This is a genomic window from Lysinibacillus sp. FSL K6-0102 (assembly GCF_038003545.1).
Taxonomy (GTDB): domain Bacteria; phylum Bacillota; class Bacilli; order Bacillales_A; family Planococcaceae; genus Lysinibacillus; species Lysinibacillus capsici.
Map to the genome: position 1 here is coordinate 4,494,994 of NZ_JBBOPH010000001.1, position 102,507 is coordinate 4,597,500.

Consider the following 102,507-nt stretch of genomic DNA (forward strand, 5'->3'; position numbering starts at 1 on the left):
ATATCAACAAATGTCGCCTGTAATTTTTCGTACCAATCTGGAAAATCTATAGTACTTAAAAGGCGCTCCGAAAGACGTTCATCAATTTCAATCGTTATACTTTCTCTGCTACTTAATGGTTCAATGGATTGGATTGCTCGTAAGAAAGGGCTAGATACAATTCGATCAATTTTTAGATTCTTGAAAAATTCAGCTAAACTATTTGCTTGCTCTATTCCCTTCTGTGTTAAGGGTGCATCTAGTGATTGTCCTTGTGCTAGACAATGTCTAATGACATAAATTTTCCCCATAAAAATCTCCTAATTTAGAAAGTCATTTATAAACGATTATTATACCCCGTTTACTAAATAGCTCCGATTTAAATGTTCCTATTCATTATCTCACTTGTTCTACATTTCCCCCCAAAATAATTCGTCCCTATCACACCAATAATAATCATGATGCCACCAATAAGATGATATAGATGGAAATCTTCCTGTAAAAATAAGACCCCTGCCAAAATAGTAATAAGTGTTGCAAAATTGCTAAAGACACTCATTTTAGATGCTTCCAATTTAGATAAAGCATAATTAGATAAATAGGATGTACCAAGTGAAGATAGTATACCTAAATATAAAATAGCGAAGACAAAATGAGCATGTGTTAATGGCTTAAAAAATTCATTGAGTGTTCCATTCATCATATGACTTCCAAGAGCCATTCCATTAAAAATAACAAATCCACACAATGTCATGACATATGTTAATGCTAGTAAAGAATATTTCTTGGTAAGCCCTCTAGCAAAAATATTATAAAGTGATGTCGCAATCGCTGATAGTAAAATAAATCCACTTCCTATGACATTTCCTGTAGTAGTATTTGCTCCATTCATCATTAACAGATAGATGACACCAAGTACGGACAAACTTACAGATACAAGTTGACCCCGAGTAGCTTTTTCCTTTAACAATAAACCTGCCAATGCTAATGTAAAAATAGGGATTGTCGCTTGAATAATTCCCGCCTCTGATGAGGAAATTTTAGCAAGTCCAAGCACTTGAAACGTAAAAAAAGCAATTGGATACAAGATGGCTAACGGTAATATTTTTAGTATGTCCTGCATGTTCATTATTAGCTTATTTTTTGTCATTACCATGATTATAACAATACCGATGAATGCAAAAGTAAAACGATGTGCAAGTATATCAATAGGACTTGCTACAGTCAACGTAACTTTCACAAACATAAATGAGAGCCCAATGACAAATGCATAAATTATTGCTGCTATATAGGCATTTCTATTTTCTGACATAGGATCGTACTCCTTCTTTAAACATTCCGGCCGGTATAGTTATCGTATTAAATAGAGAACTTATTGACGATATAAAAAAAACACATCTGTACCGATACAGATGTGCTGGAGGTTATGTATGCTTAAATACGAATGGATTTATTCTCAGCTCCTGACTCAGATCCAAACAGGCTCACTTCAAGCAGGGGCAAAACTCCCCTCGATTCGCCAGTTATCACAGCAATTTTCCTGTAGTAAGAGTACGATTTTAGCATCTTTAAAAAAACTGGAGGATCAGCATCTTATCTATTCAATGCTTAAAAGTGGCTACTATGTTGTTGATCATCAACTGCCCATCCAACCAAAAATGAAAAATTACATAGATTTTGCTACATCTTCGCCCAATTGGCATGCATTCCCTTATCAAGATTTTCAGCATTGTATTAATAAGGCCATCGACACATACCAAGCAGATTTATTTAGATATGGGACACCAAAAGGCCTACCGTCATTAATAGCGGAAGCAAAAAAACTATTAACAAGCTATCAACTGTTTACAAAGGAAGAAAATATTTTCATTACTTCAGGTGTCCAACAATCTCTATCCTTGCTAAGTATAATGCCCTTTCCAAATGGTCGCTCAACGATCTTAGTGGAACAACCTAGCTATCATTTGTATATGGATTATTTAAAAACCTATGAACTTCCGGCAATGGGCATCAAAAGAACAACGGATGGCATTGATTTAGATGAACTAGAAAACATTTTTAGTAAACACGACATAAAGTTTTTTTATACGATGCCACGTCTGCACAACCCTCTAGGAACTTCCTATAGTAAAAAAGAAAAGGATTCAATACGAAAACTTGCCTATAAATATAATGTGTATATAGTTGAAGATGATTATTTAGCGGATTTTGAGCAAAATACAAAAATAGATCCCCTATTTACGGAGGATACACAGGATCGGGTTATTTATTTAAAAAGCTTTTCTAAAATTATGTTTCCTGGCTTACGTATCGGACTTGCCGTATTACCAAATGTTTTGATTAATACCTTTCAACAGTATAAAAATACCACTGATATTGATAGCTCCATGATCTCCCAAGCTGCATTAGAGCTCTACTTGAAAAGTGGTATGTTTGAACGTTATCAGAAGAAAGTCAGTGAAGCTTATGCAAGCCGAGCAAATCAACTTCAACAATCTATAGCAACTCATCTGGCAGACTATCAATCCTCTAAGGAAATCTGTATGCATAGCCATATCATTCTACCGAGACAGGTGAATACTTCTAAGATTATTGATCATTTGGCACAACAAAATATTTTGTTAGATCCTATTAAACGCAATTATTTAGATGCATTTTATCGGGAACGTATTATCAAACTAAATGTATCGAATATAGACGAATCCAAGATTGATGTTGGCATAAGGGAAATTGCGCTAGCCCTTCATAACACGAGCAATTATTTCTAAAGCACATTATTCATGAAACCTTATTGTAGCTCATATAATTAGACATCATAAATTGGTTCAATAAGGAGGATTCAATGCAATCTGAGAAATTGCGACTAAGGAAGATTCAACGTCTTGCATATGAAATTATGGATGAGATGCACAAAGAAAAGCATCGCACAGAGATGCACAAATTAATTCCGATTATTGATAACTTGTCGCGGGCAATTGGGGATTTAACAGATTCTGTTGGTAAATACTCACTGGATTATGTAGAAGAAAAAGTAAAAAATGCCCATGCTCTTTTATTTAACAAAGAAAAGGTAGATATTTATTAATAAAGACAGGGAAAAAGGGTAACCATATACATGGCTACCCTTTTGGCATTAATGCGTTTCAGGTTCGAATGTTTTACAGTCTGTTTCCTCGCTGTTGGAAGCATGTTGTCCCTTTTGGCTGACAACATAAATTTTTTCAGCTGTGCATTTGTTACCAGAATCCCAAAATGTGCAGTTATTGACTTCACAAAGAATTTCTTGTGCCATCGTCTCACACCTCCTCCTTGTTATCTTTAACAAATTAGAGGTAATCAATACGTTATTCAAAAAAGTCATCTTGCACTTTTGTCAGTGCTGTCTGATTCACTCCATACTGAAGTCTAGATTAGTAGGATGATTTGATAAATGTTCCTGAGTAAGCATATTTGTTGAGGGTACCTTGTTGTCAACTTCTTCAAAACGGAAGCCATCTGCCCAGACTTTACCCGAACCAATTAGTAACACACCAAAATAAATGGAATTACCTTCTTCAGGTACGTCTAAGACAATAGAATAATGATTCCATTCAGTAGAACCTGTCACAGGGCGTTGATCCATATTATCAAATTGAATCGTATCACCTGTACCATTGTCAATACGCATCCATGCACCACACTTTGTAGCATCTGCCGTCTTTAAGTAGCATGACATTTTCAAGCGTTTCCCTTTATAGTCAGCTGCCTGAAAACCCTGCATCATTGTAGCAAATTGACCATGATTTGCTGAGGCAGTTGTGGAATACAATACTCCTGAACGCTTCCCTGAATGAAATACCTTGTCATCTGTATGAAATTTATACAATTCTGGATTAGCACCACTCAACACCCAACCTTTAACCTGTTCAACTGTTTCCATGTAATGTTCCTCCTCCATCATATTTAATGATTGCATTACTTTTCGATACTTCCCTGGTGGTAAAGCATAAACTTCTTTAAAGGCTCTTGTAAAAGCCTCTTGTGATTGAAACTGAAGTGTAACAGCAATCGTTAATATCGATACATTAGAGTACATCAAATAACTCGCTGCCATAGCTAGCCGACGTATACGAATATATTCACCAATCGTAATTCCCGTTTCTTGCTTAAAAATTCGGCTTAGATGGTACTTCGAATAGCCAGCAGTATTAGGAAGACATTCAAAAGAAATTTCTTCCATCAATTGCTCCTCGATATAGGCAATAGTTCTTTGTGTCGCTTGACTATACTCCATGTTACTCACCTCATCTTTATCATAATGGAGAAGGAAACAGATTTTTTGATGGAGGTTGCTAAATTTAGCTTAATCAATTATTTTTGTTGGTGTTGCTTCTTGCACAACGATGAGACCATCATAAGCTTCCTCAGGTGTCATTTTAATGGTGTACAGCATTTGTGTCAGCTTATACCACGGACGAAAATCATCGCCGATATTGCCCATTCTTTGCTTTTTGGAAAGAATATTCGCCAGCTCCTTCGATTGTTTGGCAGCTTCAAAATCCACATAAAAGATGTTATTATCAATGTCACTAAAGGCATCCACTAAAGCATTGTGATGCTCAATCGTATATTCCTTTCGTGCTCCAGACCCATTTTGTGCCTGGAATGTATTTTTCACAAAGTCTGTGCCAATCGCAAAATATTGATCTTTATATATCTCACTTAAATAATGCCCCATCGATTGATAGCCTGCCATCGTAGCAGAAGTTTTCTCAATATGACCATTATGAGCAGACATTAATACTTTATCATGACCTTGTGTTGCTTCATATTCAACAATCCATTGTAAATTTTCAGCTAAATATTCGTCCCGTAAATTCATATAATTACCATCATTTAAAAATAATTGCGTACGCTGCTTCATAATTTGCGCATATTGAACAGCAAATGCGAATTCATCCTTTGAAGATTTTTTCTCATACATCGCTTTGTTTGATTGTAAATCGTTGATTATTGTATCAATGGTTTTATCAAGCTCAAGTAGCTGACTATCCGATAAATCTCTCATCGTTTTGTTGGAAACATGCTCTAGCTTAGTCGTGAATTTTCGTGCATTGTCAGCATGTACCTTGGCGTAAAAATCAAGTAACCCCTTTTTGCTGTAATCATAGCGTTGCATATCATTTCCATAAAAGTAAATTTTATCTTGAACATCAACTGTCTGATTATAGTCATGCATCCACTGCACAAACTCTACCATTTGTTCTGTTTTGTAGATGCCATAGTCTAACGCTTTTATAGCTTCCTCCGCCGTTCCGACACCGTTTTCGATAAATTGATTTATCTGCTGGGCCCCACCAAAATCTCCTTCTAAAACGAAAACATGGACATTTTCATTTTTTATCATCGCTTCAAATACATCTTTTTTTAATGTTTGAAATTCGATATTACCATGTGTTGCTTCCCCAAAACCAATAATTTTTACATCATCAGGAATGTTGATGTCTTTAATTTCATTCGTATATTGTGCGGCATCTTTTACGGCCTCTCTCTGTCCACATCCTACTAAAGCTACTAATAGCATCGATGCAGTTAAAAAACGTAAGCTACGTTTCAGCATTCTCATTCTCCTTTTAGCTTAAATAGATTTTCGCTGGAAATAGTAATATCCTCCGAGGAAAAATACGATGAATCCGCCACCTACTACGGTTAACAATTGCTCCCACGGTACAAAGAATACATCGTCTGTATTGCCCCCTATATACATCATCGAAAAGGGTTGTGCCCAAGGATAATACGGACCAATTCTTTCAGAATTCACTGCTAAAATTGATGGTAAAGTAAATATGACATTAACAGCAAATGGAGCAGCAAAGCTTTTAAACATAATGGACATCCACAATTGCAAGGCTACTAATGGCAATGTCGCTACCCAGCCTCCTACTATGCTTTTCCAAACAATCTCCATAGGAAAAGAATCTGTATAGCCTTTTACCATCCCAACAGCAAAGACCGAGCCTAAATACAATATCTGCATTGCTAAAACAAGCAGCATAATCAATATGTATTTAGCAACAAATACTTTCCCTCTTGTTACTGGTAATGCTAAAAGTTGCTTCCATCCACCAGACTGATGTTCATACCTACAAATAAGACTGGTAAAAACACCAGAAATAAGAGGTAAAAATAATAGAGCATATGTTAAATTCATCGAAAATAACGATATATACCACTCATTGATTTCAATCCCCTGCATGTTGTCCTCTAAATTAGCGGATAGTCCTATAAAAAGTCCAATCATGGGTCCTGCTAAAATAATTGGTACCATTTTTGATTTACGTAACTTAAACCACTCAGCTTGAAGTAAAGCAATCATTATTTCACGTCCCTTCTTGCAAAATCAACCATGCCGATAATATAGAGTAAGATACCAATTCCTACGCCTAATAAGACATTGATCATCGGCTCATTCCATTGGTTCATCAATGATGGCCATTTCCATATCATCCAATCTGGAAGAACATAGGAAGAATAGGCAAAAATCACCCCAAAAATGCCTACAGTTATAGGAATCCCTTGATTATGACTTACACTCGCTATCCACAATTGAAGTGCCAAGATAGGTAATGCTGCAAAAGCAGGGAAATAACTATATTTGGCTAGCTCCATGTAAGGTACCGTGTCACCTAATTCTAAAAACAACCCGTAGCTCAGCGTAAAAAACATTAATAACGTTGAGGCGAAGAATAGTAAGATAGCTAACAACGTAAATTTAGACAAATACACGGTTAATTTCGAAACAGGTAATGCAATGAGCTGCTTCCAAGCATTGGTCTCATTTTCAATGCTTGCTATGAATGACGTAAGAATGGCAATACCCAAGACTATGGCAAGCGGTGTAAATGAATGCACATTTAATAAGAAATAGCCCCAATCATCCTCACTTTGCTGTAAGAGATAATCCTTTCTTACTCCATAATTGACCATTTGCAGAGCAACCACCCCTAAAGGGCCAATAAGCGTTAGAAGCCATAATCCTTTACGTTTGATTTTTAAGAAGTCAGCAGTTAATAGCTTTCCCATCATATCCCCTGTTCTCCCATCGTCATTTGGAGGAATATATCCTCCAATGAACGTTTCTCTTCCTCGACTCGGAATACCGATATACCCTCCTGAACAAGAACTTGGACAATATGAGCAACCTTTTCATCCGAGCACTCTTCTAAGAAAATCACACCACCCTGATAATCTGCCTTAATACCATTTGCTAATAAGAAGCGCCATCCTTTTTCACCATTGTTTACTTTAAAGGTAACCTTTGGTTGGGCAAATCGACGCATAGCCTCAATAGAATCTTGGAAAATTAATTTCCCTTTCGAAACAATCCCAACTTGTGTTGCCATTTGATCAATCTCTGATAATAAATGGCTGGAGATTATAATGGTCATGCCATATTCCTCTGGTAATCTTTTAATTAAATTACGAATCTCTATAATGCCTGAAGGATCTAGGCCATTCGTTGGTTCATCTAAAATAAGTAATTCAGGACTATGTAGTAAAGCAGCAGCAATACCAAGACGTTGCTTCATTCCTAAAGAGAAACCTTTGACCTTTTTATGGGCAGCTTCCTTCAAACGGACAATTTCCAAAACTTCATCGATTCGAGTTTTCGGTACACCTAGTATTTTTCTTAGTGCCTCTAGATTCTCATATGCTGTTAAATGTGGATAATAAGAAGGGTTTTCCACCAACGAACCAATCTTAGCTAAAATTTGGATACGTTCCTTCGTAATATTCTTTTCAAAGACTTTAATTGTTCCAGAAGATGGCTTCATTAAACCTAGAAGCATTCGAATTGTAGTCGTTTTACCTGCCCCATTCGGACCTAAAAATCCATATATTTCACCTTTGCGTATTTGCAAGTTCAAATTTGATACAGCTTGCTCTTTTCCAAAGCTTTTTGATAAGTTTTGTGTTTGTACGATATATTCCAATGTCCTCACCTCTTTAACTATCTTAAAAAGGGAAGTTTAAAAAAAGGTATGGGCTAAGTTTAAATTTTGTTTAAAAAATCATTTCTATCATAAAAAAAATCTGCGAAGCATTTATTTCTCAAGCTTCGCAGATTTTTTTATGATAATTTTAGTACCAGAGTGATCGGAATGGATATCCCATTCAAGATGCATGCCCTTTATCATGACATCAACAATTGACAAGCCGATTCCGGCTCCCTTTGCATTCGACTCATTTTTCATCCCTTGACCATGATCCTCAACAATAAATGCTGTATAACACGCCGTCGATTCGGTTTTCACACTTATATATTTACCACTATTCGCGTGGCGCAGTACGTTTTGGAAAATATTATCAAATATTCTCCCTAACCATAATGGATCAACACGCCATTCAACAGGTTCAAATGACTGTAGCTCAATATCGATTGTAAAACCTTCTCGCTCGAAAACTGGATACCATGTCGTTAGATGTTCCCTTACAAATCGGATAACATTGATGTCTTTCGGTTCAAATTTATATTTACTTGCCATAAGCAGTGTGTAGGACATCAAATTTTCAATTAAAGCATCAATATTCACTATGGATGTGTCCATAGCCTTTAATGCCTGCTTCCCTTCCTCAGATAACGCTTCTTTGCTAATTGTATAGGATTGAGCTCTTACCTTTGTTAAAGGTGTCCGTAAATCATGTGATAAATTAGCAATCAGTTCACGTCTTAGCTGTTCTTCCTTCTGTTGACGTTGTTTACTGTCTCGCAGTTCACAAACCATTCTGTTAAAACTATGCTCCAATTGCCCAATCTCATCTCGTTTTTTCACCTGAATTTCAATGGGTAGACCATCTACATCACGTATTTCCATAGCCTCTTGCAGATGTAATAGTCTTTTTCGAATTCCCTTGAAAAATAAAAGCGAAACTACAATAAAAAATAAAATAACTGCAATAACACCAAAAAATAAAAAGTTACCATAGTTATCATAGACCTTTATAAGTGGAGGATTAAATGCTACCCTTGGAATCTCTAATACAATAAAGCCATTTGATATATCATCACCTAAGAAGGCAATAACAGTAAATGGATCATCTCCATAACGTTCTTTTATAAATTGAGTTGTATAGGCTGGTGTCCACTTTGCTGGTAACTGATCCTTCACATTCCATGTAGTCAGTAAGTTCCCCTCTTCACTTACCCAAAACATAGAAGCCGTAGGAAATTGCTCTTGCCACTTTTGAAATAACTGCGTAATCGCATCATCTGTTGCATTGGTCATATTTTTAGCCTGTGCATGCCATTGCTCTTCAATATCACTTTCTACAAGTACTCCACTTGAAAAATCTCCTGTCCCTGTCTTTGTAATGCCTAATACGAAAATAGCAACACCCAGATAGGAGATTTGCACAATAGATATGGCTAATATAATAATGAGCATATATTTCGCTAATAATGATCGAAAAAATTTCATTGTTTCACCCTATAGCCAATGCCTCGGATTGTTTCAATAATCATAGGCTTTGCAGGATTGATTTCTATTTTTTCTCTTAAGTAACGAATATGCACCATGAGTGTTTTATCACCTTCTATATAGCTCTCACCCCAAACACCCTCATAGAGTTGTTCCTTCGTTAAAATTTGATTTAAATGACGAATAAAATACTGTAATAAATAAAATTGTTTTCCTGTCAAAAGAATTTCTTCTTCATCAATCGTATTGATTATTTGCATATCTTTCGTATCAATTTTAAGGTGCTGCAATGTCAGTACATCATCACTTTTTTGATATCTTCTTAATAATACTTCCAGTCTTGCTACGAGCTCATCAGGGTGAAATGGCTTTGTTAGGTAATCATCAGCAAAATGCAGCCCTTCAATTTTATCTTCAACAGCTGTTCGTGCTGATAACATTAGAATTGGCAGGTCTTTATTTTCCCGTTTAATTCTTTTACCTAAGGAAAAACCGTCCAATCCAGGTAGCATCACATCCAATATAGCAATATCTTTTGAGTTAATATGTTGCTCAAGCCCCTCCCCTGATTCCAGCCATGTCACGTCATAACCTCGTTCAGTTAATTCCTTGCTTACCCATTGTCCGATTTCTTTTTCATCTTCTATGTACAATATACGAATCAATGTTCAACCTCCTTGATACATTTAACTAAAATTAGAAATTTATAATTTCCATACATGGTTATTATAGGGGAACTGTTATTTATTTTCTTAGGAAATTCAAAAACGTTGATTTATTGAAAAAAGCAACTAATAAAAGTTGCTCTTTTATAGTATACGTTGCTACTTTATCAACTGCTTCAAATTCATTTAGAAAGGTGTAGGGAATCGGTATTACAAGGCAAGCCCCAAAGCATGCAAGAATCATATACTCCTAAGTTGAATTATTTTTTCATCGACGTTGCTCGCTTCACATTTAGGTGCTTGAAAAAAGAAACTTTACTTCTTTTTTCTTTGATAAATATGCTAACATGGCCCTAACTATATTAAAAATATTAGAGAAATATAATTTACTTAGGTTTTACCTATAATAGAGGGGTGTTTATGTTTGGATATAAGACAACTACGCTATTTTATAGCAATTGTGGAGGAAAAAAAGATTTCTGCTGCGGCTGAAAGGTTACATATTTCTCAACCACCGTTAAGTCAGCATTTAAAAACGATGGAGGAAGAACTCGGTTCAAAGTTGGTAGAAAGGAGCGGCAAGTATTTTGAAGTAACTGAAGCGGGAAAGACATTATACAAATATGCGTTGCAGGTTGCACAATTAATGGAAGAGGCAGAAGCAGAGGTTAAGGATATTGGATTAGGCCTTCATGGTCGATTGACATTGGGCATTAATACATTTTCAGTAATTGAGCTACCTCAATTACTACAACAATTTCAACAATATTATCCAAAGGTGACTTATAAAATTCAACAAAACGAATCTTCTTATCTATGTAAATTAGTAAGAGACCGTATTGTAGAACTTGCCATCATTCGCTTACCTTTAGAATTAGATGATTTCTCTGTTCTTCATATGTACACTGAACCATTTTACTTTATACAATCCAAAAAATTCGACTTCTTAGAACACGATGTATCTTTAGTTGACATACAAAATCCAATCCTTTTACCAAGCACTGAAGGCTTAGGCGTACATTATTCGATATTAGAAGCATTTTCTCGCTTCCAGTTGCAGTCCCACATTGTTGGAGAATGCTCAGATACGGCACTGTTAATGAACTTGATTGCTGCTGGCTTTAGCTCCTCTATCGTACCTGAAACTATTTTAAAGCAATATGGAGATTTACCACTTCATACATACAAAATTCCATCAGCAGAATTATCCACCTCAGTAGGACTCGTATGGCTGAAGAATCATTATTTATCTAAAGCCGCTCAAAACTTTGTGGATTTAATGAGGAAGTATTATTGTTAACGATTAATAAAAAAGAGAACAAATTAGAAACGTTAGTTTGCTCTCTTTTTGAACAGTTATTGAATAATCAGCATATCATTCTCATCAAACTGCCACATGTCGCCATAGGCAACTTCCCAATAGTAGCCATTTGGATCTTGAAAATATCCACTATAGCCACCCCAAAATACAGTTACGGGCTCCTTAATAATTTCTGCACCCGCCTTTTTTGCTAATGCAAAGACTCGATCTACTTCTTCTTTTGATTTACCATTATAGGCAAGCGTGATTCCACCAAAGCCTTGGCTAATTTCTGGTGGATTGGATTCATTAATATCTTTGACTAAACGTTCAATTGGAAATAACGATATTTTTGTTCCTCCATTATTAAAGAACATGACATCGGGATTCGTCTCCTCTCCGTATACCACCACTTCAAAACCCAGTCCCTCTCGATAAAAATTTAGAGATTCCACCATATCTTTAACACCTAATGTAATTAAATTTAAACGATTCATCTTCAAAATCCCCTTTTTAAAGTATTACTACTTTAATTCTCTACCGAACGTATATTTCCTTTTATTACCGCAAGAAAAATATTTGTTTAATTGTCTCCAAAGCCTTTTGTAGACTACTCGATATTTTTTACTAGTAGTTAAGACCAATCAGGTGTGACATTTTTATTTAATCGTTCATCATCAATAAATATTTTTATTCCTCTAATCATTGCCAGCTCACAAAAGTTACCTCTACGTTTCTATGACACAAAAAAGTACGTACTTTTTTTGAGAGTTTATTAGCAGCATAATGAGTAAGCAATCCAATAATCACAAAACATGGAGGACTAAAAATGATTACTCATTTACAAGATACAATCACTTTAAATAATGGCCTACAAATGCCTGGTATGGGTTTAGGGGTTTTTCAAGTAGAAAATGACGCTACTGCAGAAATGGTTAAAAATGCTATCGAGGTTGGCTATCGAAGCATCGATACTGCTGCTATTTATGGCAATGAAGCAGGTGTAGGAGAAGGTATTAAACAAGCTCTAGCATCTACTGGCTTACGTCGTGAAGATTTATTTATCACATCTAAAGTATGGAACGATGGTTTAAGCTATGATGAAACAATTGCAGCATATGAAGAGAGCCTAAAAAAATTAGGATTAGATTATTTAGACCTTTATCTAATTCATTGGCCTGGTAAAGATAAATATGCTGAATCGTGGAAAGCACTTGAAGACTTATATGAACAAGGCAAGATCAAAGCAATCGGTGTATGTAACTTTACTGTGGCACACTTGGATAACTTATTATCATTTGCTCATATTAAACCTGTTGTGAACCAAGTGGAATTCCACCCACGCTTACAACAAGTGGAGCTTCGTTCATTCTGTGACAAGCACCAAATTCAACTTGAAGCATGGGCACCTTTAATGCAAGGTGGACTTCTTGAAGATGAAACAATTTCAAAAATCGCAACAAAATACGGAAAATCAAATGCTCAGGTTATTTTACGCTGGGATGTACAAAATGGAGTGATTACAATTCCAAAATCAGTACGTAGAGAGCGTATGATGCAAAACGCTGATATCTTTGACTTTACTTTAACAGACGAAGAAATGGCATTAATCAATGAGATGAATCGTGAACAACGTGTTGGACCAAATCCAGATGAATTTGACTTTGCTCTATAAGCATTAAAAAGAGGAAAGAGACTGTCTTGTATATGACAGTCTCTTTCTCCCCTCATTATGATGTTTGCTGCATGGCAATATCATCATCACGTTGTTTTAACAGTACATCTTCACCTTTATCCTGTAATAATTCAACATGTTTTTCACCCCACGTACAAAGCATGTTCAGAATTGGTTCCATTCCTTGTCCATAGGCTGTTAATGAATATTCAACTTTTGGTGGTACTTGATTGAAGACCTTTCGATTGATTAACCCAGCCTGCTCCAGTTCCCTTAATTGGTTTGTGAGCATTTTTTGTGAAATACCTGGGATCAATCGTCGAAATTCATTTGTTCGAATTTTACCATGGTGGTTTAAATGACAAAGAATAACTGGTTTCCATTTACCACCAATAACTTCTAGTGTAGCTTCAACACCAATATTATAAACTTTTTGCATCGTAAACCTCCTGTAATATCCAAAAGTAACTAAAAGTACTCTACATATCTTTTTGGTATGTATGAATATTACTACACATAATAAAAAAAATCAAAGGAGATAGTAGTAAAATGTCAAAATCAAAAAAGCCAAATGCTAAACTTACCTTACTAGCACTTGCTATCAGTGCATTTGGTATAGGGTCCACTGAATTTATCAGTGTCGGACTTTTACCATTAATTACAGATGACTTTGGTATTTCTCTTAGCACAGCTGGCTTAACCGTTTCTATATACGCACTAGGGGTAACTGTTGGGGCTCCATTATTAACAGCCCTAACATCCCGCCTTAGTCGAAAAACCGTATTATTGCTTGTCATGTCCATTTTTATAGTGGGTAACCTAGCAGTCGCTTTAGCTCCTAATTTCGCTTTACTATTAATCGGACGTATTATTTCAGCATTAGCACATGGTGTGTTTATGTCCATCGCTTCTGTTATAGCAGCAGATGTAGTGGAACCAAATAAACGAGCAAGTGCTATTGCCTTTATGTTTACTGGCTTAACATTAGCTACTGTAACAGGTGTCCCACTCGGTACATTTATTGGACAAGTAACGGATTGGCGTATGTCATTCATTTTTATTGTTGTCATTGGAATTGTCGGTTTAATTAGTAATGCAATGTTAGTACCTAGCCAATTATCGAAAGGCAATCCCATCTCTATTCGTGATATTGGCAAAGTATTAGGCAATATTCGAATGATCTTAATACTTTTCATTACCGCAATTGGATACGGCGGTGCTTTTGTTGTCTACACATATGTTTCACCTATTTTAGAGCAATATATGGGGTATTCCCCACATACAGTCGTCATTATTCTAGTTGTCTATGGTATTTGTGTAGCTATCGGTAATACTCTTGGAGGTCATTTTGCTAATCATAATCCACTACGTTCCATCTTTATTATTTTTGTTGGACTTGCATTGGCATTGCTTGGCATTGGCTTTACTCTTGAATCACCTATTATGGGATTAATAATGGTGCTGACAATGGGATTGTTCATGTTTATGAATGTCCCAGGATTGCAGCTATATGCTGTTCTACTATCTGAAAAATATATACCATCAGCAATTTCAATGGCCTCAGCATTGAATATTTCTGCTTTCAATATTGGCATATTTTTAGGCTCATATATCGGAGGCTTTATTATTCGCCACCAATCGTTGGCGCATACGCCTATATACGGATTCCTGATGGTTATGCTAGCTGCAATTGTTACACTTTTATGGTTACTCTTCGATAACAAAAAACAATAACTCTCTGAATTTCATTTTGTATAAAAAAGTAGTAGAGAATGTGTATTGTTTGTTGATATGTAGTATCCTATAATTTACTTGAACCAAACGAGAATGATTATCATTCTAATTTAAGGGAATACCCTTACTGTTTTAGTAAATCTGTAGGAGTGAATAAAATGCGTAGAGGTCGATATTTTTCATTTGTAGTTTTCTTTGCACTTATATTCGTCTTAGGTGCCTGTGGCTCAAATGAAGTAAAAGAGGATACAGCTACAGAAGAACAATCATCTAAAGATACAAGAATTGTAGAAGACGAGTTTGGAAAAGTAGAAATTCCTACAAATCCACAGTGTGTAGCTGCTATCTATTTGGAAGACTATTTAACTGCTTTGGATGTAAAACCCGTTGTGCAATGGTATCACCCATCTTGGGGAAAACAGGACTATTTAGGATTAGATGTTCCTGAGTTCGACATTACTGGTAGCATGGAAACATTATTACAAGCCAAGCCTGATTTAATCATTGTAGATGGTGCCGCGGACAAGGCAAAGTATGATGAATACTCAAAGGTAGCGCCTACTTACCGCTTGAAAGAAGATATTCTACAAGATCCACGTGAAATTGCGAAAACAATAGCTGATGTTTTAAATATTTCCGATAAAGCAAAAGAAATGGTTGATCGATATGAGCAACGTGTTTCCGATTTAAAAGCAAAACTAGATGAATCAATCGGAGACGAAACAGTTGCTGTTGTACGACTAAATGTAGCAGATAATACATTAGCGTTATTTGGCATTAAAAATCGCTACTCTGGCTATATTTACACAGAGGCAGGCTTAACACCACATCCATTAGCCCGTGATATGACAGAGTTTCACGAGGTTTTATCAGAAGAGGCTATCACGGAATTAGATGCGGATCATATCATCCTTTTCCCTTCAAACGGAACATGGGAGTCTAAAGAAAACCAAGAAGCCATTAAATGGTTAGATAGTACACTATGGAAAACACTCCCTGCTGTAAAAAATGGGCATGTTTATATTGCTGATCGCACATATTGGCAATCTGGCGCAATCACAGCCAACTTGCTAAAGTATGATGATTTAGAGAAATGGTTCGTCAAATAATTTTCCAAAGAAAGCTCTTAATGAGGGCTTTCTTTGTGTTGTTCTGCCAATTCAAAAAAAGGGGTGAATTATCAATGGGTAACTTAACACATGTTTATACGTTACAAAATATCTCTTATTCAATTCAACCGTCAAAAAAGTTATTGATTAGTAGTGATTTCTATACACTTTTCATCGTAATGAATGGTAGCGGAAAGCTAGAAATAGATCATGACATCATTCATTTTAGTGAAGAAAAGTGCATATTGATTCCGCCAAATAACACGGTTAGTATCCACATTCAAAGTGAACACCTTTGTTTTTATCAGTTACAATTCAACATTGTCAATCTCAGCAATAGTCAAAATTCATATAGTCATTTTACAAGTATCAGCGAACGACATCTTCTCCCCTTTTCACAATGTCATAGACTGCTAGAAGTCATCTATCAAAACCGGTTAGCGGAGGATGAACACACGATTTTTGAACAGCATGTACACTTTCAAGAGCTGATGTTATTACTCTTACATCAAACCATACCCAAGCAGATGCAAAAAAATGATCGACAATCTGTTGAGCAGTCCATTAACCATTTACATAAACATTTTGAAAAAGAGTGGACGGTTGAGCAGCTAGCACAGCTAGCTGACGTACCAAGATGGAATTATACGCGCATTTTTAAAGATATTACGGGACAAATTCCTCTTCACTATTTAACTAAACTTCGTATTGAAAAAGCTAAGCATTTATTAATGACAACAAATGATCGAGTATTTGAAATTAGCCAGTCTGTCGGATTTAATAATGAGTATTATTTCAATCGTCGCTTTAAGGAACATGTCGGCATCTCTCCAGGACAATATCGAAGAAATCAAAGCAGCCATATACGTGTATTTGCACCATTCTTAGAAGATTTCTTTGTTGCGCTTGGGATTACGCCAATTGCTCAATTCAGTCATTCAAAATGGGGAAAACAAGACTATTTAGGTCTACAGAAAGTGCCAGATATCGATGTACAAAATAGAGAAATGGATCGACTCTTTTACTATAAGCCAACTTTAATTATGTTAGATTCTGGTGTAGAGCGTTGGGAATCCTTTCAGCACTTAGATGAAGTAGCCCCCGTCTGCCATCTTTCACACCCTGGAGAAAATTGGCAATCTACTTTATTTAAAATTGCAGATCTAACAGGAAAAACCTCCTTGATGCAAGACGTAATCCTACAATATGAAGATAAAGTACAACAAGCAAAAGGAATTCTTAGCAAATCTGTTTATGGGCAAAGTGTAGCATTTCTCCGTATTTCAGCCATTGGTATTACTCTATATGCGGGTCCTGAATGTGGCTATACGGGCCCCATTTTATATCGTGACTTAGGTTTAATGCCACATTCACTAGTATGGAGTATTCCGCACAATCAACGTAAAGCACAACTGACATTTGCTCAATTGTTGCAATTAGATGCTGATCATTTATTTATTACCTTTGATAAACAACATTCCATTTATGAAAATGAGGAACGTGCTATTTTAAAAACTCCTACTTGGAAAAACCTAGCTGCCGTTAAAAGCAACTGTGTCTATGAAGTAGACTTTTTAACATGGATGAATTATGGCATTTTATCACATAGTAAAAAAATTGATGATGTCTTAAATGTACTTGGCTAAAAGGAAGCTTACTTTAGCTTCCTTTTTAAATGATTAGGACAAACATTGCACTGCTAATAACACCGAAAGCCGTTTTGCTACATAAGATAGGATATCAGTTATAGGATAGGAGGAATGACCTTGTATTACAATCCTTATCCGTATTTTGTGCATCCCTATCATTATCCAACATCGCCTATCGCTAATCATTTTGCCATTAGACCCTTTTCGCAACATCTAGCAATGCCGACCAATAATCCTTTTCCACCTGTCGATACACACAAATTAAAAGCTTCAGCATCACGGATAAAGGCGATGATGCAGCAAGCCCAATTACTTACGGATAAAATAGATAGCTCCCAACAATTCGCACATGATTTAATGAATGCTGCTCAACTTTCAAATAAAACAGAGGTTGAAAAATTAATCACATCAACAGGCATTACGATGAAATTTGAAACAAACTATACACCAGACAGTTTTAGAATACGTCTTATTGATAATGATTGTTGTGGAGTCACCTTAAATTTGAATTGGTGAAAATTCCTAGTGAACTTGTAAACTATAAAAAACTATGCTAAAGTATTTGTATTGTTATTTCTGAAAATTCTTATATTACTTTTCTTATCAAGAGAGACGGAGGGATTGGCCCGATGAAGTCTCAGCAACCAGCTAACAGTATGGTGCTAATTCCAATTGGCAAAATGATCAGCCTTGAAGATGAGAAGAAGAACTACCGTTGTTGCAGCAGGAGTCCTCTTCTATTAGGGGACTCCTTTTTATTTACAACTATTTTTACAGAAAGCAGGGAAATCGATGTCTAATGAACTTTTACAAGCATTGCAATTATTAAAATCGAAACAGTGGGTTGACTTAACACATACATTCGGCCCTAATTCACCACATTTTTTTATGTTTGAGGACGCTAAATTTGAAACGTTATTTTCTCATAAGGACGGTTTCTTCGCTCAACAATTCACGTTCCCTGGTCAATATGGCACACATATCGACCCACCCATTCATTTTGTGCGAGATACTCGCTACTTAGAAGAATTAGAACTAAAAGAGCTTGTTCTTCCCCTTGTTGTTATTGATAAATCACAAGAGGCTGCGAGCAACCATGATTTTTCATTAAGTGTTGAAGATATTCTTGATTTTGAGGACAAGCATGGAGAAATTGAAGCAGGAACATTTGTAGCATTACGCACAGATTGGAGTAAGCGCTGGCCAGATAAAGAGGCTTTCAGTAATAAGGATGCAGATGGACATAACCATATCCCTGGCTGGGGTTTAGAAGCTTTACAGTTTTTACTAAAAGAACGCAAGGTAAGCGCAATTGGTCATGAAACTTTCGATACGGACTCTGCTGCTGATTTTCGTAAAAATGGCAAGCTAGATGGCGAATATTTTGTACTTGACCAAGACACCTATCAAATTGAGCTAATGACGAATTTAGACAAGCTACCTGCGAAAGGCGCTATCATCTTCAATATCGTACCTAAGCCAGAAAAAGCATCTGGTTTCCCTGTGCGCTCATTTGCTATTTTGCCATAACATAAAAGTCGGTATAGCGTATACCGACTTTTATGTTTGTCCATTTCTTTTTTTGAATAGAAAGTAAGCAATGAGCATCCCTACAATAAATAAAAGGATAAGATAGATACTATAATGAGTCAGATAGTATCCAACAAATCGCCATTTCTCTCCAAGCATCTTTCCTAATGATATAAATGTGAACGTCCAGATAAATGCCCCTGTATAGGCAAAAAGCGCAAACTTTCTATAAGGATAATTATTAATAGCCGCAATATACGCTGTCAAATGGCGTACCCCGGGGATAAAATAGCCAATTAATAATAGGGTAGGTCCTATTTTTGTAAACATCTTTTTCGTAAAGTCAATTTTTTGCTCTGTAATATGAATTTTAGGCCCATATTTCTGCAATAACGGTAAGCCAAAACGATAACCAATATAGTAGCTTAAGGTAATGCCTCCAACCGCACCAATCATTGCACTGACTAAAGCAGGAATATGTTCAAGACTTTCTCGGTAAACACTATAGCCTACATAAGTTAGAAACACCTCATCAGGAAGTGGCACCCCTACAATACCTCCAATTAGAATCACGATAATTCCAAAGTATCCGTAATGTTCAATTAGAGACTGCACGTGATGTGCCATAAATCATCCCACCTAAAATTTATTAAAATCTACCTGCTATATATAGTGTAGCCTCAGCGCTCTAAATGACTTGAAGCTGACGTAAAGCAAAATTGATACCGCCATCCGTAGATGTCTTTGTAACAAAATTCGCAACACTTTTTAGAGCTTTACTACCATTTCCCATGGCAATTCCTACTCCTACATATTCCAACATGTCAATATCATTATCCCCATCCCCAAAGGCAATCGCATTCTTAGGGTCAATATTGAAATGATCAAGCACCGCTTTAATAGCTATAGACTTCGAAACATCCTGCTGTAATACATTCACAATATAAGGATGCCAACGCTGTAAAAATATATTCGAAACTTGGCTAGTATATCTTTTTTCAGCCAGCTCATCCGCATATAGACACATGAGAAAAACCTCTTCATCTACAATTTTTTCATTTATATGTGGAAAATCCCGTAAAGATAAAGTTTCTTGCATCGCTCTTAAAGCTACTGGACTTTGTATGCTATTCATGGATAGCTGCTCTGTAAAAAATGTTAGGCTATGCTGCTGTTCCTGTGCAAACGCCTGTACATTGTGGACAATTTCTTTGGCAATCGGAGTTTTATGTATGACAAGATCCTTATGTTTCACATAGGCCCCATTTGCAGTAATAAAGGTTTCAATCCCCAGCGCTTTTAACTCATAGCACATAGATAAGGGTCTTCCAGTAGCCGCTACAAGATGGATTCCTTTTTCTTGCAATAGCTGAATAGCTTGTTTTGTACTTTCTTCCACACAGCCATCCTCGTAATTAATCAATGTGCCGTCTACATCAAAAAACACGATATTATACTTCATTTTGAGCACTTCCTTCATAGTCATTTAGAACCAATTTATAATTTTTCTCCCATGAAATATGTGAAAGTATTTTGACAAACTTTAAGCAAACTATATAACTTCCTTTTGCACCACCGATAAAAACTATTACAAGCGTATTTATAATAATATTTAACTAAAATTTCCTTGAATATTTTTATTTAATAATTCTAAAGGAGTATACCAAAGAACACAAAATTGTTAAAATAAAAGATAATATCTTAAATACATTGAACGATAAAATCTTACGTATAAATAGAACAAAAGAAATAAAATTTTAGTGCACGCAAAGGAGTTGATTCTTATGGCATTTAACATTTACTACTATGAAAGTAGTGTGGATTGTAAATTTTGCAAAAAGCAGTTTACAACTTATAAAGTTCGCCCTAATCGATATAAAATTATCGAAGAACAGACGGATTTCATGCCTGTTTACGATGGCCTAAACCCTTTGCTATATGAAGTTGCCGTATGTCCACATTGTGGTTATGCCTACCATAAATCTATGACACGGACATATGGACCTTTCATGCTACTCATTGATGAACTATACATTAAAGAGCTCCAGAAACCTATGGATATCTGTCAGGAACGTACAATTGATGATGCCATTATCAGTTTTAAGCTCGCCTATTTAGTATCCCGTGCATCAATGGAAGAATCTCTTTTAATGGCGAATTTCGCTTTAAAAATTGCTTGGCTCTATCGATTAAAAAAGGACGAAGAATCCGAAAAGCGTTATCTTTTTGCAGCTAGAGACTTTTATAGTAAATCCTTTGCCTCTAATCAAGAAGGTGGAGAGAGAATTCAGTTTTTACATGCTGAATTAAGCCTTCGACTTGGTGATATTCCTGAAGCAAAAAAAGGATTTTCACGCTTAATCGCTGATCGAAATGTTTCGCCAAAATATCGCAAGCTTGCACGCAATCGTTGGGAAAATTATAAATATGACGAACAACCCATAACAATTAATGAAATCATTAATTAATGGGACGAGGAGATGATTAATTATGTTGCTATTTCAAAAGAAAATTGATGTGAGAGAAGAGGATATATTTTCAGAGCTACATCATTTTTTATTAAGAAAAAATAATCGCTACCTAACAAACGAAGAAGTTGTCGCTCTAACAGGCGTATCATCTGAGCTGCTTTACAAATGGGTAAAAGCAGGAAAATTAAAGAACTCCATTTTTCCTAATTTAGGGGCTCCATGCGAACGATGTGGACAGATTACGCAAGCTAAAATTTGCGTGAGCTGCTCTTCCTCCATTGTTGGGACATTAAAACAAGAAGAAAAGGATCGTGCATGGTTTAACCAAATTCAACGTAACCATGTAAGAGCAAGTACGTATCACTATAAATAGCATTCCAACATCTCCATCAATTGGAGGTGTTTTTCTTTTTTACATACTAAATTTAAACTAATTTTAAACAAATTCTTCCTAAACTTTAAACTTGCCTTTCTATAATTAGTATCAATATAAAGTGAAGGGCTGATAATTAATGAGGAAAGCTAGGAAACATAAGGTTTTATTAAGTTTTGCACTGGCAAGTTTAATGACAGTAAGTGGAGTAGTAAATGTCTCTGCTGCTGTCCCTGTAAATGAGCAGATTATTAAAAACGATTCTGCTGTCAAACAAGCTAGGACTTCTAATGAAACATTACTTGATTGGAAAAAATGGGCGAATGACCATGCATACAGCCTGTCATCCATCCAGCCTGAAACGTTTGACGGACAAAAAATTCCCGCCAACAAATTTGACGATTTAGAGATGCTAAAACCTTTATTACATGATAAACGTATTGTCTTTTTAGGGGAAAGCTCTCATGGAGTGGCGCAATTCAATCTAGCGAAAACACGTTTAATACAATTTTTACATCAAGATATGGGCTATAATGTCCTTGCCTTTGAAAGTGGTATGGGTAATGTGATGAATGCTCAAGGACAAATTGATAAACAAGCAGCTCTACAAACAATGAAGGATGCCATTTTCGGCGTTTGGTGGACAAAAGAAACTTTGCCTCTGTTTGACTATGCAAAATCGACTCAAGCAACAGAGCAACCTCTTGTACTTACTGGCTTCGATATTCAACAGCAAGGAGCATTTACGAACGGAGATTGGCTGCAAAACCCTAAGTTGGCTCAGCAATTCAATGAAGCTGAGAAGCAACTTGCTGAATGGAGCTCGGGAAAAGATTTGAAGGGCTATCAAAAAGTAAAGGCTACTATAATTGATGTATATAAACAGGTACAATCACAAATACAATTCAAAGAAAAAGAGCTACAGGCAGCTTATCCAAAAGAGCCTCATATTGTAAAACTAATGGATCGCACTCTAGCAGATCGTATTCGACTAGCAGACGAATATATAGAGTTAACAATTCAGTCCAATATCGACATTGAACAAAATAATATAGAATCATTTTTGCAAACTATGGAATGGCGAGATCAAGCGATGATGGAGAACTTACTTTGGTTAGCTGAAGAGGTGTACCCAACAGAAAAGTTTATTGTATGGGCTCATAACGATCATATTCGTAAAGCACAATCGGATGTAATGGGATCTCCTTACCCAGTTAAATTAATGGGGGAACGTTTACCTGATATCTATAAGAAATATAGCTATGTATTAGGTCTATACATGACTAGTGGAGAGACAGCTAATAATATGGGAGAACCTATGCCTGTTTTACCTCCTGTCAAAGGATCTATTGAAGATATTCTGTCTTCAACAAATAAACCTTACACATTCATCGATTTACGCAATCGACAAAATGAACGAGGCAACTCATGGATGTTTGAACCACGCTTATCCTATAGTTGGGGAATGATACAGGAAAGTCTTGTTCCGCGCGAACAATACGATGGTATACTTTTAATAGATCAGGTGAATAAACCAACTTATATCAAATAATCTCTCTTATTAAACAATAGCAAACTAGATTTCCTAGTTTGCTATTATTTTAAGTATCCATCGATATAGTATCCCATTCTTCGCCTTGATATCCAATCATCCAAAATAAGCCTCTCCGTCTTTCCATCACAACACTTTCATTTAATGCTAAAGGAGCTTCTTGTCCATTGATGCGGCTATCTACACAAGCCCAATGTAATCTGTAAATTTTATCCGCCTCATCCACTATATCTTCCTTACTGCGCAGTACCGTTTGACCATAAAATTGCTCAAATGTCTCGCAACGAGAAACTACTTGAATTGCATATTCACAATCACATACATCGTCAGGGAAATTTAGCTCTTCCACAAGTCCCAATGCCCAAATAAGTGTCCAATAGGCTTCATATTGCCATGATATATTGACCGCTTCTTGAGCACCAGGATGCTGAGCCTCAAGAAAGAATTTTTCATGCTCCGTTAAAAATTCATGCACCTCATATGTGTGTAGCATATTGGTAAAGAACTCTCTAGACTCCTCAATATCACCCTTCTGTGCTACATCACAAGCGAATTGAATAACAATCAACAGGGCAACTGCTCTTCTTGCAATATCCTCTTGGCTTTTAAATTGAAGATTTTCTACTGGTGGTAGCTGAGGAAGCGATGCCGCATAAGGTATGTTCTTCTCTTTTAAAAAGGCTATCGTTCTAATTTTTCGTGCCTCTCCCTGTGCTGATGTGACCTCTTGTGCATGTATCTTTCTTGTACAAGCATGTGGTTGAAAATCAGATGGACCTGATTCTCCATTAGGATAAACAATAACCATACCGTTCTGATCCAGCAAAGTACCATCTGATAGGAAACCAATCCCCCCTATGCTTGCTAGTAATTTTATAAATTGCTGCATATGGTCTTCTGTCATCTCTTTGTTCATTTCGATTGCAACGACAGTATTGAGCACTGATATTTGAATCATTATGCGTTCTTTTAGCTGTTCATCTTTAAATGGAATTTTATCGTAAAAGCCCATCATCCCAGGTATATTTTTTACAAAATAATCAGGGTGCGTATCTTCAGTTAAAATATTTATGGAGCATCTATATTTATTAAATAAACCTCTTGATTTTAATAAATATTCGTTATCATCTTTTTCAATAATGAAGCTTTTTGCCAACACATCGGATAGTTTATCCTGAATATCATCTGTATCATTTTTGGAAGCAAATATCGTAAAATGGTTCAATCTATTCTCTCCTTAGTCGCATATAGCATTTTAATAACCAATTTTCCAAACAACTAAGCGCTTGGCTAAACAGCTGTTTATTTTTCCGTAGCACCTCATGTTCAACCCAATACGCCAGCAAAGGACGCCATTTTTCTTCGTCTATCATAGTTGTTGGTGTAATTCCCCGCTGTATCATCTGACAAACAGCTCGGATGGATGTTAGCCTCTCTACTTCGTTGCCATTTAACCACTCGTATAATGTCTCTGCACTTGGTTGTGACTCAGCTAAAAGTGTATCCCACCCATCAATAGGAAACGTGACATAGGATCTCATCCAGTCTATAATATTTGGATGGTGAAATTGGCGTAGACGATATAGGGCAGTATAGGCATCAATTCTATCTTTTTCGATATCCATTAAGATAAAAGATTGTCCTTCATTAACTGGCAAACAATGTACTGTTACATAATCACGCAGCCAGTCAGGTACGTCATTCTGTCCTTGCCAAAGTTCTCTCGCCCAATTTCCCGACTCACTCGGACATATCTTGACTAAAATTTCACTCCACGCCTTTTGTTCTGATTGAGATTGAGCTCGCTCTAACTTATGTCGAAGTGCCTGATACACCTGTACTCCATCAAAATGCAAAAATGCCTCCTGCACGCTTGTTTTTTTGACACCATGCATGGAAACATAATGAAGTAAAGATGCTAAGCTGGATTGAGCCTGCTGTAAATTAGAGCTTAAATATTGTTCTAGCCAAGTTAGCCATAATTGTGAGCGATACAATTCAATATCCAATCCATTTTCACTACAAAATTGACGATGCTGGCCGCAATCTACGCCAATACAGCCTAAAGCCGTCATATTATCAACGTACGAATGAAAGCTGGCAGCCAGCAAATCAAGCTCATCTTCTTCATGGCTCCAATACCAAACCGTTTCGTCGTCAAGCTTAAGGAGAAGGGCATCTCCATTACCGGCCGTAAAAAATTGTAAATATTGCTGTTCATACGATTCATCATTCTCTCCAAAGTAAGGAAAGTCTAGAGCTTTTAGGCTCCAGCCAAATTCACCAGAAGGCGTATCTAGCAATTCAGTGGGAAGTATCGCCTCATCTGGTAATGACCAGTAAATACTTACTTGCTTTGAGCAATTTTGCAACAGTTGACGAAACCCATTAGGGATTTGTACACCAAGTCTTTCCTCAACCTGCTGTAACTCTTGCTCGGTAGCGACTGGCCGCATTTCAATCGGATGTACACAAGCTCCCTGCTGCTTCAATCGCTCTACTAAATGATTCCAACGCTCAATCCACATTGTCTCTAACCTCCATATAAGGCTCATGTGATGTCATACTTCTTATTTATCGTCAGGAAATCATTTACTGATTAGGCTAACTTTAAACAGAATGACAAAATGCTATTATTTTACTGCCATCTAAACCTTCGTATATGATAAATGTCTCAGCTATATTCATTCTTTTCTATTACGTCTTAATGAATTATTTTACTTTCTTTACTTCCATCATAATTTTGGTTACATACTCTTCTTCTCGATTTTTCATTACGGCATCATAAATGTATTCCTCGTATACATACTGACCTAGCTCATAACCCTTTTCATGCATGACATTAAATAACCGTGTGTATGTCTCACCAAGTTTTGAGGAGGGGCCTACATGATAACCAATCACAAATTCACCTTCTATCGCCTTAAAATAAGGATGCCCTTCTCTTGGATGAGGCTGCTCAATATACAAATAACTATAGTTATCGTAATTCCCAGCTAACACTTGCTCTCTTCTTGTTATCCCTCCAATGGGATACCCCGTATCTAATTGAGAGCGATCCAATTCCTCAATAAAGTCAGATACAGCCTTCACAAACTGCTCTTCTGTAGAATTCTCAATATTTTTACTCAAATATAATGTATCTTCAGGAAAATACTCAATCGTGATGTCCTTAAAATTTAGATGCAGTGCTTCCTCTGTCATTTTGATTTTGACATCAATAATATTCTCAATCATTTCTAGTTCTCTACGCTTCTTCGCAACATGCTCTTTTTGTTGGTGCATCAATTCTAAAAAATTTTCAGGTGATTTCTCTGCCATATAATGCTGAATATCCTTTAAGGACATCCCCACTGCCTTTAATAATTCAATAACACCGAAAAAATCATATTGAGCAAGTGAATAATACCTATAATCCTTACTATCTTTCATGATGGGAGATAATAAACCAATTTGATCATAATAAATAAGTGTCTGTTTATTCACCTTACATAATTTAGCAAATTCACCAGTTGTAAAATACTTTACATTTTTATTAAGCATTTTTTGAGTTTCCTCCCTTGACTATATAGTTACTATATACTTTAGATTGTACCTATTCAAAATAAAAATAGAAAGGTTTTGACATTATGTTCACGGAGATTCGTGACATTACAGCTTTTAACAAGAAAGAAATTTTAGCATTACGCATCGCTGACAATCAGCAACATTTTATTGAATCTACAGAACAATGCTTAGCAGAGGCGGAAATGGATCGACGCTTTACGCCTTTAGGTCTGTATAAAGATAACACCGCTATAGGCTTCGCTATGTACGGCTTATTCCCTCATGATGATTACAGTCAACGAGTATGGCTTGATCGCTATCTAATTGCAGAACAATACCAAGGACAAGGTTTGGGAAAACATTTTTTACAGCAACTTATTCAATATTTAACAGTAAAGTTCAACTGTCTTCAGATATATTTAAGTGTTTATGACAATAACGCTGTAGCTATCCAGCTGTATAAACAATTTGGTTTTATATTTAATGGTGAGCTAGATGATAAAGGGGAAAAAGTGATGGTTTTGGAGGTGCATGGTTATGACAACCATTAATCCAATTGAAACAAAGCCACTGAAACCATTATTTTTATCATACTTATTCCCTGCAATGATCGGGATGCTTTTAATGTCCGTCAATATATTGGTAGATGGCATTTTCGTTAGTCATGGCGTGGGACCTACAGCTTTAGCTGGAGTTAATATAGCTGTTCCTATTTTCTCTATTTTGCTTTCTATTTCTCTATGGATTGGCATGGGAGGAGCTACTCTTTTCTCGATTTCTCTAGGAGAGGGCAATAAGCAACGTGCCCATCAACTATTTACATTGGCGTTTTCTACAATGCTAGTGGTTGTGATAACGATTATTGGATTTCTCGCGTTAAATCTAAAGGACATTTCTTATATATTCGGAGCGAGCGATGATACGTATCCGTATGTGCAGGAATATTTACATGTAATTTTGCTCTTTGGGATATTTTACACAATTGAAAATTTATTAAGTATTTTTATTCGGAATGATGGCAACCCAAAATTGGCTATGCTGGGCTTAATTACAACATCGGCTTTGAATATACTCTTAAATTATGTTTTCATCTTCGTACTAGATTATGGTGTGACTGGCTGTGCCTTAGCGACAGCAATAGCTACAATTATAGGTACGTCTGTGCTATGTCTTCATTTTTTCCGTCCTCAATCTGAGTTAAAATTTGTCACTTCATTTTTAAATCTATCAGATTTGAAAAAAATTTTTGCTATAGGTTTACCTAGCTTTATTGTTGAAGCTTCCGTTGCAGTTATCGTTATTTTGTATAACGTTACATTTTTACATTATTTGGGTGCGAATGGCGTTACTGCCTATGCAATGGTCAATTATATCCATACTGTCTTGCTGACTATTTTCCTTGGAGTCGGTATGGCTCTACAACCATTAGTAAGCTATCACCACGGGGCAAGATTACTTGAAAGATTAACTGCTTTATTGAAAATCGGTTTAGCTACCGCATTTATTTTAGGATTAACAACTGCTCTTATAGCTCTTCTTTTCCCTTCTCAATTAATGGCGTTATTTGGAGATAGCTCATTTGAAATTCGCAGTATGGCAGCACAGGGCTTTGTACATTTTGCCATTGGCTATGTATTTTTAGGGATCAACATGGTGTTCGCAGAATTCTTTCAATCCATTGAAAAAATTCGTATTGCTACAACAATTATGTTACTACGTAGTATTATCTTATTTATCCCTACTCTCATCATACTACCCAAGATACTTGGCTCGCAGGCTATTTGGTGGACCTTCCCAGTAGCAGAAGGAATTACAGCATTGCTTATTTACTTGTTCATTAGGAAAAATCCAAGAACCCTTTCATCTCCTGACCATGCTTAAATGAAAGGGGGCCTCATCAAGGTCCCCTTTTAATATGTTTGCCTAACAAAATTGCATTTTTAGCGTACCTCTTCCTTCTTCTACTATTATTTCCCCAACTGCTCCATTCACTAGAATTAATTGAGGGGGGACATGTCCAATATCTACTTCATAGAAAACTGGTATTCCCATCTCGTCAAAAATATCCCCTAATGCATCCACCAATGTAAAGTCCCCTAGATTTTCATATAGTCCTGCTCGCCCGATTAGAACACCATTACATTTATTGAACCAACCATTATACTTTAATTGCCACAAAGCTCGGTAGATTTTTGCCGCATCCATACCAACACTTTCTAAATACCATATTGTTCCTTCCTCAGAGCAATATTCGTTAATAAATGATTGAACGTAATCGAAGGGCGTACCTATAAGAATTTGCAATGTATTTAAACAGCCACCTATCAACCTACCTGTCATACGATTACTACGCTCTTGGTTTAGGACTTTCCATTCGGTTTCACTGTCAAAATAAAATCCTGTAGCAGGATTTTTATAAACTTGCTCCCAGCTCGATTGAAAATAGTGAGAAGAGCTTTGAGTTATTGAATGACCAGTCTTACATGTAATTACGTCTATCCATTTAGAAGAAAGTTCATCCCATTGAGGTGCAGATAATTCAGTAAAATTCACCCCATGTGCGGATGCGTACCCCGTCATGGTTGTGTATACAAAAGATAAAGTACTAATATCTGAATACCCTAATATCCATTTGGGTCCCGCTTTTTTTAATTCGTCCCAATCGATTAAAGGTAATAACTCCATTAGAAAACTGCCTCCCCACGGTGGCATGACGACATCTATTCGCTCATCTAATAAATAGTCCATAAGTTCAGAGACTCGCTTTTCTTTTGTTGTACTTCTACCTTTAAGCTGCGTCCAGGTAGTATTTCCAATAATAACTTTCATTCCTCTTTGTATTAATTGTTTTTCAGCTTCTGTTATTAATAGATGAAGATGCTGTTCGACTCCACTAGAGGGTGCTGTCACGCCAATCGTAAGAGGCGTTTTTAAAGTAGGATATTGTATTTTCATTTACCATCTCTCCTTTATGCCTGCAAAAAATAATTGTTTTACAACAACAAGATGATTTTGGGTCTCTTAATTAGTTTTGCTATATCAGATTTAGAATGCATTTTAACTAAAAATACAGCTATGAAAGTTTCAACACTATTTCTGTCCTTCACACACAGAAATTTTTACCAATTATACTTGTGTTCAGAAAAAAAACCAACACAAAAATCTGTGCTGGTTAAATTTCTACTTTTGAATTTTCATATATTCATCACGCAACAGACTCATAATGATTTCATCAGAAAATGTATTATTCATAAACAAGGCCTGCCTCAAAACACCTTCTTTTTTAAAGCCGACCTTTTCATAGGATTTAATTGCTCTACTATTGTGTGAATATACCTGTAATTCTAAGCGATTCAGATTTAGCTCCTCAAATGTAAATCTTTGAGCAAGCCTAACTGCTTCTGAACCCATACCTCTGCCACAATTCTCTATATTATGTAAAGCTATACGGAACACTGCCTTTTTATTATCTAAATCAACCTCCATAATCGCCAAATCACCAATTACCTGATCATTATCAACTAAACAAATAGCAAAATCATAGCGAGAAGAATCTGCTTTAAAGCGTTTGATCGCCTCTTTGATTTGTTCCTTTGTTAAAATATTCCGTGTTCCTGTCATATACATGATTTCTTCATTTTGAAAGCATCTTATAATACTATCACTATCATCTTCACGTATTTCTCTTAAATAGACCTGTTGACCTTTTATCAATATAAACACCTCTTGTGCATTAAATAAGGAATCATCATATATGTAGATGATTCCTTTGTTTGGAACTATTCCATTTGTTTTTCAGTGTGTACCTTTACCGATTTCTTCGCAGGGTCTTCCGAGGAGGTTACACCTAGAATATCAAGCAGGAACATAAATAGTGGAATACCTATGATTAGTCCCCATACACCAAGGAAATGCTCAGAAAAGAGAATGACCATAAATGTATAGAAAATCGGTAAATCTGTTTTGGCAGACATAAGCTTTGGATTTAAGAAGTAAGCTTCAATGGCATGTAAAACCATGACAATAACTAAAATATAGACGATGTACATCAAGCCACCAATGCTATATGCGATAATACTTAATGGTATTAATGAGATGATAACTCCTGCGACTGGAACTAAGCCTAAAATAAAGAGCATAATCCCAAGTGCAATCAAATGTGGGAAGCCCATAATAGAAAGGGCAATGACGGATAACACACAGTTAACAGCAGCAATAATAAATTGTGCTTCAATTACTTTACCAAATGAGCGGATGAATATTCTTGAGAAATAATGAAGCTCATCGTAAAGCGGCCCAATTTTACTATCCTTAAACTTAGCTGTAAACTCAATAATACGATTCTTTTCTAACAAGATGAATAAACTCAAAATTAGAGAAATCAATATTTGCATAATGATTTTACCAATATTCGTAATATTTTTAAGAGTTAAATCCACACCTTGCTCTAAATATTTCCCGAGCTCTATTTTCTCAAAAGTCGGTGCTAAGTATCTCGCAATCTCATTGTCATCTGGATCAAGATTAAAACTTGCAATGAGGTCGAAAAGCTGTGTGATCTGCTGGGTCACAATTGGTAAATATTTGTAAATAACAGCTACAATACCCGCAACAAGTAAAAGGTATAATGTTACCGTCACAGCTTTTTCATTCATCGGCGTATATTTTCTTATGCTTTTCGTTGTCTTCGTAGTAAGCTGGTTCATCAAATAAGTAATAATAAACGTAAGTAAAATTAGATTGATCATACTACGCATTAAGTATAATGCAAGAGCAATCCCGACTAGAATAATAAAACGCTTAAATCCATTACTCCGAAAGAAATTATTCATTTATTCACTCCTTCTACAAAACGGCCTCGCTGCCTCTGCTACCTAGGGCTACACTATAAAATTGATTTATAACAATACGCATCATTCTTATGTAAAAATTTCCCTCTCATTTAATGAGTATAGCCATCTACCTTCAAAATAAGACGAAATGTATGTTTCTTTTAGAAGTGTCTGTATAAAACCTAAGGCGGGGTTGAAGTGAATTGTATGTCTTGTCAAATTAAAAAGTCGATACTCTTATCCTTTGTGAAAGCTTTACCAGCGTATTAGCCAAAATTCTATAAATCTATTATAACCCTTTAAACCAGCATATCCAATTTGTATGTTCTTTTATAATGGTATTTGTATAGAACTTTTATCAACTATTACTTTATGCTATTTTGATTAGAGATATAAATTAAACAGAGACAAGGACTGATTCTATGAAAATTGCGAGAAACCCTCAGAACATTCATCCACCCGTTGCTCCTTATGTTCATCAAATTGAGGTGACGGGACCTCAGAGATGGTTAACATTATCAGGACAAATTGGCATGATAGCTGATGGATCTATACCTGAAGATGCAATAGCTCAATTGAAGATAGCACTTGAAAATATTAAAAGAAATCTAGATAGTGCCGATATGGAGGTTCAAGATATTACAAAGCTCGTCTTTTATTTAGTGGGGGATATGGATGCTATTCAACGTAAGGAAATTATCAGTGACTTCTCGTTGCACTCGCTACGCCAGCTTTAAAGGTTGAGATTGACGCATGGGCTTGTAAGGAATTATAAATTCATCCTATGTTTTATAAACTAAATTTGTGCATTTTTTTCTTATTTTTTCAATACCCCTTTAGCAACGCTAAAGGGGTATTGCCTTATTATTTAAGTAATGTCAGCGTCGTTGCAATGGCATTATCAACAAACGAGCGTTGTGGCTGCGATTTCAGCATAACTGTTAACCCTATTAACGCAACAATTAATGCTTGCGCTAAAGACTTTGAATCCGTGTTCGCCTCTAGTTCTCCTGATTGAATTCCCCGTTCAATTGTCTCCTGAAAAATTACTGATAGATAGAGTTGATGCTCTCTTGTCAAAATCTCGAACTTCTCATCATGTGGAGCTAATTCAACCATTGTATTGATACAAAAACAGCCATTACTAAGATCTTTTGTATATTCAGCAGTAATCACATCTTCAAAAAATATAGAAAACGCCTGTTTTACAGAGGCATAACTTTGAAGTTTAGTCCGTATTTCGGATGCGCGAGTTGTCGTATATCTACGAAGTGCCGCTTCAAATAGTTCCTTTTTATCCCCAAACGTTGAATAAATACTAGGACGCTGAATCCCCATTCTAGTAGTAAGATCACTTAAAGAAGTTGCTTCATACCCCTTCTCCCAAAATAATTGCATTGCTGCCTCTAACACTTTTGCCTCATCAAATTCCCGAGTTCTTGCCATTATAGATACACCCCCATTAGGAAAAAATAGTAAGTTAATCATTAAATTTTACGATACTAAACAGTATGTAATTATTTTATATCTGGCTTTTTTTATTGTCAATTTCATTTCATCAATCGAAATAAAAAGAAAATATATACCAAATAAATATTGACAAATCCAATGTGATTAAGATATATTTACCAATAATTATTTTGTACCGAACGGTATGTTATAATTACAATTCAATTAGAAAGGGAGGTTACAATGTGAACAATGCAAATGATGATGCAATTCATATAAATCAATCATCTTCTATATCCCAAGCTGTAACATTATTATTCGCTACAGCCTGCGGAATGTCTGTCGCCAATATTTATTTTGCTCAGCCGCTGCTAGATGAATTATCGAATGATTTTGCTATTGATCAATCAATTATTGGTTTGATTATTACTGTCACACAAATTTTCTATGGGCTAGGCTTACTTCTTCTAGTTCCACTTGGAGATTTACTAAACCAACGACGCTTGATTATTGGACAAATGCTATTGTCCTCTGTTGCTTTGCTTCTAGTCGGTACTGCCTCCTATGTTGTAGTGCTATTTGCGGGTATGGCCTTAGTTGGTCTACTTGCAGTCGTGACTCAAACCCTTGTTGCGTTCGCTGCAACTATGGCTTCCTCTACAGAACGTGGTCGTGTCGTAGGCATTGTTACAAGTGGCATTGTCATTGGCATACTACTTGCTCGTACCTTTGCTGGGTTAGTAACAGATCTTGCAGGGTGGCGTTCTGTCTATCTAGCCTCCGCCGCGTTCATGCTTCTAATGAGTGGTATGTTTTTAAAAGTTTTACCAAGGGGCGAACGTGAAGTAAAATCAATCACCTATTCTCAGCTAATTCAATCCGTGTTTACGCTGTTTATTCAAGAGCGAACATTACGTATCCGCTCTATTCTAGCCCTGCTAATTTTCGCTGATTTTAGTATTTTGTGGACGCCCCTTGTTCTGCCACTTAGTTCACCACCATTTTCTCTATCACACACTGTAATTGGCGCTTTTGGTCTTGTAGGTGTGGCAGGGGCATTAGCTGCTGCACAAGCGGGTAAACTTGCTGACCAAGGCTATGGACAAAGAACGACAGCTATTGCTTTAACGCTTTTACTTATCTCCTGGATATTTATTAATTATTTAGATAAGTCATTCTTGGCATTAATTATTGGCATTGTGTTACTTGACTTGGCAGTACAGGCAGTGCATGTCACAAACCAGACGATGATTCTCCCATTACGTATAGAAGCACGAAGTCGACTGACCGCAGGCTATATGGTGTTCTATTCTATTGGTAGTGCTAGCGGTTCAATCGCATCGACTCAGATGTATGCACATTTTGGTTGGGGAGGGGTTTGCTTACTCGGAGCCTCTATTAGTACAATTGCTCTTCTTTTTTGGGCAATAACTAAACGATTTACTAAATAAAATTAGACTTGGAGAGATAACAAATGGAAATAGGAATTACTTCTTTCGTAGAAACAAAACCAGATGTTCACAGTGGTGAAATAATTAGTCATGCACAGCGTTTACGTGAAGTAGTAGAAGAAATCATTCTTGCAGATCAAGTAGGATTGGATGTCTTTGGCATTGGTGAGCATCATCGTGAAGACTATGCCGCCTCTTCTCCAGCAATGGTGCTATCTGCTGCTGCTTCTCAAACGAAAAACATTCGACTCACAAGTGCTGTAACTGTCCTTTCTTCGGCAGATCCTGTGCGTGTTTTTCAGGATTTTGCCACATTGGATGGACTATCAAATGGACGTGCAGAGATCATGGCAGGTCGTGGTTCTTTTATCGAATCCTTCCCCTTATTTGGCTACGATTTACATGATTATGATGAATTATTTGAGGAACATTTAGACTTACTACTTAGCATTCGTCAGTCTGAGAAAGTAGTTTGGGAAGGTAGACATCGTCCAGCAATCAATCATTTAGGTGTGTATCCTAGACCTGTTCAAAAATCTCTCCCAATCTGGGTGGCTAGTGGAGGAAATCAACAATCTGCTATGCGTGCGGGCCTTTTAGGATTACCCCTTATGCTAGCAATAATTGGTGGCAGCCCAATGCAATTTGCACCGATTGTACAGCTATATAAAAAGGCAGCACTTCATGCAGGTCATGATTTATCAAAACTTCAGGTAGGTTCTCATTCAATAGGTTTCGTTGGACCGAATACGGAATGGGCAGCAGACACATTTTTCCCATCAACAATGACTGGTATGAATAAATTAGGCAAGGAAAGAGGCTGGCCTTATTATGACCGTTCTAGTTATGATGCTGCAAGAAGCTTTGAAGGAGCATTATATGTTGGTGATCCAGATACAGTTGCTGAAAAAATTATTCATCTTCGTAAGCATGTAGGAATTACACGGTTTATGCTATACGTTCCTTTAAGTACCATGCCGCATGATCAAGTCATGCAAGCTATAGAACTACTTGGAACAGAAGTTGCTCCCCGTGTACGTGATGAAGTCGCTAAATGGGAAGCTGAAATGGCTCTAGAAGGAAAGCCATTTCTTTAAGATTCATTATTCAACAGGAGGAGTATATATGACCATCATTAACCGAATTTTACCAGAATTAAGGCAGGCTTACTCAGAATTTCCTGGCTTTCGATTGGAGGAAGATTTAACTTGGAGTCGAGGTCTCTTGTCCAATCCACCTTCAAAAAAATCAGAAGATGTACTTACGACCAACTGTATGATTCCTAGAGGTGATGGGGACGAAATGCTAGTTAAAATCTATGAACCAGCTAAACGGGAACAGGATAAACTTCCAGCTATGCTTTGGATTCACGGAGGTGGCTTTGTCATGGGGCACCCTGATATGGATGATGTTTTATGTGAACGCTTTGTTGAGACAGCTAACTGCGTTGTCGTATCCATTGATTACCGACTAGCGCCTGAACATCCCTACCCAGCGGCAATTGAAGATTGTTATGCTGGATTAGTTTGGATGACTAATGAGCACCAATCACTTGGTATCGATGTCAAACGGGTGGCAATTGCTGGAGCAAGCGGTGGAGGAGGATTAACAGCAGCACTTGCATTAATGGCTCGTGATAAAGGAGGACCATCAATTATATTCCAGATGCCACTGTATCCGATGCTTGATAACCGAAATGTAACACCTTCCAGCTATGAGATTATTGATGATCATGCAACATGGAGTAGAACAAATAATTTGACTGCTTGGCATTTGTACTTAGGAGAGGAAAAGGACATCAATGCCCGTTCTCCGTATGCGGTCCCTGCAAGAGCTGAAAACTTTGCAGGATTACCGTCAACCTATATATGTATTGGCCAACTTGATTTATTTCGTGATGAAACCATTGATTATGTAACACGTCTTGCGCAGGCAGGAGTGGACGTTGAATTCCACCTCTACCCTGGCAGTTACCATTGCTTTGAGGTCTTTGTGCCTGAAGCAAAAGTAAGTCAACAGGCTATTCAGAACTATTTAGATGCCATAGCACGTGCACTCAATTTTTGATTAGCATTTCGCCTTCTAATAATAAAAAATGCGAAAATCTATTGTGGACGTTCTATCTCATAAATCTCGCAAACTTTAGCTTAGCTTGATCCTGCAAACCCGCTTAATCAAGCTCACGCACTTTAATCGGGATTAATGTTCTTTCTAGTTGTTCACGATGTTGCTCGTATTGAGGTGGCAACATTAATTGGCTTCCCATTGTCTCTGGTGTCTCGTCATGAGCAAATCCAGGAGGATCTGTAGCGATTTCAAATAAGATTTCGCCAGGTTCACGGAAATAAATCGCATTAAAATAATTACGATCTTTTACTTCTGTTACATGTTGTCCATGATTCATCACATACTCTTGCCATTCTAAATGATCTGTATTATCTTGGGCTCTCCACGCAATATGATGCACAGTTCCTACACCCATTTGGCCCCCTTGACCTGCAACTGTTTTTAAATCCACTGTATTGCCGATCTCTGCACTAGAAGTAAAACGCGTATAGTCACCTTCCGTCGCTACCTTTTCAAGACCCATTACTTCTGTTAAAACTTTGGCAGTTTCTTCAGGGTGACTTGAGAATAGTGTAGCTCCACCAAATCCTTTGATAGCAACCTCAGGTGTTACTTCACCAAATGACCATTCGTTGTGCCCGCCTTTCGCACGTGCCACGAGTTCAATATGCAAACCATGTGGATCATCGAATTGAATGACTTGCTCACCAAAACGTTCAGCTTTTTGGAAAGGAATCGAGTATTTCGCTAAGCGATTAACCCAAAATGGCAGTGCTCCTTCTGGTACAACATACGTTGTAACCCCAACCTGACCATCACCAATACGTCCTTGATAAGCATTAGGCCAAGGGAAGAAGGTAATGATTGTTCCTGGTTTCCCACCTTTGTCACCGAAATATAAATGATATGTGCCCGGATCATCAAAGTTTACTGTTTGTTTTACTAAACGTAAGCCTAATACTCCCGCATAAAAATCAATATTCTCTTGCGGATGTCCTACGATCGCTGTGATATGGTGTATACCTGCTGTATGTTTTTTCATGTTAACAAGCCCTTTCATGACTATATTTCTCACCTATACTATGCCCTATTTATACCTACCTCAATCTGTAAAAGCTTAGCGAATTGTATACAACGCTTTAGACCATGGGATCAATTGATCTAACATTTGGTTTACTGAATCTATTTGTACTTCTTTTGGTTTAAATTCTGTGCCATTTTCAAAATCTGTGAATAATGATAGTGCTGGATGAACACGCACATCTGCGATTAAAAGCTCACCCATAATCCCACGTAAATGTTCTGCTGCACGAGCACCGCCAACAGAACCATAAGATACGATTCCAGCTGCTTTGTTATTCCATTCAACACGTAAGTAGTCTAGTGCATTTTTTAATGCCCCTGTAATAGAGTGATTGTATTCTTGTACGATGAATACAAAACCATCTTGTTTAGCAATAATTTCTGACCAACCTTGTGCTCCTGAAGCATCCTGTCCTGGCTCACCTAATAATGGTAATTTATAATCAGCAATATCAATCACTGTATAATTGGCATCTCCACGTTGATCTGCAATTTCCTTTACCCACTGTGCTACTTGAGGGCTTACACGCCCCTCACGAGTTGATCCAATAATAATACCGATATTTAATTCTGCCATTGTTTGTTCCTCCTCTTTTTTTGAGCTAAAAAATTTATTAAAAAACCCCATTATTATACCTCCTAACGAAGCTAAAGGTTCGAATTCATTTATCTTGAATTTATATATCTTGAATTCGAGATAATAATAACACGATATTTTTATAAACGTCAACAACTTTGTTTTGAAAATTAAAAAGGCAGAGATAATTAATTCTCTGCCTTCCCTAAAAGCTTATAAACTTGTGTTTTTAGATAACGATATTGACTATCATTAGTATCTTGAAAAGCCTCTACCCTATTTGAATCAATATCTTGGTAGTCGATTAGATATGGAAATTGTTCCTCGGAGAAATCCTTTCTTTCTCCATTAATAATATTATAAAAGTGCCAGCCTTCCTCAAGAAATGTCTTCCTAATTTCTCCGCCAAGAATATCCTGCACAACTAATGAAGTGACGCCACATTGTCCTTTTGCAGGGTTGTCCACACTCCATTTAGAACTTGATTGAATGGACCATGATTTTCTTAAGGCATTTAATACGTCTTTTTCCATGCAAAAACTCCTTTCAAACACTTTAAATGGAACTTCATCCATTCTTATTGGTGTCGACTTCCCTACTACCCAATCATATTTAATAGCACCATAGACAATACTATCTGTCACAGTACCATCTTATTTTCCCAAGCATTTATTTTGCACTAATAAATGAACTAAATCATCAATTTCTTCTACAAATAATTTGATTTCCATACATATCTCCCTTCATCTATACGTCCTCACATATATCTGAAAAAATAAAGTTAGTTTTCGTATGTGCATATGGTTGTAATGCATCAATAAACTGCTCTACATCAGGAAAAGATTGAAAATGCCCCTTTAATAAAAAACATGACTCACCTGAAATGCGATAGCAGAAGTCTATATTTGTATAAACCTTCAGATGTTCTTTAAAGTCTGCATAGCGGTTATTTTTGATTGTCGCTTCAACAATAGCGTCAATTGGATAACCCAATGCTTTTTTATTAATATCCAATGTATACCTCTTAATAACGTTCTGTTCCTCTAATTGCCGTATTCTTTCGCGAACTGCTGGTGCAGATAAGTGAACCCTTCTCCCTAGTTCGCTCATAGAAATTCGACTATCTTCTTTTAATTCTTTAAGTATCATTTCGTTAATGAAATCCATTTTGTAAATACCCCTTCTTTTTGAAGGAAAACAATCATATTTCCCTTCGAATTGATATGTTAACTTCGTTATGAACATTTTACACTAATTAATAGAAGGAGGAATGATTGATGACACTTATTCAATTATATGACAAGGGCTTAACACCCTTTCAACAATTATTAGGCTACAACAAGGGAATTCAGCTGCACTGGCAGCAGTTGGGGGAGGTACTCGAAAAAGACGGGCATCTATCCGCTTCATTAAAAGAAGAGGTTCGAAAAACTTTAGCTCAAAAAAATGGCTGTCAGTATTGTCAGGCAAAAGGCAAGCCTGATCCCCAGAACTATGATGAGAAAACGGCAGTATGCACAGGTTTTGCGGAAGCATTCTTAGCTGCTAAGGGGCACACCGCCCCCAACGTCACGGCTGTATTAAAGGACTATTTAACAGAAGCCGAGATTAGCGAGCTACTAGCATTTATTTGCTTCACGACAGCACAGCAATATTTTGGCGCACTCATGCAATTAAAATAATAAGGAGCTAGGGGGCGAAACCCTAGTTCCTATTCCAGCTGCTATCCTTTTAATTCCATTTTATTAGCTATATCTATAATAAATTTCTTACTAAGCTCTTCTTTCATATTATTTTCAGCATCCACCATCACTTGTTCAATGAGACAGCCTTGATGATGGAAGGAATGATCGTGTTCAGAGGAACAGCTAAATAATGAGGTTTGTCCTTCAATTGCATATATCACATCTAAAAACGATATTTCATGGGGGCGCTTAGAAATTCGATAACCACCGTTGACACCTGGGTTTGACTCAATTAAGCCTGCCTTCACAAGCTTAGTTAATATTTTGGAAAGATAGGTTGGAGATAATTTTTGCATTTCTGCTAAAGACTCTACACTCATTGATTTCCCTTTAGGATTGAGTGTTAAAAACACCATTGTATGTAAAGCATAATTTGTTGCTTTTGAATACTTCATCATTCATCACCCTTCATTCAGGACCTTTATTATCTGCAATTAAAACACATTCTATCATAATTCAAGAAAAAAGCATGTTTTGTATGAAAACACGCTTTTATGATCCCTAGTCATGCTGTCCATAACCCGCTTCTCCAGCAAGAGCATCAGCCTTTGTTACTTGTACAGTCCCAAATGGATGATTTGGTGGCGCATAAATCGTGTAAAGCTTTAGTGGTTTATCCCCTGTATTCGTAACATTATGCCATGTTCCTGCTGGTACCATAATAGCCGTATCTTCTGCGACATGTCTCTGATAGTTTAAATAATCTCTAGTTGGCCCCATTTGAGTTAATCCATGCCCCTCCTCAATACAAATGAATTGGTCCACATGTGGGTGTACTTCTAAACCAATATCTTCTCCGACATTAAGACTCATCACCGTTACTTGTAAGTTTGACCCTGTCCACAATGCTGTACGATAATTTTTATTGCGCTTTGTAGCCTCTTCAATGTCGATAACAAATGGTGTTGGTCCAAAATCATTCTGGACATTACTTCTTGGCGCTCGTTCTGCCTGATTTGGATAGGCCCAATAAACAGGTTGATAACCGTAATGATACGATTGATAATTACCGTAATAAGGGTGGTACATTTATCTCAATCCTCTCATGCATGATAACGCTATAGTATGCAGCTGAATGAAAGAAGGTACTCACATGTAGTGTGACTTAATTGAGTAATCTTTATATAGAGACTGGAGGTAGATACAGTGTATGCTAGATTAACAGAAAAACTTGCAGGCACTCCTGCAATTAAATGGTTTTCTGGACACGTTGTTAAACATGAATGGATTGTAGAAGTGGAAGCAGAGTTAGGATTTGAATTACCACCATCCTATTGCTGGTGGTTAAAAAATTATGGCAATGGGCAGCTGAATGGTGGATCTATTCTCTCAATCGGTCCACCAGTATACAGAGACATCAATGATCATGATATTCTCTATATACATCGTCTTAACTTGGCTGACGAGGAGTGGTGTAAACAATTTCCGAATAGATTGGATTTATTTATTCCAGACTCTGACGAATTGTACTTCTTTGATCGTTCGTCTAAAGATGAACACGGCGAATTTCCAGTTATGTGCTATGACTTAATGAATGACATGATCTATGAATATGCCTCTTCTTTCTCAGAATTTCTTGAAAAACTGATTGATGAGCGTAGTCAATAGTATGAGTTGCCTTATCTATGGGCAACTCACAACTCGGAAAATTCCTCTTTCAAACGCTTACGAAATTTATCATCTGTAAGAAATTTCAATTGAAAACTATTCATACTATTTGAGAGCTTAATCTGCTCCATTGTATTTAAGTTGTTAGCGAAAAAGGCTATTTCTGTTTGATTTCCATCTTTATCTTCCGCATAGGCTGCTAGTGTTAACACAAATGCAGTCGATCCTCCCTTTTGACCAGCATGTTTTAACCATGCTTGATTTCTAGGATTCTGCATCAATTGCTCCAACACGGGATCTAAATATTTATGTACTTCTGCGCTAAAGAAATTTTTACCATTCAATTTTTCTAAAATAGAGATATAATCACTTGTTGTGGCCCTTATTAAACGATCAGACCATATCTTTTGAAAATCCATATTGAGCATTTTTTGAGCTTTTGTTTTCTCCTCAATTGTTAAAGGATGTTCTATCCAATTCGAATGAATAGCCAATGCACGCTCACGATATTCAACCATATCCATTTTTCGCAAAGCAGTTAATGTTGCTTTTTTCGTTAAATTTTTTTCCTCCATCAAGTGAATGGGAATATAAAGTGCACTTACAATTGGATACAAAGGTTCATGATCCTCTACATTTAACTGTGTAAGCACATCATTAATTATTTGAAAGTCTAATACATGCATTAAATATTCCGTATTTGCATTGGAGCTATAGGCAATCATGCCATTTGCTACTTCACTTAAAGGTACACTATCTGCACCCTGAAGGTTTAACTGCGCCAACCATGCTTTATGTGCGCCACCATCTGTTTTAGGAATGTAAAATGCCTCTAACTCCTTTAGATTTACTTGCTCTTTAGGATTAATACGGCCATCCGCTGCTTGTTGCGCATAGGCGATGGCTACGATTATTTTAACCGTACTTGCTAACGGTAGCTGTTCCTTGGTGTTTAGCTCCACCCAATGTTGTTGATTATATTGAATGGCTACGGAAATATTTTTATCCTCTTTATGTTCCTTGATAAATTGCACGATATATTCAGGATCGTTCTTCTTGATTTCTTTTTGAAACTTCCAAAAAATAATGCTACATACAAAACCTATACAAACCAAAACACCGCCAATCATCCAATACAACTTTTTCATATTCATCCCTCCATCACTCAGCTGCTTCTAACAACCATTGCTGTAATACTGTAGACGACTGGTTATTTAATCGTAATGCTATTTCTGTTTTTATTTCTGGAGGCATTACTTCAACAAGTATGCATACAGAATCCCTTGCTTGATTCACCTCGAATAACCCTTCTTAGCACAAACTAATTCAGCTCCAATTGCTCGATGATATCGATCGTTGACATACCTCTCCTCCTTAATGAATTAGAGAAGCTCGTAAATTGCTAACCCCATTTTCTAAATATCCTTTGAGGCATGTTAATGTATAGACCCAACCCTCTTTTTGGCCCATCATTTTTGTCACAATTTCTGGGTCATGTGCATTTAACCCAGATTCTACAACAGTAATAATTGTTTCACTTTGTGATTCTTCAAAAGAGACGGTAACCATTGTCACTTCACCATGCTCTTCTCCCCAAACAAACACAATTTTTTTATTCATCTCCATTTCAAGCACAGTGATCACACCCTCTGCACCATACTCCTCATATTTAAGCGTGATTCTTTTACCTTCTGCCCATCTTTCGGAACTGCTAGAAAACCAATAATGACCGATTTCAGTAGGGGAAATAATGGCTTCAAATACTTTATGGGCTGGTTGATTGATTTTTAGTTTCGTCGTCACATCCGTATTTATCATCATTCATCATCCTTTTTCATATTGTCTATCTACACCTTCGCCGAAATTTTCCATTAACCTTCCTTACTAATAAAAATTCACTAAAAAAGGTGCGATTCTCCTAATGGAATCGCACCTTTTCACTTAAAGTATTTTTTTATTATGAACAGTAAACTGAATATCTGCTACATTGTCGATAAAATTTTTATCATGTGTGACAAAGATTATTGTTCCCTCATAAGCAGCTATAAATTGTTCAAGGGCTTCGAGTGCTTGAATATCTAAGAAATTAGTTGGTTCATCCAACAGCAAAATATTATAATTTCCTAAAAATAGCTGACAAAGCTGAAGGCGTATGGCCTCACCACCACTAAGTGTGGTAATTTTCTTTTGTAAATCAGTGCCAGCAAACTGCATGGAATGAAGTACGCTTCGTAATAAACTTTCATCATATTCAGAGCGATTCTTTAAAAATTGTAGCACTGTTTCCTCACCAGCAAATTGGTAGCTCATCTGATGAAAATAACCTATTTTAGCCTTTGGAGAAATAGTTATACCCTCACCATTATTGGCTATATGTTTTAGTAATGTACTTTTACCACTACCATTGTTACCCTTAAGCGCAATTTTTTTACCTAACGGGATTTGGAAGCTCACCTCGTGTAATAGTACCTTATCTTGAGCATGTAAAGTGAATCGATCTGCCATAATGGGGTACTTATTATGCAATGCCAAGGCTTTTGATTGTCGAAAAACAATTTTTCTTTCTTCCTGAACCGCTTCTGCTTTATGAAGCTTCCCTATCCGATGTTCGATAGCTTTTGCTGCACGCTGTACGGCTTTTTGACTTGTGCCTTTGGACTTTGTCATAAACATACGATTAGGTTTAGCGTTAGCCTCTCTTTTAGACATATTGCCTGCCTGAGCAATTTTTTCAGCTTTTTTCATTTTTTCATCTACAGCTTTTTCAAGCCTGCTCTTTTCTTTCAAGTATTGTTCATGAGCCTGATTTTGTTGATCTTGCTCTAATTGCTTTTGCATGGCATACTCGCTGTAATTCCCTGAGTAGATCGTTACCTTACCACCATCTACCTCCCATATCGTTGTAACCAGCTCATCTAGTACAGCACGATCATGGCTAATGAGTATGAGGGCCCCATAATAATAACGTAATTCATCTAATAAAAATGAGATGCCGAGTTGATCCAAATGTGTTGTCGGCTCATCAATAAGCAAAGCTTCCTCATAAGAAGTAAATAATTGTGCTAGCTTTAATCTTGTTTGCTCTCCACCACTTAATCCTTCAGAATACGTAGGTACTGCTAATTTCCCTAATAACTGTGGATCTGCCTCTATTAACGTTGGTGCCTCCATCTGTTCAAAGTATCCGAAATGAACATGCCTTTTCAATTTCCCACTTATTGGTTGTATCTTGCCAGCAAGTAACTTCATCAACGTACTTTTACCTGCACCATTTTTACCAACGATTCCTATTCGGTCAAATTGATGCACAGCTAATTTTTCAATATTTAATAGTTCTTTATCTAAATAAGTAACGACTACATTCTCTAACTCAAAGCAAACCTTTTCCATTTTGCTACCTCCCGAAATTGATCATTCCGTACCGATAGCGATGGTATCGATACGAGCTTTTAATCAAAGCTCGTATTAAAAGAATAATAGACTATACATTTCACTTTCCTCCCTACATTCAATAAAAAAACACAGACAACTTTGCCTGTGATGTAAAGTAAAAGAGATTTATTGTAAGACAAACGTCTCTTTTTTCTCATGATTATGAAGATGATTAAAAAAGGACAGACTATCCCATTTACTCTGTTTTCACAAAACAGCGTTTGGCCCTATTCAGTTACTGGTTCAATATTGGGAAACGTAGTCTCATAGCATGTGTCATTTTTTAATAACCCTCCTAGCATTGTTACGACTATTATAAATTCTGGCTATAATATGTCAAGTTTCCAAAGTTCTCTCTAAAGACACACTAATTACTGTCGATATATCACAAATGAACATTCCAAAAAGTATATCATTTGCTGAAAACCTGATATAGTATGGAATTTAAGAAAAATAAAATTTGATTTGGTGGTGTTATGTGAATGAAGAAATATGTTATCGATATTTTAATGATTATGCTTGGATCACTGCTTTTTGCCCTAGCAGTTAACTTATTTGTTATTCCTAATGATTTAGGTGAAGGTGGCGTAACAGGCTTAACGATTATTGCTTATTATCTGTTCGGATGGTCGCCAAGTATTGTCAGCTTTGTTATGAACGCAGCTTTACTTATCGTTGGTTATAAATTTTTAAATAGACAAACAACAATTTATACAATCATTGCGGTCTCATTCCACTCTTTATTTTTACATTTAACAGAAACGTGGTCTATTTCTTCAGATGAGATTATCGTCAATACAATTTTTGGTGGCGTATTTGCAGGAGTCGGTATTGGCTTAATTATAAGAGTTGGTGGTACAACAGCAGGTTCTACAATTTTAGCGAGAATCACTAACAAATATCTTGGATGGAGTATTAGCTATGGACTTTTATTCTTCGATTTAATTGTTGCTTTTTCATCTTATTTTATCATTGGTGCGGAGGCATTAATGCTAACAATTGTTATGCTGTATGTTGGTACAAAGGTAATGGAGTTTGTTATTGAAGGGGTTAACCCTAAAAAGGCAGTTACCATTATCTCTAAAAAACCTGAAGACATTGCTGGACAGGTAACTGCTTATATGAATCGTGGGGTAACTGTGCTATCAGGTCATGGTTATTATACAAAGGAACAAAAGGAAATCCTGTATATTGTTATTAGTAAGCAAGAAGTTGTAAAGCTCAAAAAAATTGTCAAAGAAGTCGACAAGGACGCCTTTATTGCCATTCATGATGTAAGGGACGTTTTCGGAGAAGGCTTTATTGAATTAGCAAAATCATAAAACAATCAAAACACCTTTTGTAGGTAACAACAAAAGGTGTTTTATGTTGTTGAAAAAGATTTCACTAGCAGAAAAAGAACTTTTGGCAAAGCGAAGGGTTGATTTCCGTTCCGCCAGCGTCACTCAAATCACCATGTGCAAAAGTGTCTTTTCCTTATCTTTCATCCTAACAGTAAAGATCGAATAACCAATTAGAAGTAGCTTGGAACGGATGTTCATTTTCTCCTTTCACAAAAATTCTATTGGTGGTTTTGTTTTTCGATTTACCTATTTCTATCAATCTGTAAAGAGCTTTGGATAATGCTGTCTAATAGTGCTGAATAGCTGATCCCCGCAGCAAGGGCACTTTTTGGTAGTAGGCTATTTTGCGTCATGCCAGGCAACGTATTAACCTCCAACACATAAGGAACGCCATCCTTCATTAACATATCTACTCTTGCGTAGACACTGCATCTTAAAGCCTTGTAACTGATCATCGCAGCCTTTGCCACTCGGTCATGAATTGCAAGTGGTAGTTCCACAGGCTCCTCCACGGTAGAAGCATCGTCATATTTTGCCTGATAGTCAAAAAATACTGCTGTATGTTTGATTGACAGGACTGGCAATAGCTGTTCATTGAGTATTGGGCATGTAATTTCGTCACCAATCAAATACTGCTCAATAATGATTTCGTTATCCCACTTAAATACTTCTGCAACCGCAGCCAATAAGGCACTCCGATCATGGACAATTTGAACACCCACACTAGAGCCGCCAGCATTTGGTTTAACTACAAGTGGATAACCCATAAGCTCTATATCCTGCAAGGGCAACTCCTCTTCCTTTATGAGATGCACCCAATCTGGAGTTGCGACACCTTCATATCGAAGGATTTTTTTTGCCATATTTTTATCCATGCACAAACTACTTGCTAGAAGACCGCTTCCTGTATAAGGAATACCCAACGTTTCTAGTACCCCCTGAATCGTACCATCTTCCCCGAACTTACCGTGAAGTGCTAACAAAGCCACATCAATATCACCTACCTTGTCAATTACCTCTTTGTTGTTATCTAATGTGATTGCCACAACTTCGTATTTTTGCTTATCTAATTGAGTGACCATTTCCTTACCTGTCATGATGGAAACCTGCTTTTCAGAGGAAGTACCACCCATAATTACGCCAACCTTCATTTTTTCAACTCCTCATAACGTTTTCAATGTATCACCAATAATTTGAATACCTCGAACAATATCGTCATCTGCTAAACGGGAAAAACCTAAACGAAATGTATTACTACCTCTTCCATTTGTATAAAATACATCACCTGGATAAAATACAACGCCCTTGTCATAGCATTTCTCAAGCAACAATCGTGCATCTACGTCCTCTTTTAGTTCTATAAAAAGGTGAAGCCCCCCATCCCCTGTTATCCTGCTATAGGGAATGTATTGGATACAAGCTTGACGGGCAAGCTCATATTTTTTCTTGTAAACAAATCTTGCTTTCTTTAAATATTTTTCAAAGTAACCATCCTGTAAATATTGATATAACACTGCCTGATCCAGTGTTGATGTATGAATTGTTCGAGCTCTTTTCATACTTTCCAAGCTATCAATTAACTCCCTATCTGCTAAAATCCAGCCAACACGTAAGCCTGGGAAAAGAATTTTAGAAAAGCTACCAATATAGACAATGTTATTACCTATACCGCTAAAAGCGATTAGTGGTGCCAAATGTGGGCTTGAATACCTTAATTCCTCATTAAAACCATCTTCTATAATGGGTATTTGATATTTGGAAAAAAGCTGAAAAATAGCACTCCTTTTCTCGGAGGAAGTGACAATTCCTGTTGGATTATGATAGGACGGGATAAGATAGGCAAAATCAAAGTCCTTATCTGCTAATGTTTTTTCCACCTGTTCCATGTCAATCCCGTCATCTTGCATATCGATGCCATGTACGTCTAACCCATGCAAACGGAAAAGCTTCAATGCTGCATGATGTGTAGGATTTTCACATAGTACACGCCCTGATTTTTTAGCTAAAGAGGACAATAAAATATCTAGACCTTCTGTAAAACCATTTGTAATTAAAATATCTTTATTAGAAATGTCCACACCTTTCATCTCCATATAGCTAAGAAGGTGGTCAATTAAGGGCTTATAGCCCTTGGCATAGCCATAGTTTAAGACAATATCTCCTTCAATGGACATCCTTATGAGAAATGCCCTTTTGAAATTTTCAACATCAAAAAGCTTTTCTTCTGGAGCTATACTAGTAAATGAAATCATGCCTTTTTTCCAGTGTATATCTTGTCGTATTAAATCAATTTCATCAGCTAATAAAGTTGTTTCATTCAGCCTTTGTTTCCAATCTATTTCAATAGAAGAAGTTTTCAATGTAGTAACCTTTCCGATAAAATGCCCTTTTCCTTTCACTGCATAGATGATGCCATCTAGCTCTAATTCGGCATATGCGTTCAGCACCGTGTTTCTACTGACCGCTAATAACTTACTAAGTTCACGGGTAGATGGAAGCTTTTGATGTTCCAACAGATGCCCCTTGACAATCATGTCTTGAACATAATCCTTCAATTGTACATAAACTGGTCGTTCATCCATAAGCTTAAAATCACTAAACACTTCCTAACCCCCTTGCTTCATTTTTGCATAAACCCTGATAACCAAAAAGGTCCACACATTATGTAATTTCCTGTTAGAGTGGTTGCTCTTCTTTCTATCATATTTCAATATGGTCATAAGCATAAAAAGAAAACTCCTCTTTTGAGAAATATATCAGCAAAAAAGGAGTTTTATTATTATTTTAAAATATCATCCAGACCGTTTTCCTTTTTATCAGGACATACTAAGGACACCACAACTCCAACAATTAAGCAAATAAAGAATGTCGCTGCCTTGGCTGACACTACAGCCTCCATAGGTGACAGGGACCATACAATCGCACTAATAAAACCGACAATAATTGTAGCAATAACCCCAATGCCTGACACACGTTTCCAGAAAAAGATTAAAAGGATCACAACCGAAAATGTATTGCCAATCCCTGCCCATGCAAAGGATACTAAGCTATAAATTACAGAACCTGATTTGAGTGAAATGATAATACCCACAATCCCACTAATAACAGCCACTAGACGCGAAAGGTGAACTAATTTTTTGCTAGAAATATTCCAACGTAATGTTTTATGAATTATATCCTCACTTATCGATGTTGTGATGACTAACAATTGAGACGAAGCCGTTGACATAATAGCTGCTAAAATACCAGCCACAATAATTCCTGCAACCCAAGGTGGTAAAATTTCAAATACCATATGCGGCAATATCATTTCAGGATCTTCAATAGAACCTTGCTTATACAAAGTGGACGCGAAAATCGCAGATAAAAAGGCACCCACATAGACAATTAATGTCCAAATAATCGCCATATTACGGCCAGTAATTCGCTCTTTTTCAGTCGTAATAGCCATAAAACGAGAGCTCAATTGAGGTTGCCCCCCAAGCCAGCCAAAGAACCAGGATAGATTTGTAAATAACATCGCCCCTAAGGCAAGTCCATTTAAGCCTCCGACCCAACTATCCGCACCATTGCCCATTTGAGCTAGCTCTGTTGAAATGCTTAAACCTTGATGTTGAATTTCCATATAAGCTGCAATTGGAACAATAACAAACGAGATCAGCATTAAAAAACTTTGGATTGTATCTGTCCAAACAACGGACATAAATCCTCCCATACATGAATAGGCAATTATTATTGCTCCAATAATAATTGTTCCCCAAGTGATGTTGAGTCCTGAGAATGAATAAATCGTTTTACCCATCCCGGAAAATTGAGCTGCTAAATAGCAAACAAAGAATAACACCATTACTGCAGAAGCTAACCAACGAATTATATCTGCGTGCTTTGGAAATTTAACAGCAATATAATCTGTTAGGCTATTCACCTTATATTTTTGTTGCTCTGTCATAAAGCGCTTTGATAAAAATAGCCATGATGCAACAACCCCTAAAAGCATGCCAGATAAAATCCAAATGCCTGACAGCCCAGCCACATATATAAAGCCAATTGCCCCTAAAAACATATAGGCGGATTCACCCGTTGCACGTTCAGAAAAGGCTAACGCCCAGCCCGGTAGTTTATTTCCCCCTAGAAAGTAATCATTATGTGATAAATCTTTTTTACTGAAGTATATCCCTACTCCTAGCATAGCGAGTAAATAGATAAATATTTCAACATAAACAATTGTATGCATATACCCAAAGTCCTCCATCTGATTAATCTAAACAATCCCAATCGGTTTTATCAGATAATAGTTCGGGTTTTTTTAATTGTCAATAACTAATTTTGTAAAAAGGAGGCAAAGTATTTCGATATTTCTACAAACTTTAAAGCTCCTGGAGAAAGATGAATACTGTGTTTGTGTGCAATTCCAACCTGTCTAATATATGCTTGATAAAATTTTTTTCTAATCAGGTTACTTGGTGCATGTAGTAAAAGCGAATTCGGCACAACAGAAATGCCTAAATTTTCATTGACCATTGTCAAAATGACTTGGTCAACTGATAATTCATAGACTACATTGGGATGGATTTTATGTTTAGCTAAGATCCTTGATACATCTCTATCAATCGTACGTTTAGGCATAATCCAGCGTTCATCCTGCAATTGCTCTAGAGAGAGCCTCTCTTCCTTCGCCAATGGATGCTCCTGTGCCATAATGCAAACAAGCTCATCATTAAAAATCGCATCGAATACAAGATGTTTAGAATTTGGTTGCACTAAAAAACCGATATCGACAACGCCATTATGAAGCCATTCTTCGATTTGATCATAATCTCCCTCCATCAAACGTATTTGTAGGTCTGGATGATGCTGTTCGAAATACGCTAAAACCTTTGGTAATAAGACCAGAGAAACACTTGGTAGAATACCAACCGATAACGTCCCCCCAATGAGATTTTTTAAATTTGCTACAGAGGTTTCAAGCTGCTGTTGTTGCTGCAATATTTTTGAGATGTGTTCGTAAACAATTTTCCCCTCACTCGTTAAAACAATATTATTGCGGTTTCGAATAATTAGAGAAAGCCCTAATTCTGCCTCTAAATTACTAATCGTATGACTGATTGAAGACTGTGTGAGATTGAGCTTTAAGCCTGTTTCTGTAAAATTTCCTGTATCGATAAGTGTATGGAAAGCAATATATTGTGCTAATGTAGCCATGCTATTCTGCTCCTTTTATGATTTTTTTTCATAGTTGATTGTGTAAATATTCATTTGATTTAAATTACTAGCCACCTCTATAATAAAAATAAAATCCAAGTAAATCAATATGAATTGTTAATGAGGGGGCTCATAAAATGGCAGAGGAAAGATTAATGATGAAGGCTTTATCTATGGACATAATTACCGCAAAAATGTTTACAGAATTACATCTCTCCATTACAGAGCAGTACGGAGAGCATGGTCGGAGATTAGTACAAAAAGGCTTAGAGGCGTTTGGTTTAAAGGATGCTGAAGCCATGGCGAAAAAAGCAACAGCAGAAGGAGAAAATCATACTTTCTTTGAATACTTACCCCAAATCGTTGTAGGTGAAGAGAAATTTGCTGATTTAACACCGTTTGCTCGATTTTCTAAAATGTTTGCACAGATTGCCAAGCCAGTTGTAGATGAATATGGAGAAGCTGGTGAACAAGTGATTATGCGGGCAGTAGAGCGTTTTGGTCATAAGCGAGGCCAAGGTATTGCTCAACGTGCTCGCACAAACGGTCTAGAAAATTCCGTGGAGCATTATTTAACTAACTATGATATGGGTCGCAGTGATTTGTTTGAAATCGATACAGTTTATAAGGAAAATGAGGTTGAACAAACGTTTACTCACTGCCCATTAGGTCAACAATGGGCAGATGATGATATGGGTAAATATGGAATTTTGTATTGTAAAGTCATCGACCCCTCTATTGCTAAAGGGTACAATAAAAGCCTAGAGGTGGTACATGATCAATTTGTTTTACGTGAAGGACAGTGCCACTTCCAATTCCAAATGAAAGAGTGATGTCATGATTAACGGAGTTAGGCTCGTACAGCATCTTCAAGACTTAAGTCAAATTGGACGTAATGAAAAGACAGGTGGCATTAACCGCTTCTCGTTCACACCAGAAGAAAAGCAGGCAATTGAGTTAGTTACAACTTATATGGAACAAGCAGGTATGAATGTCACAATCGATGCAGTTGGAAACCTTATTGGTACATATGGTGAAGGAAATGAAACCATTATGCTAGGTTCTCACATCGATACAGTACCAGAGGGTGGCAAATATGATGGAGCATTAGGGGTGCTAGCAGCTATTGAAGTGGTACATACTATGCATGAGCAACAGTTGATACCCTCTAAAAAAATTCAAGTTGTCGCTTTTAAGGATGAGGAAGGAACAAGATTTGGCTTTGGGCTCCTTGGCAGTAGTGCAATGGCTGGTCTTTTAACAGAGGAGCAATTACAGCATACAGATGAAGCTGGCATTTCCATCGAAGAAGCCATGAAAGATTTCCATTTATCACCTTATCCTTTAACACAAGTGCATCGTAATGACATAAAAGCTTATTTAGAAATGCATATCGAGCAAGGAAAAGTGTTAGAAAATGAAGACCTACCAGTCGGTGTTGTCACAGGTATTGCAGCCCCATTATGGTTAGAGGTAACCGTAACGGGTGTCAGTGAACATGCTGGTGCAACCCCTATGCCGATTCGTCAGGATGCTCTAACTGCAGCAAGTGAAATGATTTTAGCTATTGAGCAACTATTAACCAATACAACAGATTCCGTTGCAACGGTTGGTAAGCTAACGGTCTCCCCAAATGGGACAAACGTTATTCCAGGTAAAGTTACGTTCTCGATTGATCTTCGTGATATTGACGAAAATAAAGTAAGTGCATTAGAGCAAGAAATTATGCAACAGCTTCAACAAATTGCTGAACGAAGACATGTCTCATTGGCTTCTAAAGTATTACAGCGCATTAAGCCTGCAAAAACCGATGCCTTACTACAACAGCAACTTACTACAAGTATTGAAAAGCAAGGTATACGTCCTTATTCTCTCATAAGTGGTGCTGGGCATGATGCAATGAATATAGCTGAAATTGCCCCGATTGGGATGCTATTCGTCCGTTCAAAGGATGGTATTAGTCACAATCCTTTAGAATACAGTTCAGATGAGGATATTATTGTAGCAACTAATATTTTTTATGATACAGTTGTTGAACTTGCTAAATAGACTACTATATAGAAGAAAGCCATTCTCTAATTTTTTTTAGAATGGCTTTTTTAATTTTTTCCATAACCTTCATTTTTAGCTTGAGTAATCACCTTTTGAATGAAAGGCTCTTTTTTCAGGGTATATGTTGGGCGAATTATATTGAAAAAGATAGCCCAATTTGGATTATAGTCAGACAATACCACTTCAATTTTTTTCATGTGTCATTCACCTCACTTTTTTGAAATAAGCCAACTATAAATAAAGCGTATTTACCTTAAAATAATAAATCTATTTCGTTTTTAAATTTCCCTTTATATAAGAAAATCTCTCTATTTTTGATTGAACTGGTTTCATTTTAGCATAAGGAATATTATCTCTTTTAATATGATATAGTGTAATTATGGTTAATTTTCCAAAATAATTGAAAGGGGCTATAAAATGGAAGAGATTTTAACAATTACGAATTTAACGAAGAGTTATGGAAACAAGGAAATTTTGAAAGGGATTGACCTTCACGCAGCTAGAGGTGAAATCATCGGTTATATCGGCCCCAATGGCGCGGGTAAAAGTACAACTGTAAAACTTATTCTAGGGCTAGAAGGTGATTTTGGTGGCGAAATTAAGCTCTTTGGGAAAAGCATAGGACAAGACCAAATTGATTATAAACGGCGAATTGGTTACGTCCCTGAAATCGCTGATGTTTATGATAACTTAACAGGCTATGAGTATTTAACCTTCATCGGCCAGCTATATGGATTAGAGCTAGAGGAGGCGGCTGACAAATCCAAATCACTAATGGAACTGTTTGGAGTTGGTGAAGCATACCATTCTAGAATTTCTTCCTATTCTAAAGGCATGCGTCAAAAACTACTAATTATTGCAAGCCTTATACATAATCCAGACCTGCTATTTTTAGATGAACCAATCAATGGCCTAGACGCAAACAGTGTCATGATTTTTAAAGAAATCTTAACGCAACTAGCTGCCAATGGAAAGACTATATTTTACTCATCACACATTATGGATGTCGTTGAAAAAATCAGTAGCCGCATCATTTTGCTGTATGATGGAAAAATTGCAGCGGACGGAACATTTGCCCAATTACAAGCAGATAATACTGAAGGAACATTAGAAAGAATTTTTAACCAGTTAACAGGATTTCATGAACATCAGGAAATCGGAGAAAAATTTGTGTCCGTCGTTCGTGGGGGACAATTATGACAGATTTCAAAACGCTACGATTGCTTGATAAGTTCCGATGGCTTTTTATAAAAATGGGCATTGATTATGACATGATGAGAAAAATCCTCCATATAAAATTAACAATGGATGAACGGAAAGTACCTACCCTATTCAATCAAAACAAAAAGAAAGACAATCAAAAGTATGGCTACATTAAGTCTCTATGGATTTATATGTTATTCGGGCTTATACTCATCCCGCTTATGGGATTTGGTCAAAATTTTCTATTTCAGATGAGTATCGCCTTTGCAATGATCATCTTTTTGATTATGACTTCATTGATTTCTGACTTTTCTTCTGTGCTTTTAGATGTACGAGATAAAAGCATACTTTCAACTAAGCCTATTTCAGCTAAAACAATTAATGCAGCAAAATTTATGCATATTTTTATTTATTTATCCTATTTAACATTGGCCCTAACAGCCATCCCTCTAATAGTCAGCCTTTTTACTCAAGGTATTGTGTTTTTTATTTTAACAGGTCTTGAGATTCTATTAATGAATTTATTTATAGTTGCCATCACAGCCATTTTATATATTGCCATTTTACGCTTCTTCGATGGTGAAAAGCTGAAGGATATGATTAATTATGTACAAATCGCTTTATCTCTAATGCTGATGATTGGCTACCAAGTTCTTATTCGATCCTTTGAATTCGTCAATTTAGATATGGTAGTATCGTTTCATTGGTGGAACCTCTTCTTAATACCGATGTGGTTCGCTGCCCCTTATGAACTCATACTGCATGGTGATACATCCTTATTGACAGTCATTTATACCATCTTAGCAGTGATTGTACCTATTATTTCGATTTGGATCTATATTAAACTCATACCAACCTTTGAACGCAATCTCCAAAAACTGCTAAGTACAAGTAAGTCTAAAAAGGAAAAGAACAATCGACTAAAGTCGTTTTTATTAACCATTGTGTGTAGAACACACGAGGAACGAGCTTTCTATCGCTTCGCAGCTCTGATGATGAAGCAAGAGCGAGAGTTTAAGCTAAAGGTCTACCCATCTTTAGGCTTTTCATTTATTATTCCCTTTATTTTCATGTTTACTTTTAGCAGAGGGGAAGAAGTCGATTATGCTAGTAGTATGAGCTATTTAAATATCTATTTTAGTATGATGATTATACCATCCGCTGTCCTTATGCTTGGTCACTCTGCTAAATATAAGGCTGCATGGATTTATAAAACGCTACCGCTTAAAGATTATACAGATTTACAAAAAGGTAGCTTAAAGGCATTTTTAATTAAATTGTATACTCCGTTATTTTTAGTACTAAGTATAGTCTTTAGCTATATTTATGGTATTCGAATTATCCCTGATTTACTAGCTGTTTTGGTAACAAGTTGGTTATATACCATCCTTTGTTTCGTCATGATGACAAACAAATTACCCTTTACCAAACCCTATGATGAAGTTAATGATGCGCAAGGCTGGAAGATTCTTTTGTTATTGCTCCCTTTAGGTTTACTTGTAGGGCTGCACTATATAATAGCTAGTCAGATAACATACGGCTCTACTATATATTTCATTGTGCTCTTCTTCATCAACATCTTGATATGGAAACTGGTTTTTAAATCGAAAAAATAACCAAAAAACGGCTCAAATCCTATAATAGAGTGGGATCAGCCGTTTTTTTCATGCTATGGTGTTTAAAAGATAAATGCAACGATTTCTTCCTCACCGCTTTTCATATCTTTTATTTTATACATATTTTGATTGACCTCGTTATCTCCTAATACAATAACCTTTGGTGTGTTTTCACGATTGGCTTTTTCCATCGCCTTTTTCACTTTTTTCCCACTTAGCTCAACTTCTATCTTATATTTTTCTCGCCGTAATGCAGTTGCTAGCTTTAGTGCCTCTTTTTCTGTTCCCAGAGGAATAATATAAATATCCACGCTAGGAGCGTTTTGCTCTATTTTTCCCGAAAGCTCTAGTGCTGTATAGATGACATCTAAACCAAATGAAATACCAACAGTAGCATAGGTTTGATTTGTCTCTAAAAGGCCACCAATAGCATTGTCATAGCGTCCCCCACTACCAATACTTGAGCGAATTGTTCCATCTGCTAAAAAAATTTCATAAATTGTTCCTGTGTAAATTTCAAGTCCCCTCGCTAAAAATGGATTGAAAATACATTGGTCACTTATTTCAAGTGCCTCTAAATAAGAAGTTAGTTCCATTAATTCCTGTAAACCTTGTTGTAAAAAGACATTCTCAGTCGCGAATCCTTCAAAATACGCCATACTTATTTGTGGACGTTCATCTAAAAAGTGCTTTATTTTATGAATACTATTATCTGATAACCCCAATGCCTTCAATTCTGCGAGCATTGTTTTCTCGTCTATTTTTTCAATCTTATCTAATGTTAAAATAACTCGATTCATTTGTTCCTGTTCAACCTCAAATAATTGCAGTAAACCAACTAAAAGCTTGCGATTATTATATTGGAGATTAATTTTAAGTTTAAGCTGATCAAAGGCATCTATCGCCATCATCATTAGCTCCGCCTCAGCAGCCTGTGATTCTACCCCAACAATATCTACATCACATTGTGTAAATTCGCGAAAACGACCAGCCTTGATGGGGCCATCTCGAAACACTTTGCCAATCTCATATCGTTTAAATGGCATAGCAATCGCTGGATTCATCGCTACAACTTTTGCAAATGGAATTGTTAAATCATAGCGTAACGCTAAATCTCGCTCACCTCGATCTGTTAATGTATACATCTCCTCTAAAATCTCAGCACCACCAGCATATTTAGAAGCCATCAACTCTGTATAGTTAAGAATAGGTGTTTCTAACGGCTTGCAGCCATAGGCTATAAATGTATCTTCTAACGTACGTCGTATCACACGACGAGTAGCCTCTTGCTCTGGTAAATAATCTTGTGTTCCTCGAACATTCTGATAGTCCATTTTTTTCATCATAATCTCCTCCTCATTTTTTGAGCAATAAAAAAACCGTATAGCGATAAAGCTTCAAATCAGCTTTATTTATACGATTACATGAGAAATAGTCTTCCTATTCAATATTAATAAGTTAATAAGGATAGCAAGACTAGTGATGATGATGATGTTTTGTTGTGAATGATTGGACAAGAGTAATGACCATGTTTATTCCCCCTTTTATATTAAGGGTTACTATAAGACACACCCAATAGAATGTCAAATTTTTTCTAAAATTCACACAGTATTTTTTTCATTTTTTCTAGAGTAGCTAACATTTCAGCTAACTCTTCAGTTGTTAAGTGAGCATGGTACTTTTCTGTAATCTGTTGATTAAAGGCTTCGACTTCCTGTTTATATAATAGACCCTTCTCGCCTAATTCGACAGAAAAGGCACGCTTATCCTCCTCATGCTGCCTTTTCATTATATAGCCATCCTGTTCAAGCTTGGTTAATTGCTGACTCACTGCACTTTTTGTAATAGCCATTTTATCTGCTAGTTCTGAAGGCGAGCAGGATGGATGACGCATCACTAATGTTAAAAGAACATATTGCTGATTATTTAAGGAGAAATTAGTATAAGCCCTTTCCATTTTCTCAAGCATGATCCAAATATCTTCAATGGTTTGATTTATTTGCTCTGCTACCTGGTTATTCTTCATTTTTTTGAGTGTCACCTTTTTCTCGCCATTTTTTAGGATTTAGATAGCTTTTAAATTTGTTGGCTACTTCTTTTCCAACAAGTAAAGCACCAAGCCAAAATAAGATTTCAGCCATAATAATACTTCCTGGTATAATCCCTGCCTTTACTTTTGTAGGTATCGGTGTGAAAGGTGTAATAATTGGGATTAACCATAAAGAAAGTGAAAAGATAATAATGCCTAGTCCAAGCTTATAAGCAAAAGATTTTTGTGTTTTTTCGTTAGAGGTCATGTATCTTCTCCTGTACAATAATTAATTTATTTAAGTTAACTAAACTATATGATACATTTCTTTTTATGTAAAGCTTTTTAATCTTTAGAACAAAAATCCCCATCTATTTGAATAGTGAGAGTCAAATAGATGGGGTTACTAATTTAGTTATTTTCCAAATGTAAGGGGTATACGTAGCTCATCATTTGGCTTGTTAGTTAAATATTTATAAATGAGAATTTCTAGCTCCTCCTTGTCAAAATTCTCATAAACATCCATTCTTTTATTATTTTCAAGAATGCCCATAAATTCAGGCGTCCCATAGATTTTTTCTTTATCCTCTAAATAATAGGTTTGATTGACTCCAGCAAACCCTGGATCAGGGCTTAATGATTCCACATAAAGGTTATTGTCCTTCATATAATACGTCCATGAAATTGGGTACCCTGCTATATTAGATGTTACACTTTGAGGCTTTGCTGATATGTTCGTTAATTGGATTGAATTATCGTCTCCGTATAAACCTTCAACACGGTTCTTAGCAACGAAAGTTAAAGGTTGATTTTCCAAAGAAGCTGCATTTAGTCCAGCTATTTCAAAGCGCAGCTCTGTTTTATTAGGATTTCCAACTTTACCCGAAATATATCCAGTCAATAAGGTTCCACCTACATCCAGTTGATAATCCATATAAGGGAAAGTTTCGTATTTTTCTTGAGTAAGAACTAATCGAACTTGGGTCGGTGTAACCGTCATTTCATGAATTTTAGTGCCACCAGGCACATTATCAATTGGAATATCTAATACTTGCTTAAATGACGTATTTTCCAGTTGTGTTTTAGAGAGATTTAGTTGCATATTCCAAGTACTTTCTTTTGTTTCTAGTATACGGTTATAAGAAATTTGGAATTTAGTTCCCTCTTCTTGTAAAGCTTCAGACTCGAATAGTTGCTGACTAAAATATTCTCCTTTTGCTCCCTGTCTTCCCATGAAAGATTTTTTCCCTGTTTCAATTGAATGATTCGTATTATTAATCGCCTCAATGAATATCCCTGTATTTCGGACTTTTAAATCTGTAAGTGTAACTGCCGTTTTAAGCAATATTTTACCCTCATCTTGTGCAAAAGATTGAATAGACACTGTGTCAACTCCGTCCTTTTGAATAGGGAACACTTGCGTAGTTAAGTCATTTGGATTATAGTCGATAGAATATTTTTTATCGCTGATGAATTGAATATTCTCCATCATAAGCTCCACATCTGTCATCTGTCCTTCAGCAACCCAATCCGTTTCAAAATAACCCTGAAAGGTACCAAGCTCCTCATTCCAAGAATGTGTATAATTCCCTTCAATAAAGTTACCCTTTGAATCTTTAAGCCCGGTATGTTCAAAACCTATATCCTCTCCATCCCAAGAGGCATCAGGTTTCAAACTATACAAAAGAAAGGTTCTGTTATTATCGATAAACGCCGTATGTACGGTCAACGTAAACCCATCCTTCGTAACGGATTTCTCAATCGTCTGCCCTAAGCCCTGGTCTAATGCCGACTGAATACCAGCTCTATAAGATAGAATAGTTGACCAATCATAGTTCAGTGCTGCATAGACAGGTGTAGCCATTAGAGCAACAGCTAATCCTGCGACCAAAACAAATCTCTTCCTTTTTCGAGGTAGAAGTTCGATCGGTTCATTTACCATTTTTAGTTCATCCTGCTGGATACCATTCCACATTTGTTCAAAGTCAGGATACTTCATGTTATGGTCTGCGTTCATCTCTTTTTTCAATTTCTTTTCAATGCGTTCCAAATTGATTCTCTCCCTTCAACCATAAATTTTGATTTTGTTCTAGTTTTTTGCGCATGATTTTCAATGCCTTATGGAGTCTCGATTTCACTGTTCCCACTGGAATCTTTAGCGTTTCCGCAATTTCCACTAATGATAGCTCACCAATGTAGCGGAGGGTGACAACAGCCATTAACTTTTCTGGTAGCTGTCTGAGTAGTGCCTCCCACTCCTCCTCAGCTGCCTTCTCCAGTACAATGGTGTCTACAGATTTAACTGATGCCGTAGTTTGCTCCTGTAGCAACTGTACCTGACTCACTTTTTTTAACTGAGCCTGCTTTCTTTTAAGCAAATTTAAACATTGATTCATCGCAATCCGTAAAATCCAAGCACGTGTATGCTCTACACTTCTCCAATCCTGACGAAAGACGGTGACAAATACATCATGGCAGAGATCTTCCGCATCTTGGGCATTCCGTAGCATGTAATAACAGGTACGGTAAACATCTTTGTTGTATGAATCGAATAATTCACGTTCTGTCAATCCAAGGCACTCCTTTCTGATGGTTCTACGTTATAAACAAATGACTACTAGAAAAGGTTCATTTTTTTAAGAAATTCATATACGTACTTTTTTAATTTAGTGTTTATGTAAAAAGATCCAGTTAATGTGCAAAAAAAAACAGATGGCAATAGAGGTCCGTTATGGAACATCTAATCCATCTGTTTTTGGCTATTGGGAAATGGTGAGCGAAGGCAATATCATGAATCACATTTGATTCTTCTAGAAACTAATTTTAAACTTCACCTTTTTTTCGTGCTGTCATTTCATCTTTCATTTCATCTTTTAAAGCTTCAATTGACTGTTTACGTCGCTTATTTTTTTCCTTTAGCCTGTTACTTTCTAGAGGATCTGCAAATTCCATACTAATTTCTGCTTCCTGCACTTTCTCCTCAGTATTTTTAACAATATCACGAATGCGTTCAACATTATTGGAGCGATCATCTGGTTTTCGATGTCTTGAATTAGCCATGTTAACCTCCTCAAATTATGACATAAGGTTATTTTGGAATGATTTTATCATTATATGAGTGCTAACTTTTACTAAAATAACATCCTTTAAACGCTATCTATCCAATAATTCTACCTTCATTAAAAGCAATTAAGTTTCCACCTGACAGGATTTTTAGACAATCTCTTCCTTCAAACCTTCATAGGCAGATTTTGAATGCATAAATACATATAAAACTATGGAGAGGAAAATAGCTACAATTCCAAAGACAATGCAGACCATTTGTAGGGAGAGCCATTCCGATAGCAACCCTAAGGCTAACGTAAAGACAATCTGTAGCACATTAATGACCATCGTTGAAACACTACCAAAACGGCCCATAATTGATGTCGGTACACTTATTTGATAAAAGGTGCTGTAGCCCGCATTACAAAATGACATACATACTCCTAATGCTATAAAGCTAATAATCGCCATTGCCACATTCGGTGAAGAGTAAAACAATGTATAGCAAAGTGTGGTCAAAAGCAGACCATAGACAATATATTGTCTTGTTGAAAATCTTTTAGCATAGCGAGCAGCCATTGCTCCACCAATAATAGCTCCAATTCCAGCGATACTAACGATGACACCATATAGACTATCTGAAGCTTGAAGGTTTTGTTTAATAAATGTAGCTTCCTGTGAATCTAATGCAAAGGCAATCATCAAGGCACCTTGAAAATAAAGAAATACTTTGGCAAAGACTTGCTCTTTTTTTATATAGGCGTAGACAATACCATAATCCTCTTTTAGCATCCTCCAAGTAATGGGTTTTCGGTGCATGTCCTGATGATCTTCTACTGCGGGAAGCTTAAAAATGGAGAGTGCACAGATAAAGAACGTCAAAGCATTAAACCAAAACGCTATAGAAATATTGGAAATGGCAATGATAAACCCAGCCAATGCTGGCCCAATTAAAAATGAGCCTGAGCTAAACATTCCTAATATTGCATTAAAGGATTGTTTATCTTCATCTGGTATATATTTCGAAATATAATAGGTACTACTTGGCCCAAAAAAGCTACTTGCTATATTAGATAAAAATAAAACACAATAGATGAGCCAAATAGAGGACGTAAAAGGTAACAATAAAATCAATATGCCACGAATAATATCACTATAGATCATTAATTTTTGTTTATTCGATCGATCAATGATGGAGCCTGCAAAAAAGCTTGTTAAAATTCGAGCAATCGGTCCTACAATAAATATACTCGCCATAGCAGTAGGCGATTCTGTTAAATGCCAAACTAATAAATTGAGCGCAACTAGATTCACCCAATTTCCTAAATACGAGAAACCAAAGCCAAATAGAATGAGCCAATACTTCCTAGCAATGCTCATAAGTCCCCTTTCTATCACCAAAATGAATGATTGGTCTTTTTTGACATAAAAGTATTCCTTTAGATAATCATATCTATCGATGAATAGCTGTGCAACTAAAAATAGCAACCCTTAGCTAAGTTCATAGCTTTGGGTTGCCTTTTTAGTTAGTTGAATCTCGATCGATTAATATCGGTTTGAAGCGATATAGTTTTTGGTCATCAGCTAGATGTTCTTTTTTAATTTTTGCTAAGAGCAATGATGCCGCTTTCTGTGCCATTGGTAAAATGGGCTGTTGCAATGTTGTAATGGAAGGTGTTAAAAAATTGGCATATGGTACATCATCCACAGCAATTACTTGTACATCATTAGGCACATGTAAGTTTCTTTTTTTAATATAAAGCATTAATTCCTGGAAAATACGATCATTTGCCGCAATGATTCCTCTTGGTGGTTGCTCCAATGTAAATAATTGATTAAAAACCTCTGTCATCTGAGCTGGCTCACCATTTTTTATATAGCGCTCATCGATCAACAGATTCCTATTTCTGAGCGCTTGACGAAATCCTTCTAAACGTTCGACACGAGGAGTAATCGGTAAGGCTAAAGAAGTAGTGATAATGGCTATTGGTTGCTTTCGAAATGTCTCCACTGCCGTATCCATGGCAGAAAAATTATCAAGCAATACAGCAGGAATATCTACTCCCTCAATAAAACGGTCAATAAAAACGATTGGCATTGCTTGTTGATGAAGTCTTATGTAGAGATTTTTGTTTTCTCCTGTTGGAAAAACGATTAAGCCATCCACCTGTTTTTCTAGTAAAGTTTCGATATGTTTTTTCTCTTTTTTAGGGTTATCCGCTGAGTTACACACAATCATATGAAAGCCTTCTTTATCGAACTCTGCTTCCAATGCATTTATTATTTTTGTTGAAAAGTCATGGATAATATTCGCCACAATAATACCAATTGTAAAGGTAGATTTCTGTTTTAAGCTACGAGCCATTAAATTTGGACGATATTGCAATGCTTCAATAGCCTCTTCAATTTTCTTACGAGTCTCTGTACTCATATATTCATATCGCTTATTCAAATATTGCGATACTGTACTATTCGAAACATTTGCATATTGTGCAACATCGGCAATTGTTGTTTTTTTCACTAAAATCAATCTCCTACCTATAATATGAAAACTCTCCTTGGTATTATGTAGCATAGCATACTTTACTGGTTAAATTAACTAGTCAAATAGTTATATACTTGTTCAGGTAAGTCAATGCCCTTATCCATTGTTTCCAAACTACGTATCTGTTCAATTTCACCAGGCACTAGTACCTGATCAAAATTTGGTGCTGTTGGCGCATCATGTAATTCATTTATCATTTTCGAGATATTTGCTTTGAATTGATCTACATCTCCAAAAATATTTGGATCTAATACATATAAATATTGTCCTAGATTACGTTTCTGTTCGTAATCACCATACATTTTTGAAATGTGAGGACCAAAAGCTGCACTTGCTAAAATTCCAGAAAGAACATCTACTACAAGTGCCATACCATATCCTTTTGGCCCTGCAAACGGTGTTAAAGATTTTACTTGGTGTGGGTCTGTAGTTGGTGCTCCTTGTGCATCAACTCCCCATGTATTTGGAATTGTCTCCCCTTTTTCACGTGCATATAGAATTTTCCCTAGCGCTACATTGCTTGTTGCCATGTCCAAAATAATCGGTTTATCGTTGGTTGGAAAACCGTAAGCAATTGGATTCGTACCAAAGTAAGGCTCTTTTCCGCCAAAAGGAACAACTGCGGAGTCCGTTTGAGAGCACATAATAGCAATTAAATTTTCACTCGTGGCTTGTTCAAGAAAATAGCCGAGTGCCCCACAATGGCTACTCTCTTGAATAATCGTTGTACATGAGCCATGTTCCTTAGCCACTTTAATGGTTTCATCCATAGCTTCCTTACAAATGACATGCCCAAAGCCATTATCCCCCTTAAAAAGAAGGTGATTTGTGCCTCTTTTTTCTACTGAAAAATGAGGGTTTTTCGTTATTCCACCTGCCTGTAAACGTGTTATATAATGCTCCACGCGCATAACACCGTGAGAACTGACACCACGTAAATCGGCATAAATCAAAACATCTGCTACTTGCGCTGCTGTTTCAGCTTCAACACCTTCAGTTGTGAATTTTTGAACTACTATTTTTTTTAATGCTGGTACAGAAATATTCATTGAAAATCCTCCCCATTATTTAAAATAGATTTGTGCTTTATTTGTGTTGTATTGTTTTGCCTCAAAGTAAGAAATAGCTTCATCGAATGCAATATGCTTCGTAACATAGCCTTTCTTTATAGCTCCTGACTGCATGTAGTTCATAACCGTCTCAAAATCTTCTAACGTAGCATTACGGCTGCTCTTCAATGTTAATTCCTTTGAATGAAATTCAGGATCATTAAATGTAATGGTTTTCTTCATTAAACCAATAAACACTAATGTGCCACTATTTTCTACGTATTGAAATGAGGATTCCATTGATTGTTGATTGCCTGTTGCATCAAAGACAACTGTAGGAAGTTCACCATTAAATTTTTCATGTAGCTGCGCCATTATGTCATGGCTACCAACAATCACACCATCCGCTTCCGACCATGCCTGTCCTTCTTTTAAACGTTCTTCGTTCAAATCCATTAATACTGTTTTTGCACCGCGTAACTTAGCAAAACGTGCTGCTCCTAATCCAATTGGCCCTGCACCGATAACAAGTACTGTATCATTTTCTATTAGTTCCGAACGACGTACTGCGTGGGCACCAATCGCTAATGGTTCCACAATGGCTAATTGGTCACCTGACACAGCATTATCAGTAATTACAATACTGTCATCAACTACGATATATTCGCCCATACCACCATCCATATGTACACCTAATACTTTCAAAAATTTACAGCAGTTTGTTTGACCTCGACGACATGCAACACACTCTCCACAATGGATGTATGGAATAACTGTTGCACGATCTCCTACTTGGATGTCCTTAACTGCTTCACCGACTTCTTCCACGATAGCAGCTAGTTCGTGGCCTAACACTCGTGGATAACTAAAGAATGGTTGTTCACCTGCAAAAGCATGTGTGTCTGTTCCACATACACCAATATGCGTGATTTTTAATAAAACATCATGACTTCCTTCAATACTAGGCTTGTCTACTTCACGTTCCACCATTTGAAACGGTTCATTAATGATTAATTGTCGCATGCTATTGCCTCCAATAAACTAGTAATTGTAGATAATTGCTGAATAACCTCTGCTGCATCACACTGGAAATATTGTTCAATAAATTGTTGCATTGGCTCTGACTGACCTTGTTCAAAATAGTTATGGATTTCAGTCAGTTTTTCAATAATTTGATCAGATTCACGCACGGAAAAGCGTGTTGGATTCATTGCATATATCCCTATTGCTAAAGCTTGATAGTATATTTCTGTTTCAGCGTAAGGGGCAATACGTGTTTGCCACTTGGATAACTCATTTAATTGAATATCATATAGCTGATGCTCAATAAATGGGTTTAAAAAACGTTCAAAGACATCTTGCTGATAGTGCTCATCCACTTGGAAGCGTTGGGTAAAATCGTTTGTTACTTTTTCAATAAAGGCTCGAACACCTGCATGTGAAAATGCCTCTCTTACAGTTTTATAGTTAAAAATCTTGCCGAATGCTGAAAGCAAAATATGACTACCATTTAAAATGGCAACTTTGCGTTTTCGATACATGTCTAAATCATCAAAGACAAAAGGGAAATCATGACTTGTTGGCCAATGTTTAAATGGCTCTTTTTGGTCAATTATAAATAAGAAATACGGTTCACAAACTGTGTAAAGGGCATCCTCCCCCTGATAATCCTGTGGATAACCTGTTACAATACGGTCTACAAGTGTATTACAAAAAGTTAACGTAGCAAGCCAATCATTAAATGCTGTAGGCAACTTCCAGTCTTTAGCATGCTGTAGACAAATTGTTTTTAATGTAGAGCCATTCTGTTCTATTAATTCCAAAGGCACAATTGCCACTTGTTTTTCACCTTGAAAATGTTTGTAATATTGTTCTAGAAAGACGGTTAACTTTGCTGCATAGCTTGTTGGACAAGCCGTAGGATAAGGAATATTTTCATAATAAATCCCTGCCTCTGTTGTATTAGACACAATCATTTCTAATGTCTCAGACTGTGCGTATTGTAAAAATGTAGGCCAGTTCTCATATGGAAGAATAGTATCTTGAATAATCTTAACAGTGGTTTCTTCTTCTACGACCTCACCGTTTTTTAGCCCACGTTCCATCACAGTGAATTGCAGCTGTTGTTCTTCTAGTAGTTTAACTGTTTTTCCTCTTGCTGTTGCTGCGACAGAAACAATACTGCAAGGGACTTGTAGTTTTTCAACTGCTAGGTCAAAAAAGCCTCTGATAAAATTCCCATCACCTATTTGCATAATTTTAATAGGATGTTTCATGTCATTTATCTCCTACATCGTCACGCCATCTTTAAAAATGGCGATTTCTTTGAATCCATATTTCTCATTATTCGTTTGCACTTCACCTGAAGCTAGCGCTACTATATAATCCATAAATTCATCGACTAATATATCCATCGGCTTCCCATCCACTAACTGCCCTGCGTTAAAGTCAATCCAATTTTTTTTTCGTTCATAAAGTGGTGTGTTTGTTGAAATTTTGACTGTTGGTGTAGGTCCTCCAAAGGGTGTTCCCCTACCAGTTGAGAAAAGGACGATTTGGCAGCCCGTTGAGGCCAGTGCTGTTGTTGAGACAAGATCATTTCCTGGACCGTTTAGTAAATGTAGCCCCTTTGTTGTCATACGTTCGCCATAATCAAGCACTTCTTTTACCTCTTGAAAGCCCCCTTTTTGTATACAGCCAAGTGATTTTTCTTCCAATGTTGTTATTCCACCCGCTTTATTTCCTGGAGAGGGATTTTCATAGACAGGTTGATTATATTTCATAAAATACTGTTTAAAGTCATTTACTAAATGCACAATATCCTCAAAAACAGAGGCATCTTTTGCACGTTCCATTAAAATTTGTTCAGCACCAAACATCTCTGGAACTTCCGTTAACACCGTTGCACCTCCAGCTGAGATCAACTGGTCAGAAAATACACCAATCATCGGATTAGCGGTAATGCCAGAGAAACCATCACTACCACCACATTTCAAACCAATTTTCAGTTCTGAAATAGGTAATGTTTGTCTGTCAAATGTCGTCACATAGTCAAAGGCTTTTTCAAGCAGTTGTTGACCCTCTTCCATTTCATCTGCTGATTCTTGAACATTTAAAAAGGAAACGCGTTGTTCATCATAATGACCAATTGTTTTCTTAAAGAGCTCAATATAATTGTTCTCACATCCTAGCCCTAATACAATGACTGCCCCTGCATTAGGGTGATGAATTAAATTAGCTAAGATTTTTTGTGTATACGTTAAATCATCACCAAGTTGTGAGCAACCATATGGATGAGCGAAATGCTGTACACCATCAAAATTGTCAGCCTTCAATAATTGGTTGCCTAACTTCGCCAAGTTTTCAGCTACTTTGTTAATACATCCAACCGTATTAATAATCCAAATTTCATTTCGTACACCAGCCTGACCATCTTTTCTACGATACCCCTTGAACGTGCGCTGTGCATGACGAGACTCGGCTACGGTATGTGTTTTCGGATTAAATTCATAGCTTAATTCACCCGATAAATTGGTTTTCATGTTATGGGAGTGAACCCAGCCACCTGCTAGGATTTCTTCTGTAGCATGACCAATTGAAAAACCATATTTCGTGATGTGTGCATCTTTAGAAAGAGTCTTGATGGCGATCTTATGCCCACGTAGTACTTGTTGCTGTAACGTTATTTCCTTTCCATCCAATGGAAGTAAAAAGCCTTGAGGAAGATCTCTCAAGGCTATGGCAACATTGTCCATCGGATGAATTTTAATAACTGATTGATTGTTCATTTGAATCCATCCTTTCTATTTTTAAGCTAATTCTTTATGAACAATTGGTGTAACAAATTTAATAACTGCTAATGAAGCGATGACCGCTAAGCCACCTGCAAGTAGGAAAGCTGCGGAGAATGTTCCTGTTCTGTCTACTAGGAAACCTGTTAAAGTTGGCCCAATAATACCAGCTGTGTTTGCAAGGAAGTGCATAAAGCCGCCAACAGATCCAACATACTTAGATTCCACCACATCATTAATGATTGCCCAGTAAATAGCCCCTGTTAAATATAAGAAGAAAACAGAGGTAGCTACAAGCGCAACAGCACTAACTGTTGTTGTTACAATACCTGCACAGCCAATCGATACAGCTGCTAAGAATAAACATGTCACTAGAACGACTTTACGAGAGAATAAAACTCCCTTACGCATAAAGCGTTTGTAAATGAAATCTGAGACAATTCCACTCAATGCTAAACCTAGGAATCCTAAAATCCACGGAATAACCGTTACAATACTCATATCTTTTACAGCCATTCCACGAGCTTCTACTAGATAGCTTGGGAACCAAGTTAAGAAAAAGAATAGGATATAGTTATAGGCAAAGAACGAAAAAGCAGTAAATAATACTGTTGGTTGTTTTAAATAATAAGATAGACCACGACTATGATTGATATCTTCTGCTGCAATCTCTAAGTTTGCCATTGATTCTACACTGTCTTCTTTGTTTGGCTTTTCTTTCACCACTTTAAACCATACGATTGCCCAAATAAATCCAAGGATCATGATCGCAATAAATGAATATTTCCATCCATATGCTAATGCAATATAACCAACGATTGGACCTGCGATTGCACCACCAAGTGGCGTACCACTATTGGCTAGCCCTACTACAGAGGCACGTTTATCCGCAGGAAACCAGTTATTCACCATTTTATTTATGGTTGATGACAATGGCCCTTCCGCCATACCAAATACAATACGAACAATAATCAACGATGCGAACCCAACGACTAAAACCATTGCTCCACTAAATAAAGACCATACAATCATCGCTACAAATAGCGTTAACTTGGCACCAAATTTATCGGAAGCCATTCCACCTAAGAAGTTAAAAATGGCATACCCAACAGAGAAGCTACTAAAGATAATCCCTAATTGGGTTGACGTTAGATGAATATCTTCTTGAATAAATGGTGCTGCAATTGATAGTGCTGAACGATCTAAATAGTTAATGACACCCGCTAAAAATAGCATGACAATTACAACCGTTTTGCCGTCTCCAAAAATACCTTGTTGTTTCATATCATTCACCCCTAAATTTGAAATAAATCCCCTTTGTTAAACGCCTGAATAAGCCATAAATCCACCATCAACAGGAATTGTTACGCCAGTGACAAATGCTGAGTATGTATCATCAGCTAAAAATAATAAAGTTCCTAATAAATCTTGTGGTTTTCCAAAACGCTTTTGTGGTGTAGCTGTAATGATTTTTTCTGAACGTGCAGTTAATGAACCATCTTCTGTTAGCAATAAATTACGGTTTTGTTCGGTAATAAAAAATCCAGGTGCAATGGCATTAACACGTAAACCTGCTTCTGCAAAATGCACCGCCATCCATTGCGTAAAGTTATTAATCGCTGCCTTTGCCGCGCTATATGCAGGCACTTTTGTCATAGGGGCATAGGAGCTCATGGATGAAATATTAATAATTGTGCCCTTCGTTCTCAGCAATGCTTCACCAAAAACTTGGGCAGCCAAAAATGTTCCTGTAAAATTATTCGAGAATACGCTTTCAAAACCACTTGGTGTTAATTCAAAGAAATTTGGTGTAGTCGATTGTTCTTTATATACTTCATCAGCCGTAATGGCATCTGGATGATTGCCGCCCGCTCCATTAATCAGTACATCAATTTGACCATATTGCTGTAAAATTGCTTGTCTCGCTGCTATTAACGACTCTTTGTTTAAAACATCCACAGAAAAATTAATTGCTTCTCCGCCATTTTCTGTAATCGATCGGACGACTGCTTCTCCTTTTTGCGCTGTACGATTTAAAATAGCAACTCGCATACCTTGCCTAGCCAATTCCATTGCCATCTCTGAGCAAAGAACACCACTACCACCCGTTACAACAGCCACTTTATTTTGCAATGCTTCATGCACCTTACTCACCTACTTTTAAAATAACTTTACGTACTTCATTTTGTTTTTTTTCTATATATTCAAATGCTTCTTTTGCTTCATGTAATGAGAAAGTATGTGTAATTAAACCTTGATGCTGTAGCTTTCCAGCATCAACAAGCTTCACTACATTTTCAAATTGGAATGTTTGTAAACGTGAGCCTTTTATCGATAATTCCTTTTTCGTAATTGGTAGTGGGGCAAGCTCAATGGCTTCCTCTCCAAAGCTAAGGACTACTACTCTCCCAGCAACTGAAACAGCATCGATAGATTGCTTAAATGTTAGTGGAATACAAACTGCATCAATAGATACATTGACACCTACTCCATATGTCCATTGGTTAACAGCCTCTAATAAATCTTGCTCGTTTACATTAACAACTACATCTGCACCAAGTTCTTTTGCAAATGAGAGCTTTGCTGGATCCAGATCAGAAATCATCACGCGTGCATCTATTAATTTAGCCATCTTTAAAATACAAATGCCAATCGGTCCGGCCCCTTGAATCAATAGTGTTTCACCAGCCTGTAATTCACCACGATATACTGCCTGCGCGCCAATTGTATAAGGTTCAATTAAGACTGCCTCTTCTAAAGAGGTGTGGTCTGCTACTTTATGCAATTGCTTTTCAGCTACAACAAAACGCTCACGCATGCCTCCATCTTCATGAACACCAAAAACAGAAAGTTGTTCGCAGACATTTGGTTGTCCTTTACGGCAAGCATAGCACTCACCACAATAACGAATTGGTTCGACAACAACCTTGTCACCAGCTTTTAAACCTTGTACGTCTTGACCAACCTCTAACACTCGGCCAGCAACTTCATGCCCAGGTACACGAGGCAATGTCGCTAATGGATTCGAACCATGATAAATATGCATGTCTGAGCCACAAATACCAACATATTCTGTTTGAACAAGGACATCTGTTGACTTTGTTATTACTGGTTCTGCTACGTCAATTAAAGCCATTTCAAAAGGTTTGATTACTTGTAGTGCTTTCATACATGTCACCTATTTCTTCAGATTTTCATAAGCATCCCAAAGTCCATTTAAATACATAATGCCAAGTGCTCGATCATATAAGCCGTAGCCTGGACGACATTGTTCTCCCCAAATATGACGACCATGATCTGGACGTACATAACCTTCATAGTTTTGGTCATTTAATGCACGGACAATATTTTTAATATCGATTGAGCCATCCGATGTAAAATGCGATGTTTCAAAGAAACTACCATTTTCCATAATCTTGACATTGCGGATATGAGCAAACGGAGCACGATATGCATATTTTTCAGCGATGGCTACCATATCATTTTGTGGGTCTGCTCCCATTGAACCTGAGCAGAACGTAAAGCCATTTGCCATGGAATCAGAGATTTTAATTAATTTTTCATAGCTTTCTGCTCCTGTAATAATGCGAGGTAAGCCAAAGATGGTATATGGTGGATCATCTGGATGAATTGCCATTTGAATACCTACCTCTTCCGCAACTGGTAAAATGGCTTGTAAAAAGTAAGCTAAGTTGTCCCAAAGTTTGGCTTCATCTACTTCTTTGTACTGTTCAAATAAATCTGAGAGTCGAGCTAATCGTTCTGGTTCCCATCCTGGAAGGGTTAAATGTGAAGAAGCGCTTACTTCATTCACTAGTTCTTGTGGATCTAAGTTCATGACCTTTTCCTTATCAAAATAGAGAGCCGTTGAGCCATCTTCTAATGGATGGAATAAATCTGTACGTGTCCAATCAAATACGGGCATGAAGTTATAGCAAATAACTTTGACACCCACTTCACCAAGGTTGCGAATAGATTGTTTATAGTTTTCTATATATTGATCACGTGTTGACAATCCTAATTTAATATCTTCATGGACATTGACACTTTCCACGACATCTGTATGGAATCCGAACGATTGAATATAGTCAACTTCATCTTGAATAGCCTCTTTAGTCCACACCTCTCCTGCTGGTAGGTGATGGAGTGCCCAAACAATACCTTTTACATTTGGTATTTGCTTCACATCTTCTAATTTCACTGTATCATTGCCACGACCATACCATCTAAATGTCATATTCATACGTCATTACCTCCTAGTTTGATAGATTTTCGATATATGCTTTGGCACGTTCCACTACACCTGCATAGCCATCTTTTACAAATGCTTTATTTAAATCACTTCCAATCCCCACTGCAACCGCGCCTGCTTCTAACCATTCATTCATATTAGCCAAACCAACACCACCTGTAGGCATAATTGTGATATGTGGTAGAGGCCCTTTAACGGCTTTAATAAAGTTTGGTTCAAATTGATTTCCCGGGAATAGTTTAATAATGTCACTTCCACCTTCAAGTGCTGTCACCATTTCTGTAATGGTCATACAGCCTGGTAAATATGGGATGCTATAGCGATTGCAAAGCCTTGCAATTGCAGCGTTGTAGCTTGGACTAACAACAAATTTAGCACCGTTTAAAATCGCGTGGCGTGCAGTTTCAACATCCAATACTGTGCCAGCTCCAATTATTGCATCGCTATTGCGTAATGCTTTAAAAGTTTCTTCAACAAAAGGCGTTGTATACGTTATTTCAATTGCTCGAATACCACCTGAGATAGCACCTTTTGAAATTTCCGTCGCTTCTTCAGGTGAATTCCCACGAATAACAGCTACAATTTTCGCATCTGACAACGCTTTCAAAATTTCGATTTTTTGCATTCCTGACAACTCCTAACGCTCAATTAGTTTTTCATCACCAATAAATTGCCTTAATTCTTGCAGGGATGGAAGCCCTTCATTATCTCCTTTAATTGTTGCTACCAATGCACCTGCACCATTAGCTAAACGGAGGCGTTCTACGATATCATCACCATTTAAATAGCTATAGACATAGGCAGCATCAAATGCATCCCCTGCTCCAACTGTATCAATGGCACGAATGGAAAATGCTTCTCGATCATACTGTTCAGTGGCTGTATAAACCGTGGCGCCTTGTTCACCTTTTTTCACAATAATTTCATCTATTTTATAACTCTCTTGAACGTCTTTAATTGTACGCCCTTCAAATAAAAGCTCAAATTCATCCTGTCCTGTTAACAGAAGATTGATAGATGGATACACTTTTTCGTATACCGCTCGGGCATCTTCTATAGTCCATAGTTTTAAACGTAAATTTGGATCAAAAGATATTGGAATATTTTTCGCCTGTGCTAAAGTAATTAATTTCAATGCAACTTCAATGTTATGTTCACATACCGCTAAATACACGCCGCTAATATGTAATAAGTCCACATCATCCAGTACTGACTCATCAATACGATCTTCTGTCAGCTCAAGTAAAGGTGATGGGTTGCGGTAGTAAAACGATTTACCTGCACCGTCTTCCCGAATCTCCTTAAAATAGATAGATGTTGGAATATGTGGTGTTCGTAAGACATGTGATACATCAATCCCTTCACCACGCGCAAAGTTATAAATTAATTTGCCAAATTCATCGTCTCCAATACAACTAATCCATTTTGCTTCCATATCTAAACGCGTAACACCTATCGCAAAATTTAATTCTGCACCACCCACAGCTCGCTCAAAGGAAGGAACGAAACGTAGAGGACCTGTCTTAGATGGATTAAAAACGACCATTGCATCCCCAATCGTTGCAATTCGTTTATTTCTCAATATGTTCATCCCCTTCACAAGTAAAACGTTTTAGTAAAACGTTTTACTAATACTAACACGATTTTTTTTACGTTGCAACAATAATCCGATTATTTAGATTGTTAGGGTCATATGACCATTATTGTCTTACATGCATAAAAAAACCTCGTAAAAGACAGAAAATAATCTATCCTTTTACGAGGGCAATCTATTTTATTGATAAAATGGCTTTACCTTGTAGCCGTTTTTCTCTAAATGATAGCGAATATTTTTATCGATTAGGAAGTGACCTGAACCAACAACAACAAAGTACTTACCTTCTTTTTCTTCCAGTACATTCATGATTTTCTTGGCCATTTGTTCATCACGTAGACCAAATAGCATTTCATTAAATTCAGATGATGTACCTTCCATTGCTTGGAAGCTTTTTGCAAACTCTTCAACATTTCCTTGCTTCCAGCTTGTAAACCACTCTTGAAGTACTTCAGATTGATTTTCTTCCGCTGGATGAATGATACTATCCAGTACAGCGACTAGTGACTGCTCCTGTGCCTCTGGTGATAATCCTTCAAACATATCAACCTGTGCTCTTGTACCTTCTAATTCAATCACTGGCTTTTGCTGCAACTGTGCATTTAATAAAAAGTAGACATCGATACCGTGCATAGCCATCTCTTGAGGTGTCATACCAAAGGAATCGTCCATAGCTAGCATCGATAATGCACTCGAAAGCATCCACGGCTTTTGAACTGTTAGCTGGTCCATTGGCAGATCATAAAGCTTTGCCACTTGTTCAAGCTTCGCATATGTTTCTGGTGCAACAGCATCTTTCAATGTTGAGCCATCTGTATACATTGCTTTCTCTGAATAGTATTCAAGTGCTTCCGTATCCAAGATATTCGCCTCTACTAGCAGTGCATCAGATTCATCAAATGCCGTTACTAATTTTTTATCGAATGGATATAAGTCTGGTGTTCCTAAATGAATAGAGCCTAATAAGTAGATAAGCGTATCCTCGTCCTCTACTACCCAGGCCACCCCTTTAGAGCCTTGCTCTGCAAGTGCATATGTACTCTGAATGAAACGAACAGCTAGCAAAACAGCCTGTTGAGTGGTTGCCTTTTTCTCTAACTGAAGTCCATTGGGAGAGCCTTGTAATATATTTTGCTCTTTCATAAATTGAACAGCATCTGTACCAACAGGTAAATCATACCGTGCTACAATATTATACAAGCGATTGACAATATCACCACGTGTATTATTGTTTTTCACACTTACTGGTTTGTATTGTTTATTTTCAGCTAAGCCTAGAGAGGCAACCTTCTTTTCTGTTAAAGCTAGTAGTTCATTTACTTTGTCCACTGGAATTTCCTGAAGAAAACCATCGAAGTACCATTCAGTTGAGTAAATCCCGTATTTTTCTCCCTCATTTAATGTTTCTATTGCCCATTCGCTTATCGACGGTACTAGGGGTTTTGTTTGCTCTTCAGCATGAATCACAGGGACAACTGTCGTCAGCATTAATGAGGCACCAAGCAACGCTGCACTCGTTCGTTTCATCATCTTTTTCATCAAATTCTTTTCTCTCCCTTTTCCTATTTTATGTATAAGTATCGTACGAAATTATACCATATACTATCCAACTATTTTATAAGTAAAAGTGTAAATATTGACAAATATGTATTGACATTTCTCTATTTTGAAATAGTTATGAAGAGGTCAAATTTAATAAGACGATGACAAATTATTATGTCATCGTCTTTTTCGTTTATTAGTAGAGAAGGTTTATTGAATAAATTTAGGATCTAATATACCTAAACCACTGCCTTCAAGTTCAAATTTCACTTTTGAAACTCCATCTAAATTAACATGAACCTTTACCTTATCTTTGATTGCTCCACTATCATAAACTAATTTCCCATCTGCGTAAATTTTCAAGAAACCTATACCGAAGGAATTAGCTGCTAATTTTTTAATTGGTGCCAAATAGGTTTCGAATCCCTTGTAATTTCCATTGGCTAAGTATTCCACTGTATGGTCTTGAACTGCGCCTCCCCCATGATAACCACCAAGCTGATAGGATCGCTCAAATTTTTCACCTGTACTAATAATGACAGAGCTTGGATTGTGGAAGAAGTGGTCTTCATCACTTCCAATAGGTTTTACATCTTTTAAAGCGATGAATTTTGGAACATCACCAATATAAACGGATTTTGTTTTCCCATCCCATGTTACTTTTTCACCTAAAGATTCAGCAATAAATCGCATTGGGACATATATCGTGCCTTGATAATTAAATCCAGATTGACCTTCTGGCGGTACTTTCTCAACCTTATCTACATAATAATTAATTGGATCCTGAAACACGCTAATCTTTTTCATGTCACTTGCTGCTTCCGTTGTTGAAAAGTAGGTAAAAGTCAAACCTCCTACTATAAAAAACCCTAAGTAACTAGTTATTATAAATAGCTTTTTCATAAAATCACTCCTTAAAATAAACATAGATATATGTAATTATACCAGAAATTTCATACAGCCTTTAAAGATTTTTATATCAGGATATTTTTTAAATTTATTTGTGAGCAATTATACGATTAATGGCAAAAACTCAATCCAATTAATGGATCGAGTTTTACTTTTTAATTATCGAATAACTTTCTTCTTAAAAATAGACGGTAGAACCTCTAACAACCGTTCACGTGTAATGGGATCACAATGATTCCATATAAAATCTATGAAATGAGTCTTACCAGGAGCAAGCTCGATTAACGTGGCGATTTGTGGGCAGTAAGTAATCGTTAGTAATTCTTTGGGGGAAGCCAAGATAAAATTACGCTCTCCAGCATAGTGATTTATTTGATGCTGCTGAATTTCTATCCATGCTTGCCCTTGCTCGATTAGCTGCATTACCTGAGGAGTAGGACGAAAGCCAAGAGATTCATACAAGCTTGCAGCCAATCCAGTCTGACACATAACATAATATTTAGTATCTAACTTGAGATAAACAGTAGCCGTCTCCCCAGCAACATAAACATCTGCTAATTGCCTACGTACCAATCTTACTTTGTTCTCATATGTAGAAATCCACTTCTCTGCCGCTTTACTCCGTTCAAATAGTTTAGCGATATATCGTAACCGCTCAAATAGACTAAACTTGCTATTCAGTATAATAGTAGGAGCAATCGCATCTAGTTTCTGCAAATCATGTTCAGGATGAAAATAGCTAAGCAATAATAACTCTGGCTGCAGCTGTGCGATTTTATCCGGATCTACCCAATGCCCAATACTATGAATGTTCCTTAATTTATTGTGATAAACCACGTTATCTTTCATGATTGAGATGGCCGCCCCTATAGGAGGTATGCCTAGAACAAGTAATTCCCCAAGTGTAAATTTGCCATCAGTCACAATACGTGTTGCATCTTTAGGAACATGAATCTTTCTACCAAATGAATCGATAACTGTTCTTTCTGGAGTATGAAGTTGAATGTTTGCATATTCACGTGGGGTGTTTCCGGTTAATTTATGAAAGCATCGACTAAAATAATATTCATCCTTAAACCCAATTTGTCGAGCTATTTTTCTCAATGGCTCAGTTGAATTACTTAGAATTTTTTTTGCCTGGTTTATACGTACATGAGTCAAATAATCCGTCGGCTTTTTACCGGTCAATATTTTAAACTTTTGACTATATTGCCATCTTACCATTCCAGCCATGTTAGCTAATTGTTCAACTGTCAAGTCCTCATCATAGTGCTGTTCTATGTACTGTACAGTTTGTTGAACCAATTTTGTCTTTTCTTCGTGCTGTAACTGGTTAGCTTGTTCATCTAACTGAACCATCATAGCTAGTATTTGCTGAAGTCTACCTTGTAACATGGCCATTTCTAATGCGGATAGAGAGGAACAAAATTGATTATTGTTCGATGCTTCATTTCCTAATACCTGCTTGACTTGAGAAAACAGCAGATGATAGGGATAACCATGAAGCAGGGGTGGATGAGCAATTCGGTTCAAAGTCATTCCTTCTACTTCAAAGATTTCAAAGGTAAAGCGAGCAAGCTGTGCCTCTTTGTTACTTGACTCTACCGTGTAGCTTTGTATAGGTAAAATGAGCGTGCAGCTTCCTTGTCGTAGATCGATTGCCATTTTGTCTACATACAGTCGTATGGCAGGACTGAGTGCTATCAATAATGTGCATAAATTTGTTTCATGATTATTTATTCCCTCATTATGGCTAGTAGCTGACATTATTCGATCAACTTGAAATCGATCATAGTGTTGTAGTCTAATATATAAGGATGTCAGATTCATAAGCAACTCTCCAAACATTGAAAATGATTCTCATTATCATAATTGTAACATATAATGACCCACTATCAACGATTGTTCGAGTATGTGCTATTTAGAATACTAGCGGTTTAAAAATTGATTGGACGGATACAATTTTTACTGTTTGCGCATCCACTCTGGTAGCTTTTGGAACAATTGCTTCAAAGCTAATAAATTATCTGTATTCCATTCATTAGGAACAACATAAACTTTTCCCTTTTTGACAGCAGGCAAAGTTCCCCATATCGGGCTTTGTAGCAGCTGATCAGCTTCTGCTTCACTTTCACTATCCTCTTGTACAATTACAAACAAATGATCACCAGCAAACTCAGGAAGCACCTCTTCTGAAACCTCTAGGAAAGATACCCCTTCTACATCAATAATATTCTTTTGTACTGCTGGTGGGACAGCAAAGCCATTTTTCCCATAAATAATAGCACCTAGGCTACGATCACCCATAACATAAAGCGTCTTTCCTAGCTGATAGAAAACTGTTGCGGTTTCCCCTTCTGTTAATTGAAACTTGTCAAACATTTCTTTAGACTCTGTTTCAAACTTAGCAAGCAATTGAGCTACTTCTTCCTGCTTATCTAGGATATTCCCCATCTCTTTTACTCGTTCTGTATAAGGAAGAGCAGGATTAAAGGGAATCGTAGTAGCGATTTTTGACAATCCTTCATTAAGATTTGGATCCGCCTTGTAATAGCCATTAATAATCAAATCAGGTTTTAAAGTCAAAATCGTCTCTAAGTCAGCAGGATTACCAATACCAACGATCCCTTCAAGTTTGCCTTCATAGTAACTAGGAGAATCTTTAGGAAGATTATTACCAACAACCGGAATATCCATCGCCAAGAAATCACCAATTGTCTGTCCAATATAAACGACTCGTTTTGGATTTGCAGGTATTTCAACCTGTTCACCTGTAATCGTTGTATATTGAACAGTTGACTCACTTTCCTCTGCTTTCACATCAGATTGAGTTATTTTCTCGTTTTCCTTTTTCTGCGCATCAGATGTGTTGCCATTAGAACTACATGCCGCTAATATCATTAGCAACAGGAGGAAACTCCCCCATAGTATAATTCTCTTTCCTATATATTGCTTCATATTTGTTGCCCCTTTCAGATTTATCTTTAATTGAAAATGATTATCATTTACAGAGTTATTATAGATTTTATGAAAGGGCGAAACAATGAAAAAAACGCAATAATTTATTTGGATAAATGTCAATAATCAGGATTATGAAAGCCTTTTGGTTTTTTTTAGTGAAGAATTATTCATTTTAGGGTTTATTCTATTTCGACTATATGATCAATTTAGAATCTCAAGAGAGAAAATGGTGAAATGTAAGCATAAGTATTAGCTCCCTATAGAAAAAAAAGAAACCATTTCAGTGGTTTCTTTTCATATTAAAAAGCTGTTGATTACTATTCTATTTGATTTCTTCAGCGAGCTCTAAAATAATTCCTTCTGGCCCACGAACATAGCATAATTTATAGGCGTTTTCGTACCTATAAATGTCACTAATAAGTTCTGCGCCCTTCTTTGTCAATTTGTTAACGAGGGCTTCAATATCTTCAACATTGAAGGCAATATGCTGGATACCCAAAGTATTTGCTAAAGGATGCTGGATGCCTATTTCATTTGATGGCGCGTTAAATTTTACTAGTTCAATATTCGTCTCACCGTCTGGCGTTCGCAGCATTACTATTTCTATATTTGCGTCACTATCTGACGTTCGCAATTTTGCAACGTCCTCTTTTATATCTTGAAGCCCTATTACCCGCTCCATCCTCTTCACCCATTCACCCTCCACTTTTCCTTCCCCTAACACCTCAAGGCCAAAGTCAAGAAAAAATGCTTTCGCTGCAGGAAGATCATTGACGATTATCCCCACATGGTCAATCTTACGGATTTTCATATTTCAAACCACCTTTCTCCTATTTGAATAATTTCTTTTTAATTGCAGAATCCTAAGTCTTAATTATTTTTATCGTATATGATGATTGTCCTTTTTACGAATAAAAACGCTTTAAAACCCCTATCTGAAACATCCTTCTAAACAATTTTTAATTTATGGCGGGTACTCGAATAAGAATAGAAAAAAAGAAGCCCATTAAAATAGGCTTCTCTTACATTTATAAATAAAGGATTTTTACTAGGTAATCTTTTTTACCCCATGAACCGTAGCTTTTAAAGGGGGAAAATCCCCAACACTACACAGACAATAATCATGACAATTGTAGAACCGAATGCCCACTTTAAGAAGATACGTTGTAGTGTTCCGAAATCCTCTCCAACCATTCCTACTAATAAATACGTAGAGGGAACAAGCGGACTTAGAAGGTGTACTGGCATACCTAAAAGAGAAGCTCTACCGATTAGGGCTGGATCAATGCCATAAACTGCTCCTGCCTTTGCAAGTAAGGGCAGTACTCCATAGTAAAAAGCATCATTAGACATAAAAAATGTAAAAGGTGCGCTGAGAATGGCTGTAACAACCGCAAAATGAGAACCCATTGCATCTGGAATATAATGAATCACTGAGTTTGCCATCGCATCTACCATTGATGTACCTGAAAGAATGCCTGTAAATATCCCAGCTGCAAAAACCATAGAAACAACAGATAATGCATTGTCAGCATAATTCGCAACACGTTCCTTCTGATCTTTCAATTTTGGATAGTTTACAGTAATCGCAATCGCAAAACCAAGCATGAATAATGCAACAGGTGGTAATAACTCCATAATTAACGCTACTAAAAGAACAATTGTCAAAGTATAGTTAAAGATAATTAGTTTTGGACGTTTCAAATAGTCATCTTCGACTGTAGCAGCAGACTGAGCTGCCGCTTCATAATCATATTCTATAATACCAATCCGCTTTCTTTCCTGTCTTCCGAACGTAAATGCCATGAACAGAACAAAGATAGCCCCGCCAATCATCGCTGGAATCACTGGTGTAAAAACCTCAGACATTTCCAGATTCAAGGCTGTCATAACCCTTGCTGTTGGTCCTCCCCAAGGTAGAAGGTTCATCACACCCGAAGCTGATACGGCAATACCAGCTAATACAATTGGTCGCATGCCAATTCTTTTATAAAGCGGTAGAAAGGCAGAAATAGTAATCATGTATGTTGTCGTACCATCACCATCTAAAGAAATAAAAAGGGCTAATACGGCTGTTCCGATAGCAATTTTTACAGGATCCCCTTTTACTAACCTAAGAATCGTTTTAATGATTGGATCAAATACACCAGCATCGATCAAAATACCAAAGAAAAGAATTGCAAATAAAATCATAATCCCTGTTGGAGCGACACTTTTAATCCCATCCAACATCATAGGTCCCATTTCACTTCCGAATCCACCAATAACTGCGAACGTAATTGGCACTACAATTAATGCAATCATTGCTGTAAGACGGCCCGTCATAATCAAAATCATAAATACTATTATCATTAAAAAACCTAAAATTGCTAGCATAATACTCCCCCCAAATGCTTCGTGAAGTTATTTATTAATTCGTTAAATAACTAATTTTCCGAATATTACACCTTATAATAAATTAACATCGACCAAATGTAATCGTTTACAAATTAATGTTTATTAATTTCTTTATAGCTATTTTGTACATTTTGTTCACGAAAAGCATTGTATACCTGTCTATTTTTGATAAACAAAAAAAGAGGCTAACCTTGGACTATGTATTCTCTCCAACATCGTATAAGACGATAGAAAGGAAAACACATAGATCTCAATAGTCAACCTAATAAAGCAAATATATTACTATGCATAATAAGAATAAATTTACTCAGTAAATCTCCAATAATTTCTCATATTTCTTATTTTCATCATCAAGAAATCTAGATGTATCTCTACTGTTCATATAAAAATCTTCCCACATATACGTCTGCAAAGTTTGTTTCCATTCTTTAGTTTTGACCATTTTTGCAAATGTCGTCTCCCAGAATTCGATTTCCTTTTTTGACATATTAGGTGGTCCCATAATACCGCGCCAGTGTTTAAAAACTACATTTATTCCCTCTTCCTTCCATGTAGGAATTTCTGGGAGCTCCTTTAAACGTTTCTCCGAGGAAATGACAAGCAATTGTACCTGATTCAAATCATAATATTTTTTAGCCTCGGACAAAGTCATCGTTGCCACATCTATTTGCTTTTTTAATAATGCATCAACAACTTCATCACTATTCTCATAAACTAAAAAATCTAGTTTTTCAGGATGCACTCCTGCCTGTTTACTCGCTAATACAAAAGAAATTTGATCATCATTGCCTAATCTCGGAGAAACTCCTATTTTATACGCTTGAGGTGTTTCTTTGAGCTCTTCCATTAAACCTTTTGCACTTTTTATTTCTGAATCCTTGGAGACAATTACGACATTCCATTCTGTAGCCAAAGTGGCAATGGGTGTAAAATCTTTGTAGGTTAGCTTACTTTGCCCCAACAAATGATTGGTAATGAGTAAGCTTGAATTCATTGCTAGCACATGTTTTTTTTGTTGTTTAGTATATTTCCATCCTAGCTCTCCACCAGCACCTATTTTATTCAGTACATGAATATCCTCATCAATCAAATTGTTACTCAGTAAAATATCCTGTATGGCTCTTGCTGTTTTGTCCCAACCTCCACCAATAGAGCTTGGGGCAATGAATGTTACTGTATCTGTTATTGCTTCATGCCCCTCATCTTGTGAACAACCAAAGCAAAGCATGACAACAAGCACGAAAATAAACATTATTTTTTTTCTCATTGTTCATCCCTTGTCCTTATTTTTAAGTTAACCTTGTTGTTATTCTTTATAGTAATATTTCCTCTCAGGCCTTCCAACAACTCCATATTCATGTTTTGCCGTACAGACATCAATTGAAACAAGAAACTCTAAATACCTTCTAGCAGTTGTTCGAGATGCACCGATTTGTTCACCCATCTCCTCGATGGAAATACCACCTTTTAGTTCCTTCATTACCTCTTTCACTTTTTCTAAAGTATGACGATCAACACCTGAAGGCAAGTCTTTTTGAGATGAGGACAATTGATTGGCAACACCAAAGTATTGATCAATCAATGTTTGGTCGACCTCATCACGATGACTTAGAAGTTTTTTCTTTTTTTTATATTCTTCCACCGCTTCAACAAATTTCTCCATTGTCACAGGCTTCAACAAATAGTTACTCACACCATATCTAACTGCCGTCTCCAACATCGTTTTTTCTGTTGCAGCAGTCACTATAATAATATCGATTGTTGGATAATGATCGCGAATTTTTGCTAACAAATTTGTTCCAAGATCATCGGGCATATAGATATCCAAAAAAAGCAAGTCAACTTCATATTTCTCTAGTATGTCCATCGTTTCCTTTGCATTCAATGCCTTCTGAACAACCTTTACATCTGGTACTTTATGCAAAAACTGTTCTTGCACTTGTGCAATACGAAAATCATCTTCCGCAATGACAACCTTAATCATTTTTCCCCTCTCCTTCTTTTATCTCCCTGTGCTGACATTTAGAAACCCGACTTAAAGGGAAGTACCTCCAACATCAGTAGTACTATAGATTATCTCATTGAGTAAGCTTCATTATTTCGGTAGAAATACCGTGAAAATGGCCCCACCGTTTTTGTCATTTTTTACTTCTACTGTTCCACCTAAAGATTCTACAATTTGTTTAACATTAAATAAACCGTACCCCCTATTTTTTCCTTTAGATGAACTACGTAAATCAAATATAAAATCTAACATATCTTCAGCAATTCCCTTTCCGTTATCTGCTATTTCTATAATGATATCGCTCCCAATTCCTGTAATTGAGAAAGACACCCTTCTCTCTTTTCGATCGGCTACGGCATCAAATGCATTATCAATAAGATTTCCAATGATTGTGATGATATCCGTGATTTCAATGTGACTTGGTAAGACATCTACATAACTATTAGGATCAATTTCAAAGGCAATCTTCTTTTCCGATGCATTACCCAGTTTCCCTAATAATATAGCTTGAACATTTATATCTTGAATTTGATTAAATAGAATTCGGTTTTGGTGTTGGTGATTGGCTGACTCCTTTTGTATAAATTCAAACGCATCCTGATATCTCTCTAATTGGATTAATCCTGATAATAAGTAAAGTTTATTTGAGTACTCATGCGTTTGTGCACGAAGTCCCTCAGAATATGCGCGAACCTCTGTGATCGTATCAATAAGCTTTTTAAGCTCCGTTTTATCACGAAAACTAGAAACCACACCCATAATCTTTTCATTTTCGATAATGGGAATAAAATTAAAAATAAATACTTTATCATTAATTAATATCTCTACATTATGAATGGGCTTACCTTTCTGTAATACATGATCGATATTAATTGCTGGTAAGACAAATTGGATATGTTCACCAATAGAGGATTCATCCTTGAGGTTCAACATTGAACTAGCAGAATTGTTGATTAAGGTTAAGAAACCCTTTTGATCGATTGCAATGATTCCTTCCTTTACTGATAACAGAATGGCACTTCTTTCTCTATATAGTGAGGAGATTTCATGCGGTTCCAATCCCATAGTATCTTTTCTAATACTTTTGGTTAAAAAAATACCACCAATGATTCCTAAAATTAAAACAATCAGAGAAGCAATGAGAATGGACTTAATTCGTTTATAAATATTTTGAAAGATTTCTTTTTCTGCGTATTCAACCGCTACGGTCCCAATTACACGAGTATATTCTCCATTGTCTGCTATGATAGGAACCTTTCCTATTAAAACAGAACCACTCTCTCGTTCCAATTCAAAATTATTAGAACCACCAAATATTAACCCATAATTATTTGTATGGTCAAAACTCTTCTGACCAACCTGACTTGGGCTTCTGTGCGAATAAATAATCTTCTCCCGATCTTCAATAATAATATTTTCTGCATTTACCTGATCTATTACTTGCTCAGCAATTGGACGAAAACGTTGCTCTAAATCACTTTTCCCAATGGATTCTTTAAGTTCTGGCATAAGAGAGATTGTCATAGCCGTTTGCAATGCCAATTGTTTAACTTGAGTCCTTGCATCGACATATTGTAAATAAGCAAATATACTGGCGAGCAGAAAAACAATAAAAAGAATTAACGTGCTAATCAGTCCCAATATTTTTGTTTGTAATGGTATCTTTTTTTTGTTCAATATACTTAACCTTCACCCTTTTCAACTAGTATAATTCATATAACTTTCATCCTTCTTTTATTTAAATCCCTTTGTTGCCATATTTAAGAGAATATAACTTAGCTCATGGTAATATGACTGTTATGATTGTTTCAACTAGAAAAATCATAAGAACTTACTAAATATGAGAGGAAAACCTAGTTTGAATCCAGCTTAATTTCTAGATTATACTATATTTCAAAGGAATTTTAGAATGCATAAAATTCTTCCACCAAAATCGGTGGAAGGTTTATGTAAATCAATAATAAAATCTTATACACACATCAGGAAAGTCCTGTTGTTAATCCATGCTTATACGCTAAGTCTCCATTTTGTATTCTTGGTCAAAATAAACTTGTGATTTGATATTGGATTTCGGCGTTCAGTCCCTTAACTATACATCTTCTTCAGGATGAAAATAGAATAAACATGAATTTATTACTATCATTAAAATAAAGATGCTCCTCTTATTACAGAAATGCGCCAATGTCTGATATCTCCATTGAAACTTCCCCTAATTTTTATTTTTTCCTCCTTATAGTTTGAAAGAGTTCAAAAAAGGTTATAAAACACTATAACAAAATATTTAAAATACAAAATAGGAGATGGATAGTATGAGTTTCATTTGGTTTTTAATAATTGGCGGGCTTATCGGTTGGCTTGCAGGTATAATTTTGGGTAAAGATATCCCAGGTGGAATTATTGGTAATATTATTGCAGGTATTATCGGCGCATGGATTGGTGGTATGCTTCTTGGAAGTTGGGGTCCTAAAATTTCCGATTTCTATATCTTCCCTGCCCTCATTGGAGCAATTATACTAGTTTTCATTTTGAGTTTAATTCTGAAATCATTGCGTAATGCTTCGTAAGCTAAATAGATCTCTTAATCTATTACTATACGATTAAGTGAATCAGATGTAACCAATAATAAATGGTGACTGTGCTTATAACAAAAAAGCGGCCTTCCACATCATATCTGTGGAGGACCGCTTTTACTTTGTTTTTAATTAACTTAACAATCCTCCGCTCCGTGAATTCAAGAAGAACAGAACAGCCTATACAACAATAGCGCCTGATTGAGGAGGATTATGCCATACAAAGCTTGATAATTAATGTTCTATAGATGTGATCCTCCACTTGCATCGAGCAATTGACCAGTTACCCAACGGCTGTCTGATGAAGCAAGAAAGGCGGCAATATCTGCCACATCCCCGGGTTCTCCCCATCTGTTGAAAATTGAAAGACCAGCCGCATATTTTTGTCCATCAAGGTTTTTCAAAGTCTCAGCATTCATCTCTGTATTAATAATTCCAGGCTGGATGGCGTTTACCGTAATATTCCGGCTCCCTAGTTGTTTGGCTAGAAGACGCGTAAACGTGTCGATTGCACCTTTGGACATACTGTACGTGAAGACACTTGGTGAAGCTGCACGTGTCACAAAAGATGAAATATTAATAATACGTCCCCCATCTTTTAAACGTGGCAAAGCTTGCTGAGTAACAAAAAGTGGTGCTTTAACATTTATCTTCATTACCTCGTCAAATGATACCTCCGTCGTCTCTTCTAAACTGATAATTTGACCAATTCCAGCATTGTTGACAAGAATATCGAATCCGCAACCGCCCATATATTCCCGAATAGTATCATCCAAAGTAGTAAATAAATCTTGAATACCATCTAGAGTACTAAGGTCAGCACCAATCGCCAAAGCATTTCCTCCGCTTTGTTCGATCTGGTGAACAACTGCTTCTGCCTCAGTACGTCTTTTCCCATAATGAACGACGACAAAGGCTCCCTCTTGTGCCAGACGCAATGCAATACTGCGGCCAATTCCTCGACTTGATCCTGTAACTAAAGCGATTTTGCCTGTTAACTTACCCATGCTTCCATCTCCTTGTTCAAACATAGTTAGATTACATAGAGAATTATATCAAGGGACCTTATTTGAAATGTTGCTCTCCTATTCGGTTTCAAGGGGTGTTTCGTTATGGATAAAAACACCCCTTTAGATTAATAGTATCCAAAGGGGTAAAATGGTGTAATTTTTTTACAAACGGTATGACTTTATTTAAAGTCACCAACACATTAAATCTAATTTTTGTTCCTACTCAACAGTTACCGATTTAGCTAGGTTACGTGGTTTATCTACATCACAGCGGCGGTGAAGTGCAGCATAGTAGCTAATTAATTGTAAAGGTACTACTGATACAAGCGGTGTTAGTAATTCATGAACATGCGGAATGACTAAACGGTCGCCATCTTCATCAATGCCTGCCATCGCGATAATACATGGATATGCACCACGAGCCGCTACTTCTTTAACATTACCACGGATGTTTAATCCTACTGATGCTTGTGTGACAAGCGCAAACACAGGTGTACCTTCTTCGATTAAGGCAATTGTTCCGTGCTTCAGTTCTCCACCAGCAAAGCCTTCTGCTTGGATGTACGAAATTTCTTTTAGTTTTAAGGCACCTTCAAGGCTGACATAGAAGTCCATATTACGGCCAATGAAGAATGCGTTGCGTGCGATTTTTAAGTAATCTTCTGCAATGTCTTCTAACACATCTTTTGAATCAATAATTGTTTGGATGCCATTAGCGGCAATCGCAAGCTCTTGTTTTAAATCAAATTCTAAGCCTTTGCCATTTGCCTTTGCTGTCACATAGGCTGCTAATGCAAGTACTGCTACTTGTGCCACATAAGCTTTTGTAGAAGCTACAGCAATTTCTGGACCTGCGTGTAATAACAATGTATGGTCAGCTTCACGTGATAACGTAGAGCCTGGTACATTTGTGATCGTTAATGTTGGATAGCCCAACTCTTTAATTTTTACAAGTACTTGACGACTATCTGCTGTTTCTCCTGATTGTGTAATGAAGATAAATAATGGTCTTTCTGAAAGTAATGGCATGTTATAGCCAAATTCACTAGAAATATGCACTTCTACAGGGATACCAGCCATTTTTTCGAAATATTGTTTACCAATAAGACCAGCATGGTAGCTAGTGCCCGCTGCAATAATATATAAACGATCTGCTGCTCGTAAAGCTTCTAAAATCTCCGCATCAATCGTTAAATCGCCATTGTCACCTTCATATGCCTGAATGATTTTACGAATAACTGTAGGCTGCTCATCCATTTCTTTTAACATATAGTGTGGATATGTGCCTTTTTCAATATCACTCATATCAAGCTCAGCAGTATATGGTGCACGCTCTACTACAGTACCATCTAATTTTGTAATTTCCACACTTGCTTTGTGTACGATAACTACCTCTTTATCGTGAAGCTCTACGTATTGATCTGTTACCTGTAGCATCGCCATTGCATCTGACGCAACAACATTGAAACCTTCACCAATTCCAACTAGAAGTGGTGATTTATTTTTTGCTACAAAGATTGTATCTGCTGCCTCTGCATCTAATAATGCCAGTGCATAGGAGCCATGTAATAGAGACAATGTTTTACGGAAGGCGTCTGCAGTGCTTAGACCATCTTTCACAAATAACTCTACTAATTGCACAATAACCTCTGTATCTGTATCAGATTTCATTGGAATGCCTTTTAAATATGTTTTTTGCAATAAGTGATAGTTTTCAATAACCCCATTATGCACAAGTGTAAAGCGTCCTGATGCACTTTGATGTGGGTGAGCATTTAAACGATTTGGCACACCATGTGTTGCCCAACGTGTATGACCAATTCCAATTTTCGCAGCAACATCTTCATCTACCGCTTCTCGTAAATCTGCAATACGCCCTTTTTCTTTGAAAACCGTTACGCCTTCCTCGTTACGTACTGCAATACCCGCTGAATCATAACCACGGTACTCTAGCTTTTCTAAGCCTTTTAATAGAATTTCCTTTGCATCTGATTCACCAATATATCCTACAATTCCACACATAATTCTCGTCCTCCGATAATGTCAATTTAATGCAATGACAAACTAGGCCTCATCCTATCGATTTTTTTGAATGTATAAGCGAAGCTTTATTTTTATAAAAATAAAGCACTCCAATACACACAAGCTACTCAGCCAACTGAATAGAGATCTTCGATATGTGAAGCTTCATCTATTTATCTATTGCTTTTACAATACCTTCTCCACTTTCTGTACATTCAATCACTCAAATGCTTTCAAAATGGAGAATGACAATCGGGTATGTCGATTGGGAGGCATCCGCCGAATTTTCGATAAACCTCCACCTCGTCTGCTGAAGATCTTTTCGTCCGATTTCTTCAGCTCAGGCGCTATAATTGTTTTCCGATTTTACGCTTTCTTCCCTCCTTAGGCGTTCGTTAAAGGATAAGGTCGGACCTCATCTTCAACTTCTCCATCATACTCAATCATATGCTATCCGTCAAATTTTCGTTATAAAAAACACCTAGTCCTAAAGCTTTTTCGTGACAAATATGTAGACAAAGCGATACATAAGCACCTTTGATAAGCATTGTAATAGAAATTAGGCACAAGCATTTAAAATGCTTGTGCCTATCCTTTATTTACTGTCTAATAATTTAACAATTTCTCTATTAAATGCAGGAAGATCATCTGGCGTTCTACTTGTTACAAGCTGTTTTTGACAGACAAATACTTCTTCATCATGGAAGATTGCCCCTGCATTTTCTAAATCCACTTGGATGGATTTATAACCTGTGGCGTCACGCCCATTTAATGTCTTTGCAGTAATAAGAAGTTGTGGTCCATGACAAATGGCGAAGGTAGGCTTCATTTCATCCATAAAGGACTTTGCAAATGCTACTATACGATCATCCGCACGTAATATATCGGGAGAAAAACCCCCAGGAATAAATAATGCATCGTAATCTGTAGCTTTTACTTCATCAATGCCTTTATCAATTTTCACGGACTCTCCATGCTTACCCTTAACTTCCTTGCCTGCTTCGATATCAATTGTTACTAGCTGATGCCCAGCTGCTTCCAAAGCTTCTTTAGGGCTTGTAAACTCAATGTCCTCAAACATATCTGTTATAACTGTAGCAATTTTAGCCATATCAATTAAACACTCCTTGTTATTGTGACTCCTAATTACTGTTCCCCATCTCGCTTATTTAAAACATTCCTTTCAAATAAGTAAACCCGATTTCCTGTTTACGGAAATCGGGTTTACACTCTATTTCTTATTCTGTTAGGCCCATTTCTACACGTACAACATCTGCAATACGCTCGACAAAACGCTCGCAATCCGTTTCTGTTGCTGCTTCCACCATGACACGTACTAATGGCTCTGTACCTGAAGGACGTACTAAAACACGACCATTTCCAGCCATTTCAGCTTCTACCTCTGCAATTACTGCAGCTACTTTCGCATTATCAGTCACAGCATGCTTATCTGTTACACGTACATTGACAAGACGCTGAGGGTAGATTTTCATTTCAGCTGCAAGTTCTGAAAGCTTTTTACCCGTCGCTTTCATAATGTTGACAAGCTGAATTCCTGTCAGTAAGCCATCACCTGTTGTATTAAAATCTAGAAAGACGATATGCCCTGATTGCTCGCCACCTAAATTGTATTCATTCGCACGCATTTCTTCCACAACATAACGATCACCTACAGCTGTTTGTACACTTTGCATACCATTGTCAGCCACAGCTTTATAGAAGCCCATATTGCTCATTACTGTTGAAACAATTGTTTGCTTCTTTAAACGCCCTACCGCATTTAAATGCTTACCAATGATAAACATAATTTGGTCACCGTCAACAATTTTTCCGTTTTCATCTACAGCAATTAAACGGTCTCCATCGCCATCAAAGGCTAAACCAACATCTGCACCTTTTTCAGTAACAAATTTAGCTAGTCCTTCTGGATGTGTTGAGCCTACACCATCATTAATATTTAAGCCAGTTGGAGAAGCACCCATTGTAGAAATGTCGGCTTCTAAATCAGCAAATAAATGTGTAGCTAAAGATGAAGTTGCACCATGTGCACAATCAAGCGCTACATGGATACCATCAAATTCTTCATCCACTGTTTGCTTTAAGTATTGAATATATTTTTGACCACCTTCGAAATAGTCACTTACAGATCCTAAATCTGCTCCTATAGGACGTGGTAATGTATCCTCTTGCGCATCAATTAACGCTTCAATTTCCGCTTCCTGTGCATCTGTTAGCTTAAAGCCATCAGGACCGAAAAATTTAATACCGTTATCTGCAACTGGGTTATGTGAAGCTGAAATCATGACGCCTGCATCTGCGCTCATAATTCGAGTAAGGTATGCCACACCTGGTGTTGAAATAATACCCAGACGCATTACCTCTACCCCAATTGATAAAAGACCAGCCACAAGTGCACCTTCAAGCATCTCGCCTGAAATACGTGTGTCACGACCAATTAAAACCTTTGGACGGTCAGTTGCATCTTTTGTTAAAACATAGCCGCCTATACGACCAAGTTTAAATGCAAATTCTGGTGTTAATTCACTATTCGCGACGCCACGGACGCCATCTGTTCCAAAATATTTACCCATTCTACTTATTCTCTCCTTCAATGCAAGACAGTGCCTAGTGAGTTTCTATCAAGCATTAGACACTTGTCCGCTTACTTTTGGAAAAGTCTGCTTTTGTTCATTCATTGGTAATTATTAATATTCCACTCTGCCAGTTTGTTTGATGAAACCTGAATTACAAACCTGATTGGATTTTTGATTTAGAATCAAAATAAAATTATAGTCACATATTGTTTAAGAATCAATATCTTCCGATTCCTCAGTTGACGTATTTTTATCAGTTGTAGTACTCTCATCTGTCACATCAGGTTCTTCAGTTGGAGGTGGCGTTTCCTCTGTAGAAGCTGGTGTTTTCTGCTGTTCTTCTTGTTCAACCTTTGTAATATCTGCCTTCACTTTTATTTTCTTGTCAGATATTTTTGTCACACCATCTGGTAATTTTACATCAAATTCATAAGTTTTGGACTCAGTAATTTTTGACAGGTCAACTGTTATTGGAATAGATGTTAAACTGTCAATAATTGATTTTCTACCATACACTTTGATCATTTTCGGTGTAAATGTTAATGAGTTAATGGTAATGTCTTCGGCTGCTTGCCCAGTTTCCTTAAGGACAACTGGGATCTCTCGACTATACTCCGCTATATCTACTTGAACTTTCACAATTTCAGGTTCAATAGTCACGTCTAACTTATTTAAATCTCTATCTAATACTTTTACAGCTGCTTCCTGTGTGAATGATTGCTTCAAGCCCTGCTCTCCTGTAACAGTTGCTTTTACATAACTAATGCTTTCAATAGCACTTTTTGCACCTGTTACATAAACAGTTGGCGGGTTGGCCGTCATTTCTTTTAAGATAAAACCTTCTTCGATTAAACGTTTGTTCATTTCAGGGTCCACTCGGAACTCCTGCGTGACCTTTTCCTCAATATTCACATGAACAGTTGCAGGGTCTAATGTCACCTTTAACTTTTCTGAAATATTTTCGTATTGCAGTTTTACATCATGCTCTCCCAGCAATAAATTGCTCAAATCCGCAAATATAGAAAAATCCTTAGCTCCCTTTGCTTTTAAAACCAATGCCATCGGACCTTCTATCGTTACATCCACAGTTTCAGGTAAACCTGTCACAATAAGATTCTCATTATCGTAATAAACATCCACTGGAACATCACGAATAACATCCGTTTGTTCATTTGAGGTAGCTTTATTTAAAGGTGACAACTCAGTACGCACTGAGAAAAAAAGCAAAAACGCTAAAAATAGCGCGATGATTCTAAGTACCCAAGGGCTATCCATCATTTTATCCATTCTTTTTCCCCCTCCAAGTCAACTTAGAGGATGCATTTGATTCTTGTACTGATCCGAACCACATTTTTCTTAATAAAGTTTCAAACTCCTCTAGAGATAGATTTCGATGGAGATTACCATTTAATGTTATACTAATTGCGCCTGTTTCTTCTGACACAACAATTGTAATAGCATCTGTAACTTCACTTAAGCCAAGAGCAGCACGGTGGCGTGTCCCTAACTCTTTTGAAATAAATGGGCTTTCAGATAAAGGTAAATAACAAGCCGCTGCTGTAACTTTATCTTTTTGCATAATAACAGCCCCATCATGTAGCGGGGTATTTGGTATAAAGATATTAATCAGTAATTCTGATGAAATTTCAGCATTTAGCCCTATACCTGTTTCAATATATTCATTAAGACCTGTTTCTTTTTCAATAGAAATTAACGCACCTATTCGACGTTTAGCCATATAACTTACAGACTTCTTCATAGCCTCAATAAGTCTTGTTTGTTCTTCTTCTTCTTGACTTGATGAACGTTGGAATAGCTTTCCTCGTCCAATTTGTTCTAAACCACGTCTGATTTCAGGTTGGAAAATAATAATAATCGCTAGGAAACCAAACTCAATAACTTGTTGTAGCATCCAGCCAAGTGTTTGTAACCCTAAAAGGTCTGTTGCAATTCGTGCAATAATAATGACGAATATTCCCTTAAGTAATTGGACAGCCTTCGTACCTTTAATGAGGGTTAAGACTTTATAAACAACGTACCAAACGAGCAGTACATCAATGAAGTTAATAACAATATTCACAGGTGTTAAATCCGTGAAATGTTCGATAATTTGCACGTGGCATCCCCCACTTTTCATTACGAATCCATACACATTCAAGTATATCACATTCTTATCAAATGTAACTTTTTTCAAATAAAAAGTCTACTCAGAAGAGTAGACCTTTCAGCCTCTCACGTGCACTATTTTTTAGGACGTATAGAGTGTTATTTAGTTTCTTCTTTTTCCTCAAATGTCATGGCTGTCTTAACAGAATTTTTAATTGTATACCATAACCATTCAAATACTTCGTCAATTTCTTCGATTCTCCCTGAAACTACCGCTGAAGATGCCATATATTGCCCGTTGATTACTGTGACGTTGCCATCAACTTCACCTTCAACAATCAAATCGCCATTTTTCACAACAATATCGCCTTTTACCACTTCTCCTTCAGGGACAATCACTGTTTGACCATCCACAACTAAATTAGGTTGCTTGGTCACCGAGAAATGCTGGTCATCCATGAAGCTACCCAATAATGTAGCACTCATGAATAAGCAAAATACTGCTGCTGCCACAAAGAACGGATGCCGGCGAATCCATTTTTGTATACCTACTCGACTTTTTGGTTTTGGTAAACGAGCCATAACTGCTGCTTCAAAACTCGGAGGCGCTGTAATATGGGAAGCACTCTTCACAAAGGCGATTGTTTCACTCAATTCTTGCATCAACTGTTTACAATCATTACATGTATGCAAGTGTTGTTTCAACTCTTGCTCATGCTCACGACTAATGTCACCGTCTAAATAATCATGCATATAGTCTATAATATGCTCTGGACAAGTATTCATGACGCTCCCCCTCCTACAGATTGTTTAATTGCTTACGTAATGCCTCACGTCCGCGGTGAATCCTCGTTTTCACCGTTCCAAGCGGCATATCTAAAATCTCGCTAATCTCTTGTAACGATAACTCTTCTATATATTTCAATACTATAACCGAACGGTATTTATCCGGCAATCGTCCAATTTCATATTGAATGCGATCTTGCAGCTCCATTTGTTCTAACTGCTCCTCTGGTAGCTGGTCATCTGCTGCGATTTGCGAATACATATCAAGCCCTTCTGTACCAGCTACTTCTGCATCTAAATAATAATCCGGTTTCTTTTTTCGAATACGGTCAATGCAGAGGTTTGTCGCTATGCGATAAAGCCACGTTGAAAATTTTCTTTTCTGATCAAATGTATGCAAGTTCATATAAGCTCGCACAAAAGCCTCTTGAGCAATGTCTTCAGACTCTTGTTTGTTGCCTAACATTCGATAGCATACTTGGTACAGTTTGTGCTGATAGAGACTCACAATATCGGCAAATGCGTTTTGATCGCCTTTAAGCACTTGTTTTATTCTCTTATTTACTAACGCATCCATTGTGTTGACTTCTCCACCTTTACAACTGTCTTATACTATACGAAGCACCGATAAGAAAAGTTTCGTTTTAATTCAATTATAGCAAAAGATTTTTATGCAATGTGGCAACAGGCAATTTTTTGTCAAATTTTCTTTAAACTAGTGTTTCACCAAATAAAGATCCCATTAATGCAACAGCCACATTTGCTGTTGTATTCTTTTCATCTAATATAGGATTTACCTCTACAAACTCTGCTGAAGTTACCATGCCTGATTCTTGTAACATTTCCATTGCTAAATGGCTTTCTCGGTACGTAATTCCGCCTGGAACTGGTGTACCCACACCTGGCGTATAAAGTGGATCTAATCCGTCTAAATCAAGTGATAAATGTAAGCCATCAACATTTCGTTCCTTTAAATAAGCAAGTGCATCTTCCATCACACGTGTCATGCCAAGTCGGTCGATTTCATGCATTGTATATACTTTAATTCCTTGTTGACGTATCAATTCACGTTCTCCTGGGTCTACTGAACGAGCTCCAATAATAATCACGTTTTCTGGCTTAATTTTTGGAGCATAGTTGCGAATTTGCACTAAACGTTCATGTCCTAGCCCAATACTAACGGCTAACGGCATCCCATGTATATTGCCTGAAGGTGTTGTTTCAGGTGTATTTAAATCTGCATGAGCGTCATACCAGATAACACCGAGATTTTTGTAATGTTCACCTAATCCAGCTAATGTTCCAATAGCAATGCTATGGTCTCCACCAAATACGAGTGGGAATTTCTTTTGTTCCACTACTTCATGCACACTATTTGCTAATGCAGTACTAACATCTACAACTTCCTCTAAATTTAGTAATTTTTCATCCACAGCTCCGTCAGCAAGCTTTTGACTAACACGAATATCCCCTTGATCCTGTACATCGTGTCCGATAGCCTCTAAACGTTCAACAATACCTGCATATCGAATAGCACTTGGTCCCATATCTACCCCACGGCGTGTTTGTCCGTAATCTGTTGGTACTCCAATAATAGAAATATTAAGTTTATTCATGTTTTTATACCCCCTAAAAGTTATAAGATTATTGTAAAGCCTACATACCACTTGGCTCAACTCAACAAAAAGTTGTATATTTATTCATTTATAAATAACATAAAAAAATCTCCTACTGTTTTCAGCAAGAGATTAGTTATCTGTAGTTAATATAACACTTTTGAATAATTTTCATTCTAAAAAAGTGAGCCATGAAGGACTCGAACCTTCGACCCTCTGATTAAAAGTCAGATGCTCTACCAACTGAGCTAATGGCTCATAAAAGAAAAAATGGCTGGGGTACTAGGATTCGAACCTAGGCATGACGGAATCAAAATCCGTTGCCTTACCGCTTGGCTATACCCCAATCATTTATAAAACTGGTGGAGGGGGACGGATTCGAACCGCCGAACCCTAAGGAGCGGATTTACAGTCCGCCGCGTTTAGCCACTTCGCTACCCCTCCGAAATAACACAATAAGAATGGTGGAGGATGACGGGCTCGAACCGCCGACCCTCTGCTTGTAAGGCAGATGCTCTCCCAGCTGAGCTAATCCTCCATAGAAACAGGTGTTATATCACAGTTTATATTCTTTATAAAGCCTATGTTTTAAATGGTGACCCCTACGGGATTCGAACCCGTGTTACCGCCGTGAAAGGGCGGTGTCTTAACCACTTGACCAAGGGGCCAATATTATGTCTCAAACAAGACAAGAATTATAATAACATTTTTCATTAATAATTGCAATGCTTTTCCACAAATTTTTTTATGTATTATAGCATTTGAAAAAAGGACAAAAAAATGGCTCCGAAGGCAGGACTCGAACCTGCGACAACCTGATTAACAGTCAGGTGCTACTACCAACTGAGCTACTTCGGAACAATGCTATTCACTTTGGTTTTAGACAACCTCTTAAGTACATTTATTATTATAGCAAGCATTATAAATAATGCAACACATTTTGTGAAAATTTTTATATTTTTTGTCGAAGTATGCTCCTAATATTCGTTTGAAAGCATAATAGTTCTCTATTAATTCTAATATTTCTATTTAACGTACTAAATATTCTTGCTGTATATTATTGTAATTGTTAAAATAAAAATAGTTTTATGAATTTTCTATCAAATTTTCTGGGGGAGGATGTTCAAGATGGTATCAAATGATTTAATTGCACCTGAATTTTATAACATCACAGAGGAATTAGAAAAATTTTCGCAAGATAGTGATCGCCAAGCAATACGTTGGTTAAATACACAACAAGAGAGACGTACAGTTTCTTATGTGGAGCTTAACCAAAAAATGAATCAATACGCAAACGCTTTTACGGAGAAGGGGCTTCAAAAAGGTGATCGTGTATTAGTTATTATTCCTCGACTTCCAGAAGCCTATTTCGTTTTTCTAGGCTGCTTAAAGGCTGGTATCGTACCCATTTCATGTTCAGAGATGCTACGTGCAAGCGATTTAGAATATCGGATGGAACATTCTTCTGCTAGTGCAGTTATTGCTTATGAGGCTTTTACTAGTGAAGTTGATCAAATTGCTTCTTCTGTAGACGCATTGAAAAATAAACTAGTGATCGGTGCTGCGAAAGGAGATTGGACTTCTTTAGATGAATTAGCAAGCAAGCAGCCAGCTACATTTACAGCCGTAGCTACTACACGTGATGACATGGCATTCCTTTCTTATACATCTGGTACAACTGGTAAACCTAAAGGCGTGGTTCATTCACATGGCTGGGGATATGCACATATTAGAACTGCAGCTTCAAAATGGCTTTGTGTACGTGAAGGAGACCTCGTGTGGGCAACAGCTGCTCCTGGTTGGCAAAAGTGGATATGGAGTCCTTTTTTATCCACAATCATGCTCGGTGCTACTGCATTTGTCTATCATGGTGGATTCGATGCAAAAACCTATCTTCAATTAATGCAGGATGAAAAAGTTAATGTTCTATGTTGTACACCGACTGAATATCGGATTATGGCAAAAATCGATAATTTACAAGACTACAATCTATCATCTCTACGTAGTGCCGTTTCTGCTGGTGAACCTTTAAATCGTCCAGTTATCGAAACATTTATGAATCATTTTGGACTAAAAGTACGTGACGGCTATGGACAAACAGAAAACACATTATTAATTGGTACACTCGAAAACACAGAATTACGTCCTGGATCTATGGGTGTTCCAACTCCAGGTAATATTGTACGTATTATCGACAATGAAGGGAATGAAGCGCCAGTTGGCGAAGTTGGTGATATTGCTGTTCACAAATCTTCACCAGCTTTATTTAAAGAATATTATAAAGAACCAGAGCGCACACAAGCTGCATTTCGTGGGGATTGGTATATTACAGGTGATCAAGCAAAATGTGATGAAGACGGTTACTTCTGGTTTGAAGGTCGTGGAGATGACATTATTATTTCATCTGGTTATACGATCGGACCATTTGAAGTTGAAGATGCATTAAACAAACATGAAGCTGTACAAGAATGTGCAGTTGTAGCTGCGCCAGATGAAATTAGGGGGCATATTGTAAAGGCATTTGTTATCTTACGAGAAGGCTTCAAAGAATGTAATGAAGAGGAGTTAACAAAGGAGCTACAGGAGCATGTTAAAGCGTTAACAGCCCCTTATAAATACCCTCGTAGTATCGTCTTTATTGATGAGTTACCAAAAACGACATCAGGAAAAATTCGCCGTATCGAACTACGAGCTACTACGGTTCATACGCATTAAGTTAAGTATCAAAACAAGAAGGCATCCATTGAGGATGCCTTCTTTTATGTATTTATAAATAATAATCAGCTCAAAAAAAAAAGCCACTACTGAGTGTATCAGTAGCGACTTTTTGCGCCTAGCGACGTCCTACTCTCACAGGGGGAAGCCCCCAACTACCATCGGCGCTAAAGAGCTTAACTTCCGTGTTCGGTATGGGAACGGGTGTGACCTCTTTGCCATCATCACTAGACTTATGCGACCTCCAATACACGGCGTATTACTGCGTCAGCTGCTCTCGTTCAATCAGTCACGTACAGAAGTACGCTCCTTCAATCACTCGTTTGCTTCCTTGTACTACTTGTGTCTTGAAGCTCTCTTTTTTTGTTGAAAGATTTATTCTTTCAAAACTGGATAAACGGTGCATTGAATGTTTCAAACTTTTTTGGTTAAGTCCTCGATCGATTAGTATTCGTCAGCTCCATGTGTCACCACACTTCCACCTCGAACCTATCTACCTCATCGTCTTTGAGGGATCTTACTTACTTGCGTAATGGGAAATCTCATCTTGAGGGGGGCTTCATGCTTAGATGCTTTCAGCACTTATCCCGTCCACACATAGCTACCCAGCGATGCCTTTGGCAAGACAACTGGTACACCAGCGGTGTGTCCATCCCGGTCCTCTCGTACTAAGGACAGCTCCTCTCAAATTTCCTACGCCCACGACGGATAGGGACCGAACTGTCTCACGACGTTCTGAACCCAGCTCGCGTACCGCTTTAATGGGCGAACAGCCCAACCCTTGGGACCGACTACAGCCCCAGGATGCGATGAGCCGACATCGAGGTGCCAAACCTCCCCGTCGATGTGGACTCTTGGGGGAGATAAGCCTGTTATCCCCGGGGTAGCTTTTATCCGTTGAGCGATGGCCCTTCCATGCGGAACCACCGGATCACTAAGCCCGTCTTTCGACCCTGCTCGACTTGTAGGTCTCGCAGTCAAGCTCCCTTGTGCCTTTACACTCTACGAATGATTTCCAACCATTCTGAGGGAACCTTTGGGCGCCTCCGTTACCTTTTAGGAGGCGACCGCCCCAGTCAAACTGTCCGCCTGACACTGTCTCCTGCCCCGCTAAGGGGCATGGGTTAGAATTTCAATACAACCAGGGTAGTATCCCACCGACGCCTCCTTCGAAGCTGGCGCTCCGAGATCTCTGGCTCCTACCTATCCTGTACAAGTTGTACCAAAATTCAATATCAGGCTACAGTAAAGCTCCACGGGGTCTTTCCGTCCTGTCGCGGGTAACCTGCATCTTCACAGGTACTATAATTTCACCGAGTCTCTCGTTGAGACAGTGCCCAGATCGTTACGCCTTTCGTGCGGGTCGGAACTTACCCGACAAGGAATTTCGCTACCTTAGGACCGTTATAGTTACGGCCGCCGTTTACTGGGGCTTCAATTCGCAGCTTCGCTTGCGCTAACCACTCCTCTTAACCTTCCAGCACCGGGCAGGCGTCAGCCCCTATACGTCACCTTACGGTTTTGCAGAGACCTGTGTTTTTGCTAAACAGTCGCCTGGGCCTATTCACTGCGGCTCTCATGCGCTTGCACGCTCAAGAGCACCCCTTCTCCCGAAGTTACGGGGTCATTTTGCCGAGTTCCTTAACGAGAGTTCTCTCGCACACCTTAGGATTCTCTCCTCGACTACCTGTGTCGGTTTGCGGTACGGGCACCTCTCACCTCGATAGAGGCTTTTCTTGGCAGTGTGAAATCAGGAACTTCGTCCATACGGACTCGCCATCACAGCTCAACGTTACAGTGTGCGGATTTGCCTACACACACGCCTTACTGCTTGGACGCGCACAACCAACGGCGCGCTTACCCTATCCTACTGCGTCCCCCCATTTCTCAAACGGTGAGGAGGTGGTACAGGAATATCAACCTGTTGTCCATCGCCTACGCCTATCGGCCTCGGCTTAGGTCCCGACTAACCCTGAGCGGACGAGCCTTCCTCAGGAAACCTTAGTCATACGGTGGACGGGATTCTCACCCGTCTTTCGCTACTCATACCGGCATTCTCACTTCTAAGCGCTCCACCAGTCCTTCCGATCTGACTTCAACGCACTTAGAACGCTCTCCTACCACTGACATCGTAGATGTCAATCCACAGCTTCGGTGAATCGTTTAGCCCCGATACATTTTCGGCGCAGCGTCACTCGACCAGTGAGCTATTACGCACTCTTTAAATGATGGCTGCTTCTAAGCCAACATCCTGGTTGTCTGTGCAAC

At 37.2% G+C, this 102,507-nt stretch carries 98 protein-coding genes, 6 tRNA genes, 2 rRNA genes, 2 pseudogenes and 1 riboswitch (2 of these 109 cut by a window edge); of the genes and pseudogenes, 27 read left to right on the top strand and 81 right to left on the bottom strand.

The annotated features are described in order from the left end of the window. Together NYE73_RS22845 and NYE73_RS22850 are read right to left on the bottom strand one after the other, a co-directional pair. Positions 1-290: the 5' portion of a histidine phosphatase family protein gene (locus NYE73_RS22845; RefSeq protein WP_259950504.1), read on the bottom strand. It extends 268 nt beyond the left edge of the window; 290 of the gene's 558 nt are visible here — the first part of the coding sequence; its start codon is at positions 288-290; the stop codon falls past the left edge of the window. Between the two features lie 68 nt (positions 291-358). Beyond that, positions 359-1,291 carry a DMT family transporter gene (locus NYE73_RS22850; protein WP_259950502.1) on the bottom strand — a complete coding sequence of 311 codons (933 nt, stop codon included), beginning with the start codon at positions 1,289-1,291 and terminating at the stop codon, positions 359-361. A gap of 118 nt (positions 1,292-1,409) precedes the next feature. Between NYE73_RS22850 and NYE73_RS22855 the strand changes: the two genes are divergently transcribed. Continuing rightward, a complete protein-coding gene (locus tag NYE73_RS22855) occupies positions 1,410-2,747 on the top strand; it encodes an aminotransferase-like domain-containing protein (RefSeq protein WP_054549673.1) in 1,338 nt (445 codons plus the stop codon). 74 nt (positions 2,748-2,821) lie between these two features. Beyond that, positions 2,822-3,064, top strand: a complete 243-nt coding sequence (locus NYE73_RS22860; protein ID WP_004231701.1) for a hypothetical protein — start codon at positions 2,822-2,824, stop codon at positions 3,062-3,064. Positions 3,065-3,112: 48 nt separating this feature from the next. On the opposite strand, the gene NYE73_RS22865 is transcribed toward NYE73_RS22860, so the two are convergent. From NYE73_RS22865 to NYE73_RS22900, 8 genes are all read right to left on the bottom strand, one after another. Further along, entirely contained in the window at positions 3,113-3,271 is a 159-nt protein-coding gene (locus NYE73_RS22865; RefSeq protein WP_004231699.1) for a DUF1540 domain-containing protein, read from the bottom strand. A gap of 96 nt (positions 3,272-3,367) precedes the next feature. Then, on the bottom strand, positions 3,368-4,252 hold the full coding sequence (locus NYE73_RS22870) for a helix-turn-helix transcriptional regulator (protein WP_048394047.1): 885 nt from the start codon (positions 4,250-4,252) through the stop codon (positions 3,368-3,370). A gap of 69 nt (positions 4,253-4,321) precedes the next feature. After that, entirely contained in the window at positions 4,322-5,578 is a 1,257-nt protein-coding gene (locus NYE73_RS22875; protein ID WP_259950501.1) for an erythromycin esterase family protein, read from the bottom strand. Positions 5,579-5,596: 18 nt separating this feature from the next. Then, entirely contained in the window at positions 5,597-6,334 is a 738-nt protein-coding gene (locus tag NYE73_RS22880; RefSeq protein WP_048394044.1) for an ABC transporter permease, read from the bottom strand. Further along, complete coding sequence (locus NYE73_RS22885; protein ID WP_004231689.1) at positions 6,334-7,044, bottom strand: ABC transporter permease; 711 nt, start codon at positions 7,042-7,044, stop codon at positions 6,334-6,336. Before NYE73_RS22885 ends, NYE73_RS22880 begins: the two co-directional genes overlap by 1 nt. Then, positions 7,041-7,952, bottom strand: coding sequence for an ABC transporter ATP-binding protein (locus NYE73_RS22890; RefSeq protein ID WP_066037952.1), 912 nt, complete (start codon positions 7,950-7,952; stop codon positions 7,041-7,043). Before NYE73_RS22890 ends, NYE73_RS22885 begins: the two co-directional genes overlap by 4 nt. 111 nt (positions 7,953-8,063) lie before the next feature. Next, the gene (locus NYE73_RS22895; protein WP_259950500.1) at positions 8,064-9,437 is read right to left on the bottom strand and encodes a sensor histidine kinase; all 1,374 of its coding nucleotides are present in this window, start codon (positions 9,435-9,437) and stop codon (positions 8,064-8,066) included. Further along, positions 9,434-10,102, bottom strand: coding sequence for a response regulator transcription factor (locus tag NYE73_RS22900; protein ID WP_115673124.1), 669 nt, complete (start codon positions 10,100-10,102; stop codon positions 9,434-9,436). Before NYE73_RS22900 ends, NYE73_RS22895 begins: the two co-directional genes overlap by 4 nt. A 424-nt stretch (positions 10,103-10,526) precedes the next feature. Here NYE73_RS22900 and NYE73_RS22905 point away from each other — a divergent pair, with 424 nt between their 5' ends. Then, positions 10,527-11,402 carry a LysR family transcriptional regulator gene (locus tag NYE73_RS22905; protein WP_259950499.1) on the top strand — a complete coding sequence of 292 codons (876 nt, stop codon included), beginning with the start codon at positions 10,527-10,529 and terminating at the stop codon, positions 11,400-11,402. A gap of 56 nt (positions 11,403-11,458) precedes the next feature. Here the strand turns inward: NYE73_RS22905 and NYE73_RS22910 are convergent, their stop codons facing one another. Continuing rightward, positions 11,459-11,899, bottom strand: a complete 441-nt coding sequence (locus NYE73_RS22910; protein ID WP_048394038.1) for a VOC family protein — start codon at positions 11,897-11,899, stop codon at positions 11,459-11,461. Between the two features lie 332 nt (positions 11,900-12,231). Between NYE73_RS22910 and NYE73_RS22915 the strand changes: the two genes are divergently transcribed. Continuing rightward, on the top strand, positions 12,232-13,077 hold the full coding sequence (locus NYE73_RS22915) for an aldo/keto reductase (RefSeq protein ID WP_016992626.1): 846 nt from the start codon (positions 12,232-12,234) through the stop codon (positions 13,075-13,077). A 55-nt stretch (positions 13,078-13,132) separates the two neighbouring features. Here NYE73_RS22915 and NYE73_RS22920 read toward each other — a convergent pair whose 3' ends face one another. Beyond that, positions 13,133-13,516, bottom strand: a complete 384-nt coding sequence (locus NYE73_RS22920; RefSeq protein WP_016992625.1) for a winged helix-turn-helix transcriptional regulator — start codon at positions 13,514-13,516, stop codon at positions 13,133-13,135. Positions 13,517-13,626: 110 nt separating this feature from the next. On the opposite strand from NYE73_RS22920, the gene NYE73_RS22925 reads away from it, so the two are divergent. From NYE73_RS22925 to NYE73_RS22945, 5 genes are all read left to right on the top strand, one after another. After that, positions 13,627-14,811 carry an MFS transporter gene (locus NYE73_RS22925; protein ID WP_259950496.1) on the top strand — a complete coding sequence of 395 codons (1,185 nt, stop codon included), beginning with the start codon at positions 13,627-13,629 and terminating at the stop codon, positions 14,809-14,811. Positions 14,812-14,969: 158 nt separating this feature from the next. Beyond that, on the top strand, positions 14,970-15,920 hold the full coding sequence (locus NYE73_RS22930) for an ABC transporter substrate-binding protein (protein ID WP_259950494.1): 951 nt from the start codon (positions 14,970-14,972) through the stop codon (positions 15,918-15,920). 74 nt (positions 15,921-15,994) lie between these two features. Then, on the top strand, positions 15,995-17,566 hold the full coding sequence (locus NYE73_RS22935; RefSeq protein WP_259950493.1) for an AraC family transcriptional regulator: 1,572 nt from the start codon (positions 15,995-15,997) through the stop codon (positions 17,564-17,566). 114 nt (positions 17,567-17,680) lie between these two features. Then, complete coding sequence (locus NYE73_RS22940; protein WP_233732235.1) at positions 17,681-18,085, top strand: hypothetical protein; 405 nt, start codon at positions 17,681-17,683, stop codon at positions 18,083-18,085. A gap of 81 nt (positions 18,086-18,166) precedes the next feature. Continuing rightward, a riboswitch (SAM riboswitch) is annotated at positions 18,167-18,272 on the top strand. 89 nt (positions 18,273-18,361) lie between these two features. After that, positions 18,362-19,099, top strand: coding sequence for a cyclase family protein (locus tag NYE73_RS22945; protein WP_048394025.1), 738 nt, complete (start codon positions 18,362-18,364; stop codon positions 19,097-19,099). Positions 19,100-19,129: 30 nt separating this feature from the next. Here NYE73_RS22945 and NYE73_RS22950 read toward each other — a convergent pair whose 3' ends face one another. Both NYE73_RS22950 and NYE73_RS22955 read right to left on the bottom strand, forming a co-directional pair. After that, a complete protein-coding gene (locus NYE73_RS22950; RefSeq protein ID WP_036079620.1) occupies positions 19,130-19,726 on the bottom strand; it encodes a DedA family protein in 597 nt (198 codons plus the stop codon). A 61-nt stretch (positions 19,727-19,787) separates the two neighbouring features. After that, positions 19,788-20,561: a Cof-type HAD-IIB family hydrolase gene (locus NYE73_RS22955; RefSeq protein WP_054549687.1), complete on the bottom strand. Its 774-nt coding sequence runs from the start codon at positions 20,559-20,561 to the stop codon at positions 19,788-19,790. 322 nt (positions 20,562-20,883) lie between these two features. Between NYE73_RS22955 and NYE73_RS22960 the strand changes: the two genes are divergently transcribed. The 3 genes from NYE73_RS22960 to NYE73_RS22970 all read left to right on the top strand — a co-directional run bounded on the left by NYE73_RS22960 (position 20,884) and on the right by NYE73_RS22970 (position 23,495). Continuing rightward, the gene (locus NYE73_RS22960; protein ID WP_016993422.1) at positions 20,884-21,567 is read left to right on the top strand and encodes a DUF2225 domain-containing protein; all 684 of its coding nucleotides are present in this window, start codon (positions 20,884-20,886) and stop codon (positions 21,565-21,567) included. Between the two features lie 22 nt (positions 21,568-21,589). Next, positions 21,590-21,943 carry a hypothetical protein gene (locus tag NYE73_RS22965; protein ID WP_016993423.1) on the top strand — a complete coding sequence of 118 codons (354 nt, stop codon included), beginning with the start codon at positions 21,590-21,592 and terminating at the stop codon, positions 21,941-21,943. A gap of 139 nt (positions 21,944-22,082) precedes the next feature. Further along, complete coding sequence (locus tag NYE73_RS22970; protein WP_112116832.1) at positions 22,083-23,495, top strand: erythromycin esterase family protein; 1,413 nt, start codon at positions 22,083-22,085, stop codon at positions 23,493-23,495. Positions 23,496-23,544: 49 nt separating this feature from the next. Here NYE73_RS22970 and NYE73_RS22975 read toward each other — a convergent pair whose 3' ends face one another. The 3 genes from NYE73_RS22975 to NYE73_RS22985 form a co-directional block, all read right to left on the bottom strand. After that, positions 23,545-24,720, bottom strand: coding sequence for a DUF4272 domain-containing protein (locus NYE73_RS22975; RefSeq protein WP_066037942.1), 1,176 nt, complete (start codon positions 24,718-24,720; stop codon positions 23,545-23,547). A 1-nt stretch (position 24,721) separates the two neighbouring features. Beyond that, positions 24,722-26,023, bottom strand: a complete 1,302-nt coding sequence (locus NYE73_RS22980) for an SMI1/KNR4 family protein (protein ID WP_259950492.1) — start codon at positions 26,021-26,023, stop codon at positions 24,722-24,724. Positions 26,024-26,207: 184 nt separating this feature from the next. Further along, positions 26,208-27,038: a MerR family transcriptional regulator gene (locus tag NYE73_RS22985; RefSeq protein ID WP_009370580.1), complete on the bottom strand. Its 831-nt coding sequence runs from the start codon at positions 27,036-27,038 to the stop codon at positions 26,208-26,210. A gap of 86 nt (positions 27,039-27,124) precedes the next feature. On the opposite strand from NYE73_RS22985, the gene NYE73_RS22990 reads away from it, so the two are divergent. Both NYE73_RS22990 and NYE73_RS22995 read left to right on the top strand, forming a co-directional pair. Further along, the gene (locus NYE73_RS22990; RefSeq protein WP_048394017.1) at positions 27,125-27,592 is read left to right on the top strand and encodes a GNAT family N-acetyltransferase; all 468 of its coding nucleotides are present in this window, start codon (positions 27,125-27,127) and stop codon (positions 27,590-27,592) included. Next, positions 27,579-28,922 carry an MATE family efflux transporter gene (locus tag NYE73_RS22995; RefSeq protein WP_048394015.1) on the top strand — a complete coding sequence of 448 codons (1,344 nt, stop codon included), beginning with the start codon at positions 27,579-27,581 and terminating at the stop codon, positions 28,920-28,922. Before NYE73_RS22990 ends, NYE73_RS22995 begins: the two co-directional genes overlap by 14 nt. Before the next feature lie 42 nt (positions 28,923-28,964). On the opposite strand, the gene NYE73_RS23000 is transcribed toward NYE73_RS22995, so the two are convergent. The 3 genes from NYE73_RS23000 to NYE73_RS23010 all read right to left on the bottom strand — a co-directional run bounded on the left by NYE73_RS23000 (position 28,965) and on the right by NYE73_RS23010 (position 31,873). Continuing rightward, a complete protein-coding gene (locus tag NYE73_RS23000) occupies positions 28,965-29,996 on the bottom strand; it encodes a S66 family peptidase (RefSeq protein WP_259950490.1) in 1,032 nt (343 codons plus the stop codon). A gap of 225 nt (positions 29,997-30,221) precedes the next feature. After that, complete coding sequence (locus NYE73_RS23005; protein WP_048394011.1) at positions 30,222-30,755, bottom strand: GNAT family N-acetyltransferase; 534 nt, start codon at positions 30,753-30,755, stop codon at positions 30,222-30,224. 65 nt (positions 30,756-30,820) lie between these two features. Further along, complete coding sequence (locus tag NYE73_RS23010) at positions 30,821-31,873, bottom strand: AI-2E family transporter (protein WP_048394009.1); 1,053 nt, start codon at positions 31,871-31,873, stop codon at positions 30,821-30,823. Between the two features lie 422 nt (positions 31,874-32,295). On the opposite strand from NYE73_RS23010, the pseudogene NYE73_RS23015 reads away from it, so the two are divergent. Continuing rightward, a pseudogene (locus NYE73_RS23015) lies at positions 32,296-32,648 on the top strand (RidA family protein). Between the two features lie 89 nt (positions 32,649-32,737). Here NYE73_RS23015 and NYE73_RS23020 read toward each other — a convergent pair. Continuing rightward, complete coding sequence (locus tag NYE73_RS23020) at positions 32,738-33,319, bottom strand: TetR/AcrR family transcriptional regulator (protein ID WP_048394004.1); 582 nt, start codon at positions 33,317-33,319, stop codon at positions 32,738-32,740. 248 nt (positions 33,320-33,567) lie between these two features. On the opposite strand from NYE73_RS23020, the gene NYE73_RS23025 reads away from it, so the two are divergent. Genes NYE73_RS23025 through NYE73_RS23035 form a run of 3 tightly spaced genes read left to right on the top strand, consistent with a single transcriptional unit; the run spans position 33,568 to position 36,840 of the window. Beyond that, positions 33,568-34,773 (top strand): MFS transporter, encoded by a 1,206-nt coding sequence (locus NYE73_RS23025; RefSeq protein ID WP_259950488.1) that lies wholly within the window; start codon positions 33,568-33,570, stop codon positions 34,771-34,773. A 23-nt stretch (positions 34,774-34,796) separates the two neighbouring features. Next, positions 34,797-35,870 carry an LLM class flavin-dependent oxidoreductase gene (locus NYE73_RS23030; protein WP_048394002.1) on the top strand — a complete coding sequence of 358 codons (1,074 nt, stop codon included), beginning with the start codon at positions 34,797-34,799 and terminating at the stop codon, positions 35,868-35,870. Between the two features lie 28 nt (positions 35,871-35,898). Continuing rightward, the gene (locus tag NYE73_RS23035) at positions 35,899-36,840 is read left to right on the top strand and encodes an alpha/beta hydrolase (protein ID WP_259950485.1); all 942 of its coding nucleotides are present in this window, start codon (positions 35,899-35,901) and stop codon (positions 36,838-36,840) included. A 103-nt stretch (positions 36,841-36,943) separates the two neighbouring features. Here the strand turns inward: NYE73_RS23035 and NYE73_RS23040 are convergent, their stop codons facing one another. The 4 genes from NYE73_RS23040 to NYE73_RS23055 all read right to left on the bottom strand — a co-directional run bounded on the left by NYE73_RS23040 (position 36,944) and on the right by NYE73_RS23055 (position 39,667). Then, complete coding sequence (locus tag NYE73_RS23040) at positions 36,944-37,882, bottom strand: ring-cleaving dioxygenase (RefSeq protein ID WP_054549741.1); 939 nt, start codon at positions 37,880-37,882, stop codon at positions 36,944-36,946. A gap of 75 nt (positions 37,883-37,957) precedes the next feature. Then, positions 37,958-38,551, bottom strand: coding sequence for an NADPH-dependent FMN reductase (locus NYE73_RS23045; RefSeq protein WP_112116841.1), 594 nt, complete (start codon positions 38,549-38,551; stop codon positions 37,958-37,960). A gap of 137 nt (positions 38,552-38,688) precedes the next feature. Continuing rightward, positions 38,689-39,033 carry a YunG family protein gene (locus NYE73_RS23050; RefSeq protein WP_048393998.1) on the bottom strand — a complete coding sequence of 115 codons (345 nt, stop codon included), beginning with the start codon at positions 39,031-39,033 and terminating at the stop codon, positions 38,689-38,691. Positions 39,034-39,247: 214 nt separating this feature from the next. After that, positions 39,248-39,667 carry an Lrp/AsnC family transcriptional regulator gene (locus NYE73_RS23055; protein WP_054549696.1) on the bottom strand — a complete coding sequence of 140 codons (420 nt, stop codon included), beginning with the start codon at positions 39,665-39,667 and terminating at the stop codon, positions 39,248-39,250. Between the two features lie 110 nt (positions 39,668-39,777). On the opposite strand from NYE73_RS23055, the gene NYE73_RS23060 reads away from it, so the two are divergent. Then, positions 39,778-40,182: a carboxymuconolactone decarboxylase family protein gene (locus NYE73_RS23060; RefSeq protein WP_048393996.1), complete on the top strand. Its 405-nt coding sequence runs from the start codon at positions 39,778-39,780 to the stop codon at positions 40,180-40,182. Positions 40,183-40,223: 41 nt separating this feature from the next. Here NYE73_RS23060 and NYE73_RS23065 read toward each other — a convergent pair whose 3' ends face one another. Together NYE73_RS23065 and NYE73_RS23070 are read right to left on the bottom strand one after the other, a co-directional pair. Next, on the bottom strand, positions 40,224-40,643 hold the full coding sequence (locus NYE73_RS23065; RefSeq protein ID WP_054549697.1) for an Rrf2 family transcriptional regulator: 420 nt from the start codon (positions 40,641-40,643) through the stop codon (positions 40,224-40,226). A gap of 103 nt (positions 40,644-40,746) precedes the next feature. Continuing rightward, positions 40,747-41,274, bottom strand: coding sequence for a cupin domain-containing protein (locus NYE73_RS23070; protein ID WP_048393994.1), 528 nt, complete (start codon positions 41,272-41,274; stop codon positions 40,747-40,749). Positions 41,275-41,391: 117 nt separating this feature from the next. On the opposite strand from NYE73_RS23070, the gene NYE73_RS23075 reads away from it, so the two are divergent. Then, complete coding sequence (locus tag NYE73_RS23075; protein ID WP_103118967.1) at positions 41,392-41,853, top strand: SMI1/KNR4 family protein; 462 nt, start codon at positions 41,392-41,394, stop codon at positions 41,851-41,853. Between the two features lie 26 nt (positions 41,854-41,879). Here the strand turns inward: NYE73_RS23075 and NYE73_RS23080 are convergent, their stop codons facing one another. The 5 genes and pseudogenes from NYE73_RS23080 to NYE73_RS24745 form a co-directional block, all read right to left on the bottom strand. Continuing rightward, positions 41,880-43,001, bottom strand: a complete 1,122-nt coding sequence (locus tag NYE73_RS23080) for a serine hydrolase (RefSeq protein ID WP_103118968.1) — start codon at positions 42,999-43,001, stop codon at positions 41,880-41,882. Positions 43,002-43,014: 13 nt separating this feature from the next. Continuing rightward, a pseudogene (locus NYE73_RS23085) lies at positions 43,015-43,152 on the bottom strand (DUF4303 domain-containing protein); the annotation flags it as partial. 75 nt (positions 43,153-43,227) lie between these two features. Further along, positions 43,228-43,671 (bottom strand): SRPBCC family protein, encoded by a 444-nt coding sequence (locus tag NYE73_RS23090; RefSeq protein WP_054549700.1) that lies wholly within the window; start codon positions 43,669-43,671, stop codon positions 43,228-43,230. Positions 43,672-43,794: 123 nt separating this feature from the next. Further along, positions 43,795-45,243 (bottom strand): Msr family ABC-F type ribosomal protection protein, encoded by a 1,449-nt coding sequence (locus NYE73_RS23095; protein ID WP_066037937.1) that lies wholly within the window; start codon positions 45,241-45,243, stop codon positions 43,795-43,797. Positions 45,244-45,520: 277 nt separating this feature from the next. Next, positions 45,521-45,565, bottom strand: a complete 45-nt coding sequence (locus NYE73_RS24745) for an erythromycin resistance leader peptide (protein ID WP_115364072.1) — start codon at positions 45,563-45,565, stop codon at positions 45,521-45,523. Positions 45,566-45,767: 202 nt separating this feature from the next. Between NYE73_RS24745 and NYE73_RS23100 the strand changes: the two genes are divergently transcribed. Beyond that, entirely contained in the window at positions 45,768-46,607 is an 840-nt protein-coding gene (locus tag NYE73_RS23100) for a YitT family protein (RefSeq protein ID WP_036079667.1), read from the top strand. 263 nt (positions 46,608-46,870) lie between these two features. On the opposite strand, the gene NYE73_RS23105 is transcribed toward NYE73_RS23100, so the two are convergent. The 4 genes from NYE73_RS23105 to NYE73_RS23120 all read right to left on the bottom strand — a co-directional run bounded on the left by NYE73_RS23105 (position 46,871) and on the right by NYE73_RS23120 (position 51,830). After that, positions 46,871-47,779, bottom strand: coding sequence for a D-alanine--D-alanine ligase (locus NYE73_RS23105; protein WP_048393986.1), 909 nt, complete (start codon positions 47,777-47,779; stop codon positions 46,871-46,873). 12 nt (positions 47,780-47,791) lie between these two features. Then, entirely contained in the window at positions 47,792-49,231 is a 1,440-nt protein-coding gene (gene pdxR / locus NYE73_RS23110) for a MocR-like pyridoxine biosynthesis transcription factor PdxR (RefSeq protein ID WP_259950479.1), read from the bottom strand. Between the two features lie 176 nt (positions 49,232-49,407). Beyond that, entirely contained in the window at positions 49,408-50,862 is a 1,455-nt protein-coding gene (locus NYE73_RS23115; protein ID WP_054549704.1) for a sodium/proline symporter, read from the bottom strand. A gap of 86 nt (positions 50,863-50,948) precedes the next feature. Then, entirely contained in the window at positions 50,949-51,830 is an 882-nt protein-coding gene (locus NYE73_RS23120; protein WP_048393981.1) for a LysR family transcriptional regulator, read from the bottom strand. Between the two features lie 137 nt (positions 51,831-51,967). On the opposite strand from NYE73_RS23120, the gene NYE73_RS23125 reads away from it, so the two are divergent. Beyond that, positions 51,968-52,663, top strand: coding sequence for an L-2-amino-thiazoline-4-carboxylic acid hydrolase (locus NYE73_RS23125; RefSeq protein ID WP_048393979.1), 696 nt, complete (start codon positions 51,968-51,970; stop codon positions 52,661-52,663). Positions 52,664-52,667: 4 nt separating this feature from the next. Further along, positions 52,668-53,879 (top strand): Zn-dependent hydrolase, encoded by a 1,212-nt coding sequence (locus tag NYE73_RS23130; RefSeq protein WP_054549706.1) that lies wholly within the window; start codon positions 52,668-52,670, stop codon positions 53,877-53,879. Between the two features lie 50 nt (positions 53,880-53,929). Here the strand turns inward: NYE73_RS23130 and NYE73_RS23135 are convergent, their stop codons facing one another. Further along, positions 53,930-54,079, bottom strand: a complete 150-nt coding sequence (locus NYE73_RS23135) for a hypothetical protein (RefSeq protein ID WP_155483378.1) — start codon at positions 54,077-54,079, stop codon at positions 53,930-53,932. Positions 54,080-54,299: 220 nt separating this feature from the next. On the opposite strand from NYE73_RS23135, the gene NYE73_RS23140 reads away from it, so the two are divergent. Beyond that, positions 54,300-55,082, top strand: a complete 783-nt coding sequence (locus tag NYE73_RS23140) for an ABC transporter ATP-binding protein (protein ID WP_054549707.1) — start codon at positions 54,300-54,302, stop codon at positions 55,080-55,082. Then, complete coding sequence (locus NYE73_RS23145; RefSeq protein ID WP_066037933.1) at positions 55,079-56,701, top strand: hypothetical protein; 1,623 nt, start codon at positions 55,079-55,081, stop codon at positions 56,699-56,701. The genes NYE73_RS23140 and NYE73_RS23145 overlap by 4 nt, the downstream gene beginning before the upstream one ends. 62 nt (positions 56,702-56,763) lie before the next feature. Here the strand turns inward: NYE73_RS23145 and NYE73_RS23150 are convergent, their stop codons facing one another. The 27 genes from NYE73_RS23150 to NYE73_RS23280 all read right to left on the bottom strand — a co-directional run bounded on the left by NYE73_RS23150 (position 56,764) and on the right by NYE73_RS23280 (position 86,500). Continuing rightward, positions 56,764-58,044, bottom strand: coding sequence for a histidine--tRNA ligase (locus NYE73_RS23150; protein WP_259950475.1), 1,281 nt, complete (start codon positions 58,042-58,044; stop codon positions 56,764-56,766). 251 nt (positions 58,045-58,295) lie between these two features. Beyond that, positions 58,296-58,727, bottom strand: a complete 432-nt coding sequence (locus NYE73_RS23155) for a MarR family winged helix-turn-helix transcriptional regulator (RefSeq protein WP_048393972.1) — start codon at positions 58,725-58,727, stop codon at positions 58,296-58,298. Next, positions 58,717-58,998 carry a transporter suffix domain-containing protein gene (locus NYE73_RS23160; protein ID WP_048393970.1) on the bottom strand — a complete coding sequence of 94 codons (282 nt, stop codon included), beginning with the start codon at positions 58,996-58,998 and terminating at the stop codon, positions 58,717-58,719. The genes NYE73_RS23155 and NYE73_RS23160 overlap by 11 nt, the downstream gene beginning before the upstream one ends. 147 nt (positions 58,999-59,145) lie before the next feature. Beyond that, the gene (locus tag NYE73_RS23165; RefSeq protein ID WP_259950474.1) at positions 59,146-60,780 is read right to left on the bottom strand and encodes a DUF4179 domain-containing protein; all 1,635 of its coding nucleotides are present in this window, start codon (positions 60,778-60,780) and stop codon (positions 59,146-59,148) included. Next, entirely contained in the window at positions 60,767-61,300 is a 534-nt protein-coding gene (locus tag NYE73_RS23170; RefSeq protein ID WP_004225288.1) for an RNA polymerase sigma factor, read from the bottom strand. Before NYE73_RS23170 ends, NYE73_RS23165 begins: the two co-directional genes overlap by 14 nt. A 253-nt stretch (positions 61,301-61,553) precedes the next feature. Then, positions 61,554-61,790, bottom strand: a complete 237-nt coding sequence (locus tag NYE73_RS23175) for a small acid-soluble spore protein Tlp (protein ID WP_066037929.1) — start codon at positions 61,788-61,790, stop codon at positions 61,554-61,556. A 153-nt stretch (positions 61,791-61,943) separates the two neighbouring features. Beyond that, positions 61,944-63,155 carry an MFS transporter gene (locus tag NYE73_RS23180; RefSeq protein WP_259950472.1) on the bottom strand — a complete coding sequence of 404 codons (1,212 nt, stop codon included), beginning with the start codon at positions 63,153-63,155 and terminating at the stop codon, positions 61,944-61,946. Between the two features lie 142 nt (positions 63,156-63,297). Then, the gene (locus NYE73_RS23185; protein WP_259950470.1) at positions 63,298-64,296 is read right to left on the bottom strand and encodes a LacI family DNA-binding transcriptional regulator; all 999 of its coding nucleotides are present in this window, start codon (positions 64,294-64,296) and stop codon (positions 63,298-63,300) included. Between the two features lie 74 nt (positions 64,297-64,370). Continuing rightward, positions 64,371-65,369 (bottom strand): ureidoglycolate dehydrogenase, encoded by a 999-nt coding sequence (gene allD, locus NYE73_RS23190; RefSeq protein WP_259950468.1) that lies wholly within the window; start codon positions 65,367-65,369, stop codon positions 64,371-64,373. 15 nt (positions 65,370-65,384) lie between these two features. Further along, positions 65,385-66,392 (bottom strand): zinc-binding alcohol dehydrogenase family protein, encoded by a 1,008-nt coding sequence (locus NYE73_RS23195; protein WP_259950466.1) that lies wholly within the window; start codon positions 66,390-66,392, stop codon positions 65,385-65,387. Next, positions 66,380-67,645: a hypothetical protein gene (locus tag NYE73_RS23200; protein ID WP_259950464.1), complete on the bottom strand. Its 1,266-nt coding sequence runs from the start codon at positions 67,643-67,645 to the stop codon at positions 66,380-66,382. Before NYE73_RS23200 ends, NYE73_RS23195 begins: the two co-directional genes overlap by 13 nt. A gap of 12 nt (positions 67,646-67,657) precedes the next feature. Next, positions 67,658-69,157, bottom strand: a complete 1,500-nt coding sequence (locus tag NYE73_RS23205) for a UxaA family hydrolase (protein WP_259950462.1) — start codon at positions 69,155-69,157, stop codon at positions 67,658-67,660. A 21-nt stretch (positions 69,158-69,178) separates the two neighbouring features. Further along, complete coding sequence (locus tag NYE73_RS23210; RefSeq protein ID WP_048393958.1) at positions 69,179-70,444, bottom strand: MFS transporter; 1,266 nt, start codon at positions 70,442-70,444, stop codon at positions 69,179-69,181. A 36-nt stretch (positions 70,445-70,480) separates the two neighbouring features. Further along, complete coding sequence (locus NYE73_RS23215) at positions 70,481-71,314, bottom strand: SDR family oxidoreductase (protein ID WP_048393957.1); 834 nt, start codon at positions 71,312-71,314, stop codon at positions 70,481-70,483. Further along, the gene (locus NYE73_RS23220; RefSeq protein WP_259950459.1) at positions 71,307-72,329 is read right to left on the bottom strand and encodes a zinc-binding alcohol dehydrogenase family protein; all 1,023 of its coding nucleotides are present in this window, start codon (positions 72,327-72,329) and stop codon (positions 71,307-71,309) included. Before NYE73_RS23220 ends, NYE73_RS23215 begins: the two co-directional genes overlap by 8 nt. 9 nt (positions 72,330-72,338) lie before the next feature. Next, positions 72,339-73,403, bottom strand: a complete 1,065-nt coding sequence (uxuA, locus tag NYE73_RS23225) for a mannonate dehydratase (protein WP_259950456.1) — start codon at positions 73,401-73,403, stop codon at positions 72,339-72,341. A 13-nt stretch (positions 73,404-73,416) separates the two neighbouring features. After that, the gene (locus NYE73_RS23230; protein ID WP_066037922.1) at positions 73,417-74,037 is read right to left on the bottom strand and encodes a bifunctional 2-keto-4-hydroxyglutarate aldolase/2-keto-3-deoxy-6-phosphogluconate aldolase; all 621 of its coding nucleotides are present in this window, start codon (positions 74,035-74,037) and stop codon (positions 73,417-73,419) included. A 12-nt stretch (positions 74,038-74,049) separates the two neighbouring features. After that, on the bottom strand, positions 74,050-75,003 hold the full coding sequence (locus NYE73_RS23235) for a sugar kinase (protein ID WP_054549722.1): 954 nt from the start codon (positions 75,001-75,003) through the stop codon (positions 74,050-74,052). A 183-nt stretch (positions 75,004-75,186) separates the two neighbouring features. Further along, entirely contained in the window at positions 75,187-76,545 is a 1,359-nt protein-coding gene (locus NYE73_RS23240) for a TraB/GumN family protein (protein ID WP_066038035.1), read from the bottom strand. 213 nt (positions 76,546-76,758) lie between these two features. Further along, positions 76,759-77,451: a stalk domain-containing protein gene (locus NYE73_RS23245; protein ID WP_048393950.1), complete on the bottom strand. Its 693-nt coding sequence runs from the start codon at positions 77,449-77,451 to the stop codon at positions 76,759-76,761. A 165-nt stretch (positions 77,452-77,616) separates the two neighbouring features. Continuing rightward, positions 77,617-79,287 carry a helix-turn-helix domain-containing protein gene (locus NYE73_RS23250; RefSeq protein ID WP_259950454.1) on the bottom strand — a complete coding sequence of 557 codons (1,671 nt, stop codon included), beginning with the start codon at positions 79,285-79,287 and terminating at the stop codon, positions 77,617-77,619. Positions 79,288-79,422: 135 nt separating this feature from the next. Next, complete coding sequence (locus NYE73_RS23255) at positions 79,423-80,415, bottom strand: ABC transporter substrate-binding protein (protein ID WP_259950453.1); 993 nt, start codon at positions 80,413-80,415, stop codon at positions 79,423-79,425. Positions 80,416-80,740: 325 nt separating this feature from the next. Beyond that, positions 80,741-81,229: a VOC family protein gene (locus tag NYE73_RS23260; protein WP_054549725.1), complete on the bottom strand. Its 489-nt coding sequence runs from the start codon at positions 81,227-81,229 to the stop codon at positions 80,741-80,743. A gap of 272 nt (positions 81,230-81,501) precedes the next feature. Further along, entirely contained in the window at positions 81,502-82,794 is a 1,293-nt protein-coding gene (locus NYE73_RS23265; protein WP_054549726.1) for a CitMHS family transporter, read from the bottom strand. A 328-nt stretch (positions 82,795-83,122) separates the two neighbouring features. Next, positions 83,123-84,082 carry a tripartite tricarboxylate transporter substrate binding protein gene (locus NYE73_RS23270; protein ID WP_054549727.1) on the bottom strand — a complete coding sequence of 320 codons (960 nt, stop codon included), beginning with the start codon at positions 84,080-84,082 and terminating at the stop codon, positions 83,123-83,125. A gap of 39 nt (positions 84,083-84,121) precedes the next feature. Next, complete coding sequence (locus NYE73_RS23275) at positions 84,122-84,799, bottom strand: response regulator (protein ID WP_054549728.1); 678 nt, start codon at positions 84,797-84,799, stop codon at positions 84,122-84,124. A gap of 111 nt (positions 84,800-84,910) precedes the next feature. Further along, positions 84,911-86,500 (bottom strand): ATP-binding protein, encoded by a 1,590-nt coding sequence (locus tag NYE73_RS23280; RefSeq protein ID WP_259950602.1) that lies wholly within the window; start codon positions 86,498-86,500, stop codon positions 84,911-84,913. Positions 86,501-87,129: 629 nt separating this feature from the next. Between NYE73_RS23280 and NYE73_RS23285 the strand changes: the two genes are divergently transcribed. Continuing rightward, positions 87,130-87,384, top strand: coding sequence for a GlsB/YeaQ/YmgE family stress response membrane protein (locus NYE73_RS23285; RefSeq protein WP_016991561.1), 255 nt, complete (start codon positions 87,130-87,132; stop codon positions 87,382-87,384). Positions 87,385-87,632: 248 nt separating this feature from the next. Here the strand turns inward: NYE73_RS23285 and NYE73_RS23290 are convergent, their stop codons facing one another. From NYE73_RS23290 to NYE73_RS23360, 15 genes are all read right to left on the bottom strand, one after another. Further along, entirely contained in the window at positions 87,633-88,397 is a 765-nt protein-coding gene (locus tag NYE73_RS23290; RefSeq protein WP_259950450.1) for an SDR family oxidoreductase, read from the bottom strand. Between the two features lie 222 nt (positions 88,398-88,619). Beyond that, entirely contained in the window at positions 88,620-90,422 is a 1,803-nt protein-coding gene (gene glmS, locus NYE73_RS23295; RefSeq protein WP_054549731.1) for a glutamine--fructose-6-phosphate transaminase (isomerizing), read from the bottom strand. A 595-nt stretch (positions 90,423-91,017) separates the two neighbouring features. Next, complete coding sequence (locus NYE73_RS23300; RefSeq protein WP_054549732.1) at positions 91,018-91,533, bottom strand: type 1 glutamine amidotransferase domain-containing protein; 516 nt, start codon at positions 91,531-91,533, stop codon at positions 91,018-91,020. Positions 91,534-91,660: 127 nt separating this feature from the next. Next, entirely contained in the window at positions 91,661-93,013 is a 1,353-nt protein-coding gene (gene glmM / locus NYE73_RS23305; RefSeq protein WP_054549733.1) for a phosphoglucosamine mutase, read from the bottom strand. 213 nt (positions 93,014-93,226) lie between these two features. After that, positions 93,227-94,303 carry a CdaR family protein gene (locus tag NYE73_RS23310; protein WP_048393928.1) on the bottom strand — a complete coding sequence of 359 codons (1,077 nt, stop codon included), beginning with the start codon at positions 94,301-94,303 and terminating at the stop codon, positions 93,227-93,229. Continuing rightward, on the bottom strand, positions 94,296-95,132 hold the full coding sequence (gene cdaA / locus NYE73_RS23315) for a diadenylate cyclase CdaA (RefSeq protein WP_009370548.1): 837 nt from the start codon (positions 95,130-95,132) through the stop codon (positions 94,296-94,298). Before cdaA ends, NYE73_RS23310 begins: the two co-directional genes overlap by 8 nt. Before the next feature lie 149 nt (positions 95,133-95,281). Then, the gene (locus NYE73_RS23320) at positions 95,282-95,908 is read right to left on the bottom strand and encodes an anti-sigma factor family protein (protein ID WP_009370547.1); all 627 of its coding nucleotides are present in this window, start codon (positions 95,906-95,908) and stop codon (positions 95,282-95,284) included. Between the two features lie 13 nt (positions 95,909-95,921). Further along, complete coding sequence (sigW, locus tag NYE73_RS23325) at positions 95,922-96,485, bottom strand: RNA polymerase sigma factor SigW (RefSeq protein WP_004225410.1); 564 nt, start codon at positions 96,483-96,485, stop codon at positions 95,922-95,924. A gap of 133 nt (positions 96,486-96,618) precedes the next feature. After that, a complete protein-coding gene (gene rocF, locus NYE73_RS23330) occupies positions 96,619-97,524 on the bottom strand; it encodes an arginase (RefSeq protein WP_004225412.1) in 906 nt (301 codons plus the stop codon). A 185-nt stretch (positions 97,525-97,709) separates the two neighbouring features. Further along, positions 97,710-97,782, bottom strand: a tRNA-Lys gene (locus NYE73_RS23335). Between the two features lie 13 nt (positions 97,783-97,795). After that, positions 97,796-97,870, bottom strand: a tRNA-Gln gene (locus NYE73_RS23340). A 14-nt stretch (positions 97,871-97,884) separates the two neighbouring features. Next, positions 97,885-97,968 (bottom strand) — tRNA-Tyr (locus tag NYE73_RS23345). Positions 97,969-97,986: 18 nt separating this feature from the next. Next, positions 97,987-98,062: transfer RNA gene (locus tag NYE73_RS23350), tRNA-Val, on the bottom strand. Between the two features lie 55 nt (positions 98,063-98,117). Further along, positions 98,118-98,192, bottom strand: a tRNA-Glu gene (locus NYE73_RS23355). Between the two features lie 113 nt (positions 98,193-98,305). Beyond that, positions 98,306-98,382, bottom strand: a tRNA-Asn gene (locus NYE73_RS23360). A 270-nt stretch (positions 98,383-98,652) separates the two neighbouring features. On the opposite strand from NYE73_RS23360, the gene mbcS reads away from it, so the two are divergent. Beyond that, complete coding sequence (gene mbcS, locus NYE73_RS23365) at positions 98,653-100,239, top strand: acyl-CoA synthetase MbcS (protein WP_054549734.1); 1,587 nt, start codon at positions 98,653-98,655, stop codon at positions 100,237-100,239. Positions 100,240-100,355: 116 nt separating this feature from the next. Here mbcS and rrf read toward each other — a convergent pair. Next, positions 100,356-100,471, bottom strand: a 5S ribosomal RNA gene (gene rrf, locus NYE73_RS23370). 192 nt (positions 100,472-100,663) lie between these two features. Beyond that, positions 100,664-102,507 (bottom strand): 23S ribosomal RNA (locus NYE73_RS23375); it runs 1,084 nt beyond the window's last position.

Coding starts and splice junctions, on each gene's coding strand:
- rocF (WP_004225412.1), bottom strand. CDS start 97,524: ATGAATAAACTTAATATTTCTATTATTGGAGTACCAACAGATTACGGA.
- mbcS (WP_054549734.1), top strand. CDS start 98,653: ATGGTATCAAATGATTTAATTGCACCTGAATTTTATAACATCACAGAG.
- NYE73_RS23175 (WP_066037929.1), bottom strand. CDS start 61,790: ATGGCTAATTCAAGACATCGAAAACCAGATGATCGCTCCAATAATGTT.
- NYE73_RS23270 (WP_054549727.1), bottom strand. CDS start 84,082: ATGAGAAAAAAAATAATGTTTATTTTCGTGCTTGTTGTCATGCTTTGC.
- NYE73_RS23120 (WP_048393981.1), bottom strand. CDS start 51,830: ATGGCTACATTAGCACAATATATTGCTTTCCATACACTTATCGATACA.
- NYE73_RS23195 (WP_259950466.1), bottom strand. CDS start 66,392: ATGCGACAATTAATCATTAATGAACCGTTTCAAATGGTGGAACGTGAA.
- glmM (WP_054549733.1), bottom strand. CDS start 93,013: ATGGGTAAATATTTTGGAACAGATGGCGTCCGTGGCGTCGCGAATAGT.
- NYE73_RS22950 (WP_036079620.1), bottom strand. CDS start 19,726: ATGGCACATCACGTGCAGTCTCTAATTGAACATTACGGATACTTTGGA.
- NYE73_RS23140 (WP_054549707.1), top strand. CDS start 54,300: ATGGAAGAGATTTTAACAATTACGAATTTAACGAAGAGTTATGGAAAC.
- NYE73_RS22980 (WP_259950492.1), bottom strand. CDS start 26,023: ATGTGGATTGAGCGTTGGAATCATTTAGTAGAGCGATTGAAGCAGCAG.
- NYE73_RS23020 (WP_048394004.1), bottom strand. CDS start 33,319: ATGGCAAGAACTCGGGAATTTGATGAGGCAAAAGTGTTAGAGGCAGCA.
- NYE73_RS22875 (WP_259950501.1), bottom strand. CDS start 5,578: ATGCTGAAACGTAGCTTACGTTTTTTAACTGCATCGATGCTATTAGTA.
- NYE73_RS23060 (WP_048393996.1), top strand. CDS start 39,778: ATGACACTTATTCAATTATATGACAAGGGCTTAACACCCTTTCAACAA.
- NYE73_RS23100 (WP_036079667.1), top strand. CDS start 45,768: ATGAAGAAATATGTTATCGATATTTTAATGATTATGCTTGGATCACTG.
- NYE73_RS22985 (WP_009370580.1), bottom strand. CDS start 27,038: ATGCTTAATAAAAATGTAAAGTATTTTACAACTGGTGAATTTGCTAAA.
- NYE73_RS22855 (WP_054549673.1), top strand. CDS start 1,410: ATGCTTAAATACGAATGGATTTATTCTCAGCTCCTGACTCAGATCCAA.
- NYE73_RS22880 (WP_048394044.1), bottom strand. CDS start 6,334: ATGATTGCTTTACTTCAAGCTGAGTGGTTTAAGTTACGTAAATCAAAA.
- NYE73_RS22925 (WP_259950496.1), top strand. CDS start 13,627: ATGTCAAAATCAAAAAAGCCAAATGCTAAACTTACCTTACTAGCACTT.
- NYE73_RS23240 (WP_066038035.1), bottom strand. CDS start 76,545: ATGAAAAAGATGATGAAACGAACGAGTGCAGCGTTGCTTGGTGCCTCA.
- NYE73_RS23235 (WP_054549722.1), bottom strand. CDS start 75,003: ATGAACATATTGAGAAATAAACGAATTGCAACGATTGGGGATGCAATG.
- NYE73_RS22995 (WP_048394015.1), top strand. CDS start 27,579: ATGACAACCATTAATCCAATTGAAACAAAGCCACTGAAACCATTATTT.
- NYE73_RS22915 (WP_016992626.1), top strand. CDS start 12,232: ATGATTACTCATTTACAAGATACAATCACTTTAAATAATGGCCTACAA.
- NYE73_RS23310 (WP_048393928.1), bottom strand. CDS start 94,303: ATGGATAAAATGATGGATAGCCCTTGGGTACTTAGAATCATCGCGCTA.
- NYE73_RS23285 (WP_016991561.1), top strand. CDS start 87,130: ATGAGTTTCATTTGGTTTTTAATAATTGGCGGGCTTATCGGTTGGCTT.
- NYE73_RS23000 (WP_259950490.1), bottom strand. CDS start 29,996: ATGAAAATACAATATCCTACTTTAAAAACGCCTCTTACGATTGGCGTG.
- NYE73_RS23145 (WP_066037933.1), top strand. CDS start 55,079: ATGACAGATTTCAAAACGCTACGATTGCTTGATAAGTTCCGATGGCTT.
- NYE73_RS23080 (WP_103118968.1), bottom strand. CDS start 43,001: ATGAAAAAGTTGTATTGGATGATTGGCGGTGTTTTGGTTTGTATAGGT.
- NYE73_RS23045 (WP_112116841.1), bottom strand. CDS start 38,551: ATGGGGTTTTTTAATAAATTTTTTAGCTCAAAAAAAGAGGAGGAACAA.
- NYE73_RS23040 (WP_054549741.1), bottom strand. CDS start 37,882: ATGAAAAAACATACAGCAGGTATACACCATATCACAGCGATCGTAGGA.
- NYE73_RS23035 (WP_259950485.1), top strand. CDS start 35,899: ATGACCATCATTAACCGAATTTTACCAGAATTAAGGCAGGCTTACTCA.
- NYE73_RS23010 (WP_048394009.1), bottom strand. CDS start 31,873: ATGAATAATTTCTTTCGGAGTAATGGATTTAAGCGTTTTATTATTCTA.
- NYE73_RS23155 (WP_048393972.1), bottom strand. CDS start 58,727: ATGAAGAATAACCAGGTAGCAGAGCAAATAAATCAAACCATTGAAGAT.
- NYE73_RS23180 (WP_259950472.1), bottom strand. CDS start 63,155: ATGAGCATTGCTAGGAAGTATTGGCTCATTCTATTTGGCTTTGGTTTC.
- NYE73_RS23300 (WP_054549732.1), bottom strand. CDS start 91,533: ATGGCTAAAATTGCTACAGTTATAACAGATATGTTTGAGGACATTGAG.
- NYE73_RS22945 (WP_048394025.1), top strand. CDS start 18,362: ATGTCTAATGAACTTTTACAAGCATTGCAATTATTAAAATCGAAACAG.
- glmS (WP_054549731.1), bottom strand. CDS start 90,422: ATGTGTGGAATTGTAGGATATATTGGTGAATCAGATGCAAAGGAAATT.
- NYE73_RS23320 (WP_009370547.1), bottom strand. CDS start 95,908: ATGAATACTTGTCCAGAGCATATTATAGACTATATGCATGATTATTTA.
- NYE73_RS23115 (WP_054549704.1), bottom strand. CDS start 50,862: ATGCATACAATTGTTTATGTTGAAATATTTATCTATTTACTCGCTATG.
- NYE73_RS22970 (WP_112116832.1), top strand. CDS start 22,083: ATGAGGAAAGCTAGGAAACATAAGGTTTTATTAAGTTTTGCACTGGCA.
- NYE73_RS23090 (WP_054549700.1), bottom strand. CDS start 43,671: ATGATAAATACGGATGTGACGACGAAACTAAAAATCAATCAACCAGCC.
- NYE73_RS22860 (WP_004231701.1), top strand. CDS start 2,822: ATGCAATCTGAGAAATTGCGACTAAGGAAGATTCAACGTCTTGCATAT.
- NYE73_RS22990 (WP_048394017.1), top strand. CDS start 27,125: ATGTTCACGGAGATTCGTGACATTACAGCTTTTAACAAGAAAGAAATT.
- NYE73_RS23070 (WP_048393994.1), bottom strand. CDS start 41,274: ATGTACCACCCTTATTACGGTAATTATCAATCGTATCATTACGGTTAT.
- NYE73_RS22920 (WP_016992625.1), bottom strand. CDS start 13,516: ATGCAAAAAGTTTATAATATTGGTGTTGAAGCTACACTAGAAGTTATT.
- NYE73_RS23200 (WP_259950464.1), bottom strand. CDS start 67,645: ATGAAACATCCTATTAAAATTATGCAAATAGGTGATGGGAATTTTATC.
- NYE73_RS23105 (WP_048393986.1), bottom strand. CDS start 47,779: ATGAAGGTTGGCGTAATTATGGGTGGTACTTCCTCTGAAAAGCAGGTT.
- NYE73_RS23245 (WP_048393950.1), bottom strand. CDS start 77,451: ATGAAAAAGCTATTTATAATAACTAGTTACTTAGGGTTTTTTATAGTA.
- NYE73_RS22960 (WP_016993422.1), top strand. CDS start 20,884: ATGGCATTTAACATTTACTACTATGAAAGTAGTGTGGATTGTAAATTT.
- NYE73_RS23160 (WP_048393970.1), bottom strand. CDS start 58,998: ATGACCTCTAACGAAAAAACACAAAAATCTTTTGCTTATAAGCTTGGA.
- NYE73_RS23255 (WP_259950453.1), bottom strand. CDS start 80,415: ATGAAGCAATATATAGGAAAGAGAATTATACTATGGGGGAGTTTCCTC.
- NYE73_RS22870 (WP_048394047.1), bottom strand. CDS start 4,252: ATGGAGTATAGTCAAGCGACACAAAGAACTATTGCCTATATCGAGGAG.
- NYE73_RS22885 (WP_004231689.1), bottom strand. CDS start 7,044: ATGATGGGAAAGCTATTAACTGCTGACTTCTTAAAAATCAAACGTAAA.
- NYE73_RS23205 (WP_259950462.1), bottom strand. CDS start 69,157: ATGAACAATCAATCAGTTATTAAAATTCATCCGATGGACAATGTTGCC.
- NYE73_RS23220 (WP_259950459.1), bottom strand. CDS start 72,329: ATGAAAGCACTACAAGTAATCAAACCTTTTGAAATGGCTTTAATTGAC.
- NYE73_RS23150 (WP_259950475.1), bottom strand. CDS start 58,044: ATGAAAAAAATGGACTATCAGAATGTTCGAGGAACACAAGATTATTTA.
- NYE73_RS23275 (WP_054549728.1), bottom strand. CDS start 84,799: ATGATTAAGGTTGTCATTGCGGAAGATGATTTTCGTATTGCACAAGTG.
- allD (WP_259950468.1), bottom strand. CDS start 65,369: ATGAATATTTCTGTACCAGCATTAAAAAAAATAGTAGTTCAAAAATTC.
- NYE73_RS23210 (WP_048393958.1), bottom strand. CDS start 70,444: ATGAAACAACAAGGTATTTTTGGAGACGGCAAAACGGTTGTAATTGTC.
- NYE73_RS23065 (WP_054549697.1), bottom strand. CDS start 40,643: ATGATGAAGTATTCAAAAGCAACAAATTATGCTTTACATACAATGGTG.
- NYE73_RS22865 (WP_004231699.1), bottom strand. CDS start 3,271: ATGGCACAAGAAATTCTTTGTGAAGTCAATAACTGCACATTTTGGGAT.
- NYE73_RS23250 (WP_259950454.1), bottom strand. CDS start 79,287: ATGAATCTGACATCCTTATATATTAGACTACAACACTATGATCGATTT.
- NYE73_RS23055 (WP_054549696.1), bottom strand. CDS start 39,667: ATGGATTTCATTAACGAAATGATACTTAAAGAATTAAAAGAAGATAGT.
- NYE73_RS23260 (WP_054549725.1), bottom strand. CDS start 81,229: ATGAAAATCCGTAAGATTGACCATGTGGGGATAATCGTCAATGATCTT.
- NYE73_RS22955 (WP_054549687.1), bottom strand. CDS start 20,561: ATGAAGTATAATATCGTGTTTTTTGATGTAGACGGCACATTGATTAAT.
- NYE73_RS23050 (WP_048393998.1), bottom strand. CDS start 39,033: ATGGAAAAAGACGTATTAAATGCCTTAAGAAAATCATGGTCCATTCAA.
- NYE73_RS22940 (WP_233732235.1), top strand. CDS start 17,681: ATGACCTTGTATTACAATCCTTATCCGTATTTTGTGCATCCCTATCAT.
- NYE73_RS23290 (WP_259950450.1), bottom strand. CDS start 88,397: ATGGGTAAGTTAACAGGCAAAATCGCTTTAGTTACAGGATCAAGTCGA.
- NYE73_RS22850 (WP_259950502.1), bottom strand. CDS start 1,291: ATGTCAGAAAATAGAAATGCCTATATAGCAGCAATAATTTATGCATTT.
- NYE73_RS22965 (WP_016993423.1), top strand. CDS start 21,590: ATGTTGCTATTTCAAAAGAAAATTGATGTGAGAGAAGAGGATATATTT.
- NYE73_RS23095 (WP_066037937.1), bottom strand. CDS start 45,243: ATGGAAAAGGTTTGCTTTGAGTTAGAGAATGTAGTCGTTACTTATTTA.
- sigW (WP_004225410.1), bottom strand. CDS start 96,485: ATGGATGCGTTAGTAAATAAGAGAATAAAACAAGTGCTTAAAGGCGAT.
- NYE73_RS22910 (WP_048394038.1), bottom strand. CDS start 11,899: ATGAATCGTTTAAATTTAATTACATTAGGTGTTAAAGATATGGTGGAA.
- NYE73_RS23230 (WP_066037922.1), bottom strand. CDS start 74,037: ATGCAAAAAATCGAAATTTTGAAAGCGTTGTCAGATGCGAAAATTGTA.
- NYE73_RS22895 (WP_259950500.1), bottom strand. CDS start 9,437: ATGAAATTTTTTCGATCATTATTAGCGAAATATATGCTCATTATTATA.
- NYE73_RS22935 (WP_259950493.1), top strand. CDS start 15,995: ATGGGTAACTTAACACATGTTTATACGTTACAAAATATCTCTTATTCA.
- NYE73_RS23135 (WP_155483378.1), bottom strand. CDS start 54,079: ATGAAAAAAATTGAAGTGGTATTGTCTGACTATAATCCAAATTGGGCT.
- uxuA (WP_259950456.1), bottom strand. CDS start 73,403: ATGAATATGACATTTAGATGGTATGGTCGTGGCAATGATACAGTGAAA.
- NYE73_RS23265 (WP_054549726.1), bottom strand. CDS start 82,794: ATGCTAGCAATTTTAGGTTTTTTAATGATAATAGTATTTATGATTTTG.
- NYE73_RS23130 (WP_054549706.1), top strand. CDS start 52,668: ATGATTAACGGAGTTAGGCTCGTACAGCATCTTCAAGACTTAAGTCAA.
- NYE73_RS23125 (WP_048393979.1), top strand. CDS start 51,968: ATGGCAGAGGAAAGATTAATGATGAAGGCTTTATCTATGGACATAATT.
- NYE73_RS23030 (WP_048394002.1), top strand. CDS start 34,797: ATGGAAATAGGAATTACTTCTTTCGTAGAAACAAAACCAGATGTTCAC.
- NYE73_RS22930 (WP_259950494.1), top strand. CDS start 14,970: ATGCGTAGAGGTCGATATTTTTCATTTGTAGTTTTCTTTGCACTTATA.